Annotated in this window: 115 protein-coding genes and 1 pseudogene (1 of these 116 cut by a window edge); 65 read left to right on the plus strand and 51 right to left on the minus strand. The window is 60.4% G+C overall.

Features of this window, described 5'->3' with window-relative positions:
• The first annotated feature begins 91 nt into the window (after positions 1-91).
• On the plus strand, positions 92-1,900 hold the full coding sequence (locus NH234_RS18740) for a monovalent cation:proton antiporter-2 (CPA2) family protein (RefSeq protein ID WP_085732085.1): 1,809 nt from the start codon (positions 92-94) through the stop codon (positions 1,898-1,900).
• Between the two features lie 45 nt (positions 1,901-1,945).
• Here the strand turns inward: NH234_RS18740 and hcnC are convergent, their stop codons facing one another.
• The 4 genes from hcnC to NH234_RS18760 all read right to left on the minus strand — a co-directional run bounded on the left by hcnC (position 1,946) and on the right by NH234_RS18760 (position 5,700).
• Positions 1,946-3,205 carry a cyanide-forming glycine dehydrogenase subunit HcnC gene (gene hcnC / locus NH234_RS18745; RefSeq protein WP_367253794.1) on the minus strand — a complete coding sequence of 420 codons (1,260 nt, stop codon included), beginning with the start codon at positions 3,203-3,205 and terminating at the stop codon, positions 1,946-1,948.
• Positions 3,198-4,607 carry a cyanide-forming glycine dehydrogenase subunit HcnB gene (gene hcnB, locus NH234_RS18750; protein WP_367253796.1) on the minus strand — a complete coding sequence of 470 codons (1,410 nt, stop codon included), beginning with the start codon at positions 4,605-4,607 and terminating at the stop codon, positions 3,198-3,200. The genes hcnC and hcnB overlap by 8 nt, the downstream gene beginning before the upstream one ends.
• The gene (hcnA, locus tag NH234_RS18755; RefSeq protein ID WP_367253798.1) at positions 4,604-4,918 is read right to left on the minus strand and encodes a cyanide-forming glycine dehydrogenase subunit HcnA; all 315 of its coding nucleotides are present in this window, start codon (positions 4,916-4,918) and stop codon (positions 4,604-4,606) included. The genes hcnB and hcnA overlap by 4 nt, the downstream gene beginning before the upstream one ends.
• A 242-nt stretch (positions 4,919-5,160) precedes the next feature.
• Entirely contained in the window at positions 5,161-5,700 is a 540-nt protein-coding gene (locus NH234_RS18760) for a hypothetical protein (protein WP_367253800.1), read from the minus strand.
• Here NH234_RS18760 and NH234_RS18765 point away from each other — a divergent pair.
• A complete protein-coding gene (locus tag NH234_RS18765; RefSeq protein ID WP_139831730.1) occupies positions 5,693-5,899 on the plus strand; it encodes a hypothetical protein in 207 nt (68 codons plus the stop codon). The two genes, NH234_RS18760 and NH234_RS18765, sit on opposite strands and share 8 nt — an antisense overlap.
• A gap of 24 nt (positions 5,900-5,923) precedes the next feature.
• On the opposite strand, the gene NH234_RS18770 is transcribed toward NH234_RS18765, so the two are convergent.
• On the minus strand, positions 5,924-6,862 hold the full coding sequence (locus NH234_RS18770; protein WP_085732088.1) for a hypothetical protein: 939 nt from the start codon (positions 6,860-6,862) through the stop codon (positions 5,924-5,926).
• A 298-nt stretch (positions 6,863-7,160) separates the two neighbouring features.
• On the opposite strand from NH234_RS18770, the gene NH234_RS18775 reads away from it, so the two are divergent.
• Positions 7,161-7,844, plus strand: a complete 684-nt coding sequence (locus NH234_RS18775; RefSeq protein WP_085711556.1) for a response regulator transcription factor — start codon at positions 7,161-7,163, stop codon at positions 7,842-7,844.
• Complete coding sequence (locus tag NH234_RS18780; protein WP_367253802.1) at positions 7,822-9,216, plus strand: sensor histidine kinase; 1,395 nt, start codon at positions 7,822-7,824, stop codon at positions 9,214-9,216. The genes NH234_RS18775 and NH234_RS18780 overlap by 23 nt, the downstream gene beginning before the upstream one ends.
• 47 nt (positions 9,217-9,263) lie before the next feature.
• On the opposite strand, the gene NH234_RS18785 is transcribed toward NH234_RS18780, so the two are convergent.
• Genes NH234_RS18785 through NH234_RS18795 form a run of 3 tightly spaced genes read right to left on the minus strand, consistent with a single transcriptional unit; the run spans position 9,264 to position 11,514 of the window.
• The gene (locus tag NH234_RS18785) at positions 9,264-9,674 is read right to left on the minus strand and encodes an SRPBCC family protein (RefSeq protein WP_367253804.1); all 411 of its coding nucleotides are present in this window, start codon (positions 9,672-9,674) and stop codon (positions 9,264-9,266) included.
• Positions 9,675-9,697: 23 nt separating this feature from the next.
• Complete coding sequence (locus NH234_RS18790; protein ID WP_085732091.1) at positions 9,698-10,495, minus strand: SDR family oxidoreductase; 798 nt, start codon at positions 10,493-10,495, stop codon at positions 9,698-9,700.
• Entirely contained in the window at positions 10,492-11,514 is a 1,023-nt protein-coding gene (locus NH234_RS18795; protein ID WP_367253805.1) for an aldo/keto reductase, read from the minus strand. The genes NH234_RS18790 and NH234_RS18795 overlap by 4 nt, the downstream gene beginning before the upstream one ends.
• A 113-nt stretch (positions 11,515-11,627) precedes the next feature.
• On the opposite strand from NH234_RS18795, the gene NH234_RS18800 reads away from it, so the two are divergent.
• Positions 11,628-12,524, plus strand: coding sequence for a LysR substrate-binding domain-containing protein (locus NH234_RS18800; protein WP_367253807.1), 897 nt, complete (start codon positions 11,628-11,630; stop codon positions 12,522-12,524).
• Between the two features lie 13 nt (positions 12,525-12,537).
• Here the strand turns inward: NH234_RS18800 and NH234_RS18805 are convergent, their stop codons facing one another.
• Complete coding sequence (locus NH234_RS18805; protein ID WP_367253809.1) at positions 12,538-13,455, minus strand: pyridoxal-phosphate dependent enzyme; 918 nt, start codon at positions 13,453-13,455, stop codon at positions 12,538-12,540.
• Positions 13,456-13,619: 164 nt separating this feature from the next.
• On the opposite strand from NH234_RS18805, the gene NH234_RS18810 reads away from it, so the two are divergent.
• Positions 13,620-14,279 (plus strand): isoprenylcysteine carboxylmethyltransferase family protein, encoded by a 660-nt coding sequence (locus NH234_RS18810; protein ID WP_367253811.1) that lies wholly within the window; start codon positions 13,620-13,622, stop codon positions 14,277-14,279.
• Here the strand turns inward: NH234_RS18810 and NH234_RS18815 are convergent.
• On the minus strand, positions 14,273-14,941 hold the full coding sequence (locus NH234_RS18815; RefSeq protein WP_367253813.1) for an HAD-IA family hydrolase: 669 nt from the start codon (positions 14,939-14,941) through the stop codon (positions 14,273-14,275). The genes NH234_RS18810 and NH234_RS18815 overlap by 7 nt on opposite strands.
• A gap of 63 nt (positions 14,942-15,004) precedes the next feature.
• Entirely contained in the window at positions 15,005-15,418 is a 414-nt protein-coding gene (locus tag NH234_RS18820) for a response regulator (RefSeq protein WP_367253815.1), read from the minus strand.
• Here NH234_RS18820 and NH234_RS18825 point away from each other — a divergent pair.
• Positions 15,417-15,608, plus strand: a complete 192-nt coding sequence (locus tag NH234_RS18825) for a hypothetical protein (RefSeq protein ID WP_085732098.1) — start codon at positions 15,417-15,419, stop codon at positions 15,606-15,608. The genes NH234_RS18820 and NH234_RS18825 overlap by 2 nt on opposite strands.
• On the plus strand, positions 15,608-16,549 hold the full coding sequence (locus tag NH234_RS18830; RefSeq protein ID WP_367253817.1) for a class I SAM-dependent methyltransferase: 942 nt from the start codon (positions 15,608-15,610) through the stop codon (positions 16,547-16,549). Before NH234_RS18825 ends, NH234_RS18830 begins: the two co-directional genes overlap by 1 nt.
• A gap of 5 nt (positions 16,550-16,554) precedes the next feature.
• Here NH234_RS18830 and NH234_RS18835 read toward each other — a convergent pair whose 3' ends face one another.
• Positions 16,555-17,328: a LuxR C-terminal-related transcriptional regulator gene (locus NH234_RS18835; protein WP_367253819.1), complete on the minus strand. Its 774-nt coding sequence runs from the start codon at positions 17,326-17,328 to the stop codon at positions 16,555-16,557.
• A 112-nt stretch (positions 17,329-17,440) separates the two neighbouring features.
• On the opposite strand from NH234_RS18835, the gene NH234_RS18840 reads away from it, so the two are divergent.
• Positions 17,441-18,544, plus strand: a complete 1,104-nt coding sequence (locus NH234_RS18840) for an extracellular solute-binding protein (RefSeq protein WP_367253821.1) — start codon at positions 17,441-17,443, stop codon at positions 18,542-18,544.
• Positions 18,545-18,571: 27 nt separating this feature from the next.
• Positions 18,572-19,690 carry a P1 family peptidase gene (locus NH234_RS18845; protein ID WP_367253823.1) on the plus strand — a complete coding sequence of 373 codons (1,119 nt, stop codon included), beginning with the start codon at positions 18,572-18,574 and terminating at the stop codon, positions 19,688-19,690.
• An 18-nt stretch (positions 19,691-19,708) separates the two neighbouring features.
• Here the strand turns inward: NH234_RS18845 and NH234_RS18850 are convergent, their stop codons facing one another.
• Positions 19,709-20,293 carry an NAD(P)H-dependent oxidoreductase gene (locus NH234_RS18850; RefSeq protein WP_367253825.1) on the minus strand — a complete coding sequence of 195 codons (585 nt, stop codon included), beginning with the start codon at positions 20,291-20,293 and terminating at the stop codon, positions 19,709-19,711.
• A 100-nt stretch (positions 20,294-20,393) separates the two neighbouring features.
• Here NH234_RS18850 and NH234_RS18855 point away from each other — a divergent pair, with 100 nt between their 5' ends.
• Entirely contained in the window at positions 20,394-21,026 is a 633-nt protein-coding gene (locus NH234_RS18855; RefSeq protein ID WP_367253827.1) for a TetR/AcrR family transcriptional regulator, read from the plus strand.
• 191 nt (positions 21,027-21,217) lie between these two features.
• Here the strand turns inward: NH234_RS18855 and NH234_RS18860 are convergent, their stop codons facing one another.
• Positions 21,218-21,844: a TetR/AcrR family transcriptional regulator gene (locus NH234_RS18860; RefSeq protein ID WP_085732104.1), complete on the minus strand. Its 627-nt coding sequence runs from the start codon at positions 21,842-21,844 to the stop codon at positions 21,218-21,220.
• 163 nt (positions 21,845-22,007) lie between these two features.
• Between NH234_RS18860 and NH234_RS18865 the strand changes: the two genes are divergently transcribed.
• Positions 22,008-22,448 (plus strand): hotdog fold domain-containing protein, encoded by a 441-nt coding sequence (locus tag NH234_RS18865; protein WP_367253831.1) that lies wholly within the window; start codon positions 22,008-22,010, stop codon positions 22,446-22,448.
• Positions 22,449-22,513: 65 nt separating this feature from the next.
• On the opposite strand, the gene NH234_RS18870 is transcribed toward NH234_RS18865, so the two are convergent.
• A complete protein-coding gene (locus NH234_RS18870) occupies positions 22,514-23,200 on the minus strand; it encodes a GNAT family N-acetyltransferase (protein WP_085732106.1) in 687 nt (228 codons plus the stop codon).
• A 155-nt stretch (positions 23,201-23,355) separates the two neighbouring features.
• Between NH234_RS18870 and NH234_RS18875 the strand changes: the two genes are divergently transcribed.
• The 3 genes from NH234_RS18875 (at position 23,356) to NH234_RS18885 (ending at position 24,549) form a co-directional block, all read left to right on the plus strand.
• Positions 23,356-23,841 (plus strand): DUF3592 domain-containing protein, encoded by a 486-nt coding sequence (locus tag NH234_RS18875; RefSeq protein WP_367253832.1) that lies wholly within the window; start codon positions 23,356-23,358, stop codon positions 23,839-23,841.
• A gap of 126 nt (positions 23,842-23,967) precedes the next feature.
• The gene (locus NH234_RS18880) at positions 23,968-24,294 is read left to right on the plus strand and encodes a YXWGXW repeat-containing protein (protein ID WP_085732107.1); all 327 of its coding nucleotides are present in this window, start codon (positions 23,968-23,970) and stop codon (positions 24,292-24,294) included.
• A gap of 42 nt (positions 24,295-24,336) precedes the next feature.
• Positions 24,337-24,549, plus strand: a complete 213-nt coding sequence (locus NH234_RS18885) for a YXWGXW repeat-containing protein (protein ID WP_085732108.1) — start codon at positions 24,337-24,339, stop codon at positions 24,547-24,549.
• A gap of 6 nt (positions 24,550-24,555) precedes the next feature.
• Here NH234_RS18885 and NH234_RS18890 read toward each other — a convergent pair whose 3' ends face one another.
• Both NH234_RS18890 and NH234_RS18895 read right to left on the minus strand, forming a co-directional pair.
• The gene (locus NH234_RS18890; protein WP_085732109.1) at positions 24,556-25,113 is read right to left on the minus strand and encodes a YceI family protein; all 558 of its coding nucleotides are present in this window, start codon (positions 25,111-25,113) and stop codon (positions 24,556-24,558) included.
• A gap of 90 nt (positions 25,114-25,203) precedes the next feature.
• The gene (locus NH234_RS18895; protein ID WP_119427068.1) at positions 25,204-26,559 is read right to left on the minus strand and encodes an MATE family efflux transporter; all 1,356 of its coding nucleotides are present in this window, start codon (positions 26,557-26,559) and stop codon (positions 25,204-25,206) included.
• 128 nt (positions 26,560-26,687) lie between these two features.
• On the opposite strand from NH234_RS18895, the gene NH234_RS18900 reads away from it, so the two are divergent.
• Positions 26,688-27,254, plus strand: a complete 567-nt coding sequence (locus NH234_RS18900; RefSeq protein ID WP_367253834.1) for a chorismate mutase — start codon at positions 26,688-26,690, stop codon at positions 27,252-27,254.
• Positions 27,255-27,378: 124 nt separating this feature from the next.
• Positions 27,379-27,858 (plus strand): phage infection protein, encoded by a 480-nt coding sequence (locus NH234_RS18905; protein WP_367253835.1) that lies wholly within the window; start codon positions 27,379-27,381, stop codon positions 27,856-27,858.
• A gap of 72 nt (positions 27,859-27,930) precedes the next feature.
• On the opposite strand, the gene NH234_RS18910 is transcribed toward NH234_RS18905, so the two are convergent.
• From NH234_RS18910 to NH234_RS18920, 3 genes are all read right to left on the minus strand, one after another.
• Entirely contained in the window at positions 27,931-28,266 is a 336-nt protein-coding gene (locus tag NH234_RS18910) for a hypothetical protein (RefSeq protein ID WP_085711582.1), read from the minus strand.
• Positions 28,267-28,413: 147 nt separating this feature from the next.
• A complete protein-coding gene (locus NH234_RS18915) occupies positions 28,414-28,803 on the minus strand; it encodes a cytochrome c family protein (RefSeq protein ID WP_367253837.1) in 390 nt (129 codons plus the stop codon).
• A 55-nt stretch (positions 28,804-28,858) separates the two neighbouring features.
• The gene (locus NH234_RS18920; RefSeq protein ID WP_367253839.1) at positions 28,859-30,190 is read right to left on the minus strand and encodes a PLP-dependent aminotransferase family protein; all 1,332 of its coding nucleotides are present in this window, start codon (positions 30,188-30,190) and stop codon (positions 28,859-28,861) included.
• Between the two features lie 91 nt (positions 30,191-30,281).
• Here NH234_RS18920 and NH234_RS18925 point away from each other — a divergent pair, with 91 nt between their 5' ends.
• Positions 30,282-31,175 carry a DMT family transporter gene (locus NH234_RS18925; RefSeq protein ID WP_367253841.1) on the plus strand — a complete coding sequence of 298 codons (894 nt, stop codon included), beginning with the start codon at positions 30,282-30,284 and terminating at the stop codon, positions 31,173-31,175.
• Here NH234_RS18925 and NH234_RS18930 read toward each other — a convergent pair whose 3' ends face one another.
• On the minus strand, positions 31,176-31,997 hold the full coding sequence (locus NH234_RS18930) for an AraC family transcriptional regulator (RefSeq protein ID WP_085732115.1): 822 nt from the start codon (positions 31,995-31,997) through the stop codon (positions 31,176-31,178). It abuts the gene before it with no gap.
• 133 nt (positions 31,998-32,130) lie between these two features.
• On the opposite strand from NH234_RS18930, the gene NH234_RS18935 reads away from it, so the two are divergent.
• Entirely contained in the window at positions 32,131-32,649 is a 519-nt protein-coding gene (locus tag NH234_RS18935; RefSeq protein ID WP_367253844.1) for a carboxymuconolactone decarboxylase family protein, read from the plus strand.
• Positions 32,650-32,668: 19 nt separating this feature from the next.
• Here the strand turns inward: NH234_RS18935 and NH234_RS18940 are convergent, their stop codons facing one another.
• The gene (locus NH234_RS18940; RefSeq protein ID WP_367253845.1) at positions 32,669-34,114 is read right to left on the minus strand and encodes a SulP family inorganic anion transporter; all 1,446 of its coding nucleotides are present in this window, start codon (positions 34,112-34,114) and stop codon (positions 32,669-32,671) included.
• 159 nt (positions 34,115-34,273) lie between these two features.
• Between NH234_RS18940 and NH234_RS18945 the strand changes: the two genes are divergently transcribed.
• Positions 34,274-34,573 carry a hypothetical protein gene (locus tag NH234_RS18945; protein WP_367253846.1) on the plus strand — a complete coding sequence of 100 codons (300 nt, stop codon included), beginning with the start codon at positions 34,274-34,276 and terminating at the stop codon, positions 34,571-34,573.
• Positions 34,574-34,578: 5 nt separating this feature from the next.
• Here the strand turns inward: NH234_RS18945 and NH234_RS18950 are convergent, their stop codons facing one another.
• Entirely contained in the window at positions 34,579-35,037 is a 459-nt protein-coding gene (locus NH234_RS18950; RefSeq protein WP_085732119.1) for a GNAT family N-acetyltransferase, read from the minus strand.
• Between the two features lie 124 nt (positions 35,038-35,161).
• On the opposite strand from NH234_RS18950, the gene NH234_RS18955 reads away from it, so the two are divergent.
• A complete protein-coding gene (locus tag NH234_RS18955; protein ID WP_367257208.1) occupies positions 35,162-35,803 on the plus strand; it encodes a TetR/AcrR family transcriptional regulator in 642 nt (213 codons plus the stop codon).
• Positions 35,804-35,812: 9 nt separating this feature from the next.
• Here the strand turns inward: NH234_RS18955 and NH234_RS18960 are convergent, their stop codons facing one another.
• From NH234_RS18960 to ggt, 3 genes are all read right to left on the minus strand, one after another.
• Positions 35,813-36,832, minus strand: a complete 1,020-nt coding sequence (locus NH234_RS18960; RefSeq protein WP_367253848.1) for a lysozyme inhibitor LprI family protein — start codon at positions 36,830-36,832, stop codon at positions 35,813-35,815.
• A gap of 98 nt (positions 36,833-36,930) precedes the next feature.
• On the minus strand, positions 36,931-37,464 hold the full coding sequence (locus NH234_RS18965; RefSeq protein WP_085732121.1) for a cysteine hydrolase family protein: 534 nt from the start codon (positions 37,462-37,464) through the stop codon (positions 36,931-36,933).
• Positions 37,465-37,530: 66 nt separating this feature from the next.
• Positions 37,531-39,258: a gamma-glutamyltransferase gene (gene ggt, locus NH234_RS18970; protein WP_367253849.1), complete on the minus strand. Its 1,728-nt coding sequence runs from the start codon at positions 39,256-39,258 to the stop codon at positions 37,531-37,533.
• A 135-nt stretch (positions 39,259-39,393) separates the two neighbouring features.
• On the opposite strand from ggt, the gene NH234_RS18975 reads away from it, so the two are divergent.
• The gene (locus NH234_RS18975; protein ID WP_367253850.1) at positions 39,394-39,909 is read left to right on the plus strand and encodes a methylated-DNA--[protein]-cysteine S-methyltransferase; all 516 of its coding nucleotides are present in this window, start codon (positions 39,394-39,396) and stop codon (positions 39,907-39,909) included.
• Here NH234_RS18975 and NH234_RS18980 read toward each other — a convergent pair.
• From NH234_RS18980 to NH234_RS18995, 4 genes and pseudogenes are all read right to left on the minus strand, one after another.
• Entirely contained in the window at positions 39,906-40,496 is a 591-nt protein-coding gene (locus NH234_RS18980) for an NUDIX domain-containing protein (protein ID WP_367253852.1), read from the minus strand. The two genes, NH234_RS18975 and NH234_RS18980, sit on opposite strands and share 4 nt — an antisense overlap.
• 147 nt (positions 40,497-40,643) lie before the next feature.
• Positions 40,644-41,645: pseudogene (locus tag NH234_RS18985) on the minus strand (chitinase); the annotation flags it as partial.
• Between the two features lie 39 nt (positions 41,646-41,684).
• Positions 41,685-42,320, minus strand: coding sequence for a lytic polysaccharide monooxygenase auxiliary activity family 9 protein (locus tag NH234_RS18990; protein WP_367253854.1), 636 nt, complete (start codon positions 42,318-42,320; stop codon positions 41,685-41,687).
• A 223-nt stretch (positions 42,321-42,543) separates the two neighbouring features.
• Complete coding sequence (locus NH234_RS18995) at positions 42,544-42,981, minus strand: hemerythrin domain-containing protein (RefSeq protein WP_367253857.1); 438 nt, start codon at positions 42,979-42,981, stop codon at positions 42,544-42,546.
• A gap of 137 nt (positions 42,982-43,118) precedes the next feature.
• Here NH234_RS18995 and NH234_RS19000 point away from each other — a divergent pair, with 137 nt between their 5' ends.
• Complete coding sequence (locus NH234_RS19000; protein ID WP_085712366.1) at positions 43,119-43,544, plus strand: N-acetyltransferase; 426 nt, start codon at positions 43,119-43,121, stop codon at positions 43,542-43,544.
• A 66-nt stretch (positions 43,545-43,610) separates the two neighbouring features.
• Here the strand turns inward: NH234_RS19000 and NH234_RS19005 are convergent, their stop codons facing one another.
• The gene (locus NH234_RS19005; protein ID WP_169430925.1) at positions 43,611-43,961 is read right to left on the minus strand and encodes a hypothetical protein; all 351 of its coding nucleotides are present in this window, start codon (positions 43,959-43,961) and stop codon (positions 43,611-43,613) included.
• 134 nt (positions 43,962-44,095) lie between these two features.
• On the opposite strand from NH234_RS19005, the gene NH234_RS19010 reads away from it, so the two are divergent.
• From NH234_RS19010 to NH234_RS19045, 8 genes are all read left to right on the plus strand, one after another.
• Complete coding sequence (locus NH234_RS19010; RefSeq protein ID WP_367253859.1) at positions 44,096-44,425, plus strand: DUF6388 family protein; 330 nt, start codon at positions 44,096-44,098, stop codon at positions 44,423-44,425.
• A 25-nt stretch (positions 44,426-44,450) separates the two neighbouring features.
• The gene (locus NH234_RS19015; protein ID WP_085732130.1) at positions 44,451-45,155 is read left to right on the plus strand and encodes a YoaK family protein; all 705 of its coding nucleotides are present in this window, start codon (positions 44,451-44,453) and stop codon (positions 45,153-45,155) included.
• Positions 45,156-45,232: 77 nt separating this feature from the next.
• Complete coding sequence (gene tusD, locus NH234_RS19020) at positions 45,233-45,625, plus strand: sulfurtransferase complex subunit TusD (RefSeq protein WP_085732267.1); 393 nt, start codon at positions 45,233-45,235, stop codon at positions 45,623-45,625.
• Position 45,626: 1 nt separating this feature from the next.
• A complete protein-coding gene (gene tusC / locus NH234_RS19025; RefSeq protein WP_085732131.1) occupies positions 45,627-45,983 on the plus strand; it encodes a sulfurtransferase complex subunit TusC in 357 nt (118 codons plus the stop codon).
• Complete coding sequence (gene tusB / locus NH234_RS19030) at positions 45,983-46,276, plus strand: sulfurtransferase complex subunit TusB (protein WP_367253862.1); 294 nt, start codon at positions 45,983-45,985, stop codon at positions 46,274-46,276. Before tusC ends, tusB begins: the two co-directional genes overlap by 1 nt.
• The gene (locus NH234_RS19035) at positions 46,273-46,608 is read left to right on the plus strand and encodes a TusE/DsrC/DsvC family sulfur relay protein (protein ID WP_085732133.1); all 336 of its coding nucleotides are present in this window, start codon (positions 46,273-46,275) and stop codon (positions 46,606-46,608) included. The genes tusB and NH234_RS19035 overlap by 4 nt, the downstream gene beginning before the upstream one ends.
• Positions 46,605-47,606, plus strand: coding sequence for a glycosyl transferase family protein (locus NH234_RS19040; RefSeq protein WP_085732134.1), 1,002 nt, complete (start codon positions 46,605-46,607; stop codon positions 47,604-47,606). Before NH234_RS19035 ends, NH234_RS19040 begins: the two co-directional genes overlap by 4 nt.
• Positions 47,607-47,697: 91 nt before the next feature.
• On the plus strand, positions 47,698-48,699 hold the full coding sequence (locus tag NH234_RS19045) for a glutathione S-transferase family protein (RefSeq protein WP_367253864.1): 1,002 nt from the start codon (positions 47,698-47,700) through the stop codon (positions 48,697-48,699).
• Between the two features lie 45 nt (positions 48,700-48,744).
• On the opposite strand, the gene cysG is transcribed toward NH234_RS19045, so the two are convergent.
• The 6 genes from cysG to NH234_RS19075 form a co-directional block, all read right to left on the minus strand.
• Positions 48,745-50,139, minus strand: a complete 1,395-nt coding sequence (gene cysG / locus NH234_RS19050) for a siroheme synthase CysG (protein ID WP_367253866.1) — start codon at positions 50,137-50,139, stop codon at positions 48,745-48,747.
• Positions 50,140-51,420 (minus strand): serine--tRNA ligase, encoded by a 1,281-nt coding sequence (serS, locus tag NH234_RS19055; protein WP_367253868.1) that lies wholly within the window; start codon positions 51,418-51,420, stop codon positions 50,140-50,142.
• Positions 51,421-51,435: 15 nt separating this feature from the next.
• Positions 51,436-51,810 (minus strand): fluoride efflux transporter CrcB, encoded by a 375-nt coding sequence (gene crcB, locus NH234_RS19060; RefSeq protein ID WP_007958188.1) that lies wholly within the window; start codon positions 51,808-51,810, stop codon positions 51,436-51,438.
• Entirely contained in the window at positions 51,810-53,132 is a 1,323-nt protein-coding gene (locus tag NH234_RS19065) for a replication-associated recombination protein A (RefSeq protein ID WP_007958186.1), read from the minus strand. Before NH234_RS19065 ends, crcB begins: the two co-directional genes overlap by 1 nt.
• 24 nt (positions 53,133-53,156) lie before the next feature.
• Positions 53,157-53,777, minus strand: coding sequence for an outer membrane lipoprotein chaperone LolA (gene lolA / locus NH234_RS19070; RefSeq protein WP_007958184.1), 621 nt, complete (start codon positions 53,775-53,777; stop codon positions 53,157-53,159).
• Between the two features lie 65 nt (positions 53,778-53,842).
• Positions 53,843-56,251, minus strand: a complete 2,409-nt coding sequence (locus NH234_RS19075; RefSeq protein ID WP_085712378.1) for a DNA translocase FtsK — start codon at positions 56,249-56,251, stop codon at positions 53,843-53,845.
• A gap of 475 nt (positions 56,252-56,726) precedes the next feature.
• Between NH234_RS19075 and aat the strand changes: the two genes are divergently transcribed.
• The 3 genes from aat to infA all read left to right on the plus strand — a co-directional run bounded on the left by aat (position 56,727) and on the right by infA (position 58,504).
• On the plus strand, positions 56,727-57,407 hold the full coding sequence (gene aat, locus NH234_RS19080; protein WP_085732139.1) for a leucyl/phenylalanyl-tRNA--protein transferase: 681 nt from the start codon (positions 56,727-56,729) through the stop codon (positions 57,405-57,407).
• Between the two features lie 58 nt (positions 57,408-57,465).
• Positions 57,466-58,173, plus strand: a complete 708-nt coding sequence (locus NH234_RS19085; RefSeq protein ID WP_085732140.1) for an arginyltransferase — start codon at positions 57,466-57,468, stop codon at positions 58,171-58,173.
• Between the two features lie 112 nt (positions 58,174-58,285).
• Complete coding sequence (gene infA / locus NH234_RS19090) at positions 58,286-58,504, plus strand: translation initiation factor IF-1 (RefSeq protein WP_002553999.1); 219 nt, start codon at positions 58,286-58,288, stop codon at positions 58,502-58,504.
• Positions 58,505-58,821: 317 nt separating this feature from the next.
• Here the strand turns inward: infA and clpA are convergent, their stop codons facing one another.
• Together clpA and clpS are read right to left on the minus strand one after the other, a co-directional pair.
• Entirely contained in the window at positions 58,822-61,092 is a 2,271-nt protein-coding gene (gene clpA, locus NH234_RS19095; RefSeq protein WP_085732141.1) for an ATP-dependent Clp protease ATP-binding subunit ClpA, read from the minus strand.
• A gap of 30 nt (positions 61,093-61,122) precedes the next feature.
• Entirely contained in the window at positions 61,123-61,506 is a 384-nt protein-coding gene (gene clpS / locus NH234_RS19100) for an ATP-dependent Clp protease adapter ClpS (RefSeq protein WP_011334948.1), read from the minus strand.
• Positions 61,507-61,730: 224 nt separating this feature from the next.
• On the opposite strand from clpS, the gene NH234_RS19105 reads away from it, so the two are divergent.
• Positions 61,731-62,012 (plus strand): cold shock domain-containing protein, encoded by a 282-nt coding sequence (locus NH234_RS19105; protein ID WP_085732142.1) that lies wholly within the window; start codon positions 61,731-61,733, stop codon positions 62,010-62,012.
• 79 nt (positions 62,013-62,091) lie between these two features.
• On the opposite strand, the gene icd is transcribed toward NH234_RS19105, so the two are convergent.
• The gene (gene icd / locus NH234_RS19110; RefSeq protein WP_085712383.1) at positions 62,092-63,348 is read right to left on the minus strand and encodes an NADP-dependent isocitrate dehydrogenase; all 1,257 of its coding nucleotides are present in this window, start codon (positions 63,346-63,348) and stop codon (positions 62,092-62,094) included.
• Between the two features lie 481 nt (positions 63,349-63,829).
• Here icd and NH234_RS19115 point away from each other — a divergent pair, with 481 nt between their 5' ends.
• The 25 genes from NH234_RS19115 to NH234_RS19235 all read left to right on the plus strand — a co-directional run bounded on the left by NH234_RS19115 (position 63,830) and on the right by NH234_RS19235 (position 93,093).
• Positions 63,830-66,055 (plus strand): NADP-dependent isocitrate dehydrogenase, encoded by a 2,226-nt coding sequence (locus NH234_RS19115; RefSeq protein WP_085732143.1) that lies wholly within the window; start codon positions 63,830-63,832, stop codon positions 66,053-66,055.
• A 78-nt stretch (positions 66,056-66,133) separates the two neighbouring features.
• The gene (locus tag NH234_RS19120; RefSeq protein WP_085732144.1) at positions 66,134-66,580 is read left to right on the plus strand and encodes an NUDIX hydrolase; all 447 of its coding nucleotides are present in this window, start codon (positions 66,134-66,136) and stop codon (positions 66,578-66,580) included.
• Between the two features lie 59 nt (positions 66,581-66,639).
• A complete protein-coding gene (gene mnmA / locus NH234_RS19125; protein ID WP_367253874.1) occupies positions 66,640-67,764 on the plus strand; it encodes a tRNA 2-thiouridine(34) synthase MnmA in 1,125 nt (374 codons plus the stop codon).
• Complete coding sequence (gene hflD / locus NH234_RS19130; RefSeq protein ID WP_064380694.1) at positions 67,761-68,384, plus strand: high frequency lysogenization protein HflD; 624 nt, start codon at positions 67,761-67,763, stop codon at positions 68,382-68,384. Before mnmA ends, hflD begins: the two co-directional genes overlap by 4 nt.
• Before the next feature lie 127 nt (positions 68,385-68,511).
• Complete coding sequence (purB, locus tag NH234_RS19135; RefSeq protein WP_085732146.1) at positions 68,512-69,882, plus strand: adenylosuccinate lyase; 1,371 nt, start codon at positions 68,512-68,514, stop codon at positions 69,880-69,882.
• Between the two features lie 86 nt (positions 69,883-69,968).
• The gene (locus tag NH234_RS19140; RefSeq protein ID WP_367253877.1) at positions 69,969-71,144 is read left to right on the plus strand and encodes a cupin domain-containing protein; all 1,176 of its coding nucleotides are present in this window, start codon (positions 69,969-69,971) and stop codon (positions 71,142-71,144) included.
• Positions 71,137-71,562 (plus strand): GNAT family N-acetyltransferase, encoded by a 426-nt coding sequence (locus tag NH234_RS19145; RefSeq protein WP_179694431.1) that lies wholly within the window; start codon positions 71,137-71,139, stop codon positions 71,560-71,562. Before NH234_RS19140 ends, NH234_RS19145 begins: the two co-directional genes overlap by 8 nt.
• Positions 71,563-71,775: 213 nt before the next feature.
• Complete coding sequence (locus tag NH234_RS19150; RefSeq protein ID WP_367253879.1) at positions 71,776-72,528, plus strand: secretin N-terminal domain-containing protein; 753 nt, start codon at positions 71,776-71,778, stop codon at positions 72,526-72,528.
• A 475-nt stretch (positions 72,529-73,003) separates the two neighbouring features.
• Entirely contained in the window at positions 73,004-74,329 is a 1,326-nt protein-coding gene (gene aceA, locus NH234_RS19155) for an isocitrate lyase (RefSeq protein WP_011334956.1), read from the plus strand.
• Between the two features lie 545 nt (positions 74,330-74,874).
• Positions 74,875-75,288 (plus strand): NADH-quinone oxidoreductase subunit A, encoded by a 414-nt coding sequence (locus NH234_RS19160; protein WP_003223812.1) that lies wholly within the window; start codon positions 74,875-74,877, stop codon positions 75,286-75,288.
• A gap of 10 nt (positions 75,289-75,298) precedes the next feature.
• Positions 75,299-75,973 carry an NADH-quinone oxidoreductase subunit B family protein gene (locus NH234_RS19165; protein ID WP_007951456.1) on the plus strand — a complete coding sequence of 225 codons (675 nt, stop codon included), beginning with the start codon at positions 75,299-75,301 and terminating at the stop codon, positions 75,971-75,973.
• Positions 75,974-76,043: 70 nt separating this feature from the next.
• A complete protein-coding gene (gene nuoC, locus NH234_RS19170) occupies positions 76,044-77,828 on the plus strand; it encodes an NADH-quinone oxidoreductase subunit C/D (protein WP_085712391.1) in 1,785 nt (594 codons plus the stop codon).
• 2 nt (positions 77,829-77,830) lie between these two features.
• Complete coding sequence (gene nuoE, locus NH234_RS19175) at positions 77,831-78,328, plus strand: NADH-quinone oxidoreductase subunit NuoE (protein ID WP_003223804.1); 498 nt, start codon at positions 77,831-77,833, stop codon at positions 78,326-78,328.
• Entirely contained in the window at positions 78,325-79,680 is a 1,356-nt protein-coding gene (gene nuoF / locus NH234_RS19180; RefSeq protein WP_085732149.1) for an NADH-quinone oxidoreductase subunit NuoF, read from the plus strand. The genes nuoE and nuoF overlap by 4 nt, the downstream gene beginning before the upstream one ends.
• A 137-nt stretch (positions 79,681-79,817) precedes the next feature.
• Positions 79,818-82,532 carry an NADH-quinone oxidoreductase subunit NuoG gene (nuoG, locus tag NH234_RS19185; RefSeq protein WP_367253883.1) on the plus strand — a complete coding sequence of 905 codons (2,715 nt, stop codon included), beginning with the start codon at positions 79,818-79,820 and terminating at the stop codon, positions 82,530-82,532.
• Positions 82,529-83,536, plus strand: a complete 1,008-nt coding sequence (gene nuoH, locus NH234_RS19190) for an NADH-quinone oxidoreductase subunit NuoH (RefSeq protein WP_007951460.1) — start codon at positions 82,529-82,531, stop codon at positions 83,534-83,536. The genes nuoG and nuoH overlap by 4 nt, the downstream gene beginning before the upstream one ends.
• 11 nt (positions 83,537-83,547) lie before the next feature.
• The gene (nuoI, locus tag NH234_RS19195) at positions 83,548-84,096 is read left to right on the plus strand and encodes an NADH-quinone oxidoreductase subunit NuoI (RefSeq protein ID WP_085690002.1); all 549 of its coding nucleotides are present in this window, start codon (positions 83,548-83,550) and stop codon (positions 84,094-84,096) included.
• 9 nt (positions 84,097-84,105) lie between these two features.
• Positions 84,106-84,606, plus strand: coding sequence for an NADH-quinone oxidoreductase subunit J (gene nuoJ / locus NH234_RS19200; protein ID WP_085690004.1), 501 nt, complete (start codon positions 84,106-84,108; stop codon positions 84,604-84,606).
• Between the two features lie 3 nt (positions 84,607-84,609).
• The gene (nuoK, locus tag NH234_RS19205; RefSeq protein ID WP_003180046.1) at positions 84,610-84,918 is read left to right on the plus strand and encodes an NADH-quinone oxidoreductase subunit NuoK; all 309 of its coding nucleotides are present in this window, start codon (positions 84,610-84,612) and stop codon (positions 84,916-84,918) included.
• Entirely contained in the window at positions 84,915-86,768 is a 1,854-nt protein-coding gene (gene nuoL / locus NH234_RS19210; RefSeq protein ID WP_085732151.1) for an NADH-quinone oxidoreductase subunit L, read from the plus strand. Before nuoK ends, nuoL begins: the two co-directional genes overlap by 4 nt.
• 39 nt (positions 86,769-86,807) lie before the next feature.
• The gene (nuoM, locus tag NH234_RS19215; RefSeq protein ID WP_085732152.1) at positions 86,808-88,340 is read left to right on the plus strand and encodes an NADH-quinone oxidoreductase subunit M; all 1,533 of its coding nucleotides are present in this window, start codon (positions 86,808-86,810) and stop codon (positions 88,338-88,340) included.
• A 7-nt stretch (positions 88,341-88,347) separates the two neighbouring features.
• Positions 88,348-89,811: an NADH-quinone oxidoreductase subunit NuoN gene (gene nuoN / locus NH234_RS19220; protein WP_085712396.1), complete on the plus strand. Its 1,464-nt coding sequence runs from the start codon at positions 88,348-88,350 to the stop codon at positions 89,809-89,811.
• A 139-nt stretch (positions 89,812-89,950) separates the two neighbouring features.
• Entirely contained in the window at positions 89,951-90,190 is a 240-nt protein-coding gene (locus tag NH234_RS19225; RefSeq protein ID WP_256576018.1) for a hypothetical protein, read from the plus strand.
• A 214-nt stretch (positions 90,191-90,404) separates the two neighbouring features.
• Positions 90,405-91,730, plus strand: a complete 1,326-nt coding sequence (locus NH234_RS19230; protein ID WP_367253888.1) for an OprD family porin — start codon at positions 90,405-90,407, stop codon at positions 91,728-91,730.
• A 64-nt stretch (positions 91,731-91,794) separates the two neighbouring features.
• On the plus strand, positions 91,795-93,093 hold the full coding sequence (locus NH234_RS19235) for an acyltransferase family protein (protein WP_367253889.1): 1,299 nt from the start codon (positions 91,795-91,797) through the stop codon (positions 93,091-93,093).
• Positions 93,094-93,178: 85 nt separating this feature from the next.
• Here the strand turns inward: NH234_RS19235 and NH234_RS19240 are convergent, their stop codons facing one another.
• The 5 genes from NH234_RS19240 to NH234_RS19260 form a co-directional block, all read right to left on the minus strand.
• The gene (locus NH234_RS19240; RefSeq protein ID WP_367253891.1) at positions 93,179-93,511 is read right to left on the minus strand and encodes a DUF2790 domain-containing protein; all 333 of its coding nucleotides are present in this window, start codon (positions 93,509-93,511) and stop codon (positions 93,179-93,181) included.
• A gap of 66 nt (positions 93,512-93,577) precedes the next feature.
• Positions 93,578-93,778, minus strand: a complete 201-nt coding sequence (locus tag NH234_RS19245) for a co-regulatory protein PtrA N-terminal domain-containing protein (RefSeq protein ID WP_367253893.1) — start codon at positions 93,776-93,778, stop codon at positions 93,578-93,580.
• Positions 93,779-93,912: 134 nt separating this feature from the next.
• Complete coding sequence (locus NH234_RS19250; RefSeq protein WP_367253894.1) at positions 93,913-97,065, minus strand: CusA/CzcA family heavy metal efflux RND transporter; 3,153 nt, start codon at positions 97,063-97,065, stop codon at positions 93,913-93,915.
• A 15-nt stretch (positions 97,066-97,080) separates the two neighbouring features.
• Positions 97,081-98,274 (minus strand): efflux RND transporter periplasmic adaptor subunit, encoded by a 1,194-nt coding sequence (locus NH234_RS19255; protein WP_367253896.1) that lies wholly within the window; start codon positions 98,272-98,274, stop codon positions 97,081-97,083.
• A gap of 49 nt (positions 98,275-98,323) precedes the next feature.
• Positions 98,324-99,571 carry a TolC family protein gene (locus NH234_RS19260; RefSeq protein ID WP_367253897.1) on the minus strand — a complete coding sequence of 416 codons (1,248 nt, stop codon included), beginning with the start codon at positions 99,569-99,571 and terminating at the stop codon, positions 98,324-98,326.
• A gap of 408 nt (positions 99,572-99,979) precedes the next feature.
• On the opposite strand from NH234_RS19260, the gene NH234_RS19265 reads away from it, so the two are divergent.
• From NH234_RS19265 to NH234_RS19275, 3 genes are all read left to right on the plus strand, one after another.
• Positions 99,980-100,654 carry a heavy metal response regulator transcription factor gene (locus NH234_RS19265; protein WP_367253898.1) on the plus strand — a complete coding sequence of 225 codons (675 nt, stop codon included), beginning with the start codon at positions 99,980-99,982 and terminating at the stop codon, positions 100,652-100,654.
• Entirely contained in the window at positions 100,651-102,060 is a 1,410-nt protein-coding gene (locus tag NH234_RS19270; protein ID WP_367253899.1) for a heavy metal sensor histidine kinase, read from the plus strand. The genes NH234_RS19265 and NH234_RS19270 overlap by 4 nt, the downstream gene beginning before the upstream one ends.
• Positions 102,061-102,513: 453 nt before the next feature.
• Positions 102,514-103,392, plus strand: a complete 879-nt coding sequence (locus NH234_RS19275; protein ID WP_367253900.1) for an alpha/beta fold hydrolase — start codon at positions 102,514-102,516, stop codon at positions 103,390-103,392.
• 43 nt (positions 103,393-103,435) lie between these two features.
• Here the strand turns inward: NH234_RS19275 and NH234_RS19280 are convergent, their stop codons facing one another.
• Genes NH234_RS19280 through NH234_RS19305 form a run of 6 tightly spaced genes read right to left on the minus strand, consistent with a single transcriptional unit; the run spans position 103,436 to position 109,385 of the window.
• The gene (locus tag NH234_RS19280; protein ID WP_085712410.1) at positions 103,436-105,178 is read right to left on the minus strand and encodes an ABC transporter substrate-binding protein; all 1,743 of its coding nucleotides are present in this window, start codon (positions 105,176-105,178) and stop codon (positions 103,436-103,438) included.
• Between the two features lie 47 nt (positions 105,179-105,225).
• On the minus strand, positions 105,226-105,498 hold the full coding sequence (locus tag NH234_RS19285) for a DUF2160 domain-containing protein (RefSeq protein ID WP_039767461.1): 273 nt from the start codon (positions 105,496-105,498) through the stop codon (positions 105,226-105,228).
• A gap of 10 nt (positions 105,499-105,508) precedes the next feature.
• Positions 105,509-106,309 (minus strand): carbohydrate ABC transporter permease, encoded by an 801-nt coding sequence (locus tag NH234_RS19290; RefSeq protein WP_085732164.1) that lies wholly within the window; start codon positions 106,307-106,309, stop codon positions 105,509-105,511.
• Positions 106,310-106,318: 9 nt separating this feature from the next.
• Positions 106,319-107,185 carry a carbohydrate ABC transporter permease gene (locus tag NH234_RS19295; RefSeq protein WP_085712412.1) on the minus strand — a complete coding sequence of 289 codons (867 nt, stop codon included), beginning with the start codon at positions 107,183-107,185 and terminating at the stop codon, positions 106,319-106,321.
• Positions 107,182-108,291, minus strand: coding sequence for an ABC transporter ATP-binding protein (locus NH234_RS19300; protein ID WP_085732165.1), 1,110 nt, complete (start codon positions 108,289-108,291; stop codon positions 107,182-107,184). The genes NH234_RS19295 and NH234_RS19300 overlap by 4 nt, the downstream gene beginning before the upstream one ends.
• A complete protein-coding gene (locus NH234_RS19305) occupies positions 108,291-109,385 on the minus strand; it encodes an ABC transporter ATP-binding protein (RefSeq protein ID WP_367253902.1) in 1,095 nt (364 codons plus the stop codon). The genes NH234_RS19300 and NH234_RS19305 overlap by 1 nt, the downstream gene beginning before the upstream one ends.
• Positions 109,386-109,634: 249 nt before the next feature.
• On the opposite strand from NH234_RS19305, the gene NH234_RS19310 reads away from it, so the two are divergent.
• Positions 109,635-111,482: a sigma-54-dependent Fis family transcriptional regulator gene (locus NH234_RS19310; RefSeq protein WP_367253903.1), complete on the plus strand. Its 1,848-nt coding sequence runs from the start codon at positions 109,635-109,637 to the stop codon at positions 111,480-111,482.
• Positions 111,483-111,726: 244 nt separating this feature from the next.
• Positions 111,727-112,250, plus strand: partial view of an undecaprenyl-diphosphate phosphatase gene (locus tag NH234_RS19315; RefSeq protein ID WP_085732168.1) — the 5' portion only. Its footprint extends 349 nt past the window's final position; 524 of the gene's 873 nt are visible here — the first part of the coding sequence; the start codon lies at positions 111,727-111,729; the stop codon falls past the right edge of the window.

Below are 112,250 nucleotides of genomic sequence, written 5' to 3' on the forward strand. Positions count from 1 at the left end.
ATCTGCTCAAGCAGGCTCTGCGCTGGATCTGCAATCATTTCAGCCTTTATCCTGTCGCCCCCCGCCGTACCGCGTTACTGGAGTTCCGCTCATGCCCCATGAAGGCAATCTGTTGCAAGCCGCTGTCGTGTTTCTGTTCGCGGCGGTGCTTACCGTTCCCCTGGCCAAGCGCCTGCAACTGGGCGCGGTGCTCGGTTATCTGTTTGCCGGGGTGATCATCGGCCCGTCGGTGCTGGGCCTGATCGGCAATCCGCAGAGCGTCAGCCATATTTCGGAACTGGGCGTGGTGTTGCTGCTGTTCATCATCGGCCTGGAACTGTCACCGCGACGTTTGTGGGTGATGCGCAAATCGGTGTTCGGCGTCGGTCTGGCGCAAGTGCTTTTGACCGGTTCGGTGATCGGCGTTCTGGCGTTGTCGGTGTTCGGCCAGCCGCTGAACAGCGCGATTGTCTTGGGTCTGGGCCTGGCGCTGTCGTCCACCGCGTTCGGCCTGCAAAGCCTCGCGGAACGCAAGGAACTGACCAGCCCCCACGGTCGTCTGGCGTTTGCGATTCTGTTGTTCCAGGACATCGCCGCAATCCCGCTGATCGCTCTGGTACCGATGCTCGCGGGCGTCGATCACCACACCAGCACCGCCGACGATGTGCGCCACAGTTTGCAGGTGCTGGGCAGCATCGCCGTGGTCGTGATCGGCGGGCGTTATCTGTTGCGCCCGGTGTTCCGAATCGTGGCGAAAACCGGTCTGCCGGAAGTCTCCACCGCCACCGCGTTGCTGGTGGTGATCGGCACCGCGTGGATGATGGACATGGTCGGCGTGTCGATGGCGCTGGGCGCATTCCTCGCCGGGTTGCTGCTGGCAGACTCGGAATATCGCCATGAACTGGAAGCGCAGATCGAACCGTTCAAGGGGCTGCTGCTGGGGCTGTTCTTCATCAGCGTCGGCATGGGCGCCAACCTCAGCCTGTTGCTCAGCGCACCGATCACGGTGCTCGGGCTGACGCTGCTGCTGATTGCGCTGAAGTTGCCGCTGTTGTTTGTGGTCGGGCGTCTGGCTGGCGGGTTGAGCAAGGTCAGTGCGATTCGACTCGGTATCGTGCTGGCGGCGGGCGGTGAATTTGCCTTTGTGGTGTTCAAGATCGGTCGCGATCAGGGTCTGTTCGAACCGCGTCTGTACGACTTGCTGGTGCTGACCATCACCCTGTCGATGGCGGTGACGCCGTTGCTGCTGTTGATCTGCGCACGACTGGTCAGCCCGAAGGTGCAGCCGGTGGAGGTGCCGGAGAAATTCCGCCAGATCGACACCGAAACTCCACGGGTGGTGATTGCCGGTATGGGCCGGATGGGCCAGATCGTGGCGCGGATCCTGCGGGCGCAGAACATCAAGTTCGTGGCGCTGGATACCTCGGTGGAAACCATCGAACTGTCACGCAGTTTCGGCGGCGTGCCGGTGTTCTACGGTGACCCGATGCGCCCGGAAATCCTCAGCGCGGCCAAGGTCGGGGAGGCGGAATATTTCGTGATTGCCACGGACGATCCGGAGACCAACATCAAGACCGCCGAAATCGTGCGCAAGCTTTACCCGCACATGAAGATCATTGCCCGGGCGCGTAACCGGCAGCATGTTCATCGTCTGGTGGATGTCGGCGCCGATCCGATCCGGGAGACCTATTACTCCAGTCTGGAAATGAGCCGTCGCACACTGGTTGGCCTCGGCTTGACCCAGGCCCAGGCCGATGCGCGGATCAAGCGCTTCAAGCACCACGACGAACAGGTGCTCGAGGCTCAACACGCGGTGTACGACGACGCGGCCAAAGTCCTGCAGACCGCCCAGGAAGCACGGGCGGAACTGGCCAGACTGTTCGAGTCGGATCAACTGGAAGAACAATCGGGCAAGTCCTGAGCCCCGCAATCAATCCTTCCCACGCAATGCGTGGGAGGGTTCTAATCAGGCCATCTCCAGCGCCCGCTCTTCCTGCACAGGCGCCACTGTAAACCGGTCCGCCAGAAACGGTGTGATGTCCAGCGGCAGCGGTTCATCGTTGACCAGTTTGTCCAGCAATACCCCGGTGATCGCCGACGTCAGCACCCCGGTGCGGAAGTGCCCGCAGGCGTTGAGGTAACCTTCCACCCCGGCCATCGGTCCGAGAATCGGCAACTCATCCGGCGAGCCCGGACGCAACCCGGCCCAGGTGCGCTTGAGGTTGATGTCCGCCAGTTCCGGCAGGCATCGCACCGCGCCCTGCACCAGCCCGGCGATTTCCGGCCAGGTGGTGGTGACGTCGAAGCCCTTGTCCTCGGTGGTGCTGCCGATCAGGATTTCGCCGTTGTCCTTTTGCGCCATGTAGCAATCGCTGGTGGTCAGGCAACCGTTGAGGATTTTCGGCAGGCGCTCAGTGAGCAGGATCTGGCCTTTCACCGGTTTCACCGGAATCCGGATTCCCGTGGCCCACTCACTCAAGTCCGCTGCCCAGGCGCCAGCGGCGTTGATCAGGGTCTTGCAGTGGAACACCCCGGCTTCGGCCGTTTGTACACCGGTCACCCGCGTGCCGTGATGCAAAACGCCGGTGATGTTGGTGTTGACGTACATGTCCACGCCATTCTGCCGGGCGCCTTCGGCGTAGGCGTCGGCGAGGCGGAACGGGCTGACCTGGTGATCGCAGAGAAACTCCAGCGCGCCCCGCGCTTCATGGCTGACGCTCGGTTCGGACTCGCGCAATGCAGCCTGATCGAGCCAGCGCACCTGATCGGCCAGGTGCGGAATGCAGCCGACGATGTGCTCGGCGTACAACCGGTCCTCGTCGTCATAAATGACGAATTTGAGCCCGGTCTTTTCGAACTTGAAATCCATCCCGTGATTGTCTTTCAACTCACGGTGCAACGCCGGGTACAGCGCGTTGGACTGCAAGGCAAAATCGAAGAACGACGGCGGCAGGATGTGCGGCGTGCTGGAATCCACCGCTACCGCCGCGCCCTGGGTTTCGCGCTTGCGATTGGCCGACATCATGCGGAAGAAAATCACCCCGCAGCCCAGCCCCACAGATTCACCGATGGCCCACAAACCGCCGGCCGAGGCGCGGGTCGCGTTGCCCGGACGCTTGGCGTCGATCATCGCGACCTTGAGGTTTTTGCGCTTGGACAACTGATAGGCGATGGACGCGCCGATCACACCGCCGCCGGCGATGACCACGTCATAGAACTTACTCATGGGAAACGGCCTCCGTGCCGAGGGACTGGAACGCGGAAAAGGGAATCGGATCGACCGGGAAACGCGGCCGCAGCCAGCCGACATCCTTGCGCCCGGTGGCCTGACGCAAGCGGTCGCTGCAATAGCCGACGCACATGCGCCCCTGGCAGTCGCCCATGCTCACGCGGGTGCGCATTTTCAAGCTGGCGATGTCTTGCACGCCCTGCTCCAGCGCGCGGTCGATGTCGGCGCGGGTCGCATGTTCGCAGCGGCAGATCACCGTGTCCGCTGCTGGCAATGCGATTTGCCCGACACCGCGTTCGGTGTAGCGATCCACCGCCGCACGGAAACGCACGATGGCTTTGAGTTTGCTCAGGTAACGGTCACGACGGACCCGCGCCAGTTCCTCTTCCAGCACACCGCGTTGCAACAGGATCGAAGTGGAGGCGATCTTGCCGGTCAGCATTGCCGCTTCACCGCCGCGAATCCCGCCCATGTCACCGGCCAGATGCACGTGAGGCTCGCTGCTTTGCTGCCAGATGCTGGCGTTGGCGCGCAGGTAACCGTCGTCGCTGAAGCCGTGATCCAGGCCCATTTGCTGACTCAACTGAGTACGCGGAATGAAGCCGTAGCCGACCGCCAGCGTCTTCGCCTCGAAGCGTTCGATACGGCTCATGTCCGGTTCCCACGTCGCCGAGTACGGCGCCACGCTGACGCTTTTCAGCTCGCCTTCGCCGTGCGCTTCGACCACGCCCCAGCCGTAGTTCATCGGGATGCCGTGCAGTTTCAGGTAGGCGAGCATGCTCAAGCCATCGAGAAACAATTGCGGTTTGTTCAGCAGCGCCAGACTCTCCTTGGCAATCTTGCCGAACGCGCAGGCCTCGTAGACACCGGCAACACTCACGCCCGACGCGTGCAACTGGGTCGCCACCAGCGGCAACAGCGGCCCGGTGCCGGCGATGACCACCGGTCCCTGCGGCTTGACCACGCCACTTTTGATCTGCAATTGCAGACCGCCGAGCATGATGACGCCGGGCAGCGTCCAGCCGGGAAACGGTACGCTGCGTTCGTGACAACCGGCGGCCAGCACCAGTTGCGGGTAGCTGATTTCGTGCAGGCGCTCATCGCCATCGAGCACCACCAGCGAGCGGGTGCCTTCGGCGCCGACTACCCGGTGATGCAGACGCACGTCGATCAGCCCGGCCTGCTCCTGAAAGTCGCCGTGCAGTTTGCTCAATGCCTCCGAGTAACGTGGCCCCAGATAATCCAGCTGCACGCCGTCACGCAGCGGCCCGCGATAGACCACGCCGCCAAGACGCGACGCCTCTTCAAGCAAGGTGCTGCGCACACCATGGCGCGCCAGTTCGATGGCCGCCGCCATGGCCGCCGGGCCGCCGCCGACAATAACCGGATGCTGACTCATGGCGCCTCCTGTCCGTGAATGCGGTTGACTTGGGTTTCGACCTGCATGCCGTCACGTACCACGGTCTGGCAGGCGCGGCGCTTGTGCCGGCCGTTGATTTTCACCAGGCAGCACTGGCACACGCCCATGCCGCAATAGGCACCGCTGATCTGGTTGTGATCGTTGCGTGCGACCTGGCGCACGCCGAGGGACTGAATGACGCTGAGCACGGTTTCGCCGATGGCGGCAGTGACCGGCTGGCCGTTGATGTGGACAGTCATATCCGCCTGCGTCAAAGGCTGGATATCGAAGGTTCTTTCTAGGCAGTGCATTGCAATGATCATCCGTGAAAAGTTCAGGTGAGGTTGAAACAGCTCCTTGCTGCACTACACCTCGCCGGCACGTGGGGGTTGTCTCTCTATCGGGCCGGCAGGTTGGTTCCGCTCGCGCAGCAACGTGCGCGCAAGCAATGTAGTCGATCCAGCGGCAAGGGCCTGGAAATTTCACGGTAGGGGATATCGCACCGAGGAATATTGATCCAGGCCATGGAAATGACTGTACGGTTCTGTGCCGATCAGTTGGAGAAGACGAACTGCCCTTTGATCTTTTTCGAGCCGATGAAACCGAGGTCGGGGAACAGCTTGGTTTTCAGCCACGCGACATAAAACACCAGGGCCAGGGTGAGGCCTGCGCTGACCAGCGTGGCCACCGGATCTTCGGCGTAGTCCTTGAACAGACGTGGAAACTGGCTGAGCGAGAGGATCACGAAAACGGTGTAGGTCTGCGCGGAGTACTTGTAAAAACCCCACGCAAACAGCAGAGGGATAGCGCCCCCGATCAGCGTAAGCACCAGAGCCAACCCGAGACTGGAGTTCCAGCCCAGGGCAAATCCGATCAGGGCACCGATCAACGCCTGAATGCCGAATAAAACAATCAGAATCGTGACCTTGCGCGCATGCTGGCGTTGCAGTGCCGGGTCAATGCGCGAACCGATCCAGTAAGCCAACACTCGATCCTTGACCGCCCCACCCGACAACGCCTTGAAGGTTTCGGTCTTCGAACGACCGGCATCCAGCATTTCATCCAGTTGTCGCTTGGTTTCCTTCTTGTCCAACGTCTTCATCCTTAAACAGAAATTGAAGCGGCCGATCCGCTTCCGGCGTCGATTCTGGCTGCTGGCTCTCTGGAAAGCAAAAAGCCGCTTCAACCCGAAGGTGGAAGCGGCCGAGGCAAAAGCCCCAGAGGGATCAGTGCACGAACAGGGCGATCAGGATGATGATCGGGATTGGCACGCCGAGGAAAAACAGCAGTAATGAGCGCATGGTGATGCTCCTTGATTAGCGGACTGGGGGCACAGTGGTCGTGGTGTAGGTTTCGACTTCGACGTACTCGACCGCATCCCGGCGGCGACCGCCGAAGGTGGCCGACAGGCTGGCGAAGAACGCACCGGCCAGCAGTGCGATGAACATCCACAGCGAGGTCCAGGCAGCGACTTTGGCGGCGGTGTCAGCGGCTTGCTGTGCTTTGATCTTGGCGTCGGCAATGGCTTTTTGCGTACGGGCGTAGATTTCATCGACGCGACGTTCGGCATCTGCCTGGGTCAGGTTGGTACGTTGCGCGACCAGTTGTGCGAGATAGGTACGATCCTCGGGGCTGAGCTGACCGTTGGCCAGGCTCTGGGCGAAAATCCGGGTCACGGTGCCACGGGCGGCGTCATCGCTGACGGCGGCGGGACGGTCATCGCGGAACAGGCTGTCAACGAAGTAACCATACTGATTGCTGTCGGTGTTGGCGGCGGCAGTACCGGCCGCTTGGGTCATGGCACTGGCCGCACCACCGGCGACACTCGCACCGGCCTGCACACCACCGCTGACGATGCTGCTGACCGAACCGACCACCAAAGTAGCCGTGACCAGCGTGGCCACGCACCAGGCGAGAAAACCATGGGCGGTGTCGCGGAAATACACCTCGTCACCGTGCATGTTCGCCCACTTCACCCGCAGGCGACCGGCAATGTAGCCACCCAGGCCGGAAGCGATGATTTGTGTAGCGGCCAGCCAGACAATCGTTGAAATGCCCAGGCCCTTGGCGCTGACACCCTCCCCGGCCCACGGTGAAACAGCGGAGAAGCCCAGACCGAAGCCAAGCAGCACCAGAATCATCGACAGTGCCGCAGCGGCTGCGGCCCCGGCGAAGATCGCGCCCCAGGACACCCCTGAGACGTTGCTCGACTCGCCATCAAAGGCAGGATAAAACCCATCAGAGGATCTATTCATTGTTGTTCTGCTCCCGGCATGAAAAATGGTGTTACAACTCGTCAGCAGATGAATTGCAGTGACCGTGCCAGTCGCCAACATTAAATAAATCTTTTAAATTCAATGATTTAAAAATAAGGAACTTCCCGGGACCATGCAATTTGCAACAACGGTGCAATCGCAGCGGGTTTTATGCATTGGCACAAAAAAACGGCCCGGGCCGTTTGTATCAACTACAACATGAAAGTTAATTTAAAGCGTTATTGCAAAATCTTGGCAAAATGCTGCCATTCCGTTTGAACCGATCAGCAGGCCCACCATGACTCGCATCCTGACCATCGAAGACGACGCCGTGACCGCCCGGGAAATCGTCGCCGAACTGAGCAGCCACGGCCTCGACGTGGATTGGGTCGACAACGGCCGCGAAGGCCTCGACCGCGCCGTCAGCGGCAATTACGACCTGATTACCCTCGACCGCATGCTGCCCGAACTCGATGGCCTGGCCATCGTCACCACCCTGCGTACCATGGGCGTGTCCACGCCGATCCTGATGATCAGCGCCCTGTCCGATGTCGATGAACGCGTGCGCGGCCTGCGCGCCGGCGGTGACGATTACCTGACCAAACCCTTCGCCACCGACGAGATGGCGGCCCGGGTCGAAGTATTGCTGCGCCGCCAGAACAACGGCGGCACCCAGCCGACTACTCTGCGTGTGGCGGACCTGGAACTGGACCTGATCAGCCACGAAGCCAGCCGTGCCGAACAGGTGCTGACGCTGTTGCCGACCGAATACAAACTGCTGGAATTCCTGATGCGTAACAGCGGCCAGATCCTGTCGCGGATGATGATTTTCGAGGAAGTCTGGGGCTATCACTTCGACCCGGGCACCAACCTGATCGACGTGCACATCGGTCGCCTGCGCAAGAAGATCGACCCGCCGGGCAACGTCCCGCTGATCCGCACGGTGCGAGGCTCGGGTTATGTCATTGCCGAACCCGTCTGACGGTTGGCGTTCCTCCAGCAGCCGGCTGCTGGCGCTTTACAGTTCGTTGTTCGTGGCCTGGAGCGGGATCCTCATGGGGGTCATGTATTTCGAGGTGTCCGGTTACCTCGACAACCTGGCCAAGCATTCGTTGATGCAGCGTCAGCACCTGTTCTCGCACTTTCGCGGCGAACAGCTGGAAGACGCACTCGCCGCCAGCATGACCTTCGACATTCGCGGAATCGACGCCTACGGTCTGTTCGCCGCCGACCACACCTACCTCGGCGGGGCCTTGCAGCAGATGCCCGCCGGCCTGCCGCTGGACGGCAAGATCCACGAGCTGCGCGACTGCTCCGAGTCCGACGACCCGACCCTGCCTGCCGACAGCTGCGATGCTGTCGCCACCCCGACCCGCGATGGTCGCTGGCTGGTACTGGTGCGCGACAACGGTTCGCTGTTCGCCGTGACCCGGATCATTCTGCGCGCCCTGCTCTGGGGCGTTTCGCTGACGATTGTGCCGGGGGTCATCGGCTGGCATTTGCTGCGGCGTCGGCCGTTACGACGAATTCGCGCAATTCAGGCCAGCGCCCAGTCGATTGTCGCCGGAGACCTGACTCATCGATTGCCCGTATCCAATCGCCGCGACGAACTGGACATGCTCGCGGCCATCGTCAACGCCATGCTCGATCGCATCGAGCGCCTGATGAACGAAGTCAAAGGCGTGTGCGACAACATCGCCCACGACCTGCGCACCCCGCTGACCCGCCTGCGAGCGCAGTTGTATCGCATGCAACAGCAGGCCGGCGAAGGCTCGCCGGAGGCCGCGCAACTGGATCTGGTGCTGGCCGAGGCGGATACGCTGATGGCGCGTTTTCGGGGTTTGCTGAGGATTTCCGAACTGGAAGACCGCCAGCGCCGTTCCGGATTCGTGGAGCTCGATCCGGTGCGGCTGCTGCAGGAGCTGCACGAGTTCTACCTGCCGCTGGCGGAGGAAGACGAACTGCGTTTCGAGCTGAACATGCCGGAAACCCTGCCGATGCTCAATGGTGACCGAGCGCTGTTGTTTGAGGCGCTGGCCAACCTGTTGAGCAACTCGATCAAGTTCACCCCGCCGGGAGGCACGGTGATTTTGCGTGGGGTCAATGATGCGGGACATACGCGGATCGAAGTGCACGATTCCGGCCCCGGCATTCCAGAGTCGGAACGGGAAGCGGTGTTCCAGCGTTTCTATCGCGCTGAGGGCGGGCAACCGCAAAGCGGTTTCGGGCTGGGGCTGTCGATCGTCGCGGCGATTGTCAGCCTGCACGGGTTCAGTCTTGAGGTGGGTCGCAGCGACCTGGGTGGGGCGAAACTGGTGCTTGATTGTCGACAGCGTCTGATTTCACAGTCCTGACTTTTGGGCAGTGATCGTTCCCACGTGCGTGGGAACGATCATGAAACTCAGGCCGGGTAGTTGGCCCGCAGCGCTTCCAGTCCACCCTGATAGATGCCGCTGAACAGCGCCACCACTTCCTCATCGCTCACGCCCTTGGCGGTGAAGCGCCCCGACCACGTCACCTTCGCGCCCTGACCCTGGGCTTCGACGCGAATCGTCGCCAGATAATCGGTGGCCGGAAACGGTGCCTGGAGGATCGAATAGCTGTAGGTCTTGCCGGCGTTATCGAAGCTTTCCAGGCGCTCGACCACCTCCCCGCCATCGGCGGTTTGCAGGCTGCGCACACGCCCGCCCTCACTCAGTTCACTCTTGGGAATGAACGGCAGCCAGTCCGGCAGCGTGTTGAAGCCGCCGATCAATTGCCAGACCTGATCGGCCGAAGCCGGGATGTCGATGGATGCTGATGCTGTTGCCATAAATAAATGTCTCTCTCAAAAATTCAGATTGCCAGGCTGTCGACCACGCCGCCGTCGACGCGCAGTGCGGCGCCGGTGGTGGCCGAGGACAGCGGTGAAGCGATGTACGTCACCAGGTGCGCGACTTCTTCGACATTGGCCACGCGCTGGATGATCGAGGTCGGACGTGCTCGGCGCACAAAGGCGTCGGCTTCATCCCGCAGGCTGCGACCGGATTCGGCAGCAGCGTCCTTGAGCATCTCTTCGACGCCATCGGTGAAGGTCGGCCCGGGCAGGATTGCATTGACCGTAACCCCGGTGCCGGCCAGGCGTTTGGCCAGACCATGGGACACCGCGAGGTTGGCGCTTTTGGTCACGCCGTAGTTGATCATGTCGGCCGGGGTCGCCACGCCGGATTCCGAAGACAGGAAGATCACCCGGCCCCAGCCCTGCTCGACCATCGCCGGCACGTAATGCCGCGACAGGCGCACGCCGGAAATCACGTTGATTTCATAGAAGCGCGTCCACTCATCGTCGGGCGCGTCGAAGAAATCCACGGCGTTGTAGATCCCCAGGTTGTTTACCAGGATGTCGGCTTTCGGTTCGGCGGCAAACAGCTTTTGCGCGCCTTCGGCCGTGCCCAGATCCGCCGTCAGACCGCGCAGTTTCGCGCCCGGAACGGCTTGTCGAATGCTCGCCAGCGCCTGGTCGACCTTGGCCGAGTCTCGGCCGATCACCACCACCGTGGCGCCCGCCTCGGCCAGCGACTGGCTGATGCCCAAACCGATACCCGCCGTGCTGCCGCTGACAATCGCCAGTTTTCCGCTCAGATCGATCTTCATGCTTTCACCTCGTCGATAGGTAATGGTGCACGTTCGGACACCAGTTTCGCTTCACGCATGGCCTGCCAGAAACCGGCCGGAATGACCGCCGACAGCGCCGCCATGTCTTCGGCGATGCGCCCCGGTTTGCTCGCGCCGGGAATCACTGCCGCCACTGCCGGATTGGCCAGCGAGAATTGTAGTGCAGCCGCTTTGATATCCACGCCGTGGGCCGCGGCGATGCGTTTGATCTGTTCGACCCTGGCAATGATTTGTGTGCTGGCCTTCTGGTATTCGAAGTGCGCGCCACCGGCCAGGATCCCCGAGCTGTAAGGGCCGCCGACGACGATTTCAACGTTCTGCGCCCGCGCCGAATCCATCAGGCGCTGCAGGGCCCGTTCATGGTCCAGAAGAGTGTAGCGGCCGGCCAGCAGAAAGCCGTCGGGCTGCGCCTCGATCAGATCAAGGGTCAATTCGCAGGGTTCAACCTTGTTCACGCCCAGCCCCCAGCCCTTGATCACGCCCTCTTCACGCAGACGGGTCAGGACTTTGAAGGCGCCGGTGCGGGCCTGATTGAAGTACTCCAGCCATTGGTCGCCGTAGAAATCCTGAGCGATGTCGTGAACCCAGACGATGTCGAGGCGATCGGTTTTCAGGCGTTCGAGGCTGTCTTCGATCGAGCGCAAGGTGGCGTCGGCGCTGTAGTCGTTGACGATCTTGTTCGGGCGACCGTGTTCGAACACCCCGCTTTTCTCGCCCAGATCCCGGGCGGCGGCGTCTTCGACTTCATCGAGAATCACCCGGCCGACCTTGGTGCTGAGCACATAGTCGTCGCGCTTGTAGCGGGACAGTGCTTCGCCGAGGCGGATTTCCGAGAGGCCCGAGCCGTAGAACGGCGCGGTGTCAAAATAACGCACGCCGGCATCCCACGCCGCATGCACGGTGGCCTGGGCTTCTTCCTCAGGAATGGCACGGAACATGTTGCCCAGTGGCGCAGTGCCGAAGCCCAAATGGCCGGGCAGCTTGTCTTTCAAACTCATGGGGATTTCCTCGTAGTGTCTGGGTCGTGGATGACCGTTGAGCAGATCCTAGATTGCGACAATCAGACCGTCCAAGACATAATGCGCAGCACTTGAGTCCCTGAAGGTCTGACATGATCGATTTCCGCCAATTGCGCTACTTCGTAGTCGTCGCCGAAGAAGAGCACGTCGGCCGCGCGGCTGAGCGTCTGCATATTTCTCAATCGCCGCTGAGCCGGCAGATCGCCCAGCTCGAAGAGCGCCTGGGCCTGACCCTGTTCGAACGCAGCCAGCAGCGCATCCGCCTGACCCGCGACGGCCAGACGTTCCTCGCCGAGACCCGCGCCCTGCTGACCCACGCCAATCGCCTGGAATCCCTCGGCAAACGTCTGGGCCGTGGCGAAGAAGGTGGTTTGTGCATTGGCTATATCGAGAACGCCATGCACGCAGGTGTTTTGCCCAACGCATTGCGCGTGCTGCGGGGAGATCGGCCGAACGTGCATGTCGCGCTGTACAACCTCAGCTCCGCCGAACAACTTGAGGGCCTGCGTCAGCGTAGCCTCGATATTGCGCTGGTCAGCGAACCGCCGACGACCGACGATCCTGACTTGCTGGGCTTTCAGGTGTTGGACGATCCGATGTTGTTGGCGCTGCCGGAACAGCATCCACTGGCCGCACAGGCATCGCTGAGCCCGGAGGATCTGGCCACTCAGGAATGGATCGGCGTGCAACCGCGTCAGGATGCCTGCGACGACTTCCTCAGCGCCTGCCTGCGCGCCGGCTTCACCCCGGATGTGCGCATGCAGGCGACCGAGCCGTTTACCGCGTTGGGGTTGGTCGCTTCGGGGCTGGGGATTGCAATGATCCAGAAAGGCCTGAGCCACAACGCCCCGCCGGGTGTGGTGTTGCGGGAGGTGCCGTGGCTGGCGTTTACCACGCCGTTGTGGGCGGCTTGGCATCGGATCAATTTGCGGCCGTTGGTGGAGACATTCAGGACGATGCTGACGGGCCCGGACATCTCGGGGGCGTGACTAAAGGCGTGGTTCAAACGCCCAACCGCGCCCACCCCGCGACCAACTGCGCACTGATACTCACCCCGCCACACACCACAATCACCACATCCCGAGCCCCCGCCAGCGCTGGATGATCCAGATAAGCCACCGCCAGCGACACCCCGCATGCCGGCTCCACCAGTTGCCGCAGATCACTGGCATAACGCACCACGCCCATGATCGCGTCGTCATCGGACAGCACCAGACATTCGTGATCGAACTCGCCGATGTGTTGCACCGGCCACGCCGCTACCTGCGCGGCGCCAAGGGAGGTAGCGACGGTGTCGATCTTGCTCAGGCGTACCGGGTGGCCGGCCTGTACGGCGGCGGCAAACGAGGCGGCGCCCTGGGTTTCGCAGGTGATGATCCGGCAGTCACGTCGGTCGTGGCGCAGCAGTCCGGTGAGGATCCCAGCCAGCAATCCCCCGCCGCCGACCGAGGTAACCACGGTGTCGACCTGCGGGCAGTCTTCGAGGATTTCGTCGATCATCGTGCTGTGCCCTTGCCACAACACCGGGTGGTCGAAGGCCGGGACGTACTCGGTGTCTGCCGCGCTGGCCATTTCTCGCGCACGCTGGTTGGCTTCGTCCCAGACTTTGCCGTGGACGATGACTTCGGCGCCGGTGCGGCGAATCCGCGCGCGGGTCGCTTCGGGGGTGGTGTGCGGCACCACGATGCAGGCTTGCAAACCCAGACTGGCCGCCGCCACCGCCGTAGCCAGGCCTGCATTGCCGCCGGACGGGCAGACGACTTTGCGTTTGCCCTGCGCCGCTGCCTGACTGCACAACAACCCCATGCCCCGCAGTTTGAAAGAGCCGCTGGGTTGCAGGTTTTCCAGTTTCAGCCAGATACGCCGGGAGGTGGTCGACAGAGTCGGATGGAGGATCAACGGCGTGCGGATGTGCAGCATGGCGGGCTCCTGTTGAGGCCACGTCCGGGCGACCGCTGCGTCGGAGCGTGGACGGATGAAAGTGAAACGTCCCTGCCTGAAGCTTAGTTCACCTCGCCCACACAACGCTGAACGCCAGGGATCGTGCCCGGATCTACACTGAACGGAACAGCCGTGAGGTGCCTATGAAAATGTCAGCACAAATGACCGTGGTCGCGGTGCTTGCCACCCTCGCCTATCTCGGGCTGGCGATGTGGGGCATCGGTGGTGTCGCGGAGTTCTTTTCCCACGGCGCACTGGTGGTAGTAGCGATGGCGACGCTGGCGATGGTCGTGGTGTCGTTGTTCAGCGAAGTGAACCTCAATTCCGGCGAGCGCGAGGACCGGGCCAATCGCTGGGTGATTCCGGCGTTCGGCGTGATCGGGTTGGTCAGTGCTTTTCTGCCGGCTTACTGCGACCGCGTCGGGTTCTGGACCGTGGGCCGTGAAGGCACCCGTTGGCTGGGGGCGTTGTTGTTCATCGCCGGCGGCGCGTTGCGGCTATGGCCGGTGTTTGTGCTGGGGCATCGGTTCAGCGGCCTGGTGGCGATTCAGCCGGGACATCGTCTGGTGACCGATGGCATCTACACGCGCCTGCGCAATCCCAGCTATCTGGGGCTGGTCGTCAATGCACTGGGCTGGGCACTGGCGTTTCGTTCGGTCGTCGGGATCTTGCTGGCGGCGCTGACGCTGATCCCGCTGATCGCCCGCATCCATTCAGAAGAAGCCTTGCTGCGCACCCAGTTCGGCGCCGAATACGATGCCTATTGCGCGCGCAGCTGGCGGTTGTTGCCGGGCGTTTACTGAGGTTGCAGGCGTAACTGGCCGTTGTTGTCGATGCTCAGCGCAACGTCGCGGTAACTGGCGATGGTCGCGTGTGAGGTCTCAATCGGATGCTGGTGAGTGGCGGTGATGATCATCAGCGGCGCACCGGCCGCTTCTGCCGCCTGAATACCGACAGTAGCGTCTTCGAAAATCAGGCAATCGGCCGGTTCAAGACCCAAACTTTTTGCGGCCAGTCGGTAGCCAGCCGGGTCAGGTTTACCCGCCGTTACGTCTTCGGCCGTGATCATCACCGCAGGCTCGGGAATCCCCGCCGCCGCCATCCGTCGCAACGCCAGATCCCGTGGCGCCGAGGTCACCATGGCCCACTGGTTTGTCGGCAATGACTTGAGAAACGCCGCCGCACCGGGAATCTCGACAATGCCTTCAACGTCTTCGATTTCCGCTTCAGTGATGAACGCTGCTTGCGCCTCGGCGTCCACACCCGGCAGCTTCAGACGTGTAATGGTATCGATGGCGCGCACGCCGTGGATGGTTGGCAGAAACGTTTCGACGTTCACCCCGTGGCGCTCGGCCCAGGCCGCCCAGATTCGCTCGGCAGCGGCGATGGAGTTGAGGACGGTGCCGTCCATGTCGAACAGGAACGCGCCGAACGCGCGATTGAAAACAGCATCATGAGCAGACAAGGGATCGCATCCTTAAGCAGAGCCGAGCAAATGTGTCCGGCAATGTAGCATCTGCCGCGGGCTTCAGTGCGGACGCGGCGCCTTGGATTTGAACGCGTCGTCCACACAATCGAGCAACTGGCCGATGGCCCAGGGCTTCTTGATGAACGCCACCGGATGGCGGACGCCGGAAGTTTCCGGCGTTTCATAGCCGGACATGACCATCACCGGTTTTTCCGGCCAGCGCTCGCCCACCAGATTGGCCAGGTCCGCCCCATTGAGAGTGCCGGGCATGGTGATGTCGGTGAGCAGCAGCGCGACTTCCGGCGCGTGCTCTTCCAGGTATTGCGACGCCGCATCGGCACTGGTCTGCGGCTCGACCTTGAAACCTTCCTCCTGAAGAATTTCGCACAGAAACTCCAGAATCAACGGATCGTCTTCCACTACCAGAATCAACCCGCCAGGAAGGTGCGCGCTCGAAGACGGAACTGGACACATGAACTGGCACTCCCTGAACAACATGAACGTTTTCAGCGGAATGAAACCGCTGCTTATCTGGTATGAGCGGCACCTTGTACAGAAATTCATTTTTGATACAGGTCTTTTCGATAACGGCGGTCGGCGGGCCATCGCCACGGCGCATTTGTGGTTAAAATGCCCGCCCTTTTTGCTGGCCGATCCCGATTGATGAACCCTCAAGCCCTCGCCGTTCTCCACGCCCACCTGCTCACCGCGCTGACTTCGGCACCGGCCGAAACCCGGCGCCTGTTCCATGGCCGTGGACGCTGCTGGCCGGGGCTGGAACAAGTCACCGTGGACTGGCTGCAAGGCGTGGTGCTGGTGTCGCTGTTCAAGGAACCCGAGGCCTCGCAACTGGAAGACCTCAAGCATCTGTTGCTGGAGATCACTCATTCGGAGCAATGGCAGCAATCCGGTGCTCACACCCTGCTGATCCAGCACCGCTACCTGCCGCAGAGCACCGCCGAATGGCTGCTGGGGGACGAGATCGACGAGATGACCATCGTCGAGGACGGGCTGAAATACCGCGTGGATCTGGGCCGCAAGCAGAACGCCGGGCTATTCCTCGACATGCGTTACGGCCGCAACTGGGTGCGCGAGCACGCAGCCGGCAAACGGGTGCTGAACCTGTTCGCCTACACCTGCGGTTTTTCGGTAGCGGCCATCGAGGGCGGTGCCAGCCATGTGGTCAACCTCGACATGTCCCGCGCGGCGCTGAGCCGGGGCCGCGACAATCATCGTCTCAACGGCCATGACCTGAGCAAGGTGAGTTTCCTCGGCCACGACCTGTTCAAGTCCTGGGGCAAGGTGATCAACAGCGGCCCGTACGATCTGGTGATCATCGACCCGCCGTCCTTCCAGAAAGGCAGCTTCCTGCTGACCAAGGATTACCAGCGCGTGCTGCGCCGCCTGCCGGAACTGCTGACAGCACAGGGCACGGTGCTGGCGTGCATGAACGATCCTTCGTTCGGTTCGGATTTCCTGATCGACGGCGTGACCCAAGAGGCGCCGAGTCTGCGTTTCGAGCAGCGGCTGAAGAACCCGCCAGAGTTTCCGGATATTGACCCGGAAAGCGGCCTGAAGGCGCTGCTGTTCAAGCAGATCGGATGACCCCGTCAGCGCGGGCGCAACACCAGCGCAAACAATTCGCCATGCCCGGTGACGTTGAGCTTGTGATAGAGATTGCGTCGATGGACCTTTACGGTCTCCGGCGAAATGTTCATGTGCTGAGCCATGGCCTTGCTGGAAAAGCCCTGGAGAATCAGGCGTGCCGTGTCGATTTCGCGTGCGGTCAGCCGCGCGTCGAAACGATCCAGCAAGGCGGCCAGATCACCGACCGGTGCCTCGACGGCCGCGCCTTGCGGCGGCATCAACTGCACGTGCCGACGCATTGCTGACAACACCCAGTCCCGCACGCAGAGCAGGCGCCCCTGCTCCTGCAAACTGAACGCCGTCGAACGGCCCATCGACAAGCCCAGCACGCCGCCATCGAGGTTCACCATGAATTGCAGCTCATCCGCCCCGACCACCGAACGGAAGTAGCTCAGGTAGTACTCGCTGTGCAGAAACTGGTCCGGCGCCACGGCCGCGAGACTGTGCAAACCGTCGGCAATCCCGGCGACGGAGGCCTGATAGAACGGATCGAGCAAGTACATACCGGCACAGTAACCGGCCAGTTCTTCCTGCTCGTCGGCGCGACCCTGGCTGTCGAAGTCGATCAGCAATTGCGGTGGCCGCCCCGCCTGCATCACCGCCACCAGAGCATTGTCCAGCGGCACCAGCAGCCGCACCGTATCGACCAGCGCCCGCCAGAAGCCGTCCTGACCGACCGTGGCGAACAGCCGCGACAAGCTCTGATGCACCGGCAATTCCTGCAGCAACGCGTCCACGCACTACCCCTTTTGAGTAACCCATGATGGGAATGGGTGCGGCGCGGCCCGCCCGATAGGCTGACCACTCCTGTTCATCACCGGCCTGCCAACAGGCCAGGAGTGCCGCATCATGCGTTGTCATCGTGGGTATATCAACCTGGGCCTGGCGGGCGTTGTGTCCGTCGCACTGACCGCGCAAGCGGCCGAAGCGCCGAGCGTGCATGTTTACAACTGGTACGACTACATCGGCCCGAACACCCTGCATGATTTCAAGCGAGACAGCGGCATCGAACCGGTCTACGACACCTTCGACAGCGCCGAAGTGCTGGAAGGCAAACTGATGACCAGCCACAGCGGCTACGACGTGGTGGTGGCGAGCAACTTCAGTCTGCCGACCCTGATCAAGGCCGGCGCCCTCGCCCCGCTGCCCCGCAATCAACTGCCGGGCTGGAAGAATCTCGACAACGATCTGCTCGGCAAACTGGCCAACAACGACCCCGGCAACCAGTACGCCGTGCCGTATCTGTGGGGCACCAACGGCATCGGCTACAACGTCGACAAGGTGCGCGCCGTGCTGGGCGACAAGGCGCCGGTGGATTCCTGGGATCTGGTGTTCAAGGAGGAGAACCTGGCCAAACTCGGCGAATGCGGCGTGGCGATGCTTGATTCACCATCGGAAATGCTCCCGGTCGCGCTGCACTATCTCGGCCTGCCGCCCAACAGCACCAACGCCGAGGACTATCAGAAAGCCGAAGCGCTGCTGCTGAAACTGCGCCCGCACATCGCCTACTTCAACTCTTCGAAATTCATCAGCGACCTGTCCAACGGCAACATTTGCGTGGCGGTCGGCTGGTCCGGCGCGATGCTCGAAGCCAAGACCAACGCCGAGCAGGCCGGCAACGGTGTGAAGATCCAGTACAGCCTGCCGAAAGAAGGCGCGCCGGTGTGGTTCGACACGCTGGTACTACTCAAGGACGCGCCGCATCCGACTCAGGGCCTGGCGTTCATCGACTACCTGCTGCGGCCCGATGTGATTGCACCGGTCAGCGATCACCTGTCCTACCCCAACGGCAACCGCGCCGCCACCGCGCTGGTCGCCGAAGCCACCCGCGACAACCCGGCGGTGTATCCGTCTGCCACAGCGATGGCGACGTTGTTCACCCTCGAGCCCCTGCCCAAAGCCACCGAACGGGTGCGCACCCGGGTCTGGAGCAAGGTCAAGAACGGCCAATAATCAAAAATGAACAGAGAAGAAAACACCATGAAACCAAGAGCCCGCGACCTCGACATCCGCATCGGCCAACTGCAGCCCGGCCCGCTCAATGCCATCACCGACGTGCCCGGCGTGCGGGTCGGCCACAGCAATGTGCGGGGGCAAAGCGCCTCTGGGCGCGACATCTGCACCGGCGTTACCCTGATCGAACCCCGTGCCGGCTCGACCAATGCACAACCGTGTTTTGCCGGCGTTCACGTACTCAACGGCAACGGCGATGCCACGGGACTGGAATGGATTCGCGAAGCCGGCCTGCTGACCAGCCCGGTTGCCTTCACCAACACCCACAGCCTCGGCGTGGTGCGCGATGCCTTGATCGAACTGGATCGCGCGCAGCAACCGGACGACGGTCGTCTCTACTGGAACATGCCGGTGGTGCTGGAAACCTTCGATGGCTTGCTCAACGATATCAACGGCTTTCACGTGAAGCCCGAACACGTGGCCGAGGCGATGAGCAATGCCGTTGACGGCCCGGTGCAGGAAGGCGCGGTGGGCGGTGGCAGCGGCATGATCTGTCATGAATTCAAGGGCGGGATCGGCACCGCATCGCGCCGATTGAGCAAGGCTCAGGGCGGCTGGACGGTGGGCGCCATCGTTCAGGCCAACCACGGGATTCGCAGCGAATTGCGGGTCGACGGCTACCCGGTCGGGCGTTACATGGAACAGGTGGATTCGCCGTTCCTGCGCGCTTCGCTACCGCATCCGGGCATGGGTTCGATCGTGGTGTGCCTGGCCACCGATGCGCCGCTGTTGCCGCACCAATGCACGCGACTGGCACAACGGGCCAGTCTCGGTCTGGCGCGTACCGGGGGTGGCAACGAAGATCACAGCGGTGACATTTTCATTGCCTTCGCCACCGGCAACGAACAGGTCCCGCCCGCTGCTTACGAGGGCAAAGGCGCGCCCACCTGCGACGGCTTGCGGATGGTCAACAACGACCACATCAGCGAGCTGTTTCTGGCGGCGACCGAGGCGGTTGAAGAGGCGATCATCAACGCCTTGCTGGCCAGCGACAGCACCGAAGGCAACGGGCACTCGGTGCCGGGGCTGGATGCTGCGACCTTGCTCGCCGCCCTCGAAAAAGCAGGCTGGCCCGGCGCTCGCTGAAACTGTTCCCAAAGACCATTAGCGGAACAACCCAAGTCCGAGTTCGCGCGCCGCCTGCAGTTGCACCGCTGGGTCGCGCAGCTCGGACTCCAGCAACAACGCCGAGCCGGCCACCGTCGCCCCGCAGTAGTCGAAGATGCCGTGATCGATCTGCACCTTCATCGCTGCGCCGTAGCCGTGGCGGTCGTAGGTGCGTGCATCGGCCCCGCCGAGTCCGACCAGATGCACGCGCAATCGTCCGAGCTTCTTCTGCGTCTTATCGCCGTCGAAATCAAACGCCCAGCCATTGCTGAACACCCGGTCGATCCAGCCCTTGAGCATCGCCGGCATCGACCACCAGAACACCGGATACACCAGCACCAGCGCATCGGCGCGGTCGATGCGTGCCTGTTCGGCCAAGACGTCGGCTGGCGGTACGGATTCGCGATGATGCACGGCCCAATCGGCCACGCCAAAACGCGGATCGAATTTCTCGGCGTGCAGGTCAGCGATTTCGAAGGTGTTGGACGGATCACTCTCCGACAGGCCTTTGGCGATTTTCTGCGCCAGCGCATGGGTCAGCGAACGGGGGTCATCATGGGCCACAACTATCAATGCGTGCATGGGGAAATCTCCGGTTGGTGATTGCTGACCAAGGGCTTATCCTTTCGATAAGTTACACTTGGTAAGTTACCTTCAGTAAGTTACGTTTGGTATATAAGAAATGTCAACCACGGAAATCCCCGAACCCGTTCAACCCCGCCGACGCCTGTCCCGGGAAGACCGTCAGCGCCAGTTGCTCGACATGGCCTGGCAATTGATTCGCGAAGAAGGCACCGATGCCCTGACCTTGGGTTATCTGGCGGAAAAAGCCGGCGTGACCAAACCGGTGGTCTATGACCACTTCACCACCCGCGCCGGATTGCTCGCTGCGCTGTATCAGGATTTCGACAGGCGCCAGACCGCGCTGATGGATGTTGCGCTAGGCAATTGCGAGTCGACGCTAAGCGGCACCGCCTCGGTGATTGCCACGGCGTATGTCGACTGCGTGTTGACTCAAGGCAACGAGATTCCGGGGGTGATTGCCGCACTGGCCAGCACGCCGGAACTGGAGAAGATCAAGCGCGAGTACGAGGCGATCTTCCTGGAGAAATGCCGTCATGTGCTGTCGCCGTTCGCTGACGGGGGCGACATTACACAGGCGGGACTACGCGCCATTCTCGGTGCCGCCGAGGCTTTGTCTCAAGCAGCAGCGATCGGAGAAATCAGCGCCGCGCAGGCCCGCGACGAGCTGTTTGCAACCATCACCGCGATGGTCGAAAGGGCCGCCGTCAGCGCCGCCAAAGCAAGTGACTGACGGTACTTGAGAGCGCCGCCGCACCTTCCTACGATGGGGATACGCAGTCGCTTGGTTCACCAAACCATTGCGTAGGTGCGGGTGACCTGAACCCCAATCAAGCTCGCACCTTGTTCATGCGCATCTTGAGCCTCACTGGCTCTACTCCTCCCCATCAAAGAGTCTTGAGGCTCTTTTTTTGTCACTGAAAATCAGCGTTCCGGTTCGCGGCGGATTGAACGCCATGCCGCCTGCGCCAGCAACTCGCGATAAGCCTTCGGACTGCCCTGCACTCTTCCCGACAACCACGCGCGGCAATAGCTGTCGGCCTGGCCGACGATCAGTGACGGCAGCAATTCGGCCGGGCAATCGTTGAGTTCGGCGGCGCGTCCGGACTCGGCGAGCCAGGTGCGCAGCCCCAGATTGCGCGTCTTGTTGCGAGCAGCGAGTTCGTCCTTGTGCGGCCCCCGGGTCACGGCATAACGCGCGTGATATTGGAACCGTGCCCATTCCGGCTGGTTCTCGACCCAATCGACGTAGCTGTAGACCAGCGCCTGCACGCCCTCTTCGGTTGTCGTTGCGTCGTTCAGATACGCGTCGCGCAAGCGCGCCTGATCTTCCAGCGCAGTGAAAAACAGTGCGGCCACCAGTCCTTCCTTGTTGCCGAAGTGGTGGTAGATCGCGCCGACGCTGGTGTCGCACTCGGCACGGATCATTTCGATGGTGGTGGCCTCGATCCCCTGTTCGTTGAACAGGCGCAAGGCCTCGCGAAAGATGTCGCGCTTGAGTTCGGCCCGGCGTCCGGGGTAGCTGCGCTCGAGGAGATCTGCGGTATCCATGGGGTTGAAGGCCTTGTAAATCCGGTTGAAAGGCACGCCCGTGCCGGTAATCGAAACGCGCCTAGGTTGACAGATTTCCCATGGACAGAATACCGTTCCGTTACAGAACATTATTCTGTAACGGAACATAATTCTGCAAATTCCCTAATCGCGAGGCTTCACCATGAGTCAGTTTCTCAGCATGTTCACCAGCGTCGGCCCCGAAGCGTTCAGCCAGATGGCCTGTCAGGTCGCGCCGTATTTCAGCAGCATCAATCCGTTGGTCAGCGAATTGCGCGCGGGTTCAGCGACGGTGCAGGTGCCGTTCCGCCGCGAGATCACCAACCACCTCGGCACCGTGCACGCCATCGCCATGTGCAACGCTGCCGAACTGGCGGCCGGGATGATGACCGACGTGTCGATTCCGGCCGGTGCACGCTGGATTCCCAAAGGCATGACCGTCGAGTACCTGGCCAAGGCCAAATCCGATGTGACCGCCGTGGCCAATGGCGAAGCGCTGGACTGGCAGACCGAAGGCGACAAGATCGTGCCGGTGGACATCCACGACGCCGAGGGCAAGAAAGTGTTCACGGCGCGAATCACCATGAACGTGAAGCTGTCCTGAAATCACGGGCACAAAAAAGCCCTTGTTGCGGTCATCACAACAAGGGCTTTTTGCCTTTGGCCGGATCAGTGCACGGTCAGGCGCTGGCGGACAAATTCTTCGGTGTGCCGCGTGACTTGATCCAGATGCCGGTCACGTTGCTTCTCGGCATCGACCATCGCCCGTTTGCCGTGCTTTTGCAGCAAATAGGTGTGGATCTGCTGCACTTCGAGCGAGCGGTAGATCGGCGTGGTGTCGATAAAACCGCGCAAACCGTTGCTGCGGTAATGCCGGGTGCTCATCAGTACCTGAGTCTCCAACTGGCCCAGCACTTCAAAGCCCAGCGCCTCGAAATACGGGACTTTACCCACGCTGCACGTCAGCTCGGCATGCGGGTAACGCGTCAGCATGTCGGCGATCAACGCCCGAGCCACGCCCTGGCGGCGGTACGGCTGCTGTACCGCCAGATAGGCCACGTTGCACGCCTCCCAATCACCCTGCACCGGCAAGTACAACAGGAAGCCGATCACCTGCTCCGGGTCTTCGTCGTCGGTGGCCACCAGCAGTTCCACCTCGGTGCCCTTCTCGCCGTTCAACGCCTCCAGATACAAATGCACCTCGTAGCCCACCGCGTACTGATAAACGTTGTACAGCAGATTGCTCGGGCCCAGACCGATGGCGCTGATGTCGGTCAGGTAGTCGACCACCATTTGCAGGATCTGGCTGTTGACGCCTTCGGGGCACGGGGATTTGTAGTGGGTGATGCGGGGCATGGCGGGTGAACTCCGGGGGTAAACACAGGTTGCCACCGGGCTGTCCGTGGCAAACGCCGACATAATACCGCGCCCGGGCGCGGACACCGGCTAAAGTTGCCCGCTCCGCCGCCGACTCAGCTTTTCTCTATTCCGAAATCACGAAGGATCGTCCGATGTACTACCCGCGCGAAGCCCAAAGGGATCATCTCTACAACCGTATCGTGATGTTGACTGTCGCATGCTGTGTAGTGTTGCTGCTGGCCGGCATGGCCCGCCATCAGGGCATTCGTTATGGTCTGTTGCAGTTCAACGCCATGGAAGTCAGCGGCACCGTCACGCAACTGGAAGAGATCCGGATGAACCAGAATGGCAAGATCCTTCACTACCGCTACACCGACGATCAGGGGCAGATCCACGAAGATCAGTTCATCGACGAACGCTACGCCGAGCACACGCAATATGAAGTGGGCGGGCCGATCCCTCTGCTGGTTTCACGATGGTTGCCGGAGAAGAACGCCATCGCCGCCGAACTGTACAGCTACCGCCCGGGCTTCTACATCATGACCGGCGGCCTTTTGCTCGGAGTACTGTTCCTGCTGATCTCGGGCAGGACGTTCTGGAAAATCCAGGCCATGAAAGAAGAAGATCGTTTCTACTGATTCATCCTCTTTTTCCGGCGCCGTTCCTGACAAAAATTTCATCCGGCCGGCGTCGGATCTTTCGCCGATTTGGCGTCCAATTCTTCAGCTGCGTTCATTTCCCGACGCAGGCCCTGAGGAGTTGTCATGAACGTTTTGCGTTCCCTGTTCAAATGGCGAAAAGCCCTGCTGCTGTTGCCGCTGACGCTGGCCGCGCTGGCCAGTCCCCCAGTATTTGCCCAACCCGAAATGATCATCCGCGAAGCCCCGCCACCGATGCGCATGGAACCGATGCCCGGTCCACGGGCAGGTTATGCCTGGGATCGCGGCCACTGGCGCTGGGAAGGCCGGGGTTATGTCTGGATGCCCGGTCACTGGCAACCGGTGCGTCACCACGGCGCACGCTGGGAACCCGGCCACTGGCAGGCGCGCGGGCCGAACTGGTACTGGATTGAAGGCCATTGGGTGCGTTGATCGCGCAACCGTCTGCCAACGTTACCCACCAGGAACATCACCATGTCGAAAACCATAAAAACCTTGATCACTGCCACGCTGGTGGCAATCACCCTGTCGGGCTGTGTCGTCGAACCGGCGCGCCCGCACCGGCCACCACCGATCGTCGAAGTGGTTCCGGCGATGCCTGCGCCGGGTTATCACTGGGTCGCCGGGCATTACCGCTGGGCCGGCAACCAATGGCGCTGGGTGCCGGGGCATTGGCGGGCGTATTGAGGCCGGTCACTGGGCCGGTGCAACGACCTTGAACTTGATCGCGATGTCGTTCGAAACCACGGTGTCGGCCCACTCGCCGGCACCGAGGCCAAATGCGTCGCGCTTGAGCACAAGCTCACCGTCGAAGATGCCGATGCTGCTATCGGGTTTCAGTTGCACCGGCACCTGCACCTCGCGGGTGACACCTTTGAGCGTGAGTCGGCCGGCAACCAGGTAATGGTTTTCATCGACCCGACTGAAACGGGTCGATTCGAATACAGCCGTCGGAAACTTTTGCGTGTCGAACCACGCCGGTTTCACCAGTTCGGTATTGGCGTCTTCGCTGCCGGCGTCGATGCTCGTGAGGTCGATGTGCAACGTGGTGCGGGCGTTGCTCAGATTGGCAGTGTCGAAGTCCAGCGTCGCATCGAACTTGCCGAACGTGCCGTACATTCGCGAGCCCATCTGGTTGTAGGTAAAACTGATCTGGCTGGCGCTGGTATTGACCCGGGTGTACTCCACCGCCTGCGCCGCCGGCATGACGATCAGGCAACACACAGCAGCCAACAACAATCGAATCGACATGGGATGCTCCGGTGCCTCGATGGGCCTCGACTGACTTAAGCAAACATCCGGCGGTTATGCCAGCCCTTCCACGCCACGTCGATTATCCCGTCAAACCAGCCGCTCGATCTTCTGATGCTGCCAGACCAGTTTGTAATACAGCGTCTGCAGTACCAGCATCCCCAGATACGCCACCGGAAACGCCATCCACACGCCCTGCAAACCAAACTGCCCGTCCAGCCAGTACGCCGCCGGCAACTGCACACCGACCACGCAAATGATCGCGATCGCGACGGGCACCAACACTGTGCCGCTGGCGCGCATGATGCCGCCGATGATCGCCTGGAAGCCGAAGATCAACAGGCTCCACAGCATGATGTGCAGCAAGTGCTCGGCCATCGCCCGGGTCGAGTCTTCGGTGAGGAACAGCCCCAGCAACCAGTGTGACAACAGGTAACCGAGCACGATCAAACCACCGGTCAGGCACACGTTGATCCACAGCCCGGTGCGCAGGATCGGCCCCATACGTTCCAACCGCCCGGCGCCAATCGCCTGGGCGCCGAGGATCGACGCGGTGATTGCAATCGACAGCGCCGGAAACTGCACGTAGTTAACGATCTGCGTCACCGCGCCATACGCCGCCGTCGCCTGGGAGCCGTGCTGGTTGACCAGTGCCAGGATCACCAGCTCCGACAGCGACAAAACAATCATCTGCACCCCGGTCGGCAGGCCGATACGCAACACTTTGCCGAGAATCTCGCCGTCCAGCCGCAACGACGCAAAGAACTCCCGGTCCGGCGCCAGCGGATGGCCTTTGCGGATCAGGCTCCAAGCCAGCCACGCCATCGCCGCCAGCGTACCGGCCAGACCGGCGAACGCCGCGCTCTGAATGCCCAGTTGCGGCAAGCCGAACCAACCGCGAATGAACGCCGGGGTCAGCGCCAGACCGACAACGGTCGACAGCAGCAGCGCGAGCATCGGCGACAGCGTGTCGCTCACCCCGCGCAACAGCTGGGTGAACAACACGTATACCAGCACAAACGGCAAGGTCCACATCATCACCCGGGCGTAGGAAACCGCGTCATCCAGCACATCCGCCGGCGTGCCCAACCCCTGCAACGCCTGACGCGCAAACACACTGCCAAACACCGCCGCGACCAGCCCGATCAACACCCCCAGCAACAGCGTCGCCCCGGCAATCGCCTTCACCATATGCGACTCGCGTGCGCCCCACGCCTGACCGATCAACACCCCTGCCCCGGCCCCCAGACCGATGACCAGCGCGATGAAGAAAAAGATGATCGGAAACATCCCCGAGACCGCCGCCAGCGCCTGGGTGCCGAGCATCTGGCCGATGTAGATGCTGTTGACCGTGCCCGACATCGACTGTAGGAAGTTCGACAGCACCATGGGGGCGAGGAACAGCAGGTAGGTTTTCCAGAGGGGGTTTTGGGCGGGGGTTTGCATTGAGAGTCCGTCTCGGGAGGAGGCAATGTGGGAGAGTCTAAGGTATGCATAGCCGTTCAGGTCGTACCCCTTTGCATTAAAACTTCGTAATCTCCACCACCTGTCCAAAATGGAAGTGAACCGATCCCATGTCCCGCGTCTCGACCCTGCTGACCTCTACCCTTTTTGCCGTTCTGGCGACGACAGCCAACGCTGCCCCGACACCAGCGCCTGAAGCGCTGCAAAGCCTGCTGAGTACCCTGAACGAACGTCTGAACATCGGTGATCTCGTTGCCCTGACCAAGTGGGACAGCGGCAAGCCGATCCAGGACAGCCCTCGCGAAGCCCAGGTCATCGCCAATGCCAGGACGCTAGCCGCCGAACACAAACTCGATCCGGAAGACGTGGCGCAATTGATCGCCGCGCAAATGGAAGCCAACAAACTGGTGCAATACGGTTTACTGGCGAAGTGGCAAGCGGCGGGGGCCGCACCGAACACGCCCCGCCCGGATCTGGGCAAGCAGATTCGGCCGCGCCTGGATGAGCTGCAAACCCGTCTGTTGCAGCAATACGCCGACTTCACGCCCTACCGTCACGACCCGAATTGCCCGGTGTGGCTGGCCAACGCGCGTAGCAGTTTGACTCACGACGCGCTGCACGAACTTGCCCTGAGCCGCGCTACCGGTGAGCTATGTATTCGGGCAACAGCCCCGTGAATCGGGGCTCAGGCATCCATCGCTGGCGTCGATAGTCACCATCACGTCAATGAAGTTCTCATAAAAAATCCCGGGCGTAACATCGGCTCCATACCAACCAAACAACACCCCGGAGCACACGATCATGAAACGCCAAATCCTTCTCGGCATCGCTTTCTCGGTTCTCGCAGTCAACGCTTTTGCAGCAAAACCCGCTCACACCATGATCGCCGAAGGCGGTTCGGATCGATTGATCGAACAGCGTGTAGCTGAAGGTGGCTCGGATCGTCTGCTGGAACGCCGCGTTGCCGAAGGTGGCTCGGATCGTCTGCAAGAACGTCGCGTTGCCGAAGGTGGCTCGGATCGTCTGCTGGAACGCCGCGTAGCTGAAGGTGGTTCGGATCGTCTGCAAGAACGTCGCGTTGCCGAAGGTGGCTCGGATCGTCTGATCGAACGCCGCGTTGCCGAAGGTGGCTCGGATCGTCTGCAAGAACGTCGCGTTGCCGAAGGTGGCTCGGATCGTCTGATCGAACGCCGCGTAGCTGAAGGCGGTTCGGATCGTCTGCAAGAACGTCGCGTAGCTGAAGGTGGCTCGGATCGTCTGATCGAACGCCGCGTCGCATGACCTGAAAACGCTTTCGCAAGACAAAGAAAAGCCCGGCCTGATCAGCCGGGCTTTTTCACATCCAGCCGTCGCTTATTGAACGGTTTTCAGCTTGACCACATCACCGGAAACCTTGGTGGTGTAGCCGCTCAGAACCCATGCCCAGAACCAGTTTTCCTGAACCTGGGTGTTGATCATGGCATCGCCGCCCTTGGCCTGGATGGCGGCCTCTTGCGCGCGGACGAAACGGCTGTTCTGCCGGATCGGGATCACGCCGAACAGCATCAGGCCGGTGGCGGTCGCTTCGCTGTGGCCGATCACGGTGTACTGGTTGCTGTCGTAGTGCTTGGTATTCATCGGGGTGCCGGTGCAACCTGCCAGAACCACACCGAACAGTGCGGCGGCGACTACTTTGCTGAGGTATTTCACTGCAAGACTCCATGGGTAAACGCCCGGGATCCATCTCTCGGGCGGCGCACACTTTACTGGAGGCAGTGGCACATTGGTATCAATCTGGAAATGTTTCATGACGCGCGCGGAATACCGGCACTGCTCTCCACAACGCCCGGCCCCTCGTTATTGCTCAGTGAATGACTGAAGATATGCCAACAAATTATCGATCTTCTCCTCATCACTCAGCCCCCAGAAGATCATCCGCGTCCCCGGCACCACGCCTTTCGGATCTTTCAGATACGCCGTCAGCGTTTCGCGGTTCCAGGTGATGCCGGAGTTCTTCATTGCATCGGAGTACACGTAGTTCGCCGACGTCCCCGCCGGACGGCCGATGATGCCGTTGAGTTGCGGGCCGAATCCGGGGCGGGCGGATTCGCCGACCTGATGGCAGCCGCCGCACAGGCGCGGGAAGATTTTGCCGCCGGCCTCGGCATCGCCAGCCGCCAGGGCAGGTGTGCTGAGCAGGCCTGCGTTGAGGATCAGGGCGAGGGTCAGTAACGCGGTGTTTTTCATCGGGAGCATCCAGATCTTCGGCGGCGCCAAGGGTAATCCTGCGGGGAGCGTTGCGCTACAGGTAAGCCGCGATCACCTGCCGGACTTTGAGCAAGGCTTGACGCAGGACAAGCATGTCCACCGAGCCCAGCGCCAGTCGTATCGCGTGGGGCACATGGGCGGATACGGTGAACGGCTCGGCGTTGGTGACCGAGATCTGCGCCTTCATCAGCTCGATCACCACCTGATCGGACCTTGCGTCTTCCGGCAGCGGCAGCCAGAGGAAATACGAGGAAGAATGGCCAACCCTCGGCAAGCCTTGCAGGATTTCAGCTGCCAGCGCCTGACGGGCCCGGGCGTCATCGCGCTTTTGCGCCTCCAGCAAGGTCACCGTTCCGTCGTCAAGCCAGCCGCAGGCCATCGCGGTCATCACCCCCGGCGTGTTCCAGGTCGTGGCGCGGATGATGCGCTCCAGTGCCGGGACGATTTTCAGGGGCGCGGCGATGAAGCCGACGCGCAGGCCCGTGGCGATGTTTTTCGAAAGCCCCGAGACGTACACCGTGCGCTCCGGCGCAAGATCCGCCAGCGGTGGCGGCGGGTTATCGACCAGAAAGGCGTAGGCAGCGTCTTCGATGATCGTCAGATCATGCTGTCGGGCAATCGCCACCAGTTGTTCACGCTGCGCCAGCGGCATTACCCAGCCCAGCGGATTGTGCAGGGTCGGCATGCTGTAGACGGCGCGCACCGGGCGGTTGCGGCAGAGTCTGTCGAGTGCCGCCAGATCCGGGCCGTTTGCGGTCACAGGAATCGCCACCACTTCCAGATGCAGTGCTTCGGCCAATACCTTGAAGCCCGAATAGGTCAGCGCATCGGCCGCGATCACATCGCCGGGGTTGAGCTGTGCCATCAACGTCACCGCCAGACCTTGCTGGGCGCCGTTGACGATCAACACTTGCTCGGCGTCGACGTTCAAGCCTCGAGCCTGCAAGTGCCGGGCAACCGAGGCCCGCTCATGCTGGCGCCCGGCGTGGGGTTGATAACGCAGCAGCGCTTCGAGGTCGCCGGACAGCGCCAATTGCCGCAAAGCGGTGCGCAACAGATCGGCCTGCCCCGGCAGCGACGGGTAGTTGAAGTTGAGGTCGATCATGCCGACGGCGATGTCTTTCTGGTCGATCCCCTGCCCCGGCAATAACGCAGTTTCCCGGACAAACGTGCCGCGCCCGGTTTCGCCGCTGACCAGCCCCATCGCCTCAAGCTCCGCATACACCCGCGACGCCGTGACCAGCGCCAGCCCTTCGCTGGCGGCCAGTTGCCGATGGGTCGGCAAACGCGTGCCGGGCAACAGGCGACCGCTGCGAATGTCGGCGGCGTAGGTATCAACGAGGGTCTTGTAACGGGAGCGTGGCATGTCGAGATGTATCCATGACAATTCTTTGATTGTGCTGATTCTCAACCCTAGGATGAGCCACAAGCAACCCCACTTTTGAGCCTGACCCGATATGGAACGAACCACGAATCTGCCCGCCCCGACCCTGGAAAAAACCAGCGGCTGGATCAACGGTTTCATCGGCGTCGTGATTTTCAGCGGCTCGCTGCCGGCCACGCGGCTGGCGGTGCTGGAATTCGACCCGGTGTTCCTCACCGTCATCCGCGCCACCATCGCCGGGGTGTTGGCGTTGTGCCTGTTGCGGCTGTTTCGCGAACGACGTCCGGCGCGGGATCAGTGGTTCTCTTTGTTGATCGTGGCACTTGGCGTAGTCGTGGGATTCCCGCTATTGACCGCCCTCGCGCTGCAATACGTGACGTCGGCGCATTCCATTGTGTTTGTAGGATTGCTGCCACTGGCGACGGCGATTTTCGGTGTGCTGCGCGGCGGTGAACGACCGCGCCCGGTGTTCTGGATCTTTTCGGTGTTGGGCAGTTCGCTGGTGGTCGGCTTTGCAGTATCCCAGGGACTGACCGCCTCGCCCACCGGGGATCTGTTGATGCTGGCGGCGATTCTCGCCTGCGGTCTCGGTTATGCCGAAGGTGCAAAATTGTCGCGCACCTTGGGTGGATGGCAGGTGATCTGCTGGGCGCTGGTGTTGTCGCTGCCGGTGATGGCCGTGTTCAGCGTATGGCGGGCGCCCGCCTCGTTCAGCGGCATCAGCGTGTCGGCTTGGGTGTGCCTGGCTTACGTTTCGCTGTTCAGCATGCTGATCGGTTTTGTGTTCTGGTATCGCGGACTGGCTCAGGGCGGGATTGCGGCGGTCGGGCAGTTGCAGTTGTTGCAGCCGTTTTTCGGTCTGGCGCTGGCGGCGACGTTGCTGCATGAACACGTCAGCCTCGGCATGCTGGTGGTCACTTTGGGCGTGATCCTGTGCGTGGCCGGGGCGAAGAAATTCGCCAAGTGATCAGCTCGTTCCCGCTTTCCATTCCCGTGGACTGAGCCCGGTCTTGCGTCGAAACGCCCGGGCCAGCGCCGAAGGACTTTCATAGCCGACCTCTTCGGCGATCAGGGCTATCGGTCGGCCTTCGCGCAGGCGTTTCTGCGCGAGGCTGATTCGCCAGCTCACCAGATAATCCACCGGCGTCTGCCCCACCACTCGCCGGAAATGCTCGGCAAAACCGGCACGGGACAAATGTGCGGTCGCGGCCAGTTCGGCGACGCTCCAGGCCTTGGCCGGCTGATCGTGCATCAGACTCAACGCACGGGAAATCTTCGGGTCGGCCAACCCCGCCATCATCCCCGGCTGCTGGTTGCGACTGCTGATGAGATGGCGCAGCAACAGAATCACCAGCAGTTCGAACAGCCGATCCATCACCGCTTCGCGCCCGCAATGACCGTCGAATGCCTCCTTGAACAACCACTCCAGGGTGCTGGCCATTTCCGGAAGGTCGGCGAGTTTCAGCACCAGATAATCCGGTAGCGCCGCCGCCAGCGCGTTGCCCGCGCCACCATCGAAGGTCAGTGAGGCGCACACCAGTTGCGTGTTCATGGCCTCGTCGGCGAACAGTCGGTGGGCAAACGGTCGGGGGAAGAAAATCAGCGTCGGTTCACTGAGGGTGAGTTCGGGATCATTCCCCGGTTTGAGCAGCACTTGCCCGGCCTGCAACAGATGGACATGGCCACACAACTGATCGCCACCGTAGGCGCTGATGCCGCAGAAAGTACCGCTGTGGAAAGTGCCGGCATTCACGCCGAAGTGGCTGAGCAACGTGGACAAGCGATCCATGGGTGAATCCTCGACGACAGGTTTGGACGATCTGTCGCATATCCTCGACGATTTGCACCCAAGGCGCCAGCCTCACTCAATAACATGACCTCCATCCCCGGCGCACTTCGCACCGGACTTTCGGAGAGTCACCATGAGCCGCATTGCCCCGATCACCCTTGAAAACGCGACCGAAGCCACCCGTCCGACCCTGGAAGGCGTGCAGAAAAAAATCGGTTTCCTGCCGAACCTGTTCAAGACCCTGGCGGTTGCCCCCGCTGCACTGGATGCCTACGTACAAGTCTCCGCCACGCTGGGCAAGACGTCGCTGAGCGCCAAGGAAAAAGAAGCGGTGTACCTCGCCACGTCGCAGGTCAACGGCTGCGATTACTGCCTGGCGGCGCACACCTTGTTTGCCAGCAAGGCCGGCCTCGCGGCGCAGGAAATTGTCGAGGCGCGTCACGGTCGGCTGAATGCCTTCGCCACCCTCGCTCATCAACTGACGGAAACCCGCGGTCACTTGAGCGATGAACAGATCGCCGCCGCCCGCGCTGCCGGTATCGACGACAAGAAGATCATCGAAACGATTGCCATCGTCGCCGTGCAGACCCTGACCAACTACCTCAACAACGTGGCGCTGACCGATATCGATTTCCCGGCCATCGATGCCTGATCAGTGACCGGGGTCGATCTCAGTCGTGATCGACCCCGGCGCGTTTCAGCAATTTCTTGCAGCGCTCGGACAGGTGAAACACCTGCAGCTGCTTGCCGGCCTTGGCGTAACGTTCGCGCAGGGTTTTCAGCGCAGCGATGGCCGAGTAGTCGACAAAGCTCAGGTGCCGGCAGTCCAGCGTCACCCGCTGTGGGTCGCTGGCCGGGTCGAACTGATTGAGGAACGACGTGGTCGAGGCAAAGAACAGCGTGCCGTGCAGGCGATACAGTTTGCTGCCGTCGGCTTCCAGATGTTCATCGGCGTACAACTCGCGCGCTTGCTGCCAGGCAAAGTTCAGCGCCGCGATGATGATCCCGCACAACACCGCCGTGGCCAGATCGGTGAACACCGTGATGGTCGTTACCGCGATGATCACCAGCACATCGTTTAGCGGCACTTTGTTCAGCACCCGCAACGAGGCCCAGGCAAACGTCTGTTGCGACACCACGAACATCACACCCACCAGCGCCGCCAGCGGAATCCGCTCGATCAGCGGCGACAGAAACAGAATGAACAGCAGAATCAACACCCCCGCCACCACCCCGGACAACCGCCCGCGTCCGCCGGAACTGAGGTTGATCACGGTCTGGCCGATCATTGCGCAACCACCCATGCCGCCGAACGCGCCGGACACCATGTTCGCCGCGCCCAGCGCCACGCATTCGCGATCCGGATAGCCACGGGTTTCGGTGATTTCGTCGGTGAGGTTGAGGGTCAGCAGGGTCTCCAGCAGGCCGACCAGCGCCATCAGGATCGCGTAAGGCGCGATGATGTGCAGGGTTTCGAGGTTGTACGGGATGTCCGGCAGCGCGAACGTCGGCAGACCGCCGGCGATGTGTGCCATGTCGCCGAGGGTGCGGGTCGGCAGGCCGAACAGGTAGACCAGCAGTCCGACGCCGAGAATCGCCACCAGTGCCGGCGGAACGGCACGGGTCAGGCGCGGCAGGATGTAGACGATGGCCATGGTCAGCAGCACCAGCCCGGTCATCAGGTACAACGGCGTGCCGCTGAGCCACTGCTCGCCGCTCTTGAAATGCTCCAGTTGCGCCAACGCGATGATGATCGCCAGACCGTTGACGAATCCGAGCATCACCGGGTGCGGCACCATGCGCACCAGTTTGCCCAGCCGCAACAGCCCGAACGCCATCATGATCAAACCACCGAGCAACACCGTCGCCAGCAAGTACTGCACGCCGTGCTGCACCACCAGCGCGACGATCACCACCGCCATCGAGCCGGCCGCCCCGGACACCATGCCCGGCCGGCCGCCGAACAACGCGGTCAGCGTGCAAATGATGAAGGCGCCATACAGGCCCATCAACGGATTGAGGTGAGCCACCAGCGCAAACGCAATGCATTCGGGCAACAGGGCGAACGAGGTGGTGAGTCCGGCCAGGACATCGGCGCGCAGACGAATCGGTTTCATGGTTTACCTGACAGCGCGGCCGAGACTGGCGGCCGCTTTATTCGCGGGAAAAAGAGGGTTGCGGATGTTACGCAATTGCCCGGGCACGGGCCAGCGATCGCTGACAGGGACGGCCCGGCGCTTTATGCTTGCGCGCTTCGTTGATCGACGGGTTTGAACATGTCACTGCTATCTACCCGCGAAGTCTGCCAGCGCCTGCGCGATGCGGCATTGGGCGTTTGCGCATTACGGCGTATTGCACACGAATCCGGGACCGGCCAGATGTCGGTCGAGATCGACGGCTGGCACCTGTCGCTCGACTTTGACGGCCAACGCCTGCACCACTGCCTGCAATGCCGCTGCCCGGAAGGTTGCGTATGGACGCTCGACACCACTCAACGTTTCGGCACCGACCCTGTCAGCCTGCTCAGCACCTGGGAACTGGCGCAGATCGAGCGACTACTGAGCCGGGCCGACTGACCGAATCAGCCCCGTCGCAGGTCCAGGTTGTAGGTGTAATAGCCTGTGTCACGCACCCAGCCAAGGGATTCGTACAGACGCTGAGCCGTGAAATTATCGGTGGCGGTTTCCAGTACCAGGCCCTTGGCGCCGGTTTCCACGGCAAAGTCCCGTGCAGTGTTCATCAGCAATCGCCCGACGCCACGACCTCGAGCGGCCGGTGTGGTGAACAGGTCGCTGAGCAGCCAGGTGCGGTGGGCGTCTATCGAAGAAAATGTCGGGTACAACTGCACGAATCCCAGCGCCTCACCGTTTTCATCTTCAACCAGAAAAATCGCTGATTCATTGGCAGCCATGCGCTCGGCGATGAAGGCCCGCGATTGCTCAAGGTTCGATGGCTGGCCATAGAAGCCGCGATAACCGTCGAACAGTGTGGCCACCGCATCCAGATGTTCCGCGCTGGCGCGTATTGCCTGAAGACCCATATTCCCTCCCCGATCCCGTCAAATGATTGCAGCAGCATAGCGCTGCCCGTCGAGTTCGCTGGCTTAATCGCTATATAGTTTTATATATTGCGAACCCGAAATCGCCAGACTTTCAATGTCTTCCATGAGCAGCATCCGCGAACGCAACCAGCAACAGATTCTCAAGGCCGCCAGCGAAGAGTTCGCCGCCAACGGCTTCGACGCGACCCAGACCCGCGACATCGCCGCCCGCGCCGGTGTGCCCAAGGCCAATCTCTATTACTACTTCCAGAGCAAGGAAAACCTCTACGGCAAAGTGCTGCTCGGCTTCGTCGAACCGCTGTTGGAAGCCTCGGCGGTGCTGCGCGAAAGTGACGACCCGCTGATCGGCCTGCGCGCCTATGTCGCGGCCCGCATCCGCATCGCCCGTGAGCATCCGGCGATCGCCAAAGTGTTCAGCGGTGAGTTGCTGCTCGGTGGCCGCCAGTTGCCCGACGAATGCCGCGACCTGCTGCACGGCGAAGCCCGGCGTAATGTCGAGTGTCTGCGCAGCTGGATCGACCGCGGGCTGCTGGCGCCGGTCGATCCAGAGCATTTGATGCTGTTCATCTGGTCGGCGACGCGCACCTACACCAATATCGGCTGGCAAATGGGGCGCATCACCGGGCGCGAAGTGCCGCAGGATGAGGATTATGCGGTGGCGGCGGACACCATTACGCGGCTGGTGCTGGGCGGTGTGGTGTCCGAGCCGGTGAGTGATGTTCGCAGGTTGATGTTTGCGACTTAAGCGGCGGAGTCATGGCATGAAGTCCAGAGGTAGTGCGCGGTCACCTTCCATCCGCTCGTACCATGACTGGAACTGAGCAGGCAGGCGCTTTTTCCATTCCGGTACGTTGGTGTAATAACGGGCTCGCGTGTGTCCCCCTTTCTCAGGCACCAGCATCAGCACCCAGAAACGGTTACCGGCCGCACGCATCAGAATGGCCGCGTTCATATTGCCCAGTCCGCGCACCCACATCTCGATGACCTCGGCATCAGGCACATCAACCGCCGGGTCGCCGACGGTCATGGTACTCGTACGGTCCACCAGCTTCTGATAATCACCCTTGAGCAATTTATGCAACGCCTGATCCTCTTGCTGCGTACGAGCAAGTCCAACGCTGAGCAAGTTGTAATTCATCGAAAGTGGTTTATCAGACGCCACATAACGACCTGAGTAAAAGACACCCATACCGCCGCCGCAATCAACGTCATCGCCATTCTGCGTGACGTCCAGAACACCATTGATCGCTCGAAAAACAAGCGTGCAACTACCCTCTTCGAAACGAGCCTCACCACCGCTCAACACAGCAATACCTTCCAGGTCACCAGAGTTGGCGCCCTCCTGTGCTGAAACCTCAAAGCGGATGTGTGTGGCGTCCTGACGCTTGGTGATCACTTCAGATCCCGAGTTCACCCCGTGAGGAATCAACTGCCATGTGGAATCCCAGTTGAACGCTCTGGCCGCATATTGCAGCTCAGTCAGGCGCATCAGATATTCACGACGCAAGCACGCCGGTTCAGCGCCACAAAGGCTGCGGTTCTTCAACCATGCTCTCTGATCGGCCTTGAGCACTTGCGGGTCAGCCACCTGCGCCAGCGTTGTCGTCCAGAGCTTTCCGAGTTTCTCATCAAGACTCGAGGTATACGGATCCGCACAAATGGCTTTTTCAACCGGACTGGAAGCGCCGGCACAGTCGAAACTGGCAGCGTGGGAGTGGGCAGCAAAAACGAGGGACGTCAGCAGCAAGGCGTGACGGAGATTGAAAGCGAGCATCGACAGATTCCATTCCTGAGGCGGCGGCAGTATGCCGGGCCCGGGCTATCGATGCTCTGGATTTTTCACCGGTTATCGGGGACGTCTGCAAGAGAGCGTCAGAACGCAATCTCGGCCGCCGGCTTCACATCGATCCGCGCCACGGAACCGGTCAGGTGCGCCCAGTCCTTGTTGTGTTCGGCGATGATGTCTTCCGCGCTCATGTTGCCGTTGTCGACGGTGGAATGCGCGTCGGCTGCCAGCTCCACGTCGTAGCCCAGTTGATGGGCCTGGCGCACGGTGGCGTTGACGCAGTAATCGGTCTGCAAGCCGCAGATCACGAGGCGATCGAAGTCTTCGCGGGGGATCAGCTTTTGCAGGTGGGTCTGGTAGAACGAGTCGTTGGCGGTCTTGTCGACGCGAAGGTCACTCGGTGCGGTGGTCAGGCCATCGGCCAGTTGCCAGCCCTCGGCTCCGTAGGCCAACGGGCTGCCCTTCTCGTTATGCTGGATCAGCACGACTGTGACGCCAGCCTTGCGCGCCCGGGCGCTGAGGCCGTTGATGGTGTCGATCACCCGTTTGATGTCGTGACACTCGTATTCGCCTGTGCACAGGGCGCGCTGGACATCGATGATCAGCAATGCGGTGGTCATGGGGAGCCTTCCTTGATCGGTCCTTGAGACAGGGGCGGACGTGTGCCCGCCCCCTTTTTACCCTTCTCAGTAACCCAAAGACAACCCGGTGTTGCGCCGTGGATCGTTGGCGCCGTAGAAGCGATTCTTGCCGACCGGTTTACCGCCCAGCGACGGTGCTCCGACCAGAATCGCCGCGATATGGTTGGCGTCCTGCGGACCCGCGAACTTATGACCCCAGCTCTCGAGAATTTTCTTCGTGTCGGGGCTGGCGGCGTAGTCCTCGAGGTTGGTTTGTTCCGGCATCCACTGCTGGTGGAAGCGCGGCGCATCGACCGCTTCCTGCAGGCCCATGTCGTAGTCGATGACGTTGAGCATGGTCAGCAGCGTCGCGGTGATGATGCGACTGCCGCCCGGCGTGCCGACTACCATCACCACTTTGCCGTCCTTGGTCACGATGGTCGGGCTCATCGACGACAGCGGCGCCTTGCCGGGCGCGATGGCGTTGGCTTCCCCCTGAACCAGGCCGTACATGTTCGGCACGCCCACTTTCGAAGTGAAGTCGTCCATTTCATCGTTGAGGATCACCCCGGTCTTGCTCGCCATCACACCCGCACCGAACCAGTCGTTGAGGGTGTAGGTGACGGACACCGCGTTGCCCCATTTGTCGACGATCGAGTAGTGCGTGGTGTTGCTGCCTTCATGAGGCGCAACGCCAGGTTTCAGCTCGGCGGAGACACCGGCTTTCTGCGGCTGTATCGCGTTGCGCAGTTTGGTGGCGTAGTTCTTGTCCAGCAGGTGCTCGATCGGGTTTTTCACGAAATCCGGGTCGCCCAGATAGCTGTTGCGATCCACGTAGGCGTGGCGCATCGCCTCGATCTGGTAGTGCATGCCCTGGGCCGAATGGAAACCCAGATCCTTCATCGGATAACCTTCGAGGATGTTCATGATCTGGCAGATCACCACCCCGCCAGAGCTTGGCGGCGGCGCCGATACCACGTGGTAACCGCGATAGTCGCACTCCACCGGGGCCAGTTCGCGAGTCTTGTATTTGTCGAGGTCGGCCTGGGTGATGATGCCCTTGTTGGCCTGGCTGGAGGTGACGATGGCGTCGGCTACCCAGCCTTTATAGAAGCCATCGGCGCCTTTCTCGGAAATGGTACGCAGGGTCTTGCCCAGATCCTTCTGCACCAGTTTCTGCCCGACCTGCATCGGCTCGCCGTTGTGGAGGAAGATCGAGCCGGAATCTTTCATGTCCTTCTTGAACACGTCGGTGGCGTAGTCAAGCAAATCGACGTCGCCCTGCTCCAGTTCGAAACCTTCTTCCGCCAATTTGATGGCCGGCGCGATCATGTCCTTGCGCGGCTTGGTGCCGTACTTGGTCAGCGCCAGTTCCATGCCGGACACGGTGCCCGGGACGCCAACAGCGAGGTGGCCACGGGTACTCAGATCAGGAATGACGTTGCCCTGCTTGTCTAGGTACATGTCGGCGGTTGCGGCCAGTGGGGCCTTTTCCCGGAAGTCGAGGAAGGTCTTGCGTCCGTCCGCCAGTTGAATGGTCATGAAACCACCACCACCGAGGTTGCCCGCCGCCGGGTAAACCACCGCTAGTGCGTAGCCGACGGCGACCGCCGCATCCACCGCATTGCCACCACTTTTCAGAACATCGACACCCACGTGGGTCGCCAGGTGCTGGGCGGTGACCACCATGCCGTTTTCGGCGGCGACCGGGGCAACCGAGGCGGCGTGGGCCATGAGGCAGCTGAGCGCCAATGAGGTCGCAATCAGCGATTTGGCAAAAGGTTCGTACTTCATGAGTCGGTCTCTTCTTTTTATAAGGTAGGAAAGCGCTTCAAGAGCAACAGCCAGTATGGTCGTGATTGCGGTTTGCGCCTCCCCGATCCGGCAGTATGCTGGGCGCCGTTGCCGACCCGACCCGGAGTTTTCCCCATGGCCTACACGTTCATCACCCTGCCCTCGCCCGTCGGCGAGTTGAAGCTGGTCGCGAACGGTTCACGACTGGCCGCCATCCTCTGGGAAAACGACAAACCGGACCGGGTGCGCCTCGGGCCGATGACCGAAGCACCGGACAACCCAGTGTTGATGAAAACCGCGCGACAGCTGGAAGAATATTTTGCCGGAACGCGAAACGCGTTCGATCTGGAGCTGGACTTTGCCGGCACCGAGTTCCAGAAAAAGGTCTGGGCCGCATTACTCACCATTCCGTTCGGCGAGACCCGCACCTACAGCCAGATTGCCGAACAGATCGGCCATCCCAGCGCGATACGTGCCGTCGGCGCGGCGAACGGCAGAAACCCGATTTCGATCATCGCACCCTGTCACCGGGTGATTGGGGCTTCGGGAAAGCTGACCGGGTTTGCCGGAGGTCTTGAAGCCAAGGAGCGCTTGCTGACACTGGAAGGTGGCCAATGGTCAGACGTCGGCAAAACCGGTGATCTGTTTTAAGCGCCGAAGAAGTTATTCATCGCCGCGTATTGCAACAACATGATGGTCTTGGCATCGCAGATTTCGCCTCGATGGAATGCTGCCAGTGCATCGTCGAAGCGCCACTCCAGAACCTCCAGTTCCTCGGTTTCCTCCTCCAGGCCACCACCGTCGCTGACCTTTGACGCCGCGTCGTATTCGGCAACGAAGAAGTGCAGCTTCTCGGTCACCGAGCCCGGACTCATGTACGCCTCGAAGACTTTCTTCACATCGTGCACGCGATAACCGGTTTCTTCCTCGGCTTCGTCACGGATGCGCTGCTCCGGTGCCGCGCCTTCCAGCAGTCCGGCAGCCACTTCGATCAGCAGACCGTCATGGCCGTTGACGAACACCGGCAGGCGGAACTGGCGAGTCAGCACCACCGTGCGTTTTTCGCGATTGAACAACAGAATCGCCGCACCATTGCCGCGGTCGTAGACTTCGCGGGTCTGACGTTGCCATTCACCGTTGTTGCGCAGGTAGTCGAAGGTGATTTTCTTCAGCAGATACCAGTCGTGGGACAACACCTGAGTGTCGACGATGTTGATCCGCTCGGCGGTGTTGGGCATGACGCTTCATCCTTTGTCTTGACCGGAAAAGCCCCATGTTAGGCGAAAAAAAGCCCGGCAGCGCTACCGGGCTTTTTCATTCGATTACCGCTGACGGGCCATGTCGGCCATTGCGACATCTGGCACCTGCGTGGCTGCCGCCACGCCGTTGATCAGCGGTCCATAACGCCGGCTGAACTCCCAGTTGTACGGCACACGATCCTTGCTGGTGCCGTTGTCCCAGTTCACCGACCAGGTCATCAGGCCCTTGATCGGGTGCCCTTTGACCGCCAGGCGTTTCATCGCGTTGCCGACCGAATTCTTGTCGATCACGTAACCAGTGGCAGCGGCGTCAACGTTGGCAGGCAGGCCGATGACAAACTTGTCCGCAGGGATCTTCGTAAACCCGCGCGTGCCGGTCACCAGACTTTCGGTCAGGTAGTAGAGGAAGTCCTCTTTCATCGCATCGTTGTTTTGCGCGATCCAGGCTCCGTTGCCATTGTTGGCCTCCGGCACCCAAACACCGTCACCGCCCTGGTTGTAGAACTGCGGCGCGATGAAGTCGTAGTAGCCTTCCAGTGCCTGCAGGTAACCGACGTATTTGCCGGAGGTGGTCAGGTATGGAAACTCCGGCGCCATGCTGATGATGAAATGCTTGCCCTGGCCTGCGTAGTGATCCTTGACCAGTTTCAGGGCGGCCGGCAGCACGGTCTTGTTGGCAGCGAAATCAATCGCGCTCTGTTCAAGATCGATGTCCAGCCCGTCGAAGCCGTAGGTTTCCACCAGACGGATGATTTCGTTGGCCAACGGCTGCTCCTGCCCGGCACGCAACTCGATGTGCGCATCGGCGCCGCCGAGGGAAATCAGTACTGCCCGGCCCTGACTGTTGAGTACGCCAACCTGACGGCGGAACTCGGCATCGGAGACGTTATAGGGCTTGAAAGTCGGAATCCCGCTGCCCTTCATGAACGCCACCGCGACCACGTTGTAGTCCTTGGGCACGTTTTCCAGGGCTATATTGGCGAACTGACCGCGCTGATAGCCATCGCTCGGGCCGGCCGGCCAGTTGTGCCAGAAGCCCATGAGGATCTTCTTGCCGGCGATACTCGGCATCAGCGAAGCCGCGTCGCTCGCCTGGTTTTGCAATAGGGTGAAGTCGATATTTGACATGTTCTAATCCTTCAGAACGTGTAGATGGGTGTTACGGACTTATTTGAAGTCCACATCGAAGGCCTGATAGAAGGCGTTGCCGGTGTTGGCGACGATCCACATCAGGACAACAACGTGATGCCCCTGCTTGTTGGCCGGAAGTTTCACCGCGTGATTGACCTTGGCCTTCAGCTCCGCCGAATGACTGTAGTACGGCACTTGCGGATAGAAGTCCTCGGCGAACGGTTTTGCTTCCAGTTGCGCGCGGGTGATGCGTTGTTTCGGGTCCCAGCCATCCTTGGTGATCAGCCAGCGGTAACCGCGAGTGGTGTGCGGCGCGGTGTATTCCCATTTGACCTCAAGGGTCTGGCCAGGGGTGACGTTGAGCAGCGGCCAGGTGAACGGGCGACCAAGCTTCTTGCTCATTTCCTCGTCGGTGAAGTTCACACAGTCACGGGCGTCGTCCTTGCCGCCGCTGAGAATGTGACCATCGGCCGGAGGCACGACACTCGGGTTGTCCGACTCGAAAGGCGCCGGGAACGGGCCGGCCACCAGTGCCGGGAAGTTCTTGCCGCCTTCCATCTCGTTGACCTGCCAGCCGCCGAGCAATCCTTGCTCGATGGCCACCGCACCGCGGCTTGCAGGGGAAATGACGCGACCGTGTCGCACTTGGGTTTGAGCTTGTGGTTGGTTCATGTTTTTCACTCCGTTGATTTAAGAACTCTCCTTTCCGGGGAGAGGCCTTCAAGCTAACGGAGGGGGATTTTTTGTCCATCGGCGGTTTTGTCGCAGCCTGTCGTGGTGAAACCCGTAAAACTCCGAAAATACTGGATATAAATACAGTGCATTGCGACGACGCTCACCCAACACATGGCAAAAAGCCTACACGGCGTCATTACAAAAACCTGCATTCAAGCACTCAGGGAAGCTGCGCCTTGAATTCCTTTTCATACTGCCCGGCAAGCTGTTCTTTCTGCTTATCGTCGAGCAACTTGCCGGCCATCTGAAAGAACTTCTGCTCCTCTTCCTTCAAGTGGTGATGGACCTTGTCCGAGAGCTTTTTCGCTGTGGCCAGCCAGGCCGGGCTGGACATTTCGGTCTCGTCGAGCTCCTCCATCATTTCGTCCATTTCATGGTGTTCGGCGATGGCGTGGCGGCTGAGGTCGACGCCGTTGTCGAACTCCATCAACGGGATGTAGAAGTGGCGCTCTTCGGCTGTCTCGTGGGCTTGCAGCTCGGCCTTCAGTTGCTTGTAGGCTTCGACGCGCTCCGGGGTGTCGCCGCTGTTCTTGATCAGGGTCCTGGCGTAGCCGCGTTGACGATCGTGGCTCTCGCGAAGGGCTTCGAAAATGTTCATGGACTCTCCCAGGCAAACGCATTCGGAATGAACGCCTTCAAGGGCTAGACCCCGGCGCGGGAGCAACGGTTCCGGGCGATTGCCTCAATCGACTGCCGCACGATAGGCTGCGGGTTCATCACTACAAGGAAGACAACATGACGTTGCGGATCGAGCTGTCACAGGACCCCACCGAAGAACAGCGCGCAGCCATCCTCGCGCCCCTGCGAGCCTATAACATCGCCAAGGCAGGGCCTTCGCTGTACGAGCCGGTCGCGCTGCTGGTGCGCGACGATAACGACGCAATCCTCGGTGGCCTTTATGGGCACACATTCTATCGGTGGCTGTTCATCGAGTTGCTGGCCGTGCCGGAAGAAGGCCGGGGCCAGGGTATCGGCTCGAAACTGATGCAGATGGTCGAGGAATTTGCGCGAGAAAAAGACTGCGTGGGAATCTGGCTCGACACCTTTGAGTTTCAGGCGCCCGGGTTCTACAAGAAGCTTGGCTATGTCGAGTGTGGCGAGATCAAAGATTATCCGCTGGGGCACAAGCGGCACTTTTTCCAGAAACGCTTGATTGATTGAGTTCAGCGTCCCCCTCGCCAGCAAACTGGCGAGGGTCGCAGACATTTCAGCGCATTCAACCGCTCGTTACAGACAGGTCGCCAACGCCGCCAACCGGCGCTTGGCGACAAAGTCGTCCTTCTGCGCGTAATAGTTCAGCACCGTGCCCGACGCATCAGTGGTCAAGTCGACGAACGACTCCGCCGAACGGGTATAAACCGTCGAGCCGCCCTTCTTGCCCGGTTGCAGATAGGCCGCCGCATCCACGCCGAACACCGCTTCGTCCTGCCAGGCGAATTGCACACACTGGGCCACAACTTTCTCGGGCTTGTCCGAGTTCAGGACTTTGTAAGGGGTTTGCGTGCGGGCGTCTTCCATCACCGAACCCGCGCAACCGGCCAGCAAGGTTGCCGCCAGTGCCACCATCAGCATTCGCATTGCATTCGCTCATTCGGAAAAAAGCGGACTGTATCACCGCAACGCGCAAAATCGTTCTGCTTTACTGCATTTAGCGCGCGACACCCGCCGACAGCTGCGGCACATTAAGGTCATCAGCCCTACAAGGAAGCCCCATGGCGCCTACCGACCAGCGACATGAACATGCCCTCAAACTGTTTCTCGACGCACGCCCTGAGCTACGAGAAACCCTCGACCATCTCAATCCGTTACTGGCCCAGGCCAAAGGCGAAACTCCGGCGCAGTACCGCGAGGAGCGTCTGCACGAGGCCTTTGAAGCCGAGGCCGAAAGCCAGGGTTTGTTCGCCTGGGAACTGACGCTGCAACTGACTGCAGCCACACCCGAGGAGTATCAGGCGCAACGCCTGGAAGTGCACCGCGAGGTGGCGGAGATGGCCGGGATGGAATGGTTGGAATATTGCGACCTTTATGGCATAGAACTCTGACCTCTACGCAAGGACATCCGCGCCAATGCTGCCAACTGCCTCGACTCACCGCGCCAGCCCCGGCCACTTGCATACACAGAAATGGCGCGGTCGCATAGGGCTGGCAATGGTCGCCGCGCTTTCGGTGCTGGCGGGGATGACCGATGCCATCGGCTTCATGGCCAGTGGCGACTTCGTTTCATTCATGAGCGGAAATACCACACGGCTGGCGGTGGCGATCAGTGATGGCGATGTGAGCCTGACGCTGCGGCTGGTGATCCTGGTCGCCACGTTCATCCTGGGCAACGCCCTCGGCGTGGTGATCGGTCGCTTGGGCGGGCGCCGCGCACTGCCCTTGCTGCTGTGCATCGCGACGCTGCTCTGCGGGGCCGCCGCCTGGCCGTCCGAGGTACAACTGCCGGCACTGCTGGCGGCGATCATCGCCATGGGCATGCTCAATGCGGCGGTGGAGGAAGTGAACGGTCTTGCGGTCGGGCTGACCTATGTCACCGGTGCACTTTCACGGTTCGGTCGCGGTCTGGGTCGCTGGATAATGGGCGAGCGACGCAATGGCTGGCGCGTGCAACTGGTGCCGTGGAGCGGCATGTTCATCGGCGCCATCCTCGGTGCCGTGCTGGAGCATCATCTGGGGCTCAAAGCGCTGTACGCCAGCGGCTTGCTGGCTGCGCTGATCGGCCTGGTCTCGTTGAAAATCCCCCGGCGCTGGCAGTTGGGTTACATGCCGCGCTGAAGTCTGCGGCAACATCCGCTTCGCCGCCCCGTCGAGAAAGCTTTATCATGGCCGCAGTTTTGCTGATCGAGTCCGTCATGAAGTTCGCCATTGCGTTGTTTTCCGCCGCCCATGCCCCCTCCTCGCGCCGCGCCCTGCTGTTCGCGCAAGCTGCGCTGGCCGGTGGGCATGAAATTGTTCGGCTGTTTTTCTATCAGGATGGCGTCTACAACGCGTCCGACGCCGTGGTCACGCCGCAGGACGAACTGGACCTGCCCAAGCAGTGGCGCAACTTCATCGCCGAACAAAACCTCGACGGTGTGGTGTGCATCGCCGCAGCTCTGCGTCGTGGCGTGTTGAATGCCGAGGAAGCCGGGCGTTATCAGCGTGATGCCGTGGCCGTCAGCGCGCCGTGGGAATTGTCCGGCCTCGGCCAGTTGCATGATGCGGTGCAAGACGCCGACCGCCTGATCTGTTTCGGAGGCGCATGACATGGCCAAGTCCCTTCTGATTATCAGCCGTCAATCGCCGTGGTCCGGCCCCGGCGCCCGCGAAGCGCTGGACATCGTGTTGGCCGGCGGTGCCTTCGATCTGCCGATCGGTTTGCTGTTTCTCGACGACGGTGTGTTGCAACTGGCTGCCGGGCAGAACGCCAAGGCCCTGCAACAGAAAGACCTGAGCGCCAACCTGCAAGCATTGCCGATGTTCGGCGTCGAAGAGCTGTTCTACTGCGCCGACAGCGCCAATGCCCGCGGCCTCGGCGATCGTTCGCTGGATGAAGCGCAGCCTTTGGCCGCCGAGCAAATCACCGCCCTTATTGACCGTTACGACCAGGTGATCACCCTCTGATGTCGACTTTGCATGTGTTGTCTCATTCCCCGTTCGGTGACGAACGCCTGACCAGTTGCCTGCGTCTGCTCGGTTCTGCCGATGCACTGTTGCTGTCTGGCGATGCCGTTTATGCGCTACAACCCGGCACCGCACCGTTCAGTTCATTGGAAACCCGTCGGGTGAAACTGTTCGTGCTGGCCGAAGACGCGCAAGCCCGTGCCGTGCAGGTTCCGGAATGGGCCGAAGCCATCGATTACCCGGCCTTCGTCGAACTGTCGATCTACCACGACAAGGTCAACACCTGGCTATGAATGCGCTGACTGTCGGCGCCCGCGCCATTGAACTGGATAAGGACGGCTTCCTGGTCGACCTCAACGACTGGTCGGCAGAAGTCGCCAGCGCCCTCGCCGCTGCCGAAGACATCGAACTGAGCGCCGAACACTGGGAAGTCCTCGAACTGCTGCGCAGCTTCTACGCCGAATTCCAGCTGTCGCCGGCCACCCGGCCGCTGATCAAGTACACCGCGCTCAAGCTCGGCGCGGAGAAAGGCAACAGCCTGCACCTGAACCGACTGTTCAAAGGCACCCCTGCCAAACTCGCCGCGAAACTGGCGGGCCTGCCCAAACCGACGAATTGCCTATGACCGACTATCCAGCGCTGACCCTCGAAACGCCCGCCGAGCATCCGTTCGCCCAATTTGTGCGCATCCTCGGTAAGGGCAAGCGCGGCGCCCGTGACCTGACCCGCGAGGAAGCAAGGGAAGCCATGGGCATGGTGCTCGACGAAGCCGTCGAAGAAACCCAACTCGGCGCCTTCCTGATGTTGCTGCGGCACAAGGAAGAAAGCGCCGAGGAAATGGCCGGTTTCACCGAGGCCCTGCGCGAACGTCTGCAGGCGCCGGCGCTGAACGTGGATCTGGACTGGCCGACCTACGCAGGCAAGAAGCGTCACCTGCCGTGGTATCTGCTGGCGGCCAAGTGCCTGGCGCAGAACGGCGTGCGCATCTTCATGCACGGCGGCGGCGCACACACTGCCGGGCGTTTGTATTCCGAACAGTTGCTCGGCGAGCTGAACATCCCGCTGTGCCGCAACTGGCAACAAGTCGGCGCAGCGCTGGACAACGGTGGCCTGGCCTTCATGCCGCTGGTGGACTGGGCACCGCAGTTGCAACGGATGATCGACCTGCGCAACACCCTCGGTTTGCGCTCGCCGATCCACTCGCTGGCACGGATTCTCAATCCGTTGGGCGCGCGTTGCGGTTTGCAGAGCATTTTCCACCCCGGCTACCAAGCGGTGCACCGCGATGCCAGCGGTCTGCTCGGCGATACGGCGATCGTGATCAAGGGCGACGGCGGCGAAATCGAGATCAACCCGGATGCCGACAGCCACTTGTACGGCACCACCGGCGGCGAGAGCTGGGACGAGGAATGGCCGCAGTTGTCGGCGCAGCGTCACGTCAAACCGGCGTTGCTGGATATCGAGCATTTGAAGGCTGTCTGGCGCGGCGATGTGGTCGACAGCTACCCGCAAATGGCGCTGATTTCGACCATGGCGTTGGCGTTGCGCGGCCTCGGCCAGAGCCGTGAACAGGCTTTCGAAATCGCCGAGCAATACTGGGCTGCACGGAACAAATCGATTTAACCGATCATTCACGCCCGATCTTTGCGCTTTTTGTTCGAACTCATCGGAATAGACTCCACTCCAACGATTATTGGTTTCTGGAGTCTTGATCATGGGTTTACTCGTCGACGGCCGCTGGCAGGACAAGTGGTACGAAAGCAGCAAGGACGGCGCGTTCCAGCGCGAACAGGCGCAGCGCCGTAACTGGGTCACTCGCAACGGCGAGCCTGGCCCGAGCGGCGAAGGCGGTTTTGCCGCCGAAGCCGGGCGTTACCACCTTTATGTCTCCCTCGCCTGTCCGTGGGCGCATCGCACACTGATTCTGCGCAAGCTCAAGGGCCTGGAAAGCCTGATCGACGTTTCCGTCGTCAGCTGGCTGATGCTGGAAAACGGCTGGACCTTCGACCAGAACCTCGGCTCGACCGGCGACAAACTCGATCACTTTGACTTCATGCACCAGCGCTACACCGCTGACACCGCCGACTACACCGGCCGCGTCACCGTACCGGTGCTGTGGGACAAGAAACTCAAGCGCATCGTCAGCAACGAATCGGCGGAAATCATCCGCATGTTCAACAGCGCCTTCGATGATTTGACCGGCAACGATCTGGACTTCTATCCGGCGCCGTTGCGCAGCGAGATTGATGCGTTGAACGAGCGAATCTATCCCGCCGTGAACAACGGCGTATACCGCGCCGGGTTTGCCACTTCGCAGCAGGCCTATGAAGATGCGTTCGATGATGTGTTTGCCGAACTGGATCACCTGGAACAGGTGCTGGGCGCCAACCGTTATCTGACAGGGGAATACCTGACTGAGGCGGATGTACGGTTGTTCACCACGCTGATTCGTTTCGACGCGGTGTACCACGGGCACTTCAAATGCAATCTGCGGCGGATCAGCGATTATTCGAATCTGTCGAACTGGCTGCGTGAGATGTACCAGTGGCCGGGCATTGCCGAGACAGTGGATTTCCAGCACATCAAGAACCACTACTACGGCAGCCACAAGACCATCAACCCGACCGGGATTGTGCCGAAGGGGCCGAAGCAGGATTTCAATGTGGCCCATGACCGGGACAGGTTGGGCGGGAAAGGGGTTTGGCGCAGAGGTTGAGAACCAGATCGTTCCCACAGCGTGGGAACGATCCCTTCAGAGTCGTCAGATTTGACCCTGAGCGCCCTCGAACCACGCCAGTTTCTCGCGCAGTTGTACCACTTCGCCGACGATCACCAGTGTCGGCGCATGCACTTCATGCTCCGCCACCAGACGCGGCAGATCGGCCAGTGTGCCGGTAAAGACTCGCTGATTGACCGTAGTGCCCTGCTGGATCAGCGCTGCCGGAGCATCGGCCGCGCGACCATGCTTGATCAATTGCTCGCAAATGATCGGCAACCCCACCAGCCCCATGTAGAACACCAACGTTTGCGCCGGCGCGACAAGGTCGGCCCACGGCAGATCGGTGGAACCATCCTTCAAGTGCCCGGTAACGAAACGCACCGACTGTGCGTAATCGCGATGGGTCAGCGGAATTCCGGCATACGCCGCACAACCGCTGGCCGCCGTGATCCCCGGCACCACCTGGAACGGGATGCCATGGGCCGCCAGTTCCTCGATCTCTTCGCCGCCACGGCCGAAGATGAACGGATCCCCGCCCTTCAACCGCACCACGCGCTTGCCAGCCTTGGCCAGGTCTACCAACTGCTGGTTGATCTGATCCTGCGGCACAGCGTGATCGGCGCGACGCTTGCCGACGTAGACACGCTCGGCATCACGACGGCAAAGCTCAAGAATCGCCGGTGCCACCAAGCGGTCGTACAGCACCACATCGGCTTGCTGCATCAGACGCAAGGCGCGGAAGGTCAGCAGATCCGGATCGCCCGGCCCTGCGCCGACCAGATACACCTCGCCAGTGGTAACACTCGCTTCGCCGTCGATTTTCGCCTGCAATAGACGCTCCGCCTCGGCGCCCTGCCCGGCCAGTTGCCGATCTGCAATCGGCCCCTGGAATACGTCTTCCCAAAAACCGCGACGTTGCTGCACATCCGGGAACAGACCTTTGACCTGATCGCGGAACCGCGCAGCCAGACCGGCCAGATGACCGTAGGTCGAAGGAATCCAGGTTTCGATCTTGGCGCGGATCAGCCGGGCCAGCACTGGCGCATCGCCGCCGCTGGAGACCGCAATGATCAGCGGTGAACGGTCGACGATCGCCGGGAAAATCACGCTGCACAGCGCTGGCGCATCGACCACATTGACCGGCACGCAACGCCGATGGGCATCGGCGGAGACTTGCGCGTTCAAGGCTTCATCGTCGGTGGCGGCAATGATCAGCCCGCAACCGTCCAGATCCGCTTCGGCGTAACCACGCAACCGGCATTCACCACCGCTAGTGGCAACCAGTTCGCGCAGTTGCGCCTCGATTTCAGGTGCGACCACCCGCAGCAGCGCACCGGCATCGGCCAGCAGGCGGGATTTGCGCAAAGCAATTTCCCCCCCACCGACAACCAACACACGACTGCCGCGCAGGTTGTGAAACAGCGGCAGATATTTCATTTAGCCGATGACCTCGAGGCCACCCATGTACGGCTTCAGCACGTCCGGTACGCGGATCGAACCGTCGGCCTGCTGGTAGTTTTCCAACACCGCAACCAAAGTACGACCGACCGCCAGACCGGAACCGTTCAGGGTGTGCACCAGCTCAGGCTTGCCGGTTTCCGGGTTGCGGAAACGCGCCTGCATGCGGCGGGCCTGGAAATCGCCGCAGTTGGAGCACGACGAAATTTCACGGTACTTGTCCTGGCTCGGGATCCACACTTCCAGGTCGTAAGTCTTGACCGCGCTGAAGCCCATGTCGCCGGTGCACAGCGCCAGAGTACGGTAAGGCAGACCCAGCAGTTGCAGGACTTTCTCGGCGTTGGCGGTCAGGCTTTCCAGCGCGTCCATCGACGTCGACGGCTCGACGATCTGCACCATCTCGACCTTGTCGAACTGGTGCTGGCGAATCATGCCGCGGGTGTCACGACCCGACGCGCCGGCTTCGCTGCGGAAGCACGGGGTGTGGGCGACGAACTTGATCGGCAGCTGTTTCGAATCGATGATTTCGCCGGCCACGATGTTGGTCAGCGACACTTCGGCGGTCGGGATCAAGTACAGATCGGCTTCGCCTTCACGGGCGATCTTGAACAGGTCTTCTTCGAACTTCGGCAACTGACCGGTGCCTTGCAGCGCAGGAGCCTGAACCAGATAAGGCGTGTAGGCCTCTTCATAGCCGTGCTCGGTGACGTGCAGGTTGATCATGAACTGCGCGAGTGCGCGGTGCAGGCGGGCAATCGGGCCGCGCAGCAGGGCGAAACGGGCGCCGGACAGCTTGGCGGCGGTTTCGAAGTCGAGCCAGCCGAACTTCTCGCCCAGGGCCACGTGGTCCTGAACCGGGAAATCGAAAGCAGTCGGAGTACCCCAACGGCGGACTTCGACGTTGCCGTCTTCGTCTTCGCCGACCGGTACCGATTCGTGCGGCAGGTTCGGGATGCCCAGCAGGATCGAGTCCAGTTCGGTCTGGATCGCGTCCAACTCGATTTTACCGGCGCTCAGTTCGCCCGCCATGCGCTCGACGTCCGCCATCAGCGGCGCGATGTCTTCGCCGCGCTGCTTGGCCTGACCGATGGATTTGGAACGCGCGTTACGCTCAGCCTGCAGTGCTTCGGTGCGGGTCTGGACGGTCTTGCGCTGTTCTTCCAGCGCTTCGATGCGCGCGACATCCAGGGCAAAGCCACGGGAAGCCAGGCGGTCCGCTACGTCCTGGAGGTTGCTACGTAACAGTTTGGAATCGAGCATGTCGGTTTCTCGTTATCAAAGTTTGGTCAGGGACAGGCCGGCCCACGTCGCGAGCAGCCCGCCGAATACGCTGATGGCCGCATAGCCCAGGGCCAGCGGCACTTGCCCGCTTTCCAGCAGACGCACCGTATCCAGTGAAAAGGATGAAAAAGTCGTCAGCCCCCCGAGGAAGCCGACCATCAACCCGGCACGCACCTCGATGGGCACTTCCGGGCGTATCAAAAACAGGCCGTACAACACGCCGATCAACAGGCAGCCCACGATATTAACGGCCAGCGTCGCGGTATAGAAGTGCCGCGGCCAATTGGCGTTGACCCAATTGCCGGTGGCGAAGCGCAACAAGGTGCCGGCAATCCCGCCGACGGAGACTGCAACGATCAATGGAACCACTATTTTCTCCGCTGCCGGGGGCTTAAACGATCGAGTTGGGCGAGGTGGTTGAGCTTCTCGCCGATCTTCAGTTCCAGACCACGGGGCACCGGTTGGTAGAACGGAATCGGGTCGAGTTCTTCCGGGAAATAGTCTTCGCCGGCCGCATAGGCGTCCGGTTCGTCGTGGGCATAACGATATTCGTCGCCGTAGCCCAATTGTTTCATCAGTTTGGTCGGCGCGTTGCGCAGGTGCAGCGGCACTTCCAGGGAGCCATGTTCGGCGGCGGCGCGCAGCGCGGTCTTGAAGCCCATGTACACCGCGTTGCTTTTCGGCGCACAGGCCAGATAGGTAATGGCCTGAGCCACTGCCAACTCACCTTCCGGGCTGCCGAGACGCTCCTGCACTTCCCACGCGGCCAGGCACAAACTCAGGGCGCGAGGATCGGCGTTGCCGATGTCTTCGCTGGCCATGCGCACCACGCGGCGGGCCAGGTACAGCGGATCGCAGCCGCCATCGATCATCCGCGCGAACCAGTACAGCGCGCCATCAGGATTCGAGCCACGCACCGACTTGTGCAGCGCGGAAATCTGGTCGTAGAACGCTTCGCCGCCCTTGTCGAACCGCCGGCGAGTGTCGCCGAGCAGGCTCTGCAGCAGCTCGGTGCCCATCTCACTGTTGTCTTCGGCCAGGTCCGAGGCGTTTTCAAGCAGGTTGAGCAGGCGCCGGCCATCGCCATCGGCGGCGGACAACAGCATCTGGAAGCCTTCATCGCTGAGGGTCAGATGACGCTTGCCCAAACCACGCTCTTCGGTGAGAGCACGGTGCACCAACTTACGCAACGCCGCTTCGTCGAGGCTCTTGAGTACATAGACCCGCGCCCGCGACAGCAATGCGTTGTTCAATTCGAACGAAGGGTTTTCGGTGGTGGCGCCGATGAAGATCAGCGTGCCGTCTTCAACGTACGGCAGAAACGCATCCTGCTGGGACTTGTTGAAGCGGTGCACTTCATCGACGAACAGGATCGTGCGCTTGCCGTACTGGCCGGCCTGCTGCTTGGCAATCTCCACCGCCTGACGGATCTCCTTTACGCCGGCCAACACGGCCGACACCGTTTCGAAGTGCGCATCCGAAACTTCCGCCAGCAGCCGCGCCAGGGTAGTCTTGCCCACGCCCGGCGGGCCCCAGAAGATCATCGAATGCAGAGCGCCCTGCTCCAGCGCTTCGCGCAGTGGTTTGCCGCGAGCGAGCACGTGTTCCTGACCGACGTACTCATCCAGATTGGTCGCCCGCAAACGGGCGGCCAGTGGCTGGGCAATCGGTGCACTGCGAAACAGATCCATCACGTACCGTTGAAACCTCTGTGTTTATTCCTGGATCACATCGGCACCCTTCGGGATGTCGAACTTGAACTTCGAGGCCGGGACCGCTTCGTTGGCCTTCACCCCGGTGAACAAGATGTTGGTGCGCTGGCCGACACTGTCGATCAGTTGCATGTCATTGACCAGACCGTTGCGGAACGACAGGCGCAGGCTGTCGAACAGGGTGTCCTTGGTTTTCGGCTTCAGCGTGAAGTCAATCACGCCGCCAGCTTCCTTGGCGCTGATGTCGAAGCTCTGGCTGATCTTAGACACATCACCGGACAGCAACAGGGCCGGGGTCTGGGTTAGACGCTCGTCCAGTTTCTTGATGGTGGCCTGCTCCAGGTCCGGGTCCCACAGGGTGACCTTCTTGCCGTCGGAGACCATGGTCTGCTCGGCCGGCGCATTGGTATGCCAGTAGAACAGGCCTGGACGCTGCAGGGTCATGTCGCCGGTGGTTTCCTGCAACTGGGTGCCGCTGCCGTCGAGGGTCAGTTGGGAGAAATTGGCCGTCAGGGTCTTGGATGTTTCGAGCAATTGGGTCAGGCGAGCCACATCCTTGTCATCGGCGTGAGCCGTGAGGGTGGTCAGAGCCAGTACCGGCAGCAACATGCGGATAAGACGCATGGGAGTCCTCTTGAATACGCGTGGGAAAGTGGACGGCGCCTCATGCACCGTCCATTGCATTTGAATCAGTCGCGCACCGGGCCAGGGGCCAGGACTTCGCGGGAACCGTTGGTGTTCATGGACGTCACGACGCCGGCCATTTCCATGGCTTCGATCATGCGCGCGGCACGGTTGTAGCCGATCTTCAGCTTGCGCTGTACGGCGGAAATGGAGGCACGACGGCTTTCCAGCACGAACTGCACGGCTTCGTCGTACAGCGCGTCGGCTTCCGGATCATCACCGTCACCACCGCCGCTGCTGCCTTCGAAACCACTGCCCGCCTCTTCGACGCCGTTGAGGATGTCGTCGTTGTATTCCGGCGCGCCGCGCAGTTTCCAGGCTTCCACCACCCGATGCACTTCATCGTCGGATACGAAGGCGCCGTGAACCCGGATCGGCAGGCTGGTGCCCGGCGGCATGTAGAGCATGTCACCGTGGCCGAGCAGTTGCTCGGCACCGCCCTGGTCGATGATGGTCCGGGAGTCGATCTTGCTCGAAACCTGGAACGCCATGCGTGTCGGGATGTTGGCCTTGATCAGACCGGTGATCACGTCCACCGACGGACGCTGGGTCGCGAGGATCAGGTGGATACCGGCCGCACGCGCCTTCTGGGCGATACGGGCGATCAGTTCTTCAACCTTCTTGCCGACGATCATCATCATGTCGGCGAATTCGTCCACGACCACGACGATGGTCGGCAGCTTCTGCAACAGCGGCGCTTCGTCGTGGATGCTTTCGCGCTTGTACAGCGGATCGCTCAACGGCTCACCGGCGTCCTGGGCTTCCTTGACCTTGGCATTGAAGCCGGACAGGTTTCGCACGCCCATCTTCGCCATCAGCTTGTAGCGACGCTCCATCTCGGCAACGCTCCAGCGCAGGGCGTTGGCGGCATCCTTCATGTCGGTCACGACCGGGCACAGCAGGTGCGGAATGCCTTCGTAGATCGACAGTTCCAACATTTTCGGGTCGATCATGATCAGCTTGGCGTCGTCCGGGCCGGACTTGAACAGGATCGACAGGATCATCGCGTTCACACCCACCGACTTACCGGAACCGGTGGTACCGGCCACCAGCAGGTGCGGCATCTTCGCCAGGTCGGTGATGACCGGTTTGCCGCCGATGTCGTGGCCCAGGGCCAGGGTGACCGGCGATTTGAAGTTGTCGTACTCGGGCGTCGACAGCACTTCGGAGAAGCGCACGATCTGGCGGTCTTCGTTAGGGATTTCGATACCGACTGTGGTTTTGCCCGGAATCACTTCCACCACCCGCACGCTGGTCACGGCCAGCGAACGTGCAAGGTCTTTCGCCAGGTTGGCGATACGGCTGACCTTCACACCGGCAGCCGGCTGGATTTCGTAACGGGTAATGACCGGGCCCGGATGGATCGAGTCCACGGTGACTTCGACGCCGAACTCCTTGAGCTTGATCTCCAGCAAGTGGCCAACCGCCGCCAGGGATTCGGGCGAGTAGTTGAGCTGTTTCTTTTCCGCAGGATCGAGGATCGAGATAGGCGGCAAGGTGCCTTCCACGGCGCTGTCGACGAACAACGGCACCTGCTTCTCTTTCTGCACGCGCTTGCTCGGCTCCGGCGCCTTGACCGGGGCCGGGGCGATGACCGGCGGAACCTGCTTCTCGCGCTCGGACATGTGTTTGCTCAGGGCCTGCTCGCGCTCGATCAGACGTTCCTTGACCTTGGCCTGCTCGCGTTTGTCGGTGACGGTCGGAGCGACCACGTCGTGCACCCGGTCATCGACTTCACGCAGTTGCGCCACCAGTTGCTTGCGCTCGGTACGCGCCGACCACCAGCGATTGATCGCGCCCTGGAACAGTTCGAACAGGTCGAGGGTGATTTTGCCGGTGACATCCATCACCTTGAACCACGACAGGTCGGTGAACACGGTAAGGCCGAACAGGAACAGCGCAATGAACAGCAATGTGCTGCCCTGAATGTTCAGGGCGTTGCGGGCCAGGTCACCGAGGCTTTCACCCAGCGCCCCGCCTGCACCGGCCGGTAACGCAGTGGCGGCATGGAAATGAATGTGTGCCAGCGCCGCGCCGGACAGCACCAGAAACACCAGGCCGATCAGGCGCCAGGAAAACAGCCAGCCACTCCACTGCCATGGTTCGTGGCGCTGACGGAAGATCTGATATGCCTTGATCGCCAGCAACAACGGGAAGATGTACGCGAAGTAACCCAGCACCATGAACAGGATGTCGGCGCTGTAGGAGCCCGCCGGGCCGCCGAAATTCTGCACGTCGTCGATCTTGCTGTTGTGGCTCCAGCCCGGATCATCCTTGCCGTAGGTCAGCAAGGCCATCATGAGGAACAGGCACAGAGCGCCGATGGCGATCAATGCACCTTCCTTGAGCCGGTAGTGCAATTGCTGGCGCCAAAGCGGAACGACTGTTTTTGGTGCTTCCGTGGATTTCTTCAAAACGCTTCTTTTCCTGCGCCAGCGGCGCGTCCATCTATTGAATGACGATAAAAAACTGCCCAGTCCAGGCAGGTAAAAAATTGACGGGCGCAACTGAGACTACTTTTAACACTGCGCCCGCTCTTTTATAAACACGGCACACTGCGAATATTCTGTAACAGCCCGGCATTGTACGGGTTTGCGCGTTCGATGCCATGCTTCGAACCCCATGTTCAAGCATAGCCAAGCAGACAAAACCTGCGACGCAATTTGAGCATGCATTGTCTTTTGTGACAAAGGCTTATGAGGTGTATTTGATGAACGTGGCGAAGCATGCACCCTCAAGCTCGTCGCCCGTCTACGACCGCATCCCGGAAGGCAAGTTGCAGCAGCGTCGACTTTGCGCAGGTTCGGGAGGACATTCGCGACATTTAACGGCACACTTTGCAACGGGCCATGCCGCCCACCGCCCTCCCCTTCTGCAAGCCTGGACGCCATGCTGACTTGGTTACAACGCAACTCACTGACTTTCCCGCCACTGGAAAAGGCCATGCGCGACCCCAACGGATTGCTGGCGGCCGGTGGCGACCTGTCCGCCGATCGCTTGATCCAGGCCTATCGCCACGGCTGCTTTCCGTGGTTTTCCGAAGGTCAGCCGATTCTTTGGTGGTCTCCGGATCCGCGCACGGTCCTTTTTCCCGACGAACTGCACGTCTCGCGCAGCCTCGGCAAATTGATGCGCAAACAGCGCTATCGAGTGACCTTCGATCAGGATTTCAACGCCGTGATTCGAGCCTGCGCTGCCCCAAGGGAATACGCCGACGGTACCTGGATCACAGGGGCGATGCAGGACGCTTACATAGAATTGCATCGACGAGGCTTTGCCCACTCGGTGGAAGTCTGGGATGAGGGCGAACTGGTCGGCGGCCTTTACGGCTTGGCGATGGGGCAACTGTTCTTCGGCGAGTCGATGTTCAGCCGCGCGGACAATGCCTCCAAGTATGGTTTTGCGACGCTGGTGCAACATCTGAAAGAAGCGGGTTTCGTGCTGATCGACTGCCAGATGCCGACCGATCACTTGCACAGCCTCGGCGCGCGGGCCATTTCCCGCCCCGCCTTTGCCGAGTACCTGGCCCGACACCTCGACCAACCCAACCTTGCCACCTGGGTTTGCTGAGCGACTTTTGCGCGCGTGGCTTACACTTAATTCACCAGCTTACCCTCGAGGGTTGATCATGACCGAGTTGGCGCGGTTGAAGTTTTATGCCACTCAGCCTCACTCTTGCAGTTATCTGCCCGAGGAACAGGCCACGACCCTGTTTCTCGACCCGAGCCAGCCCATGGATGTGCATGTCTACGCAGACCTGTCGGAAATGGGCTTTCGTCGCAGCGGCGATCACCTGTACCGCCCGCATTGCCAGAACTGCAATGCCTGCGTGCCTGCGCGCATTCCGGTGGCGCAGTTCAACCCCAATCGGCAGCAAAAACGCATTTTCAAACGCAATGCCGACTTGCAGGTGCGCCCGGTCAAGCCTGGTTTCAGCGAAGAATATTTCGATCTTTATCAGCGCTACATCGAACAACGCCATGCCGACGGCGACATGTACCCGCCGAGCCGCGATCAATTCTCGACTTTTCTGGTTCGCGACCTGCCCTTCTCACGCTTCTACGAATTCCGGCTCGACGGACGGTTGCTGGCCGTCGCCGTCACCGACCTGCTGCCCAATGGCCTGTCGGCGGTCTACACCTTTTACGAACCGGAGGAAGAACGTCGTAGCCTGGGGCGCTATGCCATCCTTTGGCAAATCACCGAAGCCAGGCGACTGGGGCTCGAAGCGGTGTACCTGGGCTACTGGATCAAAAACTGCAAAAAGATGAACTACAAGACCCAATATCGACCGATCGAACTGCTGATTAATCAGCGCTGGGTCATCCTGAACTGAATGCAAGCCCTAAACCCCTTGGCGTAAACCCCATTTTTCGGGCACAATGCACGCCGCTTTTGCCTGGCGCAGTTGCACCGGGCCATTCACTGGACACCGAGGGCTTTACTGCATGTCGAAAGAAGACAGCTTCGAAATGGAAGGCACTGTCGTCGACACCCTGCCAAACACCATGTTTCGCGTGGAATTGGAAAATGGGCACGTCGTAACCGCGCATATCTCCGGCAAGATGCGCAAGAACTACATTCGTATTCTTACCGGTGACAAAGTGCGCGTCGAGCTGACGCCCTATGACTTGAGCAAAGGGCGTATTACTTACCGCGCTCGCTAATCAAGTCAATACAAGACGCCCGGCATTTGCCGGGCGTTTTTGTTTGTCTGGGATTTGGTTCTTTGGGTTTGAGTTTTGCGCGCATATCCGTTGCTTCGGGTGCCACTGGCGGTTTCGCTCTTACAGCGAGTCCCTTTTGGCAAACGCCAAAAAGGAACCAAAAGGCTTTTGCCCCGGCGTACGGCACTTCGCTTGGGCTCAGTGTTCCAGGGCGGAACCCTAAGCAGCCATAACCGCAGCAACGGATATACACACAAAACCCAAGAAACACCCAAAACAAAAAAGGCGCCCGAAGGCGCCTTTTCACTTATCAGCCATCAGGCCATTTCTGCAGTGGTTTCGAAGTCAAACGTCAGCTCACCATCCTTGATGTCGATGTGCACCACACCGCCATGCTCGGCCAATTCGCCAAACAGAATCTCCTCCGCCAGCGGACGCTTGATCTTGTCCTGGATCAGACGCGCCATCGGACGAGCACCCATGGCCGAATCGTAGCCACCGGCCGCCAGCCAGCTGCGCGCCGCGTCGGTAACTTCCAGAAGCACACGCTTGTCTTCCAGCTGCGCCTGAAGCTCAGTGAGGAATTTGTCCACCACGCTTTTGATGACCTCATGACTGAGGCGACCAAATTGAATGATGGTATCCAGACGGTTGCGGAATTCCGGCGTGAAGCTCTTCTTGATCACTTCCATCGCATCAGACGAATGATCCTGATGGGTGAAACCGATCGAAGCGCGTGCCGCCGTTTCAGCACCGGCGTTGGTGGTCATGATCACGATCACATTGCGGAAATCCGCCTTGCGTCCGTTGTTATCGGTCAGCGTGCCGTGGTCCATCACCTGCAGCAGCAGGTTGAAGACTTCCGGATGCGCCTTCTCGATTTCATCGAGCAGCAATACGCAATGCGGTTGCTTGGTGATCGCTTCGGTCAATAGACCGCCCTGGTCGAAACCGACATAACCCGGAGGCGCACCGATCAGACGCGACACGGTATGGCGCTCCATGTACTCGGACATGTCGAAGCGAACCAGTTCGATCCCCAAAGCCTTGGCCAATTGGCGCGCAGCCTCGGTTTTACCGACACCGGTAGGCCCGGCGAACAGGAACGAACCGACCGGTTTGTCCGGCGACTTGAGACCGGCACGGGACAGCTTGATCGCAGTCGACAGCGAATCGATCGCTGCGTCCTGACCAAACACCGTCAGCTTCAGATCACGCTCGAGGTTACGCAGCAGTTCCTTGTCGGAACTGGTGACGTGCTTCGGCGGAATCCGAGCGATCTTCGCCACGATATCCTCGACCTGCGGCACTTCGATGCGTTTCACACGCTTCTCGACCGGTTGCAGACGCTGATAGGCGCCCGCCTCGTCGATCACATCGATAGCCTTGTCCGGCATATGCCGGTCATTGATGTAGCGCGAAGCCAGTTCTGCAGCGGCGCGCAGCGACTCATCGCTGTATTCGATATTGTGGTGCTGTTCGAAACGCCCTTTCAGGCCACGCAGGATACCGATGGTGTCTTCCACCGACGGCTCGACCACATCAACCTTCTGGAAGCGACGCGCCAGAGCACGGTCTTTCTCGAAGATGCCACGGAACTCCTGGAACGTAGTCGAACCGATGCAACGAATGTCACCAGACGACAGCAGCGGCTTGAGCAGGTTCGAGGCATCCATGACGCCACCGGACGCAGCACCCGCACCGATAATGGTGTGGATCTCGTCGATAAACAGGATCGCCTGCGGACGTTTTTTCAGTTCGTTGAGCAACGCCTTGAAGCGCTTCTCGAAATCACCGCGATACTTGGTGCCCGCGAGCAAGGCGCCCAGATCAAGGGAATAAACAACGCTGTTGGCCAGCAGATCCGGCACCTGGTTGTCGACAATGCGCTTGGCCAGGCCTTCGGCAATCGCGGTTTTACCCACGCCCGCCTCGCCCACCAGCAGCGGATTGTTCTTGCGACGACGCGCGAGAATCTGCGCGACCCGCTCGACTTCCGTTTCACGCCCGACCAGCGGATCGATCCGGCCCTGGCGTGCGAGTTCGTTGAGGTTGCTGGCATACGCATCCAGCGGATTGCCTGAAGAAGAAGACTCACCGCCCTCGTCGTCCTGCATATCTTGTTCACCTTCAGAGTGATCGCCATGCCCCGGCACCTTGGAAATGCCATGGGCGATATAGTTGACGACATCAATGCGTGCAACGCTCTGCTGTTTCAGCAGGAACACTGCCTGACTCTCTTGCTCACTGAAGATTGCAACCAGCACATTGGCGCCGGTTACTTCGCGCTTGCCCGAGCTCTGTACATGAAAGACAGCACGTTGCAGCACACGCTGGAAGCCCAGGGTTGGCTGGGTTTCGCGATCTTCGTCATGGACGGGGATCAGCGGCGTGGTGGAGTCGATGAACTCCTGCAGGTCGTGCTTGAGTTTGTCGAGGTTTGCGCCGCAGGCACGCAATACGGTGGCGGCAGCCTCATTGTCCAATAGGGCCAGCAGCAGGTGTTCGACGGTCATGAACTCATGACGCTTCGAACGAGCCTCCTTGAAGGCAAGATTGAGGGTGACTTCGAGCTCGCGGTTTAACATAGCTTCACCTCATACCCAAGTGGTCGGCGATTAACCGTCCTTCTCGATTTCACAGAGTAGCGGATGCTGGCTTTCCCTGGCGTACTGGTTGACCTGCATGGCCTTTGTCTCGGCGATGTCGCGGGTAAACACTCCACATACTGCCCGCCCTTCTGTGTGGACGGCCAGCATGACCTTGGTCGCCAGCTCGCGATTCAGGTTAAAAAACACCTCGAGCACTTCGACGACGAAATCCATCGGTGTGTAGTCATCATTGAACAAAACCACCTTGTACATCGGCGGCGCCTGTAACGCAGGCTTTGCTTCCTGAACAGCAACGCCTGCCGAATCGTCGTCGTGCTCCTGTGGAAGATCCTTTTGGAGAAGCGGGCGATCCTGATTGAATGTTAGTCGAATCTGGCTGATTGCATGCATGGAAAGAAAGGTTCGTCAGTTGTGCAAATACAGTGGTGGGGGCGGCTTGACACGTTTTCAACTCCGACTGCCCGGTCACCTTGACTATCGGGAAAACGGTGTTACAACCAATAGAACCCACAGTGGGTAAAAAAGATCCGCGGAGTCAATCTTTTTAACGGATTCGACTGCGGATGAATTGGATGATACTCCAGCGATGGAGACTGTTGCAGAGGGATTTGAGCATGGCTGTCGGCAAGGTGAAATGGTTCAACAATGCCAAGGGGTTCGGTTTCATCAATACCGATTCCCGCGAGGGGAAGGATGAAGATGGCAAGGAGATTGATTTCTTTGCACACTACTCCGCCATTGAAATGGACGGATACAAAACCCTCAAAGCCGGGCAAATCGTCAAATTCGAGATCGTGCAAGGCCCTAAAGGGCTGCACGCCACAAAAATTCAGAATGCCGAGCCTGCGAAAGATGCCGTCTCGGCCACCGTTCAGCATCAATCAGTGACCAGCTGAAGCGACCAGAACACCTGCCAGAAAACAAACCGCCCGGCTCGATCACTCGAGCCGGGCGGTTTCGTTGCAGCAGCCTTTCTTACATGTGCTTGACGATCGCCTCACCGAAGCCCGACGACGACACCAGCGTGGCGCCTTCCATCAGACGTTCGAAGTCGTAGGTCACAGTCTTGGCCTTGATCGCGCCGTTGGTGCCCTTGATGATCAGGTCAGCCGCTTCGGTCCAGCCCAGGTGGCGCAGCATCATTTCCGCCGACAGGATTACCGAACCCGGGTTTACCTGGTCCTTGCCGGCATACTTCGGCGCAGTACCGTGGGTCGCCTCGAACATGGCCACGGTGTCGGACAGGTTGGCACCCGGCGCGATACCGATTCCGCCCACTTCCGCCGCCAGGGCGTCAGAGAGGTAGTCACCGTTCAAGTTAAGGGTGGCAATCACATCGTATTCGGCCGGGCGCAGCAGGATCTGCTGGAGCATGGCGTCGGCGATGGCGTCCTTGACGATGACTTCACGGCCGGTTTTCGGGTTCTTGAATTTCATCCACGGGCCGCCATCCAGCAACTCGGCGCCAAACTCATCCCGCGCCACCTCGTAGCCCCAGTCCTTGAAGGCACCTTCGGTGAATTTCATGATGTTGCCCTTGTGCACGATGGTCAGCGACTTGCGGTCGTTGTCCACTACGTATTGCAGGGCCTTGCGCACCAGACGCTTGGTGCCTTCTTTCGAAACCGGCTTGATGCCGATACCGCAATCCTGGTCGAAACGGATCTTGGTGACGCCCATTTCTTCTTTCAGGAATTTGATGACCTTGGTGGCCTCAGGGGAGCCGGCCTTCCATTCGATACCGGCATAAATGTCTTCGGAGTTCTCGCGGAAGATCACCATGTCGACGTCACCGGGCTTTTTCACCGGGCTCGGTACGCCTTCGAACCACACCACCGGACGCAGACAGACATAGAGATCGAGTTGCTGACGCAGGGCCACGTTGAGGGAGCGAATACCGCCACCGACCGGGGTGGTCAGCGGGCCCTTGATGGAAACGACGTAATCTTTAACGGCGTCCAGGGTTTCCTGGGGCAGCCAGGTGTCCTGGTCGTAGACTTGAGTTGCTTTTTCGCCAGCATAAACCTCCATCCAGGAAATCTTGCGCTTGCCCCCGTAGGCCTTGGCCACGGCAGCATCAACCACTTTGATCATCACAGGGCTGACGTCGACGCCAATGCCGTCACCTTCGATGAAGGGAATGATCGGGTTATCAGGGACATTGAGAGAATGGTCTGCGTTGACGGTGATTTTGTCGCCGACGGCTGGAACCTGAATCTTCTTGTAACCCATGCTGAACTCCATTGTTTGGATTGAACATCTGGCTTGGTTCGAGCGTAACCCAGTTGAATCAACACGCAAACCCTCTGTTCCGGGCGCGGCCACATCTCGTTTCGTACAAGCCTGAAAGCAAAGGGAAAAGCGCCAATCTCAAGCATTCACGGCGACTCTACGCCCCACCCCGCCCTGCGACCTTTAGACCAATGGACGAGAATCGTTGCATATGAACCATCGGCAGATTGCCAGCTACCTATGTATAATGCCGCCCGCTGACCAAAGGGTCACGACGGCTGGCCTCTCTAGCACGAGACTTTCCGCCTGATTGGTTGAACTGTTACCGCAGTTCGACTGCTTGACGCTCTACTGATGCACCCAACATCACCGCGAAGAATCTCGACATTCGGTTCATGGATGACTTTGAACGAACGCGCTTACCCGGCGCCCCTCGAGTTTCTGCGCACGCTTTAGCAAAGAAGAGAGAGTTAATCCGAATATGCCCACCCGCTCGAAGATCATCTATACCTTCACCGACGAAGCTCCAGCCCTCGCCACCTATTCCCTGCTGCCGATCATCGAGGCTTACACCGCCTCGGCCGATATCGCCGTGGAAACCCGCGATATCTCTCTTGCAGCACGTATTCTGGCCAGCTTCCCCGAGCAACTGGGCGACAAAGCCGTAGCCGACCACCTCGCCGAACTGGGCAACCTGGCCGTTACGCCTGAAGCCAACATCATCAAGTTGCCGAACATCAGCGCCTCGGTTCCGCAACTGCAAGCCGCGATCAAAGAACTGCAAGCCCAGGGCTACAACCTGCCGGACTACCCGGAAACCGTGACCAACGACGCCGAAAAAGAAGCCAAGGCGCGCTACGACAAGGTCAAGGGCAGCGCCGTGAACCCGGTTCTGCGCGAAGGCAACTCCGACCGTCGCGCTCCGCTGTCGGTCAAGAACTACGCTCGCAAGCACCCGCACAAAATGGGCGCCTGGGCCAAGGACTCCAAGTCTCACGTCGCTCACATGAGCACCGGCGATTTCTACGGCAGCGAAAAAGCTGCCCTGATCGACGCCGCTGGCGCCGTGAAGATCGAGCTGATCGCCAAAGACGGTACCGCGACCGTTCTGAAAGAAAAAACCACCGTTCAGGCGGGCGAGATCCTCGACTGCTCCGTGATGAGCAAAAAGGCCCTGCGCGCGTTCATCGCCGCTGAAATCGACAGCGCCAAACAACAAGGCGTGCTGCTGTCGGTTCACCTGAAAGCCACCATGATGAAGGTCTCCGACCCGATCATGTTCGGCCAGATCGTTGCCGAGTTCTACAAGGACGCCCTGACCAAGCACGCCGACGTGCTGGCCGAAATCGGCTTCAACCTGAACAACGGCATCGGCGACCTGTACGCCCGCATCAAATCCCTGCCGGCCGAACAGCAAGCCCAGATCGAAGCTGACATTCAAGCGGTCTACGCCGTTCGTCCGTCGCTGGCGATGGTCAACTCCGACAAAGGCATCACCAACCTGCACGTGCCGAGCGACGTCATCGTCGACGCCTCGATGCCGGCCATGATCCGTGACTCCGGCAAAATGTGGGGCACCGACGGCCAGTTGCACGACACCAAGGCCGTGATCCCGGATCGCTGCTACGCCACCATCTACCAGGCCGTGATCGAAGATTGCAAAGCCAATGGCGCTTTCGATCCGACCACCATGGGCAGCGTGCCAAACGTTGGCCTGATGGCTAAAAAGGCTGAAGAATACGGTTCCCACGACAAGACCTTCCAGATCAAGGCCGACGGCGTGGTTCGCGTGACCGACAGCAAAGGCACCCTGCTGATGGAACAGGCTGTTGAAGCCGGCGACATCTTCCGCATGTGCCAGACCAAAGACGCGCCGATCCAGGACTGGGTCAAACTGGCCGTCAACCGTGCTCGCGCAAGCAGCACCCCGGCCATTTTCTGGCTGGATCCGATGCGCGCTCACGACGGCGTGGTGATCGAGAAGGTTCAGGCCTACCTGAAGGATCACGACACCACTGGCCTGGACATCCAGATCATGGCCCCGGTCGACGCCATGAAGTACACCCTGCAGCGCACCCGCGAAGGCAAGGACACCATTTCGGTGACCGGCAACGTACTGCGCGACTACCTGACCGACCTGTTCCCGATCATGGAACTGGGCACCAGCGCCAAGATGCTGTCGATCGTGCCGCTGATGAACGGCGGTGGCCTGTTCGAAACCGGCGCCGGCGGTTCGGCTCCGAAGCACGTGCAGCAACTGGTCGAAGAGAACTTCCTGCGCTGGGATTCGCTGGGTGAATTCCTGGCCCTGGCCGCTTCTCTCGAGCACCTGGGTGTGAACTACAACAACCCGAAAGCACTGGTTCTGTCCAAGACCCTGGACCAGGCCACTGGCCAGTTCCTGGACAACAACAAGTCGCCATCGCGCAAAGTCGGCAACATCGACAACCGCGGCAGCCACTTCTACCTGGCCATGTACTGGGCACAAGCCCTGGCTGCCCAGACTGAAGACGCTGCACTGCAAGCGCAGTTCGCGACTCTGGCCAAGACCCTGACCGAGAACGAAGCGACCATCGTCGCCGAGCTCAACGCCGTTCAAGGCAAGCCAGTGGACATCGGCGGTTACTACCACGCCAACGCCGAGCTGATCAGCAAGGCCATGCGCCCGAGCGCAACCCTCAACGCGGCGATTGCTGCGCTGGTATAAGGTTGTAAAGGGAACATCACAAGCCCCGGCCATGCGCCGGGGTTTGTGTTTCTGCCTTCCGCCCAGGAGATTCGCCTCATGCAATGGCTCCCCCACATCACCGTCGCCACCATCGTCGAGGACAACGGCCGCTTTCTGATGGTCGAGGAACACAAGGCCGGACGTAACGTGCTCAATCAGCCCGCCGGTCATCTGGACCCGAACGAAACCCTGATCGAAGCCGCCGTGCGCGAAACCCTCGAAGAAACCGGCTGGGACGTCGAACCCACCAGCGTGATCGGCATTTATCTGTACACCGCACCGAGCAATGGCGTGACTTACCAGCGCGTATGCTTCAGCGCCAAAGCCGTGAAACACCACCCGGATTACCAACTGGACGACGGCATAGTCGGCGCCAAGTGGCTGACCCGCGACGAATTATTGGCCCAGCGCGACAACTGGCGCAGCGAGCTGATCATCCGTTGCATCGATGATTATCTGGCCGGCAATCGCTTCGGCCTCGAACTGATCCGCCCTTCCCTTTAGCCTTGAGGCCGTGAGCCTGATAGAATCGCGTCCTTTTTCAAGACACTCATTGAATCCCTATGCGTGATCCAGCCCCTTCTGACACATCCAAGAAGCGCGTCATTGTCGGCATGTCCGGCGGCGTGGACTCTTCCGTTTCCGCTCTCCTGCTGATCGAGCAGGGTTATGAGGTGGAAGGCCTGTTCATGAAGAACTGGGAAGAAGACGACGGAACGGAATACTGCACCGCCATGGACGACCTGGCGGATGCCCAGGCCGTGTGCGACAAGATCGGTATCAAGCTGCACACCGCCAACTTTGCCGCCGAGTACTGGGACAACGTGTTCGAGCATTTCCTGGCCGAATACAAGGCCGGACGCACCCCGAACCCGGACATCCTGTGCAACCGCGAGATCAAGTTCAAGGCGTTCCTCGACTACGCCATGATGCTCGGCGCCGACCTGATCGCCACCGGTCACTACGTTCGCCGTCGCGACATCGATGGTCGCACCGAATTGCTCAAGGGCGTGGATCCGAACAAGGATCAGAGCTACTTCCTGCACGCCGTCGGCGGTGAACAGATCGCCAAGACCCTGTTCCCGGTCGGCGAGCTGGAAAAACCGGAAGTCCGTGCCATTGCCGAGAAATACGAGCTGGCCACCGCCAAGAAGAAGGATTCCACCGGGATCTGCTTCATCGGCGAGCGTCGTTTCAGCGATTTCCTCAAGCAATACCTGCCAGCGCAACCGGGTGAGATCAAGACCACCGAGGGCGAAGTCATCGGCCGTCACCACGGCTTGATGTACCACACCATCGGCCAGCGCCAAGGCCTGGGCATCGGCGGCCTGAAAGACGCCGGCGACGAGCCGTGGTACGTGCTGCGCAAGGATCTGGACACCAACGAGCTGATTGTCGGCCAGGGCAACAACCATCCGTGGCTGTTCTCCAGCGCCCTGCTCGCTTCGGAAATCTATTGGGTCAACCCGATCGATCTGAGCCAGCCGCTGCGCCTGACCGCCAAGGTCCGTTATCGCCAGAGTGATCAGACCTGCACCCTGGAAAAAACCGCGACCGGCTATCGCGCCGTATTCGACGAGCCACAACGTGCGGTCACACCGGGCCAGTCGGTGGTGTTCTATGACGGCGAAATCTGCCTCGGTGGCGGCGTGATTGAAGTTGCCGAGCCGTGGAGCGGCCAGGCATGAGCCCGACTCAGGAGCAACTAACGGCTTTGGGCGGCGTGTTTCTCGCCGCCGTGCTGGTCGACCGGATCGCCAAGACCGGCCAGACCAATGAGGCCGGCCTGAGCTGCATGCTCGGCAGCCTGTTGGTGCGCGATCCGAAGGACACACTGGACGTGTATGGCGGCGACGATATCAACCTGCGCGAGGGTTATCGCGCCCTGATCGGCGCCCTTGAGCGCGATCCGAGCACCTTGCAGCGCGAGCCGTTGCGCTACGCCTTGTCAATGCTCGGCCTTGAGCGCCAACTGGCCAAGCGCAACGACATGCTCGACGTGATCGGCAAGCGTTTGCCGCAGATCCAGTCGCAGGTCGAGCATTTCGGCCCGGCCCACGAAAACGTGATCGCTGCCTGCGGCGCGTTGTATCAGGACACCCTGAGCACGTTGCGCCAACGCATCCAGGTGCACGGCGACATGCGCAACCTGCAGCAGCCGAGCAACGCCTCGAAGATTCGCGCCCTGCTGCTCGCCGGCATTCGTTCGGCACGCCTGTGGCGTCAGCTCGGCGGTCATCGCTGGCAGTTGGTGATCAGTCGTCGCAAGCTGCTCAAAGAGCTGTATCCGTTGATGCGCAGCGAGTAAATCGCCGCGCAATAAAAGCTTTGTAGTCTGTAACGCGTAATACGCCGGTCAGTTGGTGACGGACCGGCGGATTTTTTCATGTATGATACGCGCCCCATTTCGTTGCCCGACTGTCCGAGAACACCCCATGCAGCTCTCTTCGCTCACTGCGGTTTCCCCTGTTGACGGCCGCTACGCCGGCAAAACCCAGGCCCTGCGCCCGATTTTCAGCGAGTACGGCCTGATCCGTGCCCGCGTTCTGGTTGAAGTGCGCTGGCTCCAGCGCCTGGCCGCTCACGCCGGCATCCCGGAAGTGCCAGCCTTCTCCGCCGAAGCCAACGCCGTTCTGAACGAACTGGCCGAAAACTTCTCGCTGGAGCACGCCGAGCGCGTAAAAGAGATCGAGCGCACCACCAACCACGACGTGAAAGCGATCGAGTACCTGCTCAAGGAGCAGGCGGCCAAGCTGCCGGAACTGGCCAAGGTCAGCGAGTTCATCCACTTCGCCTGCACCAGCGAGGACATCAACAACCTGTCCCATGCCCTGATGCTGCGCGAAGGCCGTGATGACGTGATGCTGCCGCTGATGCGCCAGACCGCCAACGCCATCCGCGAACTGGCCCTGCGCTTTGCCGACGTGCCAATGCTGTCGCGTACCCACGGTCAGCCGGCTTCGCCGACCACTCTGGGTAAAGAGCTGGCGAACGTGGTTTACCGTCTTGAGCGCCAGATCGCCCAGGTCGCTGCCGTTCCGCTGCTCGGCAAGATCAACGGCGCTGTCGGCAACTACAACGCTCACCTGTCGGCCTACCCGCAGATCGACTGGGAAGCCAACGCCCGCGCCTTCATCGAAGACGAGCTGGGCCTGGCCTTCAACCCGTACACCACGCAGATCGAGCCGCACGACTACATCGCCGAGCTGTTTGACGCCATTGCGCGCTTCAACACCATCCTGATCGACTTCGACCGTGACATCTGGGGCTACATCTCCCTGGGTTACTTCAAGCAGCGCACCATTGCCGGCGAAATCGGTTCGTCGACCATGCCGCACAAGGTCAACCCGATCGACTTCGAAAACTCCGAAGGCAATCTGGGCATCGCCAACGCGCTGTTCCAGCACCTGGCGAGCAAACTGCCGATCTCGCGCTGGCAGCGCGACCTGACCGACTCCACCGTGCTGCGTAACCTCGGTGTCGGCTTCGCCCACAGCGTGATCGCGTACGAAGCCAGCCTCAAAGGCATCAGCAAGCTAGAACTGAACGCTGAAAAAATTGCTGCCGATCTGGACGCTTGCTGGGAAGTCCTGGCCGAGCCGATCCAGACCGTAATGCGTCGCTACAACATCGAAAACCCGTACGAGAAGCTAAAAGAACTGACGCGTGGCAAGGGCATCAGCCCTGAAGCGCTGCAGACTTTCATCGATGGCCTGGACATGCCGGCCGCTGCGAAAGCCGAGCTCAAGCAACTGACTCCGGCCAACTACATCGGCAACGCTGTAGCGCAAGCCAAACGCATCTGATCGACTGCTTGACCCGTTTGAGACGCCCGGCCGCGCCGGGCGTTTTTATTCCCGTCTGAAAAATGCTTTTTTTCAATAGGTTACATATGAATCCCGATATTCCTCTTCAACTTCTGGGTGGTCTCACGGCGCGCGAATTCATGCGCGATTACTGGCAGAAAAAACCACTGCTGATCCGTCAGGCGATTCCTGATTTCGAAAGCCCGATCGACGCCGACGAACTCGCCGGCCTGGCCCTGGAAGAAGAAGTCGAATCGCGCCTGGTGATCGAGCATGGCGAGCGCCCGTGGGAACTGCGCCGCGGCCCGTTCGCCGAAGACGAATTCAGCAAACTGCCAGAGCGCGAGTGGACCTTGCTGGTGCAGGCTGTCGATCAGTTCGTGCCGGAAGTCAGCGAGCTGCTGGAGAACTTCCGCTTCTTGCCAAGCTGGCGCGTCGACGACGTGATGATCAGCTTCGCCGCCCCGGGTGGCAGCGTCGGCCCGCACTTCGACAACTACGACGTATTCCTGCTGCAAGGCCACGGCAAGCGCAACTGGAAAATCGGCCAGATGTGCGACTCCGAAAGCCCGCTGCTGCAACACGCGGACCTGCGCATCCTCGCCGAATTCCACGAGACCGAAGAGTGGGTCCTGGAACCGGGCGACATGCTCTACCTGCCGCCACGCCTGGCCCATTGCGGCGTTGCCGTCGATGACTGCATGACCTACTCGGTCGGCTTCCGCGCACCAAGCGCCGCTGAAGTGCTGACCCATTTCACCGACTTCCTCAGCCAGTTCCTGACTGACGAAGAGCGTTACACCGACGCCGATGCAAAACCGGTCAGCGATGATCCACACCAGATCCAGCACGATGCACTCGGCCGCCTGAAAGCGCTGCTCGCCGAGCACATGAGCGACGAACGCCTGCTGCTGACCTGGTTCGGCCAGTACATGACCGAGCCGCGCTATCCAGAACTGGTGGTCGGCCCGGAAGAAGTTGAGGAAGAAGACTTCCTCAACGCGCTCGAAGACGGCGCCATTCTGATCCGCAACCCGAGCGCGCGCCTGGCATGGTCGGAAGTCGATGACGATCTGCTGCTGTTCGCCAGCGGCCAGAGCCGTTACCTGCCGGGCAAGCTGCGCGAACTGCTGAAGCTGATCTGCTCCGCCGACGCCCTGCACACCGACAACCTCGGTGACTGGCTGAGCGACGAAGACGGTCGCGGTCTGCTGTGCGAACTGGTCAAACAGGGAAGCCTGGGGTTCGCCGACGATGAATAAGATTCGCGTACGTGTTGCAGACTGGCAAAAGGACAACGCCGAGATCCGCCGCATTCGCGAAACGGTGTTCATTGCCGAACAATCGGTTCCACCCGAGCTTGAGTGGGACGCCGATGACGCCACGGCGGTGCATTTCCTGGCCTTCGAAGGCGACTTTCCGATCGGCACCGCCCGCCTCTTGCCCGACGGGCATGTTGGCCGGGTCTCGGTGCTGAAGGACTGGCGCGGATTGAAGGTCGGCGATGCGCTGATGCAAGCGGTGATTGCTGAAGCGGAAGCACGGGGCCTGAAGCAGCAGATGCTTAGCGCTCAGGTGCAGGCCACGGCGTTCTATGAGCGCCTGGGCTTCAACATGGTCAGCGAGGAATTCCTGGAAGCAGGGATTCCGCATGTCGATATGGTTCGTCATTCGGCTTAAGACCGAGGCGCTCCTTTCGCGAGCAAGCTCGCTCCCACAGGTTCAGCGTCAATCCTGTGGCGGCGAGCCTGCTCGCGATAGCAGTCTCGAGAACACTCAAAACGCCCCGGTATCTCACGATGCCGGGGCGTTTTGCTGTCTACGATTCAACTTGCCCCACCCCGGGCCGACAAACTGGCAATATCAAGCCTTTCAAAAGCGGAGATAACGGACATGTCCCTACGCACCCTGCTCACCACCCTGCTGCTCGGCTGCAGTTTTTCGGTGATGGCAGCCACAGAAATCGTGCCCCTCAAGTACCACACCAGCGCCGACATGCTGCCGGTGGCTCAGGACTTCCTCGGCAAGGACGGCCAGGTCAGCGCTTATGGTAATCAACTGATCGTCAAGGCTGAACCCGGCAAGATCGAAGAACTCAAGGACCTGCTCTCGCAACTCGACACCGCGCCCAAGCGCCTGCTGATCACGGTCGACACCAACGAAAACAACGGTCGTGGCGATGAAGGCTATTCGGTCAACGGCGCGCAGACCCGCATCATCAGCCGCAGCACTGCCAGCCGTGACGGCGGCATTCAGCAGATTCAGGCCAGCGAAGGCGCGCCCGCCCTGATCCAGGTCGGCCAGAGCGTGCCGATCACCAGCAGCCAGACCAACTCCTGGGGCGATTACAGCAGCCAGACTCAATATCGCAACGTCACCCAAGGGTTTTACGTCACCGCCAGCGTCACCGGCGACACCGTTCACCTGGCAATCAGTACCAACCGTGACCGCATGAGCCAGGAACGTCCCGATGTAGTGAACGTGCAAAGCACCGACACAACCGTCACCGGACGCCTGGGCGAATGGATCACCCTGGCCGGTGTGAACCGCGAGACTCAGGCCGACAAACAGGGTCTGGCCCGCAGCTACTCGACTCAAGGCCGGGATGACATGACGTTGCGGGTGAAAGTCGACACGTTGGACTAAAGCACCGAAAACTGACTGATTAGTCGTATTAGACGAAAGATGTAGTGCTTGAAAAAAAGCACTACAAACGTTTGACGAGCCAAAAAAGCGAAGGCATGATGGCCTCGCTCCCGCTAATCAGAGGCCCTGGCAAGGGCCTTCGAAGCGATGCTCGCACCCATCCCCGCGAGCCGTTTCGTGTCTGTACCGCCCACAAGGTGTGTTTGACGAGGTTGCCGACTGGAACGAAGTTGTCCCGAGGGACGGAAGCGTAATTAGGTAACCCGGCTTTACACTGTAGTTCGCATAAAGGCCCACGACGCCCGAATGCGCCCGCCAGTTCGCCTTTACCTGCTCACTTCCCCTCGAGCCCATCGTTCATCCCGTCGCCTGCCCCGCCGAACCCGACCTGACCACCTAAGCTTCTGGTCAGCGAGCGCAAGGAATTTTCCACCGCAGAACAACTTTTCATAAAGACGCGACGAGGTTTATCTCCATGGCACTGACACGCGAACAGCAAATTGCAGCCCTTGAAAAAGACTGGGCTGAAAACCCGCGCTGGAAAGGCGTGACTCGCAATTACTCCGCTGCTGACGTCGTCCGTCTGCGTGGCTCGGTTCAACCAGAGCACACCTTTGCAAAAATGGGCGCCGAGAAGCTGTGGAACCTGGTTACCCAAGGTGCCAAGCCGTCCTTCCGCCCAGAGAAAGACTTCGTCAACTGCATGGGCGCCCTGACCGGCGGCCAGGCTGTACAGCAGGTTAAAGCCGGTATCCAGGCGATCTACCTGTCGGGCTGGCAAGTCGCTGCGGACAACAACTCCGCCGAATCGATGTACCCGGACCAGTCGCTGTACCCGGTGGACTCGGTTCCAACCGTGGTCAAGCGCATCAACAACTCGTTCCGTCGTGCCGACCAGATCCAGTGGAAAGCCGGCAAGAACCCGGGCGACGAAGGCTACATCGACTACTTCGCGCCAATCGTGGCTGACGCTGAAGCCGGTTTCGGCGGCGTACTGAACGCCTACGAGTTGATGAAGAGCATGATCGAAGCAGGCGCCGCCGGCGTTCACTTCGAAGACCAGCTGGCTTCCGTGAAGAAATGCGGCCATATGGGCGGCAAGGTTCTGGTTCCAACCCAGGAAGCCGTACAGAAGCTGACCGCTGCTCGTCTGGCTGCCGACGTTGCTGGCGTACCGACCATCATCCTGGCCCGTACCGACGCCAACGCTGCCGACCTGCTGACTTCCGACTGCGACCCGTACGACCAGCCATTCGTGACTGGCACTCGCACCCAGGAAGGCTTCTACAAGGTGCGTGCAGGTCTGGACCAGGCAATCGCCCGTGGCCTGGCCTACGCACCGTACGCCGACCTGATCTGGTGCGAAACCGCCAAGCCGGACCTGGATGAAGCCCGTCGCTTCGCCGAAGCGATCAAGAAGGAATACCCGGACCAGATCCTGTCGTACAACTGCTCGCCTTCCTTCAACTGGAAGAAAAACCTGGACGACGCGACCATCGCCAAGTTCCAGCGCGAACTGTCCGCCATGGGTTACAAGCACCAGTTCATCACCCTGGCCGGCATTCACAACATGTGGCACAGCATGTTCAACCTGGCGCACGACTACGCCCGCAACGACATGACTGCCTACGTGAAGCTGCAGGAGCAGGAATTCGCTGACGCCGCCAAGGGTTACACCTTCGTGGCTCACCAGCAGGAAGTGGGCACCGGCTACTTCGACGACATGACCACCGTGATCCAGGGCGGTACGTCCTCGGTGACCGCGCTGACCGGTTCGACCGAAGAAGAACAGTTCCACTGATCGACTTCACCGAGTAAACGGCCTTTGCGGACCGTATAGAAAGCTAACCGCATAGCCGAAAGACTGACGCCCCGACTGGTTCGGGGCGTTTTTTTTGCCTGCGACCCGCTGAACGCCCCCGAGCTGGCACAGCCTTTCGGGCGAAACATTGATCCAGAGCGGTATCCGCGTCACAAAAATCGGTTAAAACGGGCGCCGCCGCTACTTGCAGTAACGCGGATATAAGACAACTTCCCAACTGCCCAATCGCTAAACAGTTACAAAACCACTCCAAACGATATCAATTATCATTTAGCAGCAACTATGTTCGTTACATTTCCTACAAAACATAATTCGTGAAAACCCGGCTAATGCCCGCAATGCATGGGCTACAGGGCCATAGAGGTGCGCTATGTCCTTATTCCAATAAATAATTTCGCTATAGGAATTTTACTTGCAGGGTGTTTAGCCATAAAATCAGCGCGATTGATTGCTGCGACATATCGTCACTGCCTTATTTCTTTATCAAGCTCAGAGACCTTTGCTCTCTGTTAAGGATTTCCAGCATGCCCGAAGCGACAGGACTCATGGCCCACAACTGGGGCTTTGCCATTTTCCTTCTGGGTGTAGTCGGCCTGTGTGCCTTCATGCTCGGCGTCTCCAGCCTCCTCGGGTCAAAAGCCTGGGGCCGCAGCAAAAACGAACCGTTCGAGTCCGGCATGCTACCTACCGGTGGCGCCCGCTTGCGGCTATCAGCCAAATTCTATCTGGTCGCGATGCTCTTCGTGATCTTCGATATCGAAGCCCTCTTTCTCTTTGCATGGTCTGTGTCCGTCCGCGAAAGCGGCTGGACCGGATTCGTCGAAGCTCTCGTTTTCATAGCAATTCTGTTGGCAGGTCTTGTCTACCTGTTCCGAGTGGGCGCCCTTGACTGGGCTCCGGAAGCTCGTCGCAAGCGGCAGGCGAAGCTGAAACAATGAGGCTTTGGCAATGCAATACAATCTCACCAGAATCGACCCCGATGCTCCTAACGAGCAGTATCCGATCGGCCAGCGGGAAACCGTTTCCGATCCGTTAGAAGATCAAGTCCACAAAAACATTTTCATGGGCAAGCTGGAAGACGTGCTGAGTGGCGCGGTCAACTGGGGACGTAAGAACTCCCTGTGGCCGTACAACTTCGGCCTGTCATGCTGCTACGTGGAAATGACCACCGCCTTCACGGCGCCCCACGACATCGCGCGCTTCGGCGCCGAAGTTATCCGGGCATCACCGCGTCAGGCCGACTTCATGGTTATCGCCGGGACCTGCTTCATCAAGATGGCGCCGATCATTCAGCGTCTCTACGAGCAGATGCTCGAACCGAAATGGGTTATCTCCATGGGTTCGTGCGCCAACTCCGGTGGCATGTACGACATCTACTCCGTGGTTCAAGGGGTGGACAAGTTCCTGCCCGTGGACGTCTACGTACCTGGCTGCCCGCCCCGTCCAGAAGCATTTCTGCAAGGCTTGATGCTGTTGCAGGAATCCATTGGCCAGGAGCGTCGCCCACTTTCCTGGGTCGTTGGCGATCAAGGCGTTTATCGCGCCGACATGCCTTCGCAGAAGGAACAGCGCCGCGAACAGCGAATCGCAGTCACCAATCTGCGTAGCCCTGACGAAGTCTGATCCAGATCTGTTTCAAAGAAACGAGAAGCTGGCTTCATTCTTTACGTTGACCGAAAGCGAAAAAATAACCATGACTACAGGCAGTGCTCTGTACATCCCGCCTTACAAGGCAGACGACCAGGATGTGGTCGTCGAACTGAACAACCGTTTTGGCGCCGAAGCGTTCACCGCTCAGCCGACCCGCACCGGCATGCCGGTGCTGTGGGTGGCCCGCGCCAAGCTCGTTGAAGTCCTGACTTTCCTGCGCAACCTGCCCAAGCCGTACGTCATGCTCTATGACCTGCACGGCGTGGACGAGCGTCTGCGCACCAAGCGTCAAGGGCTGCCGAGCGGTGCCGATTTCACCGTGTTCTATCACCTCATGTCGCTGGAACGTAATAGTGACGTGATGATCAAGGTCGCCTTGTCCGAGAGCGACCTCAGCTTGCCGACCGTCACCAGCATCTGGCCGAACGCCAACTGGTACGAGCGTGAAGTCTGGGACATGTACGGCATCGACTTCAAAGGTCACCCTCACCTGTCGCGCATCATGATGCCGCCGACCTGGGAAGGTCACCCGCTGCGCAAGGACTTCCCGGCGCGCGCCACCGAATTCGATCCGTTCAGCCTGAACCTGGCCAAGCAACAGCTCGAGGAAGAAGCCGCGCGCTTCCGTCCTGAAGACTGGGGCATGAAGCGTTCCGGCCCGAACGAGGACTACATGTTCCTCAACCTCGGCCCGAACCACCCTTCGGCTCACGGTGCGTTCCGCATCATCCTGCAACTGGACGGTGAAGAAATCGTCGACTGCGTTCCGGACATCGGTTACCACCACCGTGGCGCCGAGAAGATGGCCGAGCGTCAGTCCTGGCACAGCTTCATTCCGTACACCGACCGTATCGACTACCTCGGCGGCGTGATGAACAACCTGCCGTACGTGCTCTCGGTCGAGAAGCTGGCCGGCATCAAGGTGCCGGAGAAGGTCGACGTCATCCGCATCATGATGGCCGAGTTCTTCCGGATCACCAGCCACCTGCTGTTCCTGGGTACCTACATCCAGGACGTCGGCGCCATGACCCCGGTGTTCTTCACCTTCACCGACCGCCAGAAGGCGTACACGGTGATCGAAGCCATCACCGGTTTCCGTCTGCACCCGGCCTGGTACCGCATCGGTGGCGTCGCCCACGACCTGCCGCGCGGCTGGGACAAACTGGTGAAAGACTTCGTTGAATGGCTGCCAAAGCGCCTCGACGAATACACCAAGGCCGCCCTGCAGAACAGCATCCTCAAGGGTCGTACCATCGGCGTTGCCCAGTACAACACCAAAGAGGCCCTGGAATGGGGCGTCACCGGTGCCGGCCTGCGTTCCACCGGTTGCGATTTCGACCTGCGTAAAGCGCGTCCTTACTCCGGCTACGAGAACTTCGAGTTCGAAGTGCCGCTGGCCGCCAACGGTGATGCCTACGACCGCTGCATGGTTCGCGTCGAAGAGATGCGCCAGAGCGTCAGGATCATCGACCAGTGCCTGCGTAACATGCCGGAAGGCCCGTACAAGGCGGATCACCCGCTGACCACGCCGCCGCCGAAAGAGCGCACGCTGCAGCACATCGAAACCTTGATCACGCACTTCCTGCAAGTTTCGTGGGGCCCGGTCATGCCGGCCAACGAATCCTTCCAGATGATCGAAGCGACCAAGGGCATCAACAGTTATTACCTGACGAGCGACGGCGGCACCATGAGCTACCGTACCCGGATCCGTACTCCGAGCTTCGCCCACCTGCAGCAGATCCCTTCGGTGATCAAAGGCAGCATGGTCGCGGACCTGATTGCGTACCTGGGTAGTATCGACTTCGTTATGGCCGACGTGGACCGCTAAGCATGAACAGCACGCTTATCCAGACAGACCGTTTCACCCTGAGTGAAACCGAGCGCTCGGCCATCGAGCACGAGCTGCATCACTACGAAGATCCGCGCGCGGCGTCGATCGAAGCCCTGAAGATCGTTCAGAAGGAACGCGGCTGGGTGCCGGACGGCGCTCTGTACGCCATCGGCGAGATCCTCGGCATCCCGGCCAGCGACGTTGAAGGCGTTGCCACGTTCTACAGCCAGATCTTCCGTCAGCCGGTCGGCCGCCACATCATTCGCGTCTGCGACAGCATGGTCTGCTACATCGGCGGTCACGAGTCGGTGGTCAGCGAAATCCAGAACAACCTGGGTATCGGCCTGGGCCAGACCACCGCCGACGGTCGCTTCACCCTGCTGCCGGTCTGCTGCCTCGGCAACTGCGACAAGGCACCGGCGCTGATGATCGATGACGACACCTTTGGCGATGTCCAGCCTGCCGGCGTCGCCAAACTGCTCGAGGGCTACGTATGACCCTGACTTCTTTCGGTCCGGCCAACCGCATCCAGCGTTCGGCCGAGACTCACCCGCTGACCTGGCGCCTGCGTGACGACGGCGAAGCCGTGTGGCTCGACGAATACCAGGCCAAAAACGGTTACGCCGCAGCGCGCAAGGCCTTCACCGACATGGCGCAGGACGACATCGTCCAGACCGTGAAGGACTCTGGCCTGAAAGGCCGCGGCGGCGCAGGCTTCCCTACTGGCGTGAAGTGGGGCCTGATGCCAAAAGACGAATCCATCAACATCCGCTACCTGCTGTGCAACGCGGATGAAATGGAGCCGAACACCTGGAAAGACCGCATGCTGATGGAGCAACTGCCCCATCTGCTGATCGAAGGCATGCTGATCAGTGCTCGCGCGCTGAAAACCTACCGTGGCTACATCTTCCTGCGTGGCGAGTACACCACCGCCGCGAAGCACCTGAACCGCGCCGTGGAAGAAGCCAAGGCAGCGGGCCTGCTGGGCAAGAACATCCTGGGCAGCGGTTTCGATTTCGAGCTGTTCGTCCACACCGGCGCCGGGCGTTACATCTGCGGTGAAGAAACCGCACTGATCAACTCCCTCGAAGGTCGCCGCGCCAACCCGCGCTCCAAGCCGCCCTTCCCTGCCGCCGTTGGCGTGTGGGGCAAGCCGACCTGCGTCAACAACGTTGAAACCCTGTGCAACGTGCCGGCGATCATTGCCGACGGTGTGGACTGGTACAAATCGTTGGCCCGCGACGGCAGTGAAGACATGGGCACCAAGCTCATGGGCTTCTCCGGCAAGGTCAAGAACCCGGGCCTGTGGGAACTGCCATTCGGCGTGACCGGTCGCGAGCTGTTCGAAGACTACGCCGGTGGCATGCGCGACGGTTACAAGCTCAAGGCCTGGCAGCCAGGCGGCGCCGGTACCGGTTTCCTGTTGCCGGAACACCTCGATGCCCAAATGTACGCCGGCGGCATCGCCAAGGTGGGCACCCGTATGGGTACCGGCCTGGCCATGGCGGTGGACGACAGCGTCAACATGGTGTCCCTGCTGCGCAACATGGAGCAGTTCTTCGCCCGCGAATCCTGCGGTTTCTGCACCCCTTGCCGTGATGGCCTGCCATGGAGCGTCAAGCTGCTGATGGCCATCGAACAAGGCCGCGGCCAGCCAGGCGACATCGAGACCCTGCTGGGTCTGGTCAACTTCCTCGGCCCGGGCAAGACCTTCTGTGCTCACGCACCGGGTGCCGTGGAGCCGTTGGGCAGTGCCATCAAATACTTCCGTCCAGAGTTCGAAGCCGGTATTGCGCCTGCAAGCGCCGCCGTCCCGCCTCTGGCGAAGCCGATCACAGTCGGCGCGTAAACGCTTAAAAAAGGCGAAGGGTCCGTGCCCTTCGCCTTTCGTCCGATGACGCCTTTCGGGGCTGACTGGATTCGGACGGATAACAAGATTCCATTAGCCACGCCCGCTGACACCGGGCCAACGAAGACCTTTGAACCATGGCCACTATCCACGTAGACGGCAAAGCGCTCGAAGTCGACGGGGCAGACAACCTGTTACAGGCATGTCTGTCGCTGGGCCTCGACATCCCTTATTTCTGCTGGCACCCCGCGCTTGGTAGCGTCGGGGCCTGCCGCCAGTGCGCGGTCAAGCAGTACACCGACGAGAACGACACCCGTGGTCGCATCGTCATGTCCTGCATGACCCCTGCCACCGACAACACCTGGATCTCCATCGACGATGAAGAATCCAAGGCGTTCCGCGCCAGTGTCGTTGAATGGCTGATGACCAACCACCCGCACGACTGCCCTGTGTGCGAGGAAGGCGGTCACTGCCACCTGCAAGACATGACTGTGATGACCGGCCACAACGAGCGCCGTTATCGCTTCACCAAGCGCACCCACCAGAACCAGCAACTGGGCCCGTTCATTTCCCACGAGATGAACCGCTGCATCGCCTGCTACCGCTGCGTGCGTTTCTACAAGGACTACGCCGGTGGCACCGACCTCGGTGTATTCGGTGCCCACGACAACGTGTATTTCGGTCGCGTTGAAGACGGCACGCTGGAAAGCGAGTTCTCCGGTAACCTCACCGAGGTCTGCCCGACCGGTGTGTTCACCGACAAGACTCACTCCGAGCGCTACAACCGCAAGTGGGACATGCAGTTTTCGCCGAGCATCTGCCATGGCTGCTCGAGCGGTTGCAACATTTCCCCGGGCGAGCGTTACGGCGAACTGCGTCGCATCGAAAACCGTTACAACGGTTCGGTGAACCAGTACTTCCTGTGCGACCGTGGCCGTTTCGGTTATGGCTACGTCAACCGCACCGACCGTCCACGTCAGCCAATGCTGGCCGACGGCACCAAGCTTGGGCTGGATGCGGCGCTGGACAAAGCCGCCGACCTGCTGCGCGGTCGCAACATCGTCGGTATCGGTTCGCCACGTGCCAGCCTCGAAAGCAACTACGCGTTGCGTGAACTGGTCGGCGCCGAGCACTTCTACTCCGGTATCGAAGCCTCCGAACTGGAGCGCATCCGTCTGGTCCTGCAAGTGCTGAAAGACAGCCCGCTGCCAGTGCCGAACATGCGCGACATCGAAGACCACGACGCCGTGTTCGTCCTCGGTGAAGACCTGACCCAGACCGCCGCCCGCATGGCCCTGGCCCTGCGTCAGTCGGTCAAAGGCAAGGCCGAAGACATGGCTGAAGCCATGCGCGTTCAGCCTTGGCTCGACGCCGCGGTGAAGAACATCGGTCAGCACGAGCTGAACCCGTTGTTCATCGCCAGCCTGGCTGAAACCAAGCTCGACGATATCGCCGAAGAGTGTGTACACGCCGCTCCGGACGATCTGGCCCGCATCGGTTTCGCCGTGGCCCACGCCCTGGACGCCAGCGCACCGGCCGTCGAAGGCCTGGATGCTGAAGCCCTGGAACTGGCCAAGCGCATCGCCGACGCCCTGCTCGCTGCCAAGCGTCCGCTGATCATCGCCGGCACTTCGCTGGGTTCCAAAGCCCTGATCGAAGCGGCTGCGAACATCGCCAAGGCCCTGAAGCTGCGCGAGAAGAACGGTTCGATCAGCCTGATCGTGCCGGAAGCCAACAGCCTCGGTCTGGCCATGCTCGGTGGCGAATCGGTCGATGCAGCGCTGCAAGCGGTCATCGACGGCAAGGCAGACGCCATTGTCGTGCTGGAAAACGATCTGTACACCCGCACCTCGAAAGCCAAGGTCGATGCGGCACTGAACGCTGCGAAAGTAGTGATCGTTGCCGACCACCAGAAGACCGCCACCAGCGACCGCGCGCATCTGGTTCTGCCAGCGGCCAGCTTCGCTGAAGGCGACGGTACGCTGGTCAGCCAGGAAGGTCGCGCCCAGCGCTTCTTCCAGGTTTTCGACCCGCAATACATGGACGCGAGCATCCTGGTACACGAAGGCTGGCGCTGGCTGCACGCCCTGCGCTCGACGCTGCTGAACCAGCCGATCGACTGGACGCAACTCGACCACGTGACCGCTGCCGTCGCTTCGAGCACCGAGCAACTGGCGCGCATCGTCGATGCCGCTCCGTCCGCTGCGTTCCGCATCAAGGGTCTGAAACTGGCGCGTGAGCCGCTGCGTTATTCCGGTCGCACCGCGATGCGCGCCGACATCAGCGTTCATGAACCACGCACCCCGCAAGACAAGGACACCGCGTTTGCCTTCTCGATGGAAGGTTACTCGGGCTCCGCCGAACCGCGTCAGCAAGTGCCGTTCGCCTGGTCGCCGGGCTGGAACTCGCCGCAAGCCTGGAACAAGTTCCAGGACGAAGTCGGTGGTCACCTGCGCGCTGGCGATCCGGGTACTCGCCTGATCGAAAGCACCGGTGATTCGCTGAACTGGTTCGCTGCTGCGCCACGCGCGTTCAACCCGGCACCGGGCACCTGGCAAGCCGTACCGTTCTTCCACTTGTTCGGCAGCGAAGAGAACTCTTCGAAAGCCGCTCCGGTTCAGGAACGCATTCCGGCAGCCTACGTTGCTCTGGCCAAGTCCGAAGCCGACCGCCTGGGCGTCAACGACGGCGCACTGCTGAGCCTCAACGTTGCCGGCCAGACCCTGCGTCTGCCGCTGCGCATCAATGAAGAGCTGGGCGCAGGTCTGGTGGCATTGCCTGCGGGCATCGCCGGCATTCCACCGGCATTCGCCGGCGTATCCGTTGATGGTCTGCAGGAGGCAGCGCAATGACCTGGTTCACCCCTGAAGTGATCGATGTGATCCTGACGGTCATCAAAGCCATCGTGATCCTGCTGGCCGTTGTGGTCGCAGGTGCGTTGCTCAGCTTTGTCGAACGTCGCCTGCTGGGCTGGTGGCAAGACCGTTACGGTCCGAACCGCGTCGGTCCGTTCGGCATGTTCCAGATCGCTGCCGACATGCTGAAGATGTTCTTCAAGGAAGACTGGACTCCGCCGTTTGCCGACAAGGTGATCTTCACCCTGGCGCCGGTGGTAGCCATGTCCGCCCTGCTGATCGCGTTCGCGATCATCCCGATCACCCCGACCTGGGGCGTGGCGGATCTGAACATCGGCCTGCTGTTCTTCTTCGCCATGGCAGGTCTCTCGGTCTACGCGGTTCTGTTCGCCGGCTGGTCGAGTAACAACAAGTTCGCCCTGCTGGGCAGCTTGCGTGCCTCGGCGCAGACCGTGTCCTACGAAGTGTTCATGGGCCTGGCCCTGATGGGCATCGTGGTGCAGGTCGGCTCGTTCAACATGCGCGACATCGTCGAGTACCAGGCGCAGAACCTGTGGTTCATCATTCCGCAGTTCTTCGGCTTCTGTACCTTCTTCATCGCTGGCGTGGCCGTGACTCACCGTCACCCGTTCGACCAGCCGGAAGCGGAACAGGAACTGGCCGACGGTTACCACATTGAATACGCCGGTATGAAATGGGGCATGTTCTTCGTCGGTGAATACATCGGCATCATCCTGATCTCGGCGCTGCTGGTCACCCTGTTCTTCGGTGGCTGGCACGGTCCGTTCGGCATCCTGCCGCAACTGTCCTTCGTCTGGTTCGCACTGAAGACTGCGTTCTTCATCATGCTGTTCATCCTGCTGCGCGCTTCCATCCCGCGTCCGCGTTATGACCAGGTGATGGATTTCAGCTGGAAATTCTGCCTGCCACTGACCCTGATCAATTTGCTGGTGACCGCTGCAATCGTGTTGTGGAACACGCCTGCGGTTGCGGTTCAGTGAGGATTTGACCCATGTTCAAATATATTGGCGACATCGTTAAGGGTACCGGTACCCAGTTGCGCAGCCTGGTCATGATCTTCGGCCATGGCTTTCGCAAGCGCGACACCCTGCAATACCCGGAAGAGCCGGTCTACCTGCCGCCACGCTACCGTGGCCGCATCGTCCTGACCCGCGACCCCGATGGCGAAGAACGCTGCGTAGCCTGCAACCTGTGCGCCGTGGCGTGCCCGGTGGGTTGCATCTCGCTGCAGAAAGCTGAAACCGAAGACGGTCGCTGGTACCCGGACTTCTTCCGTATCAACTTCTCGCGCTGCATTTTCTGCGGTCTCTGCGAGGAAGCCTGCCCGACCACCGCGATCCAATTGACCCCGGATTTCGAGATGGCCGAGTTCAAACGTCAGGACCTGGTGTACGAGAAAGAAGATCTGCTGATCTCCGGCCCCGGCAAAAACCCTGATTACAACTTCTATCGTGTTGCAGGTATGGCCGTTGCGGGCAAGCCGAAAGGCGCCGCACAAAACGAAGCCGAGCCGATCAACGTGAAGAGCTTGCTGCCTTAAGGAAGAACGATGGAATTCGCTTTCTATTTCGCATCGGGTATCGCTGTTGTGTCCACACTGCGTGTGGTCACCAACACCAATCCTGTGCACGCCCTGCTCTACCTGATCATTTCGCTGATCTCCGTGGCCATGACCTTCTTCGCCCTCGGCGCACCGTTCGCCGGCGTGCTGGAAGTGATCGCCTACGCCGGCGCCATCATGGTGCTGTTCGTGTTCGTGGTGATGATGCTGAACCTGGGCCCGGCCTCGGTTCAGCAGGAACGCACCTGGCTCAAGCCCGGCATCTGGGCAGGACCGGTGATTCTCGCCGCCCTGCTGCTGGCCGAACTGCTGTATGTGCTGTTCGCTCACCAGAGCGGTCAAGCCATCGGTCAAACCACCGTGGACGCGAAAGCCGTGGGCATCAGCCTGTTCGGTCCGTACCTGCTGGTGGTCGAACTCGCCTCGATGCTGCTGCTCGCTGCAGCCGTCACGGCGTTCCATTTGGGCCGTAACGAGGCGAAGGAGTAAGACATGCCTGCTATCCCTCTCGAGCATGGATTGGCCGTTGCCGGCATCCTGTTCTGCCTTGGTCTGGTCGGCCTGATGGTCCGCCGTAACATTTTGTTCGTGTTGATGAGTCTGGAAGTGATGATGAACGCCTCTGCACTGGCCTTCATCGTTGCGGGCGCCCGCTGGGCGCAACCGGATGGACAGATCATGTTCATCCTGGTGATCAGCCTTGCAGCCGCCGAAGCCAGTATTGGCCTGGCGATCCTGCTGCAACTGTATCGCCGCTTCCACACGCTCGATATCGACGCTGCCAGTGAGATGCGCGGATGAACCTGATCTTTCTGACTTTCGTATTCCCTCTGATCGGTTTCCTGTTGCTGTCGTTCTCCCGTGGACGCTGGTCGGAAAACCTCTCGGCGCTGATCGGCGTGGGTTCCATTGGCTTGTCGGCGATTGTCGCTGCCTACGTCATCTGGCAATTCAACGTCGCGCCTCCCGAAGGCGGTCACTACACCCTGGTGCTTTGGCAGTGGATGGCGGTGGAAGGCTTCAAGCCGAACTTCGCCCTCTACGTCGACGGCCTGTCGATCACCATGCTCGGCGTGGTGGTGGGCGTGGGCTTCCTGATCCACCTGTTCGCGTCCTGGTACATGCGCGGTGAAGCGGGTTACTCGCGCTTCTTCTCGTACACCAACCTGTTTATCGCCAGCATGCTGTTTCTGGTGCTCGGCGATAACCTGTTGTTCGTGTACTTCGGCTGGGAAGGCGTGGGCCTGTGCTCGTACCTGTTGATCGGTTTCTACTACAGCAACCGCAACAACGGTAACGCCGCACTCAAGGCTTTCATCGTGACTCGGATCGGCGACGTGTTCATGGCCATCGGCCTGTTCATCCTGTTCCAGCAAGTGGGCACGTTGAACATCCAGGAACTGCTGGTGCTGGCACCGCAGAAATTCCAGGTCGGCGACTTCTGGATCACCCTGGCGACTCTGATGCTGCTGGGTGGTGCGGTCGGTAAATCGGCTCAACTGCCGCTGCAGACCTGGCTCGCGGACGCGATGGCCGGTCCTACCCCGGTTTCGGCACTGATCCACGCTGCAACGATGGTTACTGCCGGTGTCTACCTGATCGCCCGTACCCACGGCCTGTTCACCCTGGCGCCGGACATCCTGCACCTGGTCGGCATCGTCGGTGGTGTGACCCTGGTACTGGCCGGTTTCGCCGCGCTGGTGCAAACCGACATCAAACGTATCCTCGCCTACTCGACCATGAGCCAGATCGGCTACATGTTCCTGGCGCTGGGCGTTGGCGCCTGGGATGGCGCGATTTTCCACCTGATGACCCACGCCTTCTTCAAGGCCCTGCTGTTCCTTGCTTCCGGTGCGGTGATCGTTGCCTGCCACCACGAGCAGAACATCTTCAAGATGGGCGGCCTGTGGAAGAAACTGCCGCTGGCCTACGCCAGCTTCATCGTCGGTGGTGCCGCTCTGGCTGCCCTGCCGCTGGTGACCGCAGGTTTCTACTCCAAGGACGAAATCCTTTGGGAAGCGTTCGCCAGCGGCAACCACGGTCTGCTCTACGCAGGTCTGGTCGGTGCATTCATGACTTCGCTGTACACCTTCCGCCTGATCTTCATCACGTTCCACGGTGAAGCCAAGACCGAAGCTCACGCCGGTCACGGCATCGCTCACTGGCTGCCACTGTCGGTGCTGATCGTGCTGTCGACCTTCGTCGGCGCCATGATCGTTCCACCGCTGCACGGCGTACTGCCCGAGAGCGTTGGCCATGCCGGTGGCGAAGCCAAGCACAGCCTGGAAATCGCCTCGGGCGCCATCGCCCTGGCCGGTATCCTGCTGGCGGCCCTGCTGTTCCTCGGCAAGCGTCGCTTTGTGACCGCGATCGCCAACAGCGGCATCGGCCGTTTCCTTTCGGCCTGGTGGTTCGCTGCCTGGGGCTTCGACTGGATCTACGACAAACTGTTCGTGAAGCCGTACCTTGCGATCAGCCACATGCTGCGCAAAGACCCGCTCGACCAGACCATCGGTCTGATCCCGCGCATGGCCAAGGGTGGTCACACCGCCCTGAGCCGTACCGAAACCGGTCAACTGCGTTGGTACGCTGCTTCGATGGCTGCTGGTGCCGTGTTGGTCATCGGCGCTGTCGTGCTGGTAGCGGTCTGATATGAACCTTGCGAATTTGCGAAAGGAAACGAGCCCGTCATGATTCTGCCTTGGCTAATCCTGATCCCCTTCATCGGCGGCCTGCTGTGCTGGATGGGTGAGCGCTTCGGCGCTACCCTCCCCCGCTGGATTGCGCTGATCACCATGTCCCTGCTGCTTGCCCTCGGCCTCTGGCTGTGGGCCCACGGCGACTACTCCTTTGCGCCGAAACCTGGCGCCGACCCGACCTGGGCGCTTGAGTTCAAGCACGTCTGGATCCAGCGTTTCGGCATCAACGTGCACCTGGCCCTCGACGGCCTGTCGCTGCTGATGATCCTGCTGACCGGTCTGCTGGGTATCCTGTCGGTACTCTGCTCGTGGAAAGAGATCCAACGTCACGTTGGCTTCTTCCACCTGAACCTGATGTGGATCCTTGGCGGCGTTGTCGGCGTGTTCCTCGCCCTCGACCTGTTCATGTTCTTCTTCTTCTGGGAAATGATGCTGGTGCCGATGTACTTCCTCATCGCGCTCTGGGGTCACAGTTCTTCGGACGGCAAGAAAACCCGGATCTACGCAGCGACCAAGTTCTTCATCTTCACTCAGGCTTCCGGCCTGATCATGCTGGTGGCGATCCTCGGTCTGGTACTGGTCAACTACAACAGCACCGGCGTGATCACCTTCAACTACGCCGACCTGTTGAAGACCAAGATGTCGATGACCACCGAGTACATCCTGATGCTCGGCTTCTTCATCGCCTTCGCGGTCAAACTGCCAGTGGTTCCGTTCCACTCCTGGCTGCCTGACGCTCACGCCCAGGCACCGACTGCAGGTTCCGTCGACCTCGCCGGTATCCTGCTGAAAACGGCGGCCTACGGTCTGCTGCGTTTCGCCCTGCCGCTGTTCCCGAACGCCTCGGCCGAGTTCGCGCCGATCGCCATGACCCTCGGTCTGATCGGGATCTTCTACGGTGCGTTCCTTGCGTTCGCGCAAACCGACATCAAGCGTCTGATCGCCTTCTCGTCCGTTTCCCACATGGGCTTCGTACTGATCGGCATCTACTCCGGCAGCCAACTGGCGCTGCAAGGTGCAGTGATCCAGATGCTGGCGCACGGTCTGTCGGCCGCCGCGCTGTTTATCCTCAGCGGTCAGCTGTACGAGCGTCTGCACACTCGCGACATGCGTGAGATGGGCGGTCTGTGGTCGCGTATCGCTTACCTGCCGGCGATCAGCCTGTTCTTCGCAGCCGCCTCCCTGGGTCTGCCGGGTACCGGTAACTTCGTCGGCGAGTTCCTGATCCTGATCGGCACCTTCGCCAGTGCGCCATGGATCACCGCGATTGCCACCTCCGGTCTGGTGTTCGGTTCGGTCTACTCGCTGATCATGATCCACCGTGCCTACTTCGGTCCGTCGAAATCGGATTCGATCCTGCACGGCATGGACGGTCGCGAACTGATCATGGTGCTGGGCCTTGCGGTACTGCTGATTTACCTCGGCGTCTACCCGCAACCGTTCCTCGACACTTCTGCCGCCACGATGCATGGCGTGCAGCAGTGGCTCGGCACCGCCTTCACTCAACTCGCTTCGGCCCGGTAAGAGCGCTATGGAATTCACGATTCAACACTTTATTGCGCTAGCGCCACTGTTGATCACCAGCCTCACCATTATCGTGGTGATGCTGGCAATCGCCTGGCGCCGCAACCACTCGCAGACCTTCCTGATTTCGGTGGCGGGTCTGAACCTGGCCTTGCTGTCGATCCTGCCGGCCCTGAAAGTCGCGCCTCTGGCCGTGACCCCATTGCTGCAGATCGACACCTTTGCCTGCCTGTACATGGCGCTGATCCTGGTCGCCACCCTCGCCTGTGTCACCCTCGCCCACGCCTATCTCGGCGATGGCGGTTCGGGTTACCCGGGCAACCGTGAAGAACTGTACCTGCTGATCCTGATGGCCGCCGCCGGTGGCCTGGTTCTGGTCAGCGCGCAGCACCTGGCCGGTTTGTTCATCGGTCTGGAACTGCTGTCGGTACCGGTCTACGGTCTGGTGGCCTACGCCTTCTTCAACAAGCGTTCGCTGGAAGCCGGCATCAAGTACATGGTGCTGTCGGCCGCCGGTTCCGCGTTCCTGCTGTTCGGTATGGCACTGCTGTACGCAGACTCCGGCTCCCTGAGCTTCGTCGGCATCGGTCAGGCACTGGCCACCACCAACCTGCCAAGCTCGCTGGCGCAACTGGGCCTGGGCATGATGCTGATCGGTCTGGCGTTCAAACTGTCGCTGGTACCGTTCCACCTGTGGACGCCGGACGTGTACGAAGGTGCTCCGGCACCGGTGGCCGCGTTCCTCGCCACCGCGTCGAAAGTGGCCGTGTTCGCGGTAATGGTTCGTCTGTTCCAGATCTCCCCTGCCGCCAGCAGTGGCGTTCTGAGCAACGTGCTGACCATCATCGCCATCGCCTCGATCCTGTTCGGTAACCTGCTGGCCCTGACCCAGAGCAACCTCAAGCGTCTGCTCGGTTACTCCTCCATCGCGCACTTCGGCTACCTGCTGATCGCACTGGTGGCGAGCAAGGGTCTGGCGGTGGAAGCCATCGGCGTGTACCTGGTCACCTACGTGATCACCAGCCTCGGCGCCTTCGGCGTGATCACCCTGATGTCCTCGCCGTACAACGGTCGTGACGCAGACGCGCTGTACGAGTACCGCGGCCTGTTCTGGCGCCGTCCGTACCTGACCGCCGTACTGACCGTGATGATGCTGTCCCTGGCCGGTATCCCGCTGACTGCAGGCTTCATCGGCAAGTTCTACATCATCGCTACCGGTGTCGAGTCGCACCAATGGTGGCTGGTCGGTTCGCTGGTACTGGGCAGCGCCATCGGCGTGTTCTACTACCTGCGCGTGATGGTCACCCTGTACCTGATCGAACCGAACCTGCGCCGCCACGACGCCCAGCTGCACTGGGAACAGAAGGCAGGCGGCGTGATGCTGCTGGCCATCGCCGTGGTCGCGTTCTTCCTCGGTGTGTACCCGCAACCATTGCTGACCCTGGTTCAGCAGGCGGGCCTGGCGGGCTGATTGCTCTGCTGGAATGGCAACAAACAGAAACGGCACCTTCGGGTGCCGTTTTTGTTTTTGTGGAATCCTTTAATTTTCAACACCCTCCCCCTTTTAGGAATTTGCCTGCAAAACCATGAGCAACGGCTGACATCACGCAATGGCCTATGTCGTTAAATTCGAAAGTCATCCAGCAGATGGAAATCCGGGAAACATGAAACGAGATATTTTTTCAGACTTGATGGACGGCCTCGAGACATTAGCCGAAGAACGCAAAGGCAAAGTCACCTTGAAAAAAACGCGCGCTCAACGGATCGGAACCATGAAGGGCAAACTCACACTTCCCAAAGACATCGATACCTCTCTGCCAGAGGACTTGCTAGACACCTTCGAAAGGTAGAAACGCAAATCTGCATACATGGAGCGTTCAGCCCCGCCCTGTGTGTGAGTTTCGCCCGCACCCACCTAACAAATTTGTAATCCCCCAATCACCTCCCCGTTATCCGCAGCCTGCAACGATGTCACCCGGCGATTCTCCCGGCGGGCCCTTGCCCGTCGAACAATAAAACCCACGCCGAAGCACGTTCCCGTTCTGCCGAACCCAGGAGTGATTGATGGTTAACAACACAAAAATATCGATGGCCGCATTAGCAGTGGTCGTCGGCGCCGGGACGTCCATGGTGTTTGCAGAAGAAAAACCCGAAGGGTTTATCGAAGGCAGCAGCCTGACAGTCCTCAACCGCAACTTCTATTTCAATCGTGATCACCGCAACGGCCAGTCCAGTCCCACCGGCAATGGTTATTCCGAGGCCTGGGCCCATGCGGTCATCAGCAAGTTCGAATCCGGTTTCACCCAAGGCACCGTTGGGGTCGGTGTCGATGCGTTTGCCATGATCGGCCTGAAACTCGACACCGGTGATGGTCGCAACGGTGGCCGCAGTTCGTTCGATGTGTTGCCGGTCGACAGCGACGGTAAAGCGCGGGACGAATACACCAAGATCGGTGGTGCAGCCAAAGTGCGGGCCTTCGATACGGTGGTGAAAATCGGCGATGTATTCCCGGCCAACCCGGTCGTTGCGGCGGGTGATTCGCGATTGCTGCCGGAAAGCTTTCGCGGTGTGACGGCGACCAACACCAGCATCGAGGGTCTGTCGATCCAGGGTGGCCGGTTGCATGCGATGAGCCAGCCGGTGTCCAGCGACATGCGCGAGAATTTCGCGACCTTCTATGCCGGCCCGGTCAACTCGCCCTGGATCGCTTACGGCGGCGGCGATTATGCGCTGAACAAAAACCTCAGTTTCAGCCTGTACTCCAGTCGCCTGAAAGATGCCTGGAACCAGTATTACGCCGGCACCGCCTGGACGTATCCGCTATCGGATGACCTGTCGCTGTTCGGTGGCCTGAACTATTACAAGGCGGTCGATGAAGGCAAACAACTGCTCGGCAAGTTCGACAACAACATCTGGAGCGGCCGGGTCGGCGTGAAACTCGGTGCCCATTCGGTCGCCCTCTCCCACCAGCGCAACAACGGCAACGACGATTTCGATTATCTGCGCCAGTCCGACTCGATCTTCCTCGACAACTCCATCCAGTACAGCGACTTCAACTCGCCGAAAGAGCGTTCGTGGATGGTGCGCTACGACCTCGACATGACCAACTATGGCGTGCCGGGCCTGTCGTTCATGACCCGTTATGCCCGCGGCACCGACGCCGATTACTCCAACGCCAACGCCGTGTACATGCGCCGCGATGCCGAAGGCAATCCGCTGACCGACCAAAAGCGCTGGGAGCGTGACATCGAAGTCAAATACGTGGTGCAAAGCGGTTCGATGAAAGACCTGTCACTGCGCCTGCGTCAGGCCACCACCCGAGCCACGGCGTTCGAGTCGGATCTGGATGAAGTACGGGTGATCGTCGAATACCCGCTGGCGATTCTCTGAGTTTCACGAGCAACACACATTCACCTTTAGAAGCTCCTTGCTCCTTTGGTAAGAGGTGAATCCTTTGGCGTCCTTCGGGGCGCTTTTTTTTGCCTTGATAAAAGATCGTTTTCTTGACCGCACAGCGAGCGAACTGCCATCTTCGCCTGCGTTGAAAAACAAGAATAACGAGGGATTGATGAGTAACCGTAAAAACCTGGAAATCGAATACTTGAGAGGGGCCGCGGTTGCCATGACCTTCCTGTGTCACGTCACCATGATGCTGCCGTTCCATACCGATACCCTGCTGAGAATCTTCTCGATCTTCATGCCCTGGACCGGGGTCGATCTGTTTTTCTGCATTTCCGGCTTCGTCGTCAGCAAGGCCTATCTCGATTATTTCGACAACCATCGCGCGCAAGGTCAGTCTGGTCTGGCAACAGCGTGTTTCTGGTTGCGCCGTGCCTACCGCCTGTTGCCCACAGCCTGGCTCTGGATACTCGTTCCGCTGTTGTTTTCCATCGTTTACAACCAGTCGAATGCCTTTGGCTCGTGGTATGACAATCTGCGCAGCTTCACCGCCGTCGCGACCTTCAGCGGTAATCTGGGGATGCATTTCAACTCGCTGCTGGGCCCCAGCCCGCAATACTGGAGCCTGGCGCTTGAAGAGCAGTTTTACTTCGTATTCCCGTTGTTTCTGCTGTTTGTCACGCCCCCCCGCTGGCGAATCATTGCCCTGTTCGCGCTCATTGCCCTGCAGTTCGGTATCGATCGCAACCCCTATCCCGAACCCGGAAGCATACTCACGCACTTTCGTCTGGATGCAATGCTCTGGGGAATTCTCCTGTGCCTGTTTACCCGAACCCGCCTCTATCGACAGATAGAACCTGTCGGGCTGGGTCAGGGAACGCTCAAACCGCTGCTGTGCACACTGTTCCTGCTCTACATGCTGGGTTCCGTCGCGATTCAGCTGATTGCCATGCCGATTGCAGTCGGTATCGTTGCGATCGTTGCGGTGCTGATTGTCTGGCTGGCGAGTTACCAGAAAGGCTACATCTACTGCCCGGTTTTCATGCGCGGTCTCATGCAGTGGCTCGGCTCACGGTCCTATGGACTTTACGTGATCCATGTTTTCACCAATCACTTGAGTACCGAAATCTGGACCCGTGTAGCCGCCAGTCAGGGCGTGCCCCTCGACGGGCGTTTTACCGTTGAGCTGTTGCTGACGTCGGTGGGTCTGCTAGTGGTGCTGAGCGAGCTCAATTACCGCCTGGTCGAAACGCCGCTGCGCCAGCGTGGAGCCGAAATTGCCCGCCGCAAACTCAGCCATGAAGCGCTCCCCGAAACAGCCGGCGCGAACACAGTACCATTGCCGGTCAAATAGTCCGGAAACGGCGAAGCGCGGCAGACCCGAAAGTCTCCCGCGCACAGCCGTGATGACGGGCTGCACACCATGGCGGTGCGCAGCATCAGCCACCACTGTTTCGGCAAACACCTGCCACGCTGTATTTGAGCGTATTGAGCTGCCCGTTCGAATCTTCATAGGTCATCGCAGTGGGGACGACTGCGCAAGCGGGCTGGGGCTTCACCACGCTGACAATTTTCACCACGTCCAGCTTCATCCCGTATTCGTAGTCCTTCACCACCGGAACTGCTTTGCCTCGTTCGGCCGCGTATTGCTCCATGGCCTTTGCGTTAGCGCTGAACGCGCGCTCGAAGGTTCGATCACCGCCCCCTTCGGCCAGCACATTCAAGGACATCGTCATGACGCCGGCGAAGGCCATCCACTTGATCAACTTCATGTTTTCTCCTCCATAAAAAAGCCCGACACCGGCATGCGACAGCGGGCTTGTCTCAGTGCCGCGGGCTCAAAGGTCCTGTGTGCTGTCACCTTTCTTGTCATTGACGACAACGGGATCCCGGGCCTTTTCCTTGGCAACGAACAGCTCCATGGAGCGGTCGTTGTTGGTCATCATCCGGTCGAAAGTGCGGTCGCCGCCACCTTCGGCCATCGCCAGGGAAGACACCGCCAACGCCAACAAAAACGCACCGTTCTGTACAGGTTTCATGTTCGATTCCTCATTTAAGTAACTGACGGGATCAAGGTAACAATCCGAACCTTTCGTGACGGTGGCGCCGAAATTACATATCCGTTATGTAGAAAGGCCCGCAGTTGCGGGCCTTTTGTTAAAGCAAAAAATGACTAGGCTGTCGTGGGTGACTCCTCGTCCCGGCGATGGGCAATCTGATACAGCGCCGGCAGGATCAGCAGCGTGAGAATGGTCGAGGACAGGATTCCGCCGATCACCACCGTCGCCAGCGGTCGCTGCACCTCGGCCCCGGTGCCGGTCGCCAGGGCCATCGGAATGAAGCCCAGGGACGCCACCAGCGCGGTCATCAACACCGGTCGCAACCGCGTCAACGCACCGACATTGATCGCATCAGACAGCGAACGCCCCTCCTCCCGCAGATTGCGGATGAACGCAATCATCACCAGGCCATTGAGCACCGCCACACCGGACAACGCGATAAACCCGACACCCGCCGAAATCGACAGCGGAATGTCCCGCAGCCACAACGCCATGACCCCGCCGGTCAGTGCGAACGGAATCCCAGTGAACACCAGCAAGCCGTCCTTGAGGTTGTTGAACATCATGAACAGCAACCCGAACACCAGCAGCAACGCCACCGGCACCACGATCTGCAAGCGCTTGGCCGCCGATTGCAGTTGTTCGAACTGCCCGCCCCAAGTGGTCCAGTACCCCGCCGGCACCTGCACATCGCGCTCGATCACTTCGCCCGCCTCGGCGACGAACGATCCGATATCACGCCCGCGTACGTTGGCGCTGACGATTACCAGCCGCTTGCCGTTCTCGCGGCTGACCTGATTCGGCCCCAGCACCAGATCGGTGCTGGCGACATCCTTGAGCGCAATAAAACCGATCTGACTGGCCGCCTCACCTCCCGCCGCTGGCACAGGAATCAGCAGCGCCGACAGCCCTTCGATGTCCTTGCGCATGGCGTCGGACAGGCGCACCACCATGTCGAAACGCCGGTCGCCCTCGTACATCGTCCCGGCCTTCTGTCCACCGACGGCCACCGCAATGGTGTCCTGCACATCGCCGACGTTGAGCCCGTAACGCGCGGCCTTGTCGCGGTCGATGTTGATGGTCAGCACCGGCAGACCGGTGGTTTGCTCGACCTTGACCTCGGACGCGCCGTTGACCTTCTGCATCGCGGCGGCAATCTTCGCCGCCGTGGCGTTGAGCACGTCCATGTCATCGCCGAACACCTTGACCGCCACGTCGCTGCGCACCCCGGAGATCAGTTCGTTGAAACGCAGTTGAATCGGCTGCGACAGCTCATAGTTGCTACCAGGCAAGGTCGCGGCGGCTTGTTGCAATTCGGCCATCAGGGTTTCGCGGGACTTGCCAGGATCCGGCCATTGGTCTTTGGGTTTGAGCATCACGTAGCTGTCGGAAATGTTCGGCGGCATCGGGTCGGAGGCGATTTCCGCCGTGCCGGTGCGGGCGAACGCGCGCTCGACTTCTGGCACTTTATTAAGGATCAACGTTTCCAGCCGCTGCTGCATGTCCACCGACTGTGTCAGGCTGGTGCCCGGTACGCGCAATGCCTGCAGGGCAAAATCGCCTTCGCTGAGACTCGGCACAAACTCGCTGCCCATGCGGCTGGTGACCACGCCACTGAGCACGATCACACCCAGCGCCGCACCCACGGCAACGGCACGATGCGACATCACCCAGGCCAGCGCGGGCGCATACACACGACGTGCACCGCGCATCACCACGCCTTCTTCTTCCTTGACCTTGCCGGTGACGAACAGCGCAATCGCGGCAGGCACAAAGGTGACGGACAAGAGCATGGCGCCAAGCAATGCAATGACCACGGTGAACGCCATCGGGTGGAACATTTTCCCTTCGACGCCGCTCAGGGCGAAGATCGGCAGGTACACGACCATGATGATCAACTGGCCGAAAATCAGCGGTCGCCGCGCCTCTTTTGCCGCCACGAACACTTCATGGAATCGCTCGGATCGCGTCAGCAGTCGCCCGTGATGCTGCTGCGCATGGGCCAGCCGTCGCAGGGTGTTTTCGACGATCACTACCGCGCCGTCGACGATGATGCCGAAGTCCAGCGCACCAAGGCTCATCAGGTTGGCGCTGACCTTGTTGCTGAACATGCCGCTGAAGGTAAACAGCATCGACAGCGGAATCACCATCGCGGTAATCAGCGCGGCGCGGATGTTGCCGAGGAACAGGAAGAGGATCGCAATGACCAGAATCGCGCCTTCGACGAGGTTCTTCTTCACCGTGGCGATGGCCTTGTCGACCAGATGGGTGCGGTCATACACCGGCACCGCGATCACGCCGGCGGGCAAGGATTTGTTGATCTGATCGAGTTTGGCGGCGACGGCCTGGGAGACCGTGCGACTGTTTTCACCGATCAGCATGAACACCGTACCCAGCACCACTTCACGACCATTTTCCGTGGCCGCGCCGCTGCGCAGCTCGCGACCGATATCCACGGTGGCAACGTTCTTGATCCGGATCGGCGTGCCGTCGACGTTGGCCATGACGATGTTGGCAATGTCCTCGGTGCTCGCCACCTGACCGGGTGCGCGAATAAGCAATTGCTCGCCGCTGCGTTCGATGTAGCCGGCGCCGACGTTGGCGTTGTTGCGCTCCAGCGCCGTCACCAGATCGGTGAGGGTGAGTCTGTAGGCCGCGAGCTTTTTCGGATCAGGGGCAATCTGGTACTCCTTGGCAAAGCCGCCGATGGTGTTGATCTCGGCCACGCCGGGGACGTTGCGCAGTTGCGGTTTGATGATCCAGTCCTGGATCACCCGCAGATCGGTCGGCGTGTAGGGCGTACCGTCATCTTTCAGCGCGCCCTCCCTGGTCTCGACCGTCCACAGGAAAATCTCGCCGAGCCCGGTGGAGATCGGCCCCATCACCGCCTCCACGCCCTCGGGCAACTGCTCCTTGGCGGACTGCAAGCGCTCGTTGACCAATTGCCGGGCAAAGAACAGATCGGTGCCGTCCTTGAAGATCACCGTGACCTGGGACAACCCCGAACGCGACAGCGAGCGCGTCTGCTCCAATGCGGGCAGGCCGGCCATCGCGGTCTCAATCGGAAAAGTAATGCGCTGCTCGGTTTCCAGCGGCGAAAACCCGGCCGCGCCGGTGTTGATCTGCACCTGGACGTTGGTGATATCGGGCACGGCGTCGATCGGCAGTTTTTGATAACTGGCGATGCCGAGGCCGGCCATGAGCAGAACGGCGAGCAGCACGATGATGCGCTGCTCGATGGCAAACTGGATCAGGCGTTCGAACATGGGAGTCTTCCGCGATTAGTGACTGTGCTCGGCCGAGGCTTTGCCCAGCTCCGATTTGAGGACGAAGCTGCCGGCGCTGGCGACTTGCACGCCCGGCGCAAGTCCGGCGGTGATTTCCACCTGACCCGCCGCGCGACTGCCCAGCTCCACCGCTTGCGCCTTGAAGCCGTCATCGGTGCGCACGAATACCGTGGGTTTGTCCTCGACGGTCTGGATCGCGGTTTCCGGTACAGCGACCTTGGCCTGACGGCTGTCGGTGGCGACCAGCGCGGTGACAAACAGCCCGGGGCGCCATGAGCCTTGCGGGTTTTCCAGAGTGACGCGCACGGTCGCGGTACGGGTCTGTTCGCCGAGCAGGCTGCCGACGTAAGCCACGGTGCCGCTGACTTCGGCGTTCAACTCCGCCGCGCTGACGGTGACGGGTCTGCCCACTTGCACCTTGTTCAAGTCCTTCGGTGAAACGCCGAAGGTGACCCACACCCGCGACAAGTCCGAGAGCGTGAAGGCCGCCGTGGTTTCATCGACCACTTCCCCCGGTGTCAGGTGTTTTTCCACCACCACGCCATCGAACGGCGCCCGCAGTTCATAACGATTGCCGCCGGTGGCGACCACACTGCCGCTGAGCACGCTGATCTTTTGCCGGGCGTTGCTCACGGCGATCTCGGCTTCTTCCAGGGCCTGACGCGCCTGGAGGAAATCCTGTTCGGCGGAGATCTTGTCCTGCCACAGTTTTTTCTCGCGTTCGAACGTCGTGCGCGCCAGGGCCAGCCGGCGCTGCGCGGCTGCCTGCTCGCTGCGCTGATCGGAAATCTGCTGACTGGCGATTACGGCCAGCAACTGACCTTTCTTCACCGACTGCCCGAGATTGACCGACACCGACTCGACCACCCCCGGCACACGCGGCACCACATGGGCGGTACGGTCCTCGTCGAAGCGCACTTCGCCGGGGAACGGCAAGCCGAGACTGATGCGTTGCGCTCGCGCTTCGGCCAGTTGAATACCCGCCGCCGTGATCTGCTCCGCCGTCAATTCGATGTGTCCTTCTTCGCCATGCTCGCCTTCGGCGGCTGCGCCTTCTTCAGCGTGATCCGCATGCTCGGAGGCTTCATCGGCATGCGCATCGATGCCCGAGTTGCCCGCCCACATCGAGCCGATACCAATGCCCAACGCCAAGGTCGCCGCAGCGACCACGATCAGTTTTTTATCCATGGAAACTCCTCTGCGCCGTGCCATCGCGCAGTGATCAGAAAATTGAAATTCAAGGGCTGACGCTGAGGTCGCCGAAAATGCGTTCGATGCGGACCCGGGCGTCGGTCGCCTCGCTCACCGCCTGGATGTATTGGCTGCGGGCGCTGATCAGCGTGCGCTGCGCGTCGAGTACGTCGAGGAAGCCGAACTTGCCCATTTCGAAACCGCGAGTGGCGCTGTCGACCGCACTTTGCGCGGCGGGCAGGATTGTCCGGTCGAACGCCTGGATTTCGCCGTTGGCGGTCTGCCATTGGGCAAGCGTGGTCTGGATTTCCGTGCGCAGGCGAAGTTCGGTGGCGTTGCGCATATCCCGTGCCTGATCGGCACGCCGCGCCGCCGCCAGCACATTGCCCTGATTGCGGTTGAACAGCGGAATCGGCATCGACAGCCCGACCACGTTGACACGCTCGCGCTCGGTTTCGCTGTACTGACTGCCGATGCTGACGGTGAGATCGGGAATCCGCTGGGACTTCTCCAGTCCCAGCGATGCCTCGCGCTGATCGATCTGCAACTTGGCCAGACGCAACTCCGCCGTTTCGTTGAGGCGCTCAAGCAAACGGTTCGGCGGTGGGAGGCTTGGCAGGCTTTGAGCAGCGCTTTGCACCGTGGTCGAAGTCGGCAACGGTGCGCCCATGACCTGCGCCAGTTGCTGGTAGGCATTGGCCTGATCGCGCTCAGCGCGGCTCAGCTCCAGACGCACTTCCGAGAGCTGTACTTGCGCCCGCGTGCCTTCCACCGGCGACGACTTGCCCGCCTCGATCCGCCCCTGAGCCACACGCACACCGTGCTCGGCGAGTTGCAGCGACTGCCGGGCCAGTTGCAACCGTTGCTGCGCCGTTTGCGCGCCGTTGAACGCTTGAATGACATCGGCGCGCAAGGCGTTGCGCTTGCGCTCCAGCTCGATGCCGGCGGCATCCTGCGCACGGCTCGCCACATCGATTCGCGCGCCACGCTTGCCGCCCAGCTCGATCGGTTGGCTGAGCATCACCGTAGTGGTGCGCGACTGGCGCCGGGTGTCTTCGGCCTCCCACGAAACCTCGGGGTTAGGGATCAGGCCCGCCTGCTTACGGTCACCTTCGGCAATGCCGATTTCCCACTGCGCAGCGGCCAGATCCGGGTTGCCGGCGAAGGCGGTTTGCAGGGCTTGATCCAGAGTCAGGGTCGAAGCACTGGCAAGGCTTGTACAGGCCAACAACAAGAGGCCGCTGGCGGTTTTTTTCAGGCGTGATCGCGCCGTCCGTTCTATTAAACCGGGCAATGGAAGACTTCCTTTAATCAAGAATCTTTGATTGCGCCACGGTAGGGTTTTGAACTTATCGACAAGGTGACTGGAAAATTACAAATCCGTTATCCACGGTTTAGCGAAGTTTTTTGCTCTAGGATTCGAAGTTCGAACGACCTTGCGGCAACACATCGAAACAAATGCACGTTAGTTATCCGCCGAACAACACTTGCCGAAATCGAAGTCATGAAAAATTCGCGTTCCTGCTGCGACAGGCTGTCGCGGACGGCCGTTTTAAAGGCCTCAGGCGTTGACTCTGTAGCCACTACAGCCTTTACCGTGCACAACATTCAGTTATCGAAACAATCCGGAAGATCCTACAAAAACAACAACTTCCACGACCGCCTTAATTAAATATCCATTAAATACAAGTGGTGAAAAATCATGCGAATCCTTGTCGTCGAGGACGAGCTTAAAGCTGCCGAATATCTGCATCAGGGCCTGACCGAAAGTGGTTATATCGTTGACCACGCCGTTAATGGCGCCGATGGATTGCATCTGGCGCAACAACAGGTTTATGACCTGATCATTCTGGATGTGAATCTGCCGGCACTCGACGGCTGGGGCGTGCTGGAACAGTTACGCCGCACCCACTCCACCCGGGTGATGATGCTCACCGCACGCGGGCGGCTGGCGGACAAGATCCGGGGGCTGGATCTGGGCGCCGACGACTATCTGGTCAAGCCGTTCGAGTTCCCCGAACTGCTGGCCCGGGTGCGCACCCTGATGCGCCGCAGCGAAAACATCCCGGTGCCGCAGGTGCTCAAGGTCGCCGATCTGGAACTCGATCCGGGCCGTCACCGGGCATTTCGTGGCACGCAGCGTATCGACCTGACCACCAAGGAGTTCGCCCTGTTGCATCTGCTGATGCGCCAGTCCGGCGAAGTGCTGACCCGAACCCAGATCATCTCGCTGGTGTGGGACATGAATTTTGACTGCGACACCAATGTGGTCGAAGTCTCGATTCGCCGCTTGCGGGCGAAAATCGACGACCCGTTCGGCAGCAAACTGATCCACACCCTGCGCGGTGTCGGCTATGTGCTGGAGGCACGGGAATGAAGCCGGCCAGCCTGTCGCTGCGATTGGGTCTGACCGTCAGCACTCTTGGCGCGTTGCTGGTGGTCTTTCTGGCGATCCTCGCGTATTTCGCCCTGACCCATGAGCTCAATGCATTGTCCCGTGACAACCTGGAAAAGAAGATGGCGCAGGTGGAACACAGTCTGTCGCTGTACGTCGATGCCAATGAAGTCAGTGGCAAGCCGCACATTCTGCTCGATCAGGTCATGGGCCATGACAACCTCACGCTGACGATTTATGACCGGGGCAATTTGCGCTCGCCGCTGCTCAAGTCCGGCTCGGGACTGACAGACCCAAGGATTGAATTGAAAGCGGTACGGGCGACGACCGATCAACTGACTTACACCGACAGCGTCGATGCTGAAGGCGCGAAATTTCTAACTGCATCGAAGCTGATTCGCCTGAAGGACGGCAGCAACGTACCGGTGCTGCTGTCGATGGATAATGCCCACGATCAGGCCTTGCTCAGCGCCTACCTGCGCTCGACGCTGATTGCCTTGCCGTTGCTGCTGGTGTTCATCGGTCTGACAGCATGGGGCGCGGTGCAGCGCGGACTGGCGCCGCTGCGCGAGTTTCGCAAAGTGGCGGCCCGGGTGACCACCCAGGATCTCGACCATCGGCTTTCAGTGGTGAACATGCCCCAGGAGCTCAGCGAGCTGGCGCAAGGCATCAACGTCATGCTCGATCGCCTGGACAGCGGTGTGCAGCAGTTGTCGCAGTTCTCCGATGATCTGGCCCACGAACTGCGCACGCCGATCAACAACCTGATGGGCAAGGCACAGGTCACGCTGTCGCGGGAACGTACGGTCGACGAATACTCCGACGTCCTGGTGTCCTGCACCGAAGAACTGGAACGCGTCGCGCGAATTGTCTCGGACATGTTGTTTCTGGCCCAGGCCAGCCAGCCGATGACGCACGCGTCGTTCGAACCGATTGCACTGGAAGATGAGGCGTTCAGGGTGGCCGACCTGTTTTCCCTGTCGGCGCAGGACAAGCAGATCCATCTGAAGGTGGTCGGTAGCGCGCAAGTCTCGGGCGACCGGCTGATGATCCAGCGAGCGATATCGAACCTGCTGTCCAACGCCCTGCGCCACTGCCCTGCCGGCAAAACCGTTTCGCTGTTCATCGAGCAGGCGCCGACACAGGTGGCTCTGCGAGTGAGCAATCCCGGCGCAGGCATCGAAGCGCAACACTTACCACATCTGTTCGACCGCTTTTACCGCGTAGACAGCAGCCGTACCCGCTCACAGGGCAGCACCGGTCTGGGGCTGGCCATCGTGCGCTCGATCATGAGCCTGCATTCGGGCACCGCCCAGGTGCAAAGCCATCCGGGGGCGATGACGGTATTCAGTCTGGTTTTTCCCGCGTTGCCTTCCACACCCTATTGAAGCCTCAGCCATTTGTGCGGTGTTTTCTCAATTACCATCAGAAAATTCACCGCACAGATGCGCCATAAATCCACATAGTTCCTTCAGTGCGATTTTGCGTCGGCATTGCGATGAAACGTCTGACGAAGGTATGAAACAAAACTTCGTAGAGGGTTAATGCATCGTCGCGTCACTCGCCTACGGCGACCCATTACAACCGCTCTAAAACGGGGCTTTTCTTCGGGCATGACGCGACTACTCACGATTTATCAGTACGTATTTCGGTACTCCCAAAAACCGCGACTGGAAACGTCTGGACATCTTTGACGCCACCCTCGCGGTGCTTCTAGATTCGGCTCGTGCTTGACACCGTTGACTCACAAGACAGCCAGGGAGAACACACCATGAGTGCAATCGAAAGAAGGAACGCAAACCCGATCCGTAAACCCGATATCGCCTGACGGCCAAGTCGACATGACCTTTACCCTGCAAAGCAGAGGCTTTTACCCAACCGACGACGGTCATCAACTCTACTGGGAACGCCATGGCATTGCGGGAGGCGAACCGGTGTTTTTCCTGCATGGCGGCCCCGGCGGGCGCATCAGCCGTCATCATCTGGATTTCTTCGACCTGCGCCATTTCGACATCATCCTGTTTGACCAACGCGGTTGCGGGCGCTCGACGCCTTACGGCGAACTGCGCGGCAACACGACCGGGCTCTGCGTCGAAGACATCGACGCGCTGCGCCAGCACTTCGGCTTCGAAAAAATCAGTGTGCTGGGCGTTTCGTGGGGCAGTTGGCTGGCGATCCAGTACCAGCAGCGCTATCCGCAACACCTGCTGAAAACCACACTGGTGTCGGTGTTCGTACCTTTCGCAGCCAATATCCGGTCATACGATCAGGCACTCAATGACGGGTTGACACAGTCGCCTCAAGCGACGTCAGGCAATCGCGCCAGGGACATCTACCGCATACTCGGTGAAGGTTGCCCATTGCAACAGCGTGTCGCCGCCATTGAATGGTTGAACGGGGTTTTGCGCCGCACGGGGCAGACGGTTTGCCCCGGCACGCTGGAGAGTTTCGTCGATCAGGAAGCGGTGCTCGCCATCCGTCTGGAACTGCATTACCACCTGCACGGCTATTTCTTCCAGCCAAGGAACCAGAAGCTGACACTCGACGACAACACCCTGCTGATCCAGGGCATTCGCGATACCTTCGGCATGGCCAGCGTGCGCTGGCTCCGGCAACGCATGGACATTCACTGCCGACTGCTGCATGCCGGGCACAACGCCTTCGAAAGCGCCATTCTCAAAGCCGTGCGCCGGGCGGTGAAACGTGAAATCGAGGACTGAAAAAAACGGCACCCGAAGGTGCCGTTCTGTTCCCCCAAAACGCTTACTTGCGTGCTGCCTCCCACGACTTGAGCAGTTCGTTGTAGCTCACGGTCTCGCCTTTCGGTTTCTCGTTGGCCAGTTTCGGCTTCGGTGCACCCGGTTGGTCGAACCAGTATTGCGCGTCGCGCTCGGGGTTCATTTTCGGCGCGCAGGTGGCCTGAGCCTTGGAGCGTTCCAGACGGGTCATGATCGCGTCCTGATCCTTGGCCAGGCCGTCGAGCGCCTGTTGCGGGGTCTTGTCGCCGCTGGCGGCTTCGGCGATGTGGCTCCACCACAGTTGTGCCAGACGTGGGTAGTCCGGCACGTTGGTGCCGGTCGGCGTCCATTGCACCCGGGCCGGGCTGCGGTAGAACTCGACCAGACCACCGAGCTTAGGTGCCAGGTCGGTCATGGCTTGCGAGTTGATGTCCGACTCGCGGATCGGCGTCAGGCCGACGATGGTTTTCTTCAGCGACACGGTTTTCGAGGTCACGAACTGCGCATACAGCCAGGCCGCGAGTTTCTGTTTCTCAGGCGTGGATTTCATGAAGGTCCAGGACCCCACGTCCTGATAACCCAGCTTCATCCCCTCTTCCCAGTACGGTCCGCGTGGTGACGGCGCCATCCGCCATTTCGGCGTGCCGTCGGCATTGACCACCGGCAGGCCCGGTTTGGTCATGTCGGCGGTGAACGCGGTGTACCAGAAGATCTGCTGCGCGATGTTGCCCTGGGACGGTACCGGGCCGGACTCGGAGAAGGTCATGCCCGCCGCTTCCGGTGGCGCGTAGGCCTTGAGCCAGTCGACATACTTGGTCGTGGCGAACACCGCCGCCGGGCCGTTGGTATCGCCGCCACGGGTCACGCTGGAACCCACCGGGTGGCAGTCTTCGACACGAATGCCCCACTCGTCCACCGGCAAACCGTTGGGCAGGCCCTTGTCGCCGCCCCCGGCCATGGAGAACCAGGCATCGGTGAAGCGCCAGCCCAGCGACGGGTCTTTCTTGCCGTAGTCCATGTGCCCGTAGATGCGCTTGCCGTCGATTTCCTTGACGTCTTCGCTAAAGAATTTGGCGATGTCTTCATAGGCCGACCAGTTCACCGGCACGCCCAGGTCATAGCCGTACTTTTCCTTGAACTTGGCTTTCAGGTCGGCGCGTTCGAACCAGTCGGCACGGAACCAGTACAGGTTGGCGAACTGCTGGTCGGGCAATTGATAGATCTTGCCGTCCGGCGCGGTGGTGAAGGAGATGCCGATGAAGTCCTTGATGTCGAGGGTCGGCGAAGTGAAATTTTTGCCTTCGTTGGCCATCAGGTCGGTGATCGATTCAGTCTTGCCGTAGCGAAAGTGCGTACCGATCAGGTCCGAGTCGTTGACCCAGCCGTCGTAGATGTTCTTGTCCGACTGCATCACCGTCTGCATTTTTTCCACGACGTCGCCTTCCTGCAGCAGGTCGTGGGTCAGCTTGATCCCGGTGATTTCGCTGAAGGCCTTGGCCAGCACCTTGGATTCATATTCGTGGGTGGTCAGGGTTTCCGAGACGACCTTGATGTCCATCCCGCGAAACGGCTCGGCGGCCTTGATGAACCACTTCAGTTCTTCGAGTTGCTGCTCGGGTGTCAGGGTCGACGGCTTGAACTCGCTGCCGATCCATTTTTTCGCCGCGTCCTCGTAGGCATCGGCCCAGGCGGATGCGCTCAAACCGCTGAGTGCCAGCATGGCTGCCAATGAAATGCTATGTCGCAGCTTATTGTTTTTGTCGAACATAGAGACCTCCTGTTTAAGTTCTGGAGCAACATTGCCGAGCGATTCGACTAGCCCCAACGCATCACAGCCAACAGCCACACCAGGGACAACGCGGACGCCACCCAGATGCTCCAGTCGGTCACGCCGATTACCAGCAGATGCAGGTAGGCGCTGCCGAGAAGACCGATGAACAAGCGATCGCCACGGGTGGTGGCAATCGGCAGAAACCCGCGCCGCAGAATGCTCGGCGAGCGCAGTTCCCAGGTGGTCATGCCCACCAGGATCAAGCCAATCACGATGAAAAACGCTGCTGTCGGGACGGTCCAGCTCATCCATTCCATCATCAGTTCCTCAGACCCGGCCCAGGGCAAAGCCCTTGGCCACGTGGTTGCGAACAAACCAGATCACCAGCATGCCCGGCAGAATGGTCAGCACCCCCGCCGCCGCCAGTACGCCCCAGTCGATACCGGACGCCGACACCGTGCGCGTCATCACCGCCGCGATCGGTTTGGCGTTCACTGAGGTCAGCGTGCGCGCCAGCAACAGTTCGACCCAGGAAAACATGAAGCAGAAAAACGCTGTCACACCGATGCCGGAACCGATCAGCGGGATGAAAATCTTCACGAAGAACTTGGGAAAGCTGTAGCCGTCGATGTAGGCGGTTTCATCGATTTCCTTGGGCACGCCGGACATGAAGCCTTCGAGAATCCACACCGCCAGCGGAACGTTGAACAGGCAGTGCGCCAGTGCCACCGCAATGTGCGTATCGAACAGACCAATCGACGAGTACAGCTGGAAGAACGGCAGCAGGAACACCGCCGGCGGCGCCATCCGGTTGGTCAGCAGCCAGAAAAACAGATGCTTGTCGCCGAGAAAGCGATAACGGGAAAACGCATAAGCCGCCGGCAACGCCACGCTCAGGGAAATCACCGTGTTCAGGCTCACGTAGTACAGCGAGTTGAGGTAACCGGTGTACCAGCTCGGATCGGTGAAGATCACCTTGTAGTTGTGGAAGGTGAAATCCTGGGGAAACAGCGTCAGGCCACCAAGGATTTCGGTGTTGCTCTTGAACGACATGTTCAGCAGCCAGTAGATCGGCACCAGCAGGAACAGGATGTAGAGCAGCAGCGGGATCACTTTTCTCTTGCTCATGGCCGGGCCTCAGCGGTTAGCGTCGCTGTGGGTCATGGCGGTATAGAACAGCCAGGACACCAGCAGGATGATCAGGAAGTACACCAGCGAAAACGCCGCCGCCGGCCCCAGGTCGAATTGGCCTACAGCCATCTGGGTCAGCGTCTGACTCAGAAAGGTCGTGGCATTGCCCGGCCCGCCGCCGGTGAGCACGAACGGCTCGGTGTAGATCATGAAACTGTCCATGAAGCGCAACATCACCGCGATCAGCAGCACGCTCTTCAGTTTGGGCAACTGGATGTGGCGAAACACCGCCCAGGCCGAAGCCCGGTCGATCCGCGCCGCCTGGTAATACACATCGGGAATCGCCCGCAGCCCCGAGAAACACAGCAGCGCCACCAGCGACGTCCAGTGCCACACGTCCATCACCAGCACGGTGACCCAAGCGTCCATGGTGTTGGCCGCGTAGTTGTAGCTGATGCCCATCGCATTAAGGCTCGATCCCATCAGGCCAATGTCGGCGCGACCGAAAATCTGCCAGATGGTGCCGACCACGTTCCATGGAATCAGCAGCGGGATCGCCAGCACAATCAGCACCACCGACGACCAGCGACCCTTGGTCGGCATGGTCAGGGCGATGGCGATCCCGAGGGGGATTTCGATCAGAAGCACACACGCCGAGTAGATGAACTGGCGCAGCAACGAGTCGTGCAGACGCGGATCGAGCAGCACCTGCTTGTACCAGTCGGCACCGACGAAGTAGCGGCTCGACTGGTCGAAGATGTCCTGCACCGAATAATTGACCACGGTCATCATCGGGATCACCGCACTGAAGGCCACCAGCAGAAACACCGGCAATACCAGCCACCAGGCCTTGTTGTTCTGCACCTTGTTCATGGCTGTACCTCTTCGCTGGCTTCGAGCAGGAACTCATCGGCGTAGACCATCAGCCACTGCGCCGGAAAACTGATGTACGCCGTGCCCTGGGGCACCGGTTTGTCCTCGGCCAGACGCACTTTCAGCGGAGCGCCGTCCAGGTCCAGGGTCATGATCTTGTAGGTGCCGAGGTCTTCGACGTGTACGACCCGCGCCTGCATCGCGTCATCGAACGGCTCGTCCCACACATGAATGAACTCGGGGCGGATGCCGACCTTCAGATTTTTCCATTGCCCGTGTTCGATATGGCGCTGCAGGGCGTCGGACAGCGGCAGATGGGTCGAATTGAAACCGACGCCGCCCGGTTGCGGCTGCACCTCGATCAGATTCATCCCGGGGCTACCGATGAAGTAGCCGACAAAGGTGTGGCTCGGCCGTTCGAACAATTCCCGGGGAGTGCCGAACTGGACGATCTGGCCGCCGTACATCACCGCGATCTTGTCGGCGAAGGTCGAGGCCTCCAGCTGATCGTGGGTGACGTAGACCATGGTGATGTTGAACTGCTCGTGGATCTGCTTGAGCTTGCGCCGCAATTTCCATTTCAGGTGCGGGTCGATCACTGTCAGCGGCTCATCGAAGAGAATTGCCGACACATCGTCGCGCACCAGCCCACGGCCCATGGAGACTTTCTGTTTTTCGTCGGCGGTGAGGTTGCGCGCTTTCTTGCCAAGCAAGTTTTGCAGATCGAGGACTTCGGCGATTTCCTGCACCTTGCTATGGACTTTGGCCTCGGCCATGCCCTGATTGCGCAGAGGGAAGGCCAGGTTGTCGAACACCGTCATGGTGTCGTAGACCACCGGAAACTGAAAAACCTGAGCGATGTTGCGCTTCTCCGGGGTCAGGTCGTTGACCGCTTTGCCATCGAACAGCACATGACCCTGAGACGGGCTGAGCAGGCCGGAAATGATGTTGAGCAAGGTCGACTTGCCGCAACCCGACGGCCCGAGCAAGGCATAGGCGCCGCCCTGCTCCCAGATGTGGTCCATCTCGCGGATCGCGTAATCCTCGGACCCGCTCGGGGATTTGCTGTAACTGTGGGCGAGGTGCTGCAAACGGATTTCGGCCATCAGGCAACCCTCGCGACACGCCGGCCCGGTGCCTGCACCAGACGGCCCTGCGCATCGAACACAAACAGTTTATGGGTCGGGATATAGATGCGGATCGGCGCATCGACGTCGTATTCGTGAACCCCGGGCAAGTGCAGCACCAGCAGGAAATGCTCGTTGCGCACGTGCAGGAAGGTTTCCGAACCGCTGATTTCCGCCACCTCGACGGTCACCGCCAATTCGAGATCGTCGTCGTTGCTCGGCACCAGCGAGATATGGCTCGGACGCACACCGAAACGGAACTCGCCCTCGCCCACCGGCCGCAGATCGACGTTCAACGGGAAGTGCACGAAGTTGGCGAAACTCACTTCGTTACCGGCGATGCGCCCCGGCATCAGGTTGATCGGCGGCTCAGAGAACAATTCGGCGGCCAGCACCGTTTGCGGCTGGTGATAGACCTCGGTCGACGGGCCGCTCTGGATCACCCGGCCTTCGTGAAGAATGGTGGTGGTGCCGCCCAGCGCCAACGCTTCGTTGGGCTCGGTGGTGGCGTAGATGGCGATGGTGTGGCGGGCCTTGAACAGCTCGCGCATTTCCTGGCGCAGTTCTTCGCGCAGTTTGTAGTCAAGGTTGACCAGCGGCTCATCGAACAGAATCAGTTCGGCATCCTTGACCAGCGCCCTGGCCATGGCGGTGCGTTGTTGCTGGCCGCCTGACAGCTCCAGCGGATAGCGCTTCAGAAACTTCTCGATGCGCAGCATCTTCGCGGTTTCCTGCACCTTGCTCTGGATCTGCTCGTTGGAGATCCCGGCCTGGCGCAGAGGCGAGGCGATGTTTTCGAACACCGTCATGGTCGGGTAATTGATGAACTGCTGATAAACCATCGACACGTTGCGCAGACGCACCGGGCGTTGGGTGACATCGACGCCGTTCATCAGGATGCGACCGCTGTCGGGCTTGTCCAGACCGGCCATCAGGCGCATGAGGCTGGTCTTGCCGGACAGCGTACGCCCGAGGAGGACATTGAAGGATCCAGGTTCGAATTTCAGGTTCGCATCGTCGATCCAGGCCTGGCCCTCGACGGTGCGGCTGACGTGCTCCAGTGTGAGTGACATGGCTCGGCCTTTTTATTATTGGAGTCAAGCGACATGTGCAGTAGAGCGACATTCGTGCCAGAAATCCCAAGCCGTTGATTCGCCGCGAAAATCGCCGAAAACGCGGGCAAACCACCTTCATTGCTGAACACATTTGAACAGTTCAACGATTGACAATGAACAATAGTGAACAACACTCTATCGATGCTTTTCAGGTCCCGAGGGGCCTCATAACAATAATAAAAACGCTGCTTTCAGAGGCTGACTGTCATGGCCGCACCTGTCCCGCCACTTTCTCACGAGGCCATCGTTCAGGACTCCTGGTCCCGTTGCCGCGCCTTCGGCCTCAAGCATCAAAGTGCCCCGGCGTTCGACCAGTTGCCTGCCTCCGGCATTGCGCAGTTGCTCGACAGTCACCATTCACTGGTGCAGACCACCCATCAGGAAGTGTTGCCGTACTACGAGAACATCCTGAGCAATTCCAACTGCCTGATCATGCTGGCCGACAATCAGGGCCAGGTCCTTACGTCCTGGGGCACCCAACGCTTTATCGAGCCGAATCTGGCGCGGGGGTTTCAGGCCGGGGCGAGCTGGATGGAACACGCCAGCGGCACCAATGCCATCGGCACGGCGCTGGCCTGCGAGCAGGCGGTGCACATCGAGCACGACGAACATTTCCTCAAGGCCAACCGTTTCATGACCGGCTCCGCCGCACCGATTTTCAACGCCGAGCGCAAGGTCATCGCCGTGCTCGATGTGTCCAGCGACAGCTATCTGCCGCCTTCGCACACTCTCGGCATGGTCAAGATGATGAGCCAGACCGTGGAAAACCGGCTGATCCTCAACCTGTTTCACGGCCAGCACTTTCAACTGACCTTCAACACCGGGTTGAACAACCTCGACAGCCAGTGGGCAGGGTTGCTGATATTCGATGAGAGCGGTCAGGTGCTGTCGGCCAACCGCCGGGCCGACAATCTATTGGGCGTGCGGCTGTCGCGGGTGAGTGTCGAAAGTCTGTTCAAGGTGTCGTTGCTGGAATTGCTCAATCAGCCGGATGGTTTGCCGTTTTCCTTGCTGACGTCTGGGCGCAACCGTTTCCAGTGCCTGTTGAAACGACCCAAGCAGGCCCCGATTCAGGCGCGGGTGTTCGCTGAAACCAAAGCCCCTGAGCCGCAAGTCACCGCACCCACACCCATCAGCCTGAACACCCTGCACTTCGGCGACAGCCGAGTGGAAAAGGCCGTGCGTCAGGCCGAGCGGCTGCTGGAAAAAGACATTCCGCTGTTGATTCACGGTGAAACCGGGGTCGGCAAGGAAGTGTTCGTCAAAGCCCTGCACAAGGCCAGTTCTCGCAGCAAACAGGCGTTCATCGCTGTGAACTGCGCAGCGATCCCCGCCGAACTGGTGGAGTCCGAGCTGTTCGGCTACGAGAAAGGCGCCTTCACCGGCGCCAACCAGAAAGGCAGCATCGGCCTGATCCGCAAGGCCGATAAAGGCACGCTGTTCCTCGACGAAATCGGCGACATGCCGCTGCCGACCCAGGCCCGCCTGCTGCGGGTGTTGCAGGAGCGTTGCGTGCAACCGGTGGGCAGCAGCGAATTGTTCCCGGTGGATTTGCGGATCATTTCCGCCACCAACCGCTCATTGCGCGAGCAGGTGCAACTGGGGCGCTTTCGCGAGGATTTGTACTATCGCATCGGCGGCCTGACCCTGGAATTGCCGCCGCTGCGCGAGCGCAGTGACAAGCAGGCGCTGTTCAAGCGGCTCTGGGAGCAACATCGAGAACCGACGCAGTGGGCAGGTTTGAGTCGCGAGGTACTGGAGCTGTTTGATCGTCACCCGTGGCCGGGGAATTTGCGTCAGGTCAGCAGCGTGATGCAGGTCGCACTGGCCATGGCTGAAGAGCAACCGGTGAGGCCCGAGCATTTGCCGGATGATTTCTTTGTCGATCTGGAGATGGAACCACTGGAAACGCCAGAGCCCTTGGGGATCGATCTGAATGACAGCGAGGCGTTGAATCGGGAGTTGCAGGCGGCCGGCGGCAATATTTCTCATCTGGCGCGGCGGTTGGGTGTCAGTCGCAATACGCTCTACAAGCGCTTGCGCCAGGCTGAGTGATCGTGGGCCGAAGGCACGTCAAATCGCCGCTCCCACATTAAATTTTCGTCATCTGCAGTTTTGTCTACGACACGAATCCCCCGTGGGAGTGAGCCTGCCCGCAAAGACGCCAGTGCGGCCATCAAAAACCATCCAGCCCACCCATTGACCACACCGACTAGACTGTGACGAAATGTTTCAGCTTATCGCTGCATGCCTTTGATCCAGACACCTCCCTCCTCCTGCCCCTCACAGGACAAGCTCTTTGACCAACATCTGCACCACCGGCCTTGATACAGGCTTTGCCTCTCTCGATTACCTGCAAATCGGCGTCCTCGGCATCATTCAAGGCATCACCGAGTTGTTGCCCGTTTCCTCCACCGCCCACATGCGCATCATCCCCGCCCTGCTTGGCTGGCCGGATCCCGGTTCTGCCTTTTCCGCCGCCATGCAGATGGCCGCACTGGCGGCGGTCATCAGCTACTTCTGGCGAGACGTGAGGCAGGTTGTCAGCGGCAGCGCCGAGGCTGTGCGGCAGCGTGATTTCAACAATCAGTGGTTCATCCTGGCGGTGGCCATCGTACTGGCGACCATTCCCATCGGTATTGCAGGCCTGGCCCTGTCCTCGACGCTCAACGCCTGCAACTCGCCGTTGCGCGGTTTGATGGTAATCGGGATTTCCTGCGTGGTGATGGCGGTGTTGCTGGCCATCGCAGAGCTCACGTGTCGTCACCGCCGCACCGTTGGCGAAATGCGTTTGCGTGATGCGCTGATTGTTGGCATTGCGCA

Source organism: Pseudomonas sp. stari2, from assembly GCF_040760005.1.
Classification (GTDB): domain Bacteria; phylum Pseudomonadota; class Gammaproteobacteria; order Pseudomonadales; family Pseudomonadaceae; genus Aquipseudomonas.

Excerpts from the sequence above, each read along its gene's own strand:
- cysG (WP_367253866.1), bottom strand. The coding sequence starts at position 50,139 with ATGAAATATCTGCCGCTGTTTCACAACCTGCGCGGCAGTCGTGTGTTG.
- aat (WP_085732139.1), top strand. The coding sequence starts at position 56,727 with ATGCTGACTTGGTTACAACGCAACTCACTGACTTTCCCGCCACTGGAA.
- clpS (WP_011334948.1), bottom strand. The coding sequence starts at position 61,506 with ATGCATGCAATCAGCCAGATTCGACTAACATTCAATCAGGATCGCCCG.
- NH234_RS19165 (WP_007951456.1), top strand. The coding sequence starts at position 75,299 with ATGCAATACAATCTCACCAGAATCGACCCCGATGCTCCTAACGAGCAG.
- NH234_RS19255 (WP_367253896.1), bottom strand. The coding sequence starts at position 98,274 with ATGGATAAAAAACTGATCGTGGTCGCTGCGGCGACCTTGGCGTTGGGC.
- NH234_RS18795 (WP_367253805.1), bottom strand. The coding sequence starts at position 11,514 with ATGAGTTTGAAAGACAAGCTGCCCGGCCATTTGGGCTTCGGCACTGCG.
- NH234_RS18790 (WP_085732091.1), bottom strand. The coding sequence starts at position 10,495 with ATGAAGATCGATCTGAGCGGAAAACTGGCGATTGTCAGCGGCAGCACG.
- nuoG (WP_367253883.1), top strand. The coding sequence starts at position 79,818 with ATGGCCACTATCCACGTAGACGGCAAAGCGCTCGAAGTCGACGGGGCA.
- NH234_RS19160 (WP_003223812.1), top strand. The coding sequence starts at position 74,875 with ATGCCCGAAGCGACAGGACTCATGGCCCACAACTGGGGCTTTGCCATT.
- serS (WP_367253868.1), bottom strand. The coding sequence starts at position 51,420 with ATGCTCGATTCCAAACTGTTACGTAGCAACCTCCAGGACGTAGCGGAC.
- nuoI (WP_085690002.1), top strand. The coding sequence starts at position 83,548 with ATGTTCAAATATATTGGCGACATCGTTAAGGGTACCGGTACCCAGTTG.
- NH234_RS19240 (WP_367253891.1), bottom strand. The coding sequence starts at position 93,511 with ATGAAGTTGATCAAGTGGATGGCCTTCGCCGGCGTCATGACGATGTCC.
- NH234_RS19140 (WP_367253877.1), top strand. The coding sequence starts at position 69,969 with ATGAATCCCGATATTCCTCTTCAACTTCTGGGTGGTCTCACGGCGCGC.
- hcnB (WP_367253796.1), bottom strand. The coding sequence starts at position 4,607 with ATGAGTCAGCATCCGGTTATTGTCGGCGGCGGCCCGGCGGCCATGGCG.
- NH234_RS18830 (WP_367253817.1), top strand. The coding sequence starts at position 15,608 with ATGAACCCTCAAGCCCTCGCCGTTCTCCACGCCCACCTGCTCACCGCG.
- NH234_RS19150 (WP_367253879.1), top strand. The coding sequence starts at position 71,776 with ATGTCCCTACGCACCCTGCTCACCACCCTGCTGCTCGGCTGCAGTTTT.
- NH234_RS18885 (WP_085732108.1), top strand. The coding sequence starts at position 24,337 with ATGTCGAAAACCATAAAAACCTTGATCACTGCCACGCTGGTGGCAATC.
- NH234_RS18820 (WP_367253815.1), bottom strand. The coding sequence starts at position 15,418 with ATGTGTCCAGTTCCGTCTTCGAGCGCGCACCTTCCTGGCGGGTTGATT.
- mnmA (WP_367253874.1), top strand. The coding sequence starts at position 66,640 with ATGCGTGATCCAGCCCCTTCTGACACATCCAAGAAGCGCGTCATTGTC.
- NH234_RS18915 (WP_367253837.1), bottom strand. The coding sequence starts at position 28,803 with ATGAAAAACACCGCGTTACTGACCCTCGCCCTGATCCTCAACGCAGGC.
- nuoF (WP_085732149.1), top strand. The coding sequence starts at position 78,325 with ATGACCCTGACTTCTTTCGGTCCGGCCAACCGCATCCAGCGTTCGGCC.
- NH234_RS18930 (WP_085732115.1), bottom strand. The coding sequence starts at position 31,997 with ATGGATCGCTTGTCCACGTTGCTCAGCCACTTCGGCGTGAATGCCGGC.
- NH234_RS18880 (WP_085732107.1), top strand. The coding sequence starts at position 23,968 with ATGAACGTTTTGCGTTCCCTGTTCAAATGGCGAAAAGCCCTGCTGCTG.
- NH234_RS18995 (WP_367253857.1), bottom strand. The coding sequence starts at position 42,981 with ATGAACATTTTCGAAGCCCTTCGCGAGAGCCACGATCGTCAACGCGGC.
- NH234_RS18865 (WP_367253831.1), top strand. The coding sequence starts at position 22,008 with ATGAGTCAGTTTCTCAGCATGTTCACCAGCGTCGGCCCCGAAGCGTTC.
- nuoL (WP_085732151.1), top strand. The coding sequence starts at position 84,915 with ATGAACCTGATCTTTCTGACTTTCGTATTCCCTCTGATCGGTTTCCTG.
- NH234_RS18950 (WP_085732119.1), bottom strand. The coding sequence starts at position 35,037 with ATGGGTCTTCAGGCAATACGCGCCAGCGCGGAACATCTGGATGCGGTG.
- NH234_RS19085 (WP_085732140.1), top strand. The coding sequence starts at position 57,466 with ATGACCGAGTTGGCGCGGTTGAAGTTTTATGCCACTCAGCCTCACTCT.
- NH234_RS19045 (WP_367253864.1), top strand. The coding sequence starts at position 47,698 with ATGGGTTTACTCGTCGACGGCCGCTGGCAGGACAAGTGGTACGAAAGC.
- hflD (WP_064380694.1), top strand. The coding sequence starts at position 67,761 with ATGAGCCCGACTCAGGAGCAACTAACGGCTTTGGGCGGCGTGTTTCTC.
- NH234_RS18780 (WP_367253802.1), top strand. The coding sequence starts at position 7,822 with ATGTCATTGCCGAACCCGTCTGACGGTTGGCGTTCCTCCAGCAGCCGG.
- NH234_RS19230 (WP_367253888.1), top strand. The coding sequence starts at position 90,405 with ATGGTTAACAACACAAAAATATCGATGGCCGCATTAGCAGTGGTCGTC.
- nuoM (WP_085732152.1), top strand. The coding sequence starts at position 86,808 with ATGATTCTGCCTTGGCTAATCCTGATCCCCTTCATCGGCGGCCTGCTG.
- lolA (WP_007958184.1), bottom strand. The coding sequence starts at position 53,777 with ATGCGTCTTATCCGCATGTTGCTGCCGGTACTGGCTCTGACCACCCTC.
- NH234_RS18840 (WP_367253821.1), top strand. The coding sequence starts at position 17,441 with ATGCGTTGTCATCGTGGGTATATCAACCTGGGCCTGGCGGGCGTTGTG.
- NH234_RS19290 (WP_085732164.1), bottom strand. The coding sequence starts at position 106,309 with ATGAGCAAGAGAAAAGTGATCCCGCTGCTGCTCTACATCCTGTTCCTG.
- NH234_RS18845 (WP_367253823.1), top strand. The coding sequence starts at position 18,572 with ATGAAACCAAGAGCCCGCGACCTCGACATCCGCATCGGCCAACTGCAG.
- NH234_RS19275 (WP_367253900.1), top strand. The coding sequence starts at position 102,514 with ATGACCTTTACCCTGCAAAGCAGAGGCTTTTACCCAACCGACGACGGT.
- NH234_RS19280 (WP_085712410.1), bottom strand. The coding sequence starts at position 105,178 with ATGTTCGACAAAAACAATAAGCTGCGACATAGCATTTCATTGGCAGCC.
- NH234_RS18895 (WP_119427068.1), bottom strand. The coding sequence starts at position 26,559 with ATGCAAACCCCCGCCCAAAACCCCCTCTGGAAAACCTACCTGCTGTTC.
- tusB (WP_367253862.1), top strand. The coding sequence starts at position 45,983 with ATGTCGACTTTGCATGTGTTGTCTCATTCCCCGTTCGGTGACGAACGC.
- icd (WP_085712383.1), bottom strand. The coding sequence starts at position 63,348 with ATGGGTTACAAGAAGATTCAGGTTCCAGCCGTCGGCGACAAAATCACC.
- NH234_RS19145 (WP_179694431.1), top strand. The coding sequence starts at position 71,137 with ATGAATAAGATTCGCGTACGTGTTGCAGACTGGCAAAAGGACAACGCC.
- NH234_RS18940 (WP_367253845.1), bottom strand. The coding sequence starts at position 34,114 with ATGAAACCGATTCGTCTGCGCGCCGATGTCCTGGCCGGACTCACCACC.
- infA (WP_002553999.1), top strand. The coding sequence starts at position 58,286 with ATGTCGAAAGAAGACAGCTTCGAAATGGAAGGCACTGTCGTCGACACC.
- NH234_RS19295 (WP_085712412.1), bottom strand. The coding sequence starts at position 107,185 with ATGAACAAGGTGCAGAACAACAAGGCCTGGTGGCTGGTATTGCCGGTG.
- NH234_RS18800 (WP_367253807.1), top strand. The coding sequence starts at position 11,628 with ATGATCGATTTCCGCCAATTGCGCTACTTCGTAGTCGTCGCCGAAGAA.
- nuoJ (WP_085690004.1), top strand. The coding sequence starts at position 84,106 with ATGGAATTCGCTTTCTATTTCGCATCGGGTATCGCTGTTGTGTCCACA.
- NH234_RS18740 (WP_085732085.1), top strand. The coding sequence starts at position 92 with ATGCCCCATGAAGGCAATCTGTTGCAAGCCGCTGTCGTGTTTCTGTTC.
- NH234_RS18805 (WP_367253809.1), bottom strand. The coding sequence starts at position 13,455 with ATGCTGCACATCCGCACGCCGTTGATCCTCCATCCGACTCTGTCGACC.
- NH234_RS18945 (WP_367253846.1), top strand. The coding sequence starts at position 34,274 with ATGTCACTGCTATCTACCCGCGAAGTCTGCCAGCGCCTGCGCGATGCG.
- NH234_RS19010 (WP_367253859.1), top strand. The coding sequence starts at position 44,096 with ATGGCGCCTACCGACCAGCGACATGAACATGCCCTCAAACTGTTTCTC.
- NH234_RS18925 (WP_367253841.1), top strand. The coding sequence starts at position 30,282 with ATGGAACGAACCACGAATCTGCCCGCCCCGACCCTGGAAAAAACCAGC.
- NH234_RS18890 (WP_085732109.1), bottom strand. The coding sequence starts at position 25,113 with ATGTCGATTCGATTGTTGTTGGCTGCTGTGTGTTGCCTGATCGTCATG.
- NH234_RS19105 (WP_085732142.1), top strand. The coding sequence starts at position 61,731 with ATGGCTGTCGGCAAGGTGAAATGGTTCAACAATGCCAAGGGGTTCGGT.
- NH234_RS18990 (WP_367253854.1), bottom strand. The coding sequence starts at position 42,320 with ATGAACCAACCACAAGCTCAAACCCAAGTGCGACACGGTCGCGTCATT.
- NH234_RS18860 (WP_085732104.1), bottom strand. The coding sequence starts at position 21,844 with ATGGATACCGCAGATCTCCTCGAGCGCAGCTACCCCGGACGCCGGGCC.
- tusD (WP_085732267.1), top strand. The coding sequence starts at position 45,233 with ATGAAGTTCGCCATTGCGTTGTTTTCCGCCGCCCATGCCCCCTCCTCG.
- NH234_RS19015 (WP_085732130.1), top strand. The coding sequence starts at position 44,451 with ATGCTGCCAACTGCCTCGACTCACCGCGCCAGCCCCGGCCACTTGCAT.
- NH234_RS18870 (WP_085732106.1), bottom strand. The coding sequence starts at position 23,200 with ATGCCCCGCATCACCCACTACAAATCCCCGTGCCCCGAAGGCGTCAAC.
- NH234_RS19270 (WP_367253899.1), top strand. The coding sequence starts at position 100,651 with ATGAAGCCGGCCAGCCTGTCGCTGCGATTGGGTCTGACCGTCAGCACT.
- NH234_RS18920 (WP_367253839.1), bottom strand. The coding sequence starts at position 30,190 with ATGCCACGCTCCCGTTACAAGACCCTCGTTGATACCTACGCCGCCGAC.
- NH234_RS18785 (WP_367253804.1), bottom strand. The coding sequence starts at position 9,674 with ATGGCAACAGCATCAGCATCCATCGACATCCCGGCTTCGGCCGATCAG.
- NH234_RS19310 (WP_367253903.1), top strand. The coding sequence starts at position 109,635 with ATGGCCGCACCTGTCCCGCCACTTTCTCACGAGGCCATCGTTCAGGAC.
- NH234_RS18855 (WP_367253827.1), top strand. The coding sequence starts at position 20,394 with ATGTCAACCACGGAAATCCCCGAACCCGTTCAACCCCGCCGACGCCTG.
- NH234_RS18810 (WP_367253811.1), top strand. The coding sequence starts at position 13,620 with ATGAAAATGTCAGCACAAATGACCGTGGTCGCGGTGCTTGCCACCCTC.
- NH234_RS18825 (WP_085732098.1), top strand. The coding sequence starts at position 15,417 with ATGAACTGGCACTCCCTGAACAACATGAACGTTTTCAGCGGAATGAAA.
- NH234_RS19250 (WP_367253894.1), bottom strand. The coding sequence starts at position 97,065 with ATGTTCGAACGCCTGATCCAGTTTGCCATCGAGCAGCGCATCATCGTG.
- NH234_RS19285 (WP_039767461.1), bottom strand. The coding sequence starts at position 105,498 with ATGGAATGGATGAGCTGGACCGTCCCGACAGCAGCGTTTTTCATCGTG.
- nuoC (WP_085712391.1), top strand. The coding sequence starts at position 76,044 with ATGACTACAGGCAGTGCTCTGTACATCCCGCCTTACAAGGCAGACGAC.
- hcnC (WP_367253794.1), bottom strand. The coding sequence starts at position 3,205 with ATGAGTAAGTTCTATGACGTGGTCATCGCCGGCGGCGGTGTGATCGGC.
- NH234_RS18850 (WP_367253825.1), bottom strand. The coding sequence starts at position 20,293 with ATGCACGCATTGATAGTTGTGGCCCATGATGACCCCCGTTCGCTGACC.
- NH234_RS19115 (WP_085732143.1), top strand. The coding sequence starts at position 63,830 with ATGCCCACCCGCTCGAAGATCATCTATACCTTCACCGACGAAGCTCCA.
- NH234_RS18980 (WP_367253852.1), bottom strand. The coding sequence starts at position 40,496 with ATGCCCAACACCGCCGAGCGGATCAACATCGTCGACACTCAGGTGTTG.
- NH234_RS19225 (WP_256576018.1), top strand. The coding sequence starts at position 89,951 with ATGGCCTATGTCGTTAAATTCGAAAGTCATCCAGCAGATGGAAATCCG.
- ggt (WP_367253849.1), bottom strand. The coding sequence starts at position 39,258 with ATGAAGTACGAACCTTTTGCCAAATCGCTGATTGCGACCTCATTGGCG.
- nuoK (WP_003180046.1), top strand. The coding sequence starts at position 84,610 with ATGCCTGCTATCCCTCTCGAGCATGGATTGGCCGTTGCCGGCATCCTG.
- NH234_RS19305 (WP_367253902.1), bottom strand. The coding sequence starts at position 109,385 with ATGTCACTCACACTGGAGCACGTCAGCCGCACCGTCGAGGGCCAGGCC.
- NH234_RS19040 (WP_085732134.1), top strand. The coding sequence starts at position 46,605 with ATGACCGACTATCCAGCGCTGACCCTCGAAACGCCCGCCGAGCATCCG.
- nuoN (WP_085712396.1), top strand. The coding sequence starts at position 88,348 with ATGGAATTCACGATTCAACACTTTATTGCGCTAGCGCCACTGTTGATC.
- hcnA (WP_367253798.1), bottom strand. The coding sequence starts at position 4,918 with ATGCACTGCCTAGAAAGAACCTTCGATATCCAGCCTTTGACGCAGGCG.
- nuoH (WP_007951460.1), top strand. The coding sequence starts at position 82,529 with ATGACCTGGTTCACCCCTGAAGTGATCGATGTGATCCTGACGGTCATC.
- NH234_RS18875 (WP_367253832.1), top strand. The coding sequence starts at position 23,356 with ATGTACTACCCGCGCGAAGCCCAAAGGGATCATCTCTACAACCGTATC.
- NH234_RS18960 (WP_367253848.1), bottom strand. The coding sequence starts at position 36,832 with ATGCTCGCTTTCAATCTCCGTCACGCCTTGCTGCTGACGTCCCTCGTT.
- NH234_RS18965 (WP_085732121.1), bottom strand. The coding sequence starts at position 37,464 with ATGACCACCGCATTGCTGATCATCGATGTCCAGCGCGCCCTGTGCACA.
- clpA (WP_085732141.1), bottom strand. The coding sequence starts at position 61,092 with ATGTTAAACCGCGAGCTCGAAGTCACCCTCAATCTTGCCTTCAAGGAG.
- NH234_RS19005 (WP_169430925.1), bottom strand. The coding sequence starts at position 43,961 with ATGCGAATGCTGATGGTGGCACTGGCGGCAACCTTGCTGGCCGGTTGC.
- NH234_RS19035 (WP_085732133.1), top strand. The coding sequence starts at position 46,273 with ATGAATGCGCTGACTGTCGGCGCCCGCGCCATTGAACTGGATAAGGAC.
- NH234_RS19245 (WP_367253893.1), bottom strand. The coding sequence starts at position 93,778 with ATGAAACCTGTACAGAACGGTGCGTTTTTGTTGGCGTTGGCGGTGTCT.
- NH234_RS19265 (WP_367253898.1), top strand. The coding sequence starts at position 99,980 with ATGCGAATCCTTGTCGTCGAGGACGAGCTTAAAGCTGCCGAATATCTG.
- NH234_RS19000 (WP_085712366.1), top strand. The coding sequence starts at position 43,119 with ATGACGTTGCGGATCGAGCTGTCACAGGACCCCACCGAAGAACAGCGC.
- NH234_RS18955 (WP_367257208.1), top strand. The coding sequence starts at position 35,162 with ATGAGCAGCATCCGCGAACGCAACCAGCAACAGATTCTCAAGGCCGCC.
- NH234_RS18770 (WP_085732088.1), bottom strand. The coding sequence starts at position 6,862 with ATGAATAGATCCTCTGATGGGTTTTATCCTGCCTTTGATGGCGAGTCG.
- NH234_RS19300 (WP_085732165.1), bottom strand. The coding sequence starts at position 108,291 with ATGGCCGAAATCCGTTTGCAGCACCTCGCCCACAGTTACAGCAAATCC.
- NH234_RS18775 (WP_085711556.1), top strand. The coding sequence starts at position 7,161 with ATGACTCGCATCCTGACCATCGAAGACGACGCCGTGACCGCCCGGGAA.
- tusC (WP_085732131.1), top strand. The coding sequence starts at position 45,627 with ATGGCCAAGTCCCTTCTGATTATCAGCCGTCAATCGCCGTGGTCCGGC.
- NH234_RS19065 (WP_007958186.1), bottom strand. The coding sequence starts at position 53,132 with ATGGATCTGTTTCGCAGTGCACCGATTGCCCAGCCACTGGCCGCCCGT.
- aceA (WP_011334956.1), top strand. The coding sequence starts at position 73,004 with ATGGCACTGACACGCGAACAGCAAATTGCAGCCCTTGAAAAAGACTGG.
- NH234_RS18905 (WP_367253835.1), top strand. The coding sequence starts at position 27,379 with ATGAAACGCCAAATCCTTCTCGGCATCGCTTTCTCGGTTCTCGCAGTC.
- purB (WP_085732146.1), top strand. The coding sequence starts at position 68,512 with ATGCAGCTCTCTTCGCTCACTGCGGTTTCCCCTGTTGACGGCCGCTAC.
- nuoE (WP_003223804.1), top strand. The coding sequence starts at position 77,831 with ATGAACAGCACGCTTATCCAGACAGACCGTTTCACCCTGAGTGAAACC.
- NH234_RS19120 (WP_085732144.1), top strand. The coding sequence starts at position 66,134 with ATGCAATGGCTCCCCCACATCACCGTCGCCACCATCGTCGAGGACAAC.
- NH234_RS18975 (WP_367253850.1), top strand. The coding sequence starts at position 39,394 with ATGGCCTACACGTTCATCACCCTGCCCTCGCCCGTCGGCGAGTTGAAG.
- NH234_RS18935 (WP_367253844.1), top strand. The coding sequence starts at position 32,131 with ATGAGCCGCATTGCCCCGATCACCCTTGAAAACGCGACCGAAGCCACC.
- NH234_RS18900 (WP_367253834.1), top strand. The coding sequence starts at position 26,688 with ATGTCCCGCGTCTCGACCCTGCTGACCTCTACCCTTTTTGCCGTTCTG.